Below are 115343 nucleotides of genomic sequence, written 5' to 3' on the forward strand. Positions count from 1 at the left end.
GAGGTGTGCTAAAGCTAATCGTGGCAAACACACCTTTGCCCATTGTGATTCAGAGTAAATACTCATTCACATCATGTTAATTTGGTGAAGTCGGACTAATTCTGTTTGTAAACGCCGCGCCCCTAAATTGTCCAAGTAAAAACAATTTAACTTTTCTATAGTTAAATAAATTATTTTGACCTTTATCATTTAAATGTGAAACTATTATCAGATGATAAAAAACTAATAAACACCATTTTAATTTAGTCTTTACTAATCATATTCTTTGATAATCAGGACAAGTAGAAAAACTAATCAACAACATGATAAACAAACCACTTTAATTTAAATCGTAAAATTTTCACTTCAATAAATAGAGATAAAAAATCTACAACGCATCTAAACATATATAAATTATGTCAATTTTTAATCTACTTTCATAGTAATCAGTTACTGTTAATATAGGGTTTAAAAAAAGTGATAATTGGGTAAATTGTGAATTTAGTATTTATCGGAGCTGAATAATCGAAAATGAGCAAAAATTGACATTTATAGACATAAGTTATTGCAACTCATCGATTCTCTAAGTAGTGAATCGTACGCATATACAAGTCACCCAATCATTCTACATTTACCTATATATGTTACTGCGCTAACTCGTCCCATTTAGTGATTTCTGCTAGTCGCGTTGGTTCCTTAATAACTAAAGGTTTTTAATAAAATATTTACATACAAGAGCCGTGGTTTTTTGTACTAGCTAAGATCGGAAAACCTATGATTTAACCAGTCTAAAATTCCTATCAAGTGTGAATCATCGAGGTTAAGCAGAGTATCTCCAACATACCACTCGATAAGTGACTGGTGTGGATTACTCGTCACCCTAGGGTTGCCAAGCCATACTTTTTGCTCAATTGCGAGTTCATCACGTACTTGAATCGCCGTCTCATAATCGACTGGAAGAATTAGGTGCAACATATTTGCTTGTGGCTGCACAGGGCTCAAACAAAACTTCGAGTACTTTGAGATGATGGAATATAGCTGTTTTGTACGTTCAAAAAGTGCCGGCATTTGTGCCAGTCTCTGGTCAAACTGCATTGCAGAAGAAACCACATAGGGTGTTCGATGATAGATGTCTCCACCTTGTCGTTTCATCCATTTACTAGCAGTTTCAATAAAGTTTTTCTCTCCTAGCAGGATCGCACCACCCAACCCTCCCAAACCTTTATACAGAGACACATAAGTGGTATCAAAACCCTCAGTGATTTCATGATATTGTTTGTTATAAAAGGCTGCACACTCCCAAAGCCTTGCACCGTCCATATGCAAATGTATGCTTTTTTGTTTACAGTAAGATTTTATCTCTTGGAGTTTCGGCCAACTAAGTAACTGCCCTCCAATTTCACGCATAGGTAATTCATATAATACAGCTGCAAGTTCATCGGGGTTGGAAATAAGGTCAGCTAAAGTCCATGGCTGATAGCGGTTACCCAATTTAGAAACACTAAAACGTTGCTGAAGTTGATAATTTTCACATTCATGACGGATGATATGACTTGATTCATGCATTCCAACAAGCATATTAGCTTTCTTTCTACAGATAAGGTCAAGTACAGTCACTTGAGTGAGTGTTCCTGTCATTACAAACAAGCCGGATTCATAACCCAATAATTTAGCTATCTTTTTTTCAAAACTCTGAATGAGTTTACCTTTCCCATAGACATCATGTAAGACATTATTCTTTTCACACCACTCTGCCATTTTAGTGAATATCTCTGACGGTTTTGGTTCATAATGCCCTGAAAGAATTAAATTGCATTGTTCGCGCAGATCGAAAGACATTTTCTGTTCCTTAAATATTGAAGTTTTTTGAAGGAGGGGATCTTTAGATATAAATTTTCCTTCTATACATTTTCGAGTTATCTACATCTTTAACAGGATGAATTAGGATTTGACCAAGGATTATTTGGTACAACCTTATTTAATTAATACAGTACAGACACTGATAACTACATTAGTTTATAAAAATCTCGTGTAGTCATAATCAGATTTATGATCTGACTGGAGACCTAAATCCTTTTTCATGTGCTGAGTTATATGGCTTTCACTTTGCTGATAATTAACTGAGCATCCAAAATATTTAGTAACTTTAACCAATGGGCTCAATATCACTCTATGAACGAGAACCCCAAGTCTTTTAATAATTTTCATAACTTCACCTTTTGTTCTAAACTATATTCTGTCATTATTATCAAAAAACTAGGTTATATAATCCAACAACTATCACTCACATTAGGTATAACTAGGAGTTATATGGACAATCGTTTGAGATATCTTTCCGGCCTACGATATTTTGAAGCTGCTGCCCGGTTAAGTAGTTTTAGCAAAGCGGCAGAAGAGCTCTTTGTTAGCCAAGCAGCTGTAAGTAAACAAGTAAGGCAACTTGAAGAACAATTGGCGTGTAAACTATTTATCCGCAGTGGTAGAGAAATGGTACTGACTCAGGAAGGGCAGTCTCTCATCTTTTATGTATCCAGTGCGTTCAATACTATATTGAGCGGTTTGAATCAGATAAAGTCTGAACCTATAGAAGGTGCTCTGGTTGTAGGTAGCCCTCCTTCATTTGCTACGCGCTGGCTCTTGCCCAAGCTGTGGAAATTTTCTTTGAGTCATCCCGAAATTCCAGTGAAAGTTCTCAATACTTACGAAGTACACGCCTTAAAAGTTGGAGAGGTTGACATCTCAATAATGCAAGGTGAAGATTTATGTTTGGAAGATGGACTGACTAGTGAAATACTGGTAAATGAGCCGGTCTATCCTTATTGCTCACCACTCCTTGCAGATTCCATACATTTTCGTGAGCCGGAAGATTTACTTAAATGCTGGCTGATATACTATGGTACTGGCTGTTATCCGTGGGAGTCATGGTTTAATCAAGCGAATGTATCCGCTGAGGCAAGTTCTGATCAGCGGGTAGAAGTTGATACATTTGATATGGCTTTAAATACCGTCATGACAGGACATGGAGTGTGTCTAGCTACCGACAGTTTAGCCGGAGACCTAATGGACAGGGGGCTACTTGTTAAGCCATTTGATATCGGCTTGAGACCCGGTGTGCAGGTTAACTTATGCACAGACGCTAGCTCGCCAAGAAGAGATCGTATTAAGTTATTTACTCAATGGCTCCACCAAGAGGCAGCTGTAAAATCTAATGCTGAGTAGCGCGGTGAATTTGGCCACTTGACTAGAAGGTTTTGCCATACATCTGATAATTCATCATAAGCTAAATTAGCAAAGGCACTGACATGCTTATGTCCAGGGACGTTTCTGCTTTTCCTGACCTTACTAAATGTGATTGCCAAACTTTATGTTGACCAAAAACACTAGGAGGAGGTCATCATGAGAAAGTTATCTTCTGGTAAATGCAGCGGCATCAAAAGGCCATTTAAGCTTGAAGAGATCTGGCGGATTAGAACTAGGCTGGAGACTGAAAACGATCTAATGCAGCTTGCACTACTGAACCTAGCGATAGATAGCAAGTTAAGAGCGAGTGATTTGCTAAAGCTACATGTTTACGATGTTTCTTCGCAAGGAGTTATCTATGAGAGGGTTCAGTGCATCCAGCAAAAAAACGGGCACCGATGTCCACTATGAGATTACTCCGAGAACGCAGCAAAGTATTAGCAGGTGGGTTTTTGCAGCATCCCTAGAGGCAAGCAGTTTTCTATTCCCGAGCAGCCGACGATCTGGGCAACCTATCAGCTACTCATTCTACCGTTCAATTATCAGAAATTGGGCTGAAAAACTGGGATTGAATGCTGACTATTACGGCACTCATTCCATGCGCCGTACTAAAGCCACTTTAATCTATGCCAGAACGAAAAACATCAGGGTCGTACAGATCTTACTTGGACATTCGAAGCTAGATAACACAATTCGATACCTTGGCGTTGAGCTAGAAGACGCTCTGAGGCTTTCTGAGAAAACAGACTGCTGACAGGCAGGATCTTTTACAGGCTTTTCTTCTGAAAAGCCTGTGCCCCATTATGAGTTGGAGACAGTACACACTTATTAATATCATCTAGACAGTTTACGTTAGATTTTCTCATGCGTTCTTTGAGTCTACTGACTGAACGTTATGTTCATATCTCGAAGAGTGAGTCAGGCTAATAAGCATATTCAGACCGATAGTTCGTAAGTAGCACTGGTGGTTGGTCAATTTACGGTACATTACGGAGCATCCCGAACAGTCTTTTTCGGAATAGCGAAATATGCAGGGTGCGATCGTGAACGGTATTCCTGCTGATGACACTATTGTTAACATAATATCTAAGATCGAACCCGAGCCGTTTCATGAGTACTTCCTCAACTGAATGTAATCAATTCACCATCTTACCGAAGATCAAGTCGTTGCAATAGAACGAAAAACGCTTCGAGGCTCATACAATCGCGAAGATAGAGCGAGCACCATTCATATGATCAGTACTTTGCATCATCAAATTACAAAAATTAAAAATATTCGAACGGTGCAACTTTTATACGATTGCCCCCAAGCGTCGGGCTAGAAGGTGTATTGTTGATTTCAGAAGGCACTGCATATGGGTCTAAATGAACTCTATTTAGTAGGGAGCCAATTAATAATCGACAAGTTGAACAACTGTAATCGGATTCGACGCCATATAGAACCAAATTTAAGATAAAAAAAACATATAAAACAATATGGTGTCTATAATCATAGTCATACGAAGCAGAGACTTCGAATCAAATGAATAAGGACATTCATGAACACGTCACTGGCTAAGACTTTATCCATTATAACGCTGTATATAATTGCAGCTATCTTTTCCTCTGCCCATGCAAGCCAATTTGTTGGAAGCAATGCCTGTGCCGACTGCCACCAAGAAGCCTTCCAAGCCTGGCAGGGTTCTCACCATCAACAGGCAATGCAGCACGCTACTGCCAAAACAGTATTGGGTGACTTCAATGATACTAAGTTCGAGTTTGAAGGTAGCGTCAACCGCTTCTTCACACTGAATGATCAGTTCTTGGTCAACATACAAGGGCCAGATGGACAATGGCATGACTACCAAATCAAATACACTTTTGGCGTCACCCCACTTCAGCAATATATGGTTGAATTCGAGGATGGTAGAGTCCAACTGATTCCTTTTGCGTGGGACTCAAGGCCTGAAAACCAAGGTGGACAGCGATGGTTCCACCTCTACCCGAATATGACGCCCAAAGATGAATTTTATTGGACTAACACAGGTCAGAATTGGAATTTCATGTGTGCCGATTGCCACTCAACCAATCTTGAAAAAAACTATAGTGCTGACACAAACACTTATAAAACAACGTGGTCTGAAATCAGTGTCGGCTGCGAAGCATGCCATGGTGCTGGGCAAGCTCACCTTGACTGGGCCAACTCAAATCAACCATCACAAGCGCACTTTGGCTTCGACCGTGATCTATCAAAAGCGGTAAAAGAGTGGGTTATTAAAGAAGGCAGTTCAACTGCTCAGCCTCTTGCTATTGAAGATACCGATCAAATGGCGGTGTGCGCGCAATGCCATAGCCGACGAGTTCAGCTTAGCGAAAGTAACGATCATGTCTCCGGCAATTTTCTAGACCGCTACTTGCTAAGTACTATAACCCCTGAACTGTATCATCATGATGGTCAGATACATGATGAGAACTACGTCTACGGATCATTTCTGCAGTCAAAAATGGCAGAAAAAGGAGTCAGTTGTACCAATTGTCACGACCCGCACAATGCAAAATTGAAAATACCAGAGGAAACAGTCTGCGCTCAGTGCCACTCTCCACAAGAATACGGCTCAGATAAGCACACTTTCCACTTACCCAACAGCGAGGCATCAAAGTGCACGACGTGTCACATGCCGGAAACGACTTATATGCAAGTTGACCCCCGACGTGACCATAGTTGGCAAATCCCAAGGCCCGATCTTTCTATGAACATCGGTACACCGAACGTTTGTACGAGCTGTCACGAGGATAAAACCGATCAATGGGCCAATAGTGCTTTGGAGAAATGGTTTCCAAACTCAGAGCATCGAAACCCACGACACTTTTCGCTCGCCTTTTATGCCTCGGCCATCAATCATAATAGTGCCGGAAACGCACTGTCATATGTTGCCCAGAACTCAGGGGAAAGTGCCATTATTCGAGCCTCAGCATTACAACGCATAGCCAATCATCCAGGACAAAATAGCCTAGTGGCATTAGCGCGAGCAACGAAACACCAGAACGAGCTCATTAGGTTAGGCGCGGTTCAAGGAGCAATCAACTATCCTTTCGATCAGAAATGGCAGCTATTGGCGCCTTTATTGGAGGATTCTGTTTATGCTGTTCGGACAGAGGCGGCAGGGGCTTTAGCCAAACATTGGCAATCCATGACAATAGCTCAGAAACAGCGTATTGAGCCGGCACTTGAAGAGTATTTAAGTATTCAGATTTATAACAGCGATAGAGGCTTTGGAAGAACCAATCTTGGCAACGTCTATCGCGCACAAGGAAAGCTTGATAAAGCCATTACGTCTTACACCTCTGCTATAGAAATTGAACCCTACTACCCTAACAGCTATATCAACTTAGCCGATTTATACAAGTCAGCGGGAAAAGAGGAATTGGCGTTAAACGTACTCAAGCAAGGACTCAATGCTCAACCTTCATCTGGAGTATTCATGTACTCCATCGGACTATCTTTGATACGGCAGAAGAACAAGAGTGAGGCCGTCAGCTACTTTAAGCAAGCCACAGTCGCTGAGCCTGAGAACGCACAATACTGGCTGGTTTATGGGCTTTCACTTGAGCAATCGAGCCTGACGCAAGCTGATTCCGCACTTGCCAAAGCTCACAGCCTAAGCCAAGACCCAAATCACCTATATGCGCGCTGCGATCTGCAAGTTAGGCACAAGTTGAAAACCGCACAAGCCTGTATCAATAAGCTTGCACCTTTCGCCCCCGACGATGTAATTTCTCAGCTGAAGGCTAAGTTACATTCACCTTCAAATGTAGTTAAGTGAAATTACTTGTCGTCACTAGACCAAGCGGTTTATATACTATCTAGACTATGTTATTTAGAGAGTAATAACCAATGAAAGATATGCGTCAAGCCATGTTGGATGCTGGTTTCAAGCTGATTAATGAACATGGGTTTGCCGGTGTTGGGCTTATGAAGATCATCAACGAGGCAGGAGGCACAAAAGGTTCTTTTTACCACTATTTCAAATCGAAAGAGCATTTTGGCGAAATCCTACTTGGGGATTGCTTTGATAGTCACTTATCGATATTAGATGGTTACTTAAGTGATGAGACAATGACTCGCCAACAAAGAGTGATTGAGTACTTCACGTTCTGGAGCAACTCCAAGCCAACGGACGACTTTCCAAATTCAGTGCTTGGTCGTCAAACTGGCAGGTGAGATTTCAGGCACTTCCAACCAAATGCAGTCCACAATGTCGGAGGGTGCCGAGAAAATCATCCAGTGAATGGCAGATCTGTTTATTGAAGGAAATGAAGATGACGACTTTAATATCGCCGATCCTAAAGCGCTGTCTCGCACACTTTATGGTCTATGGCTTGGCTCTACCCTCATGGCGGCAATGCAAAGAAATCGCGCGATTCTAGATACGGCCATGCAAGAAACGATTTCCTCAATTAGCTAGACTAGCTCCCATATAGCAAAGGGCCCGCGATGCGGGCCCTTTTCGTTGGTGCTTTAGGTTAGTTACCCACACCACCATTATTTGTAGCTGGCATTTCCGGAGTGAGAGGCGGCCACTCTTTAAAGGTCGCTAAGTGTTGCTGCACTGCTGCCTGAGCAGGACCAAATGCCCACATTTTTTGCCCCATCCACTTTAGGTACATCCCAGATTCTTCCGCTGCCCTTTCGTAAGGGTCTCGGCGAAGGTTAAAGAGCAAAGGGGCATTTAACTCTTCTTTTGGTCCACTCCATCCATGATTCTGAACCACAAAGTGAGCTTTCCAATCACCAACTCGAACCGCCTGAAGTTTGTCACGCTCATAATAGAAAATTTCATTTCGATTCGATTGGCTATCTTTCGTGAGCATATCCAATTGGTTGTAACCATCAAGGTGGGCCTTGAAGCCATCGTGGCCTTTCAGTAGTTTTTGTTTGAGGTCGGTAGGGCCACCCGCTGCAGCGACTAGCGTTGGTAACCAATCCATGCCATCAAATATGCCGTTGTTCACAGAGCCTGCTGGGATTTTGTCTGGCCAGCTGACTAAAGCAGGTGCTCTAACGCCCCCTTCCCAAGTGGTCCCTTTCTCACCGTGGAATGGTGTCATACCGCCATCAGGCCACGTCATGATCTCAGGGCCGTTATCCGCGGTGAATATCACGATAGTATTGTCTGCTACCCCGAGCTCTTCTAACTTGGCAAACATTTCTCCTACATGGTCATCGAGATCTTTCATGACCACTTCTTGCAGCCCCCAACCATTTTTTCCAAGCATGGCTTCATACTCTGGCGACAGATGCGTCCACACATGGCCTCTCGAAGGGCAATACCACGTAAAGAAAGGTTTATCGGCCTTAACCGCTCTTTCAATGAAGTCGATAGCGTGCTTATTCACTTCGTCATCAAGAGTTCTCATCCGTTCGATCGTCAGTGGCCCATCATCTTTAATGGTTTGCTTCCCTTTGCCATCAGATTTTGCATGAATCACGTTACGAGGCGCAAACTTCTGAAACGCAGGATCGGTTGGCCAATCAGGGTCTTCGGTGTATTCCATGGCGTTTAGGTGATATAGCCAACCCCAATACTCATCAAAACCGTGCATCGTAGGTAGAAACTCGTCTCTGTCACCAAGATGGTTCTTACCAAACTGGCCAGTCACATAGCCCATCGTTTTCAATATCTCAGGTAACGTTGGAGTATCCGCATGCAGACCTACCGGCCCTCCAGGCAAGCCAACGGTGTGCATACCGGTTCGCACAGGAAACTGCCCGGTTAGAAAAGCAGAACGCCCAGCGGTACAAGACGGCTGAGCGTAATAATCCGTTAGCATCATTCCATTTTCTGCAATGCTATCTATATTTGGAGTTTGGCTGCTCATCACCCCATTGTGATAAGCACTGACGTTAGAAATACCAATATCATCAGTAAAGATGACAAAAATATTTGGCTGCTCTTGGGCTGCAGCGCTCAAAGCCGACCAAGTAGCCAAAACACTCAATATAAGAAGGTGAAACATCCTTTTCATATGTCGTCCTCATTCAATTTCTTGTTATAAGAACCTCGATGTGCCATACCCCTTCTAGAGCACTTCATCTAGCTATTGATTAGCTTTCAGGTACCAGCTTGATGCGAGGTTGATGTAACAACGAGCCAAAGCACGTTGAATTTTCATACAGTTACTCTCGTGTATTTCGATTTAAGCTTAGTTGACAAAGAAAAATAAACAAGTTGCATAAGTAAGGTTTATTTCTTACTTGAAGCATTGATACCATTAACAGTAAGTCGCGCTCGAATGGTCGGATCCACATGCTTAAAGAGCCTTAGCCAGCCAGTGCATAAGTAGTTCAGACCGTCTTCACCATCACGTGTCTTAATAATACGATTCTTAGGACACTCATCATGGCAGGCAAACTTAAACTCACATTGTACGCATTGCTTTGGCAGTGATTTTTGTTTACCAAATCCAAAAGCCTGTTGGCGTGAGGAAAGAGCCATCAAGAACCGTTTTGGTTTCAAGTATCAGAGATCTAGGTCGTTTTTTGTGAATTTCAGGGCATTGATTCTCAATAGTTTGCTGCAGAATTTGAATGTCGCGCATCGTTAGGGCTCCCTATTAAATCCATTTAATCAGGTGTGTGTTTTGGCGAAATTCATTAGTTCAGTATGAGCGACGTGCGTCTACTCATTGTTTTATATAGAAATTATGAGGGGATTCGTAAGCACGTAGCTAAACGGCACCTTCAATGATGTTGGCAATAGCTTGAGAGGTCATTGGACAAAACTGGAAACTGATGTCATTTTCTATCGCTTGAGCTATCTCCTGCTTAATCGAATCATCGAAACTCCACTGGCTAAAACGTTGCATCACTCCAATACGAACTTGGAACTCACGCAAAAATCCAAGAACTCGCTGATAAGCTATTTCATTACTGCCAGAGGTTTTTACACAAAAAGGGGTTTTTCTGATCAGTCCTACAAATATGAACTACCTTAAATATATGAGTCAACACTCACATAAGAGGGTAGTAGCAGGTGGAAAAAAGGAATATTTTTTGTCTCGGTATACTTTGGGCTGCATGTTCTGCTGATGCTAGCGATATATCAGAAGCAGAAGCGCATTCACAATGGCGACACAGCATGGAGATATATGCATTGGCATTGAACATTCGGGGAGACAGCCGAATTGGAGACCTCTCCACTGATGTAGATATTGATCCTGCTTTCATCATGGATCATATCGATATGGGAGCAATGCTACGCCTTGAAGGCATCTACACCAATCAATGGGGTTACTACGTTGATTACAGCTTTATGAAGCTCAGTGGTGACTCCGATGCAGTGTTGGACACTAATTTAGAATTATTGAAAGGAAACGTAGGCATCCGCCAAGGTGTGCTTGAAGCCAAAGGGTTCAAGCGCCTTGAGTATCAGATTGGATCTATAGACTATATGGCTGGGATCCGTTGGTGGGACAATGACATCGACGCCAAACTCTATACACAGGGAGGTGCTCTAGACAAAGCAAAATCGCTCGATGAAGACTGGATAGATTATCTGGTTGGCATTCGGTGGACGAACTCGCTTAGTGAAGATTGGCATTTTCACGCGAGCGTAGATGTCGGACTTGGAAGCGACACAGATTTTACAAGCTCAGTGCTAACAGGTGTGCGCTACCGAATAAACAGCTGGTCGGATCTTAACCTTGCTTATAAATCCACTTGGGTGGATTACGATAACGGTGATGGTTTTGCCTACAATACTGCTTCCCAAGGCTTTCTAGTTGGTTGGGCTGTTCAATTCTAATAAGAAGGGAGAGCATTTGCTCTCACTTATACATCACAACACGTTGACTCGCTTAGGTAAGAAAACTTCGCCAAGCATGCAGCGCGCACTACCGCACCGATGTCTTCAATCGTACGAACATCGAAAGTAAGCAGTCGAAAGCTGAGCTCTCTGAGCCGGTGAAAAGGCATCGAACGCCGATTGCGACATGGCAATAACTTTGTCTCCGTTGACTGTCTCCAATTACAGAATATTGCCGTAGAAGCGGTTCATCTGTTCAATTGAGAACGAGATGATTTGCTTATATTTCGCCAAGGATTTAAGGACAAAACGACGTTCAAACTTTAAGGCTACTACAAAAAATTAACCATCGAAACTGCTCACTGAACTAAGTAGCTTTACCTTAGTTCCAGTTATTCATAACCTTCTAATTTAGCTAATTCACTGACACATCTTTGTCCATTACAAACGGAGTGCGTTTTACAATTACGAGTCGTCCGCTTGAAAAATTAAACCTTGTAGTGTGCTTTCAGACTTGAAAAGGCCCGCTATATAGAACAGATCGTCTTGCAGTTGTTCATTCTCTGTCGTCCCCAAAACTTCAGCAGGACTAGCACCTAAATCTTCATTATGGTATCGATTTATGGCGGACTGATGGATTGAGAAAGGTGCTATATAGTGTGAAGTCCGCATTGTGGTTTTTAATCAATTATTTATTAAAGTTTACACACCATATCATTTGTACTTGCTCTTATTGACATTACATAGAGCGAGGTTATATTTTGCACTCAATCTTCATCGAACAATCGATTGGTATGTCATGAAAAAGCTCTCTTTACTCTTAATGCTTGTTCTTTCTGGTTGTAATAGCTCTAGTGGAGGAGGGGGGAGTGTATCGGAACCTGTCGTGCCCAGTACAGCCGATATAGAACTGACGCCTCAGCTGATAGATCAGTTAAAATCTCAACCTACGATTGATGACCAGCTAGGTATTCTCTATGACAAGTTTGAACCATTGCTCGATCGCAGCGACTCATTAGTGGGTGTCGATGCAAATGAGGATGGTATTCGCGATGATATTGAAGCTTTCATTGATGCGCTGCAGATATCAGAACCAGAGAGAAGGGCAATTAAGCAGAACGCCAGATACTCTCAAGAAATTCTGAGTCATGACTATAGTGAAAAAACTCGCGAAAATAAGCGCAAAGCTTACGAAATTGCTCGTAAATATGACATAGTTATTGCCTGTAAAGACTACGTTGGTATCCCTCTAGATGACGCGATAAATACTTCGCGAACCATTACTGCACTCACGTACAATACCAAATCCAGAACAATGGCTTACCTCACTTACAATAAGGTATTAAGTGGCTTAGCCTTTACTTCACTCGATTCTGAGGCAAAGCACTGTGAATAGATTAATCAAACTCAGTCTGCTAGCAAGCTTCTTCCCTGGTGCCCCTTTTAACGAATACATGCAAAATACAAGGCGATGATTTACTGATTATCCCAATCTTTGTCCGCTCTATTGATAGGGGCCTTTCCTATGCTCGCCAACGCGGAGCCGAGTTATAACTGTGACAACGCCAGCCATGTAGCAGAGCACGTCATTTGCGGTAGTCAAGAACTCTCTAGCCTGGATCGATTGATCGCCAAACAGTATCGTCAATCGCTTAGCGACGCCGCTTTAGAGAAAGACAAACAGACTCTACGCCAAGTGCAGATTGCGTGGGTAACAGAGAGAAACGAGTGTGAGTACAGTTTTGACTGCCTTAAGGAACGAAGCTTAGAGCGACTCACAACCTTAAAAGCGATAGAGTCGTTTGCCTTTTCTTGGGGTGGCGTCCTTCGTGAATCACCGACATTAGAGTCAGAGCAAGTAGGCTCAACCTATGAGAGGCAGGCGATCGTTATCTTGGAAGAAGAAGCTGCTTATTGGAACGGCTACCCTTGGTTCAAGGTGCTGGTATCTGGAAAAACGGCCTATCAGTGGGGAGGCATTATCTGCGATGCCACGCGACCAAACACAACTTACTGCGAAGAGTAACCAGAAATGAGTGGTGCTGGGTAGCGCAATCTGTGCAATTCGAGGTTTAAGCCTTAAAGACTAGAGAAAACAATGTGGATAAGCAAGAGTTCGTGATACTACTTTTGAGCCTCTACTCGTATATAGCCATCAACCCCATTCTCGGTCGATGGGTGACACGATATTAAAACTGCATACCATGGAGATGAGTACCGTCAAGACATCCGTAAGGCTACTTACACGACGAATGTTATCGAATCTATGAACACTATCTTGTCGATAGGTGGCAAAGAAGCGTAAGTTGTTTTTTTAAAGGTGTACCGGTGAGAAAGGTTGCCTATTCGGCGATTTAGGGTGCCTTTTAAAATCCACCAAAACGCAGCAATATGTAGTTAGCATGAGACACCCAAAGGCTAAGGCTTAGATGTAAAATTTGCCTCGAGAGTAGAGTACGGCGTCGCCACCTATGGTCGCTTTTTCAGGTGAAACATGGCAGTAAAGTGTGCCGCCGCGTTTAGATGCCTGGTAGGCGATCATGTGATCCTTAGCAAGCTTTTCGGACCAATACGGTGCCAATCCAGAGTGAATCGAGCCAGTAACAGGGTCTTCGTCGCCGCCATTGGCAGGCCAAAAGTAGCGAGAAACAAAGTCATAATCTTTGGAGGGCGCGGTTGCAACAACATCGTAAGGGGCTAGCTGCGTCAGGAAGTCGCTTTTGGTTCTTAAGTCCAGCACATCTTGTTCGTTGTCGTAAAACACAAAGTAGGCTTGTGGGTTTTTCATAACGTGTAGAGGCGGGATAGAGAGCCCTTCTAGAAGTGCTACAGGTGCCTCAGTGGCGCTCGGCATTTGGTGTGGGAAGTCCATCAGAATTCGGCCCGCTCGATCCTTTTCGACTTCGATTGGTCCAACAAAGCGTGTTTCAAAGACAATTCGCTCGCCAGCATTGAAGAAATGAAACAAGGTAAACGCAGAGGCGAGCGTCGCATGACCGCAAAACTCGATCTCGCAAATAGGAGAAAACCAACGGATCTCATGGTGGTCGATGGCGATTTGTTTAATAAAGGCGGTTTCAGACAGGTTGTTCTCTTGGGCGATTTTGAGCATCATGTCGTCACTCAGCCAATCGGTGAGTGGGACAACAGCCGCGGGATTACCTTTAAATCTTTCTTGAGTGAAGGTATCACACACAAATAGTTCGAATTCCATAGATCTTCCTTACTGGCGTATCAAAACTTTCTATTTGATTAATAATAACTTTTGTTACATAGCAAGGGTGAGATAACTGGAGAGTTGCGAGATAGATCTTCTCAAATCATACTCTGCGTACAAACTCTCCAGTTAGGTTTGGGAGTGATATAGAACTATTGTGGCACGCTGGCCTCATCCACTAGGTAAAGAATCGACTGGTATGGGATACCGCTATGATGCGATAGACCAATTTCACAGGTTCGGCTGTTACTAAAGCCACGATGACAGTTCTCAGGCACTTGCTCTTTGAGTGGATGAACCGCCGCCGCATTGAGCTCTGGCGTAGTGAAACCCTTGTCTCCAGCCCATCCACAACAAGCAATATGCTCAGGTACCACGACGTGGCTGGCGCAGCGCTGAGCCAGGGTCAACATGCTGTTTTCCAATCCCATTTTCCTAGAGCTGCATGTGACATGCAGCATCACGGTCTCATTGATCGGTTTGATCTCTAAATGAGGCAGCAGATACTTAGAAACAAAACCTGTAGGCTCAAGTATTTCCAGCGGTTTAGTAAAGTTATCGATGCTGCGTTTAGCGCAAGGACTGGTGTCCATGAGAACAGGATATTCGCCTTCGTAGCTTGCTTCCCAGAGCGCTTGCTCTAACTGAGCCGCTTTTTGCGTGGCGATATCTGTCATGCCTTTGCTGTCAAAGGGCATTCCACAGCACTGGTCATGAATACCTTCAGGGATGATAATTTCAAATCCAGCCTTCTTAATGAGTGACATTGTCACTTCAGTTAAGCTGCGCTGATCAGAAGCATTAGTTTGTTGCCCCATAGTGCGAGAGGCACAAGAAGGGACATACACCACTTTTTTGTCGGACTTAACCAGCAGTTCCAAAGACTTTTCTAGATTATGGCTGTTTGATTGAGGTGTCTCAGGGAACCAAATCGGGGTTTTGTTCTTGGTGAGGCTCCGAACGCCATTGGTCAACTTAGAGACACCATTTTCACCTATTACTTTCACCGCAATTTGGTTGGCTTTGAGAGAGGCGCGAGTCAGTGTTGTAGTGGTTGAAAAATGATCCGCAGTCCACTTGGCAATTGGCGTAAACTTTTTGTACTTCGCGGTGCGCAGTTGTTTGACCAAATCACCCGTGTTGATACCCACCGGACAGCGGTCAGCACAAAGCCCAGTTGCCGCGCAAGTATCGAGCCCTTGGTACTCGAAGACTTTTTCTAATTCACTTGCGGTAACGGTTTCTCCTGCTGCTTTTCTGCGTTGTAGCTCTCGATAAAGCACAATACGTTGCCTTGGTGATAAGGTAAGCGTGCGGGAAGGGCAAACCGGTTCACAGAAACCACATTCAATACAGCGATCAACAATGTCGTCGGCTGCCGGCATCGGTTTTAAATTCTCAATATGTGAATGTGGGTTGTCATTGATGATTACGCCAGGGTTGAGTAATCCTTCAGGGTCGAACAGCTTTTTAATTTGCTGCATCAGTGCGTAGCCATCTTTGCCCCATTCAAGCTCGACATAAGGCGCCATGTTACGGCCTGTGCCATGTTCTGCTTTCAATGAGCCTTGATATTTGACAGCGACAAGGTCAGCGACATCGTCCATGAATCCGCCATAGCGATCAATTTCCTCTTGTGAGTCAAATCCTTGGGTGAAGACGAAATGCAAGTTCCCTTCAAGTGCGTGGCCAAAAATGATGGCTTCGCTGTAGTGATACTTATCGAACAGTGCCTGTAGATCTCGAACGCCATTGGCGAGATTCTCTACAGGGAATGCGACATCTTCAATGATAACGGTGGTGCCGACTTCACGAACAGCGCCGACGGCTGGGAACATGCCTTTGCGAATTCCCCACAGTGTCGCGACGGTCTTGGCATCCGTGGTAAAGGGAACCGACTCAATGATCGAGTACTCACTGAGTGAGCCTAAAATGGCTTCACACTGGCTATCTAATTCTCCTTGAGAGCTGGCATGCGTTTCGACCAAGAGTGCTGCGGCCTCAATATCCAAATTTGGCATAAATTCAGGCATGCCGGGTTTGTCTGCGACTGAACGCAGTGCTCGACCATCCATCAACTCGACGGCTGCGACTGGCGTTTTCGCCAATGTGGCAACGGCTCGGCTTGCTTCTTCGATATCGGCGAACACCAGCAATGCTGAGGCTTTAAACTCGTGCTCGATGACCGTGTTGTAGGTGATCTCGGCGATAAACCCTAACGTGCCTTCAGAGCCGATAAGCAAATGTTCCAACACTTCGATGGGGTCACTATAGTCGACCAATGCGTTGAGTGCGTAGCCCGTGGTGTTTTTCAATCGATATTTATGTCGAATACGCTCAGTGAGCTCTGCATTGCTTTGCGTTTGCACTACAAGATTTGAAAGCCCTTGATAAATGTCAGGGCGGGTCACTTTAAAGGCATTGATACTGGCTTTGCTTGAGGTGTCGAGCAAGGTGCCGTCGGCGAAAACCACTTTGATACTGTCGACCGTTCGATAGGAGTTTTGCGCGGTTCCACAACACATCCCACTGGCATTGTTGGCTGCAATGCCACCAATCTTACAGGTGTTTATAGACGCAGGATCGGGGCCGATTTTGCGCTTGAAAGGCGCCAAGTATTTATTTGCATCGGCGCCAATAACCCCCGGCTGAAGAATGATTTTATTGCCATCGTCAACAATATTGTGTCCACGCCAATCATCGGTGAGAGTGATTAGGACGGAATCCGAGACCGCTTGACCAGACAAACTCGTCCCTGCAGCACGGAAGGTAAAGTGGACGCCTAGTTCTCGACAGCTTTGTATCGCGTAGATGACTTCGCTGAGATCTTTAAGGCGTAAAACGATTTGCGGCACCAAGCGATAAAAACTCGCATCGGTGCCGTAAGCTAAACGCTTTGCTTCTTGGGTAACAATGCGTTCGGGGTCAATTTGTAGAGCAAGCAAGGCTTCAAGTTGCTCGTAAGTGGCTTTCGAAATTGTGTTGGCCATCATTGCTTCCTTGTGCTGATGTCACGGGTAGGGCGTCTTTCTGATTATTGTGAGGTTGTTCTCTCTTCCCGTGAGTCAAAGGTGTCACATCTTGTTCTCAAAAGCCGTGACACCCATTAAATTAATCGATTAGATGCTCACCAGTGAATCTCGGTTCAGATCCTGAATGGTTTTCGCGCCTGTTAGTGTCATCGCAACGCGCATCTCTTTTTCATACAGATCTAAGAGATTTTCAACGCCAGCTTGACCTTGCGCAGCAAGCGCGTAGATGTAAGAACGACCAAGCATGGCACAATCGGCACCCAGTGCGAGCATACGGACGACATCTAACCCAGTGCGAATACCGGAATCGACGAAGATTTTCATATCTCCCTTCACTGCGTCTGCAATAGCAGGAAGAGCTTTGGCAGAAGACATAACGCCGTCGAGCTGGCGACCACCGTGGTTTGACACAACAATGCCGTCCGCGCCAAATTTCACGGCGTCTTTTGCATCTTCAACATCCAAAATGCCTTTGATCACCATTGGCCCATCCCAAAAGTCACGAATCCATTCAAGGTCTTTCCAGCTAATTGAAGGGTCGAAGTTTTCACCTAACCAACCAATGTAGTCTTCGAGTTTGGTCGGCTCGCCGCGGTAAGTTGAAATGTTGCCCAGATCATGCGGTTTGCCAAACAAACCAACATCAAACGCCCATTGCGGGTGGCGCATCGCTTGGAATACACGTCGTGCTGCGGCATTCGGACCGCTCATACCAGAATGCATGTCGCGGTAACGGGCGCCCGGAACAGGCATATCGACCGTGAATACCAAGGTTGTCACGCCTGCGGCTTTTGCACGTTCCAACACGTTCTTCATAAAGCCGCGATCTTTGAGCACATAGAGCTGAAACCACATAGGGCGCTCAATCGCTGGTGCGACTTCTTCAATGGGGCAAACTGACACCGTCGACATGGTAAACGGGATGCCTTTTTTCTCGGCGGCTTTTGCGGCTTGTACTTCGCCACGACGCGCATACATTCCGGTTAAACCGACTGGCGATAGGGCGATAGGAAGCGCCATCTTTTCACCGAAGATTTCGGTATCGAGGCTAAGCTCAGACATGTCGTTCAACACACGCTGTTTAAGCGCAATATCTGCAAGATCTTCTGTGTTGCGTCTCAGAGTATGCTCACCATAAGAGCCGCCATCAATGTAATGGAAAAGAAAAGGTGGGAGCTTTGATTTCGCCGCTTTGCGGTAATCAGTAGAGGCAGAGATAATCATAATTCAATCCTACAAATGGTGTATTTGGGCCTTTCTTTGAAGGCTAGATTCAAACTGTTTAGGGTGGCGTTAATACTCGCTTGGAGTGACACTAGTGCCGTTCTTGTCAGGGGATGAGTATTAACGCCGTGGATTTATTTAACCAGGGCATCCGTAATGTTTAGGCCATAAATGGCAATTAAACCAATGACGCCAGTCAGGACTAAGTAGTAGAACGTTGGGATAACCGTTTTGCGTAGCGTCGCACCTTCGCGGCCCAGTAGTCCCACCGTTGCTGATGCAGCAACCACGTTGTGAATCGCGATCATGTTACCCGCTGCTGCGCCAACCGCTTGAAGTGCTACTACAACCGCACTAGAGATAGAGAGTGTCTGCGCAACTTCAAATTGGAACTGGCTAAACATCATGTTAGACACCGTGTTTGAGCCTGCAATGAAAGCGCCTAGTGCACCGACGGTCGCGCTCAACGCTGGGAAGGCTTCACCTACGAGGCCAGCGGCAAAGTTGGCGGTTGTGACTGGCATACTGGCTAAGTCAGCGCCGTTGACGCCAGAGTTGATGAAGATGCGCACCATAGGAATAGTGAAGACCAAAACAAAGCCTGCACCAATCAAGGTTTTGCTCGATTCGCCAAACGCTTTTGCAAGCGGAGCAGCGCTACGTGCTTGAAGCAATACAGCGATAAGCGCGACGAAGACTAGGATGCCACCTGGTAGGTAAAGGGGTTGAATGGCAGTGCTGATACCGGTTTCGCCCAAAATATTGCTAAACGATAGGCTTACGCTGGTTAGCATCGCTTTGAAATTGGCGCTAACGCGGCTCGCAACCAGTACCACAGCCAATAGCACGTATGGGAACCAAGCCATCACCATGCTCATCGGTTTGCTCTTGCTGTCTTCTAGATCAATCTTCAGTGAGCCCAACCATTCTGCTGGCCACTTATCTTCTTTCTCAAAGTCCCACGTTGTTTTAGGTACCAAGAAGCCACGTTTTGCCGCAGATACGACGATAGAAAGTCCAACCAAACCGCCAATCAGTGATGGGAACTCCGCACCGAGGAAAACCCCCGTTAGTGCGTACGGAATGGTAAAGGCTAAGCCCGCAAAAATAGCAAACGGTAGAATGTCTAGCCCTTCTGTCCAGCTCTTGTTTTTGCCGAAGAAGCGCGTCAGCATCATTGCCATTAGTACGGGAATTAGCGTACCTACGGTCGCGTGAATCATCGCAACGCTAGAGGTAATTTGTTGTAAGTAGGCGTCCCAAGTGGAGCCATTCGCGAGTAGCGCTTCTGAGATATTGTGCGTATCAAGACCTTTGTTTACCCCAACGATGATAGGGGTGCCTACTGCGCCAAAGGAAACAGGCGTCGATTGAATCATCATACCCATTAAAACCGCGGCGAGAGCAGGGAATCCGATCGCGACTAACAGTGGCGCCGCAATCGCTGCGGGCGTACCAAAACCTGATGCGCCTTCAATAAACGAGCCAAAGCACCAAGCGATGATGATGGCCTGAACACGACGGTCAGGTGAGATGTTAGTAAACCCGTTGCGAATGGTGGTGATTGCGCCGGTGTGTTTAAGCGTATTGAGTAGGAAGATGGCGCCAAACACAATCCATAAGACCGCGACAGTGATGCCTAGCCCTTGAAAAACAGACGCTAAAACGCGTGTGGTCGACATGTCCCACCCAAATAGGGCAATGATAACGGTTAATCCAAATGCGACAGGCATCGCGCGTTTGGCTGGCCAATTAAGGCCGACAAGTAATATGGCAGCCACCACGATTGGTGAGAAGGCCACTAGGGCAAGTAATGTTTCACTCATTGGTACATCCTCGTACAGGCATAATCCCTTGACGTTTTGCTAGGGATGACTTGTTAAATCCGGGCTCTAAAGAGTCTCTTAGATTTTATATTTGTGATAATTGTGTTAATTCGAAGTGAATTTACCCCTTTATTTTTTATTGATATAGGGAAATAATGAAAATAATTAATTCCAAAAGTGACATAATCAATGCGCGCAGATGACTTAATTCTGTTTTCTCAAGTCGTGGAAATGGGCAGCTTTAGTAAGGTAGCTGAAACAAATAACCTTACAAATTCGGTAGTTAGCAAGCGAATAGCACGTTTGGAAGAAGAGTTGGGCGTTCAGTTATTATATCGCACAACGCGTAAATTGACGCTGACCGAGGCGGGCAAAGCGCTGACGCATGGGGCTAAAAATGTGAAGCAAGCCACTTTGGAGGCTATGGATGCGGTTTCAGGCTTTGGTGAAAACATCAGCGGTCACATCAAGATGTCGGTGCCGACCATTTCAGGTGATTTGATTTTAGCCGATGCGGTCGCCGAATTTTGCAACACGCACCCTGGCCTGAGCGTTGATATGTCATTAGATAACCGTTTCGTCGACTTAGTTGAAGGCGGGTATGATTTGGTGATTCGCACAGGGTATTTGGAAGACTCAAGCCTGATCGCTCGACATATTCTCGACTCACAATGGGTGGTGTGTGCGTCGCCTGCGTATGTCGCACGAAACAGTAAACCAGTGAAACCTGAAGACTTAACACAGCACAACTGTTTGCAATACGCTTACCAAACCACAGGAGCGAGTGAATGGGAGTTTAAAGGAAAAGAGGGCAATTACATTGTTCGCGTGTCCGGTTCGTTTTCAACAGACAACGCCACCGCACTGAGGAAAGCTGCTTTGGGTGGTCATGGCATTGCTTACGTACCACGATGCTTGGTGTATCACGACATTCGCAATGGCCAACTGGTGGATCTGTTTCCAGAGCAAGTAGGAAAGCGATTGGGCATTTACGCCGTCTATCCGTTTACCCGTCAACCCCCTAATAAAGTGAAACTGCTGATTGAACATATCCGCGCACGCTATTTAGCCATTTCACATTACTTTTGATTAGCCCTGAAAGAAAAACGCCGATGCATCCATGCATCGGCGATAAGTCGGCGGCCAAACCGAACTGATAGAGTAAGCTTAGGCGGCTTCTTCGGATTCGTCCAAGTCAAATGACGCCGCTATCAGCTTTTTGGTGTAATCGTTTTTCGGATTGTGGAAAATTTCATCCGCAGTTCCCTGTTCCATAACCTCACCTTTTTGCATCACGAGCACGCGATCAGAAAGCGCTTTGACCACACTCAAGTCATGGCTGATAAACAAGAAACCGATATTGTGCTTCTTCTGAATGTCTTTGAGTAGGTCAATCACCGTTAACTGAACAGAGCGGTCCAATGCAGATGTTGGCTCATCAAGCAGAATGAAAGAAGGCTCCAAAATCAGCGCGCGTGCAATCGCAATACGTTGGCGTTGACCCCCGGAAAACTCGTGAGGGTAGCGGTTGATGGAGTGAGGATCCAAACGTACTTCTTCCAGCGCTTTACGTGCACGTTGCATACGCTCTGACTTTGTCATGGTTGGCTGGTGGACGGTTAGCCCTTCAGTGATGATTTCACCAATGGTCATACGAGGAGAAAGCGAGCCGTATGGGTCTTGGAACACCATCTGCACATCTTTCTTTAACTCAAAACGTTGCTTTTCGCTCAATTGACCGACATCTTGCCCTTTAAAGTGGATTGTCCCGCTACTTGGAAGTAGGCCAATTAAGGCGCGTCCTAATGTGGATTTACCTGAACCAGACTCACCCACAATACCCAAGGTTTCACCCTGCTTAAGTTCGAGAGAAATGCCTTTTACCGCTTCGAAGTACTGGTTTTTGCTCTGAATAAAGTGCGACTTAATTAAGAACTTGACGCGAATATCGTCGGCTTTTAGTAGAGCCGGTGCGTTGTCTTCAATTGGGTCTTTGCCGCCGCGAGGGATAGAGTTGATTAGCATTTTGGTGTAGTCGTGCTGCGGATTGGCAAATAGCGCTTGGCATTCACCTTCTTCGACCACGTCACCTTTACACATCACCACCACACGATCCGCAAGGTGTTTTACGACACCGAGGTCGTGAGTGATAAACAAGATCGCCATGCCGAGTTTGCTTTGAATCTCTTTAATCAGATTAAGCACTTCTGCCTGAACCGTCACATCAAGAGCGGTGGTTGGCTCGTCGGCGATCAAGATGTCTGGCTCGTTGATCAACGCCATCGCAATCATGATGCGTTGCAGCTGACCGCCAGAAAACTCATGAGGATATTTGGTGTAGGCTTGCTCGATATTTGGCAGGTGAACCAAGTCAAATAGCTCAAGTACCTTCGCCTTTGCTTGAGAGCGGGAGACTGGGCGATGGCACATAATTGCTTCGGCTACTTGTATGCCGACGCGCATGTATGGATTTAGCGAGGTCATTGGCTCTTGGAAAATCATGCCGATACGATCGCCACGAATGGATTGCATCGCAACTTCCGATTTATCAAGCAGCTCTTCACCTTCAAACACGATGCTTGATTGTGAATGAACAATCGAATTGTTCGGCAATAATTGCATCAGTGCATTGGATGAAACGGATTTACCGCTGCCGGATTCCCCAACAATGGCCAGTGTTTCACCTTTAAACAGTTCAAAGTTCACATCCTTAACCGCATCAACGATGCCATCGTTGGTGGTAAAGCTAACTGAAAGGTTCTTCACCTTTAGTATTGGCGTCTGTGACATGTGTATTCCTTTATAGTTTTAATTTATGACGCGAGAGCTCTCCGAAGCGCCATGAAAAGATTTCAACGCAGCGAAGTGATGGTGTGCTTTTTGTACTTGTTCATACTCAAGCATCCACTGCGCATTGCGTTGCGCGGTGCAAAATGCCCCCATGTGACGAAGAAGCTCATCGCTATTTTTTTCCAAAATATGGTGAGTCGCCTTCACCAAATCGGATGTTTCAATGGACATAAACTGAAGAAGCGCGTAGCTCTGGTTCAACAGGTCAAATGCACGTTGATGCTGGCCCATTTTGTTGAGAATCTCTGACTGGGAAACTGCCGCGTCTCGTAAACCAGTGAGCAAACAACTGAACTGACAGGGCTTGGTCTCTTCGCAGTCCATTGCAGATTGAATATGGTGGGGCAAATGAGAAAGCACTTGATCGTACAGATAATGGGCCTCAGGCCAGTGGCCTTGTTCCAGTAATTGTTCCGCTTTTAGGTAATGCGTCCAACATTGTTGTAGATCCATGTGTGTTTACTCCACCAAATACTTGATGGAGCATATTTAAATGCAATTCATTTACGATTGCAAATAATTATCATTTGATCGTAATGTTGGCTTATGATTGATGGTTATTTGACCGAACAGATTCAATTTCTGCCTAAGTCACTAAATTATAACTAAATATGTCCTAAACTAAGGCAATAGAGACCCAATAAGAACAACAACAAGGAACGAGGATATGGCGATTCAGCGACTAGAAGCGAGCCAGCTATACCATGCCGCAGAGCTAGAAACCCTGCCGAGCAAATCAACCAAAGAGTTGGCACCCATCGATGAAATTGTAGGTCAAGAACGTGCTCAGAAAGCGGTAGAGTTTGCTATGTCCATTAAGGAAAAGGGCTACAACATCTACGCGATCGGCCAAAATGGTCTTGGCAAACGTACGATGATCTTGCGTTATTTAAACCGACACCAACATGATGCGAATGAGCTGTTCGACTGGTGTTACGTGGCGAACTTTGAAGATATTCGAACCCCGAAAGTCTTGAAATTACCTTGCGGCGTGGGCAGCAAGTTAAAGCAAGACATTGAAAAATTGGTTTCGAAGCTGCTCAACGCGATGCCACTCGCGTTCGACAATGAACTCTACTACAGCCGAGCTGACCGTCTAAAAAACCAGTTGGCGACCAAACAAGAGGCGGAGCTCGCGCAAATCACCAAAGAGGCAAAAGCCAAAGGCATCAGTCTGACCATCACTAGCCAAGGTGACTACCAGTTTGTCGCGATGAATGGCGAAGAACTGCACAGCGAAGAGTCGTTTGAAGCATTAAGCAAAAAAGAGCAAGAGCACTTTGGCGCCGCGATTGACGATCTTGAGGTGCAACTGCGCAACATGGTTCGCCAGTTGACGGAATGGGAAGAAGCCTACAGTGAGAAAATCAAAAAGTTGAATGATGACGTGACGCTAGACGTGATCACTCATTTCATTAAGCAGCTCAAAAAAGATTACTCTGGCTACTCAGAAATCAAAACTTACCTGACCGAACTGCAGCAAGATATTGTAGATAACGCCGATATTTTTCTTGAGCAAAGCGCGGAGCAAGGTGAAGTGGCGACCGCTTCTTTGGATAAGAAACTGCCCCGCCGATACAAGGTTAACGTCCTTGTAAGCCGTAAAGACAGCGATTTTCCGATTGTTGTAGAAGAGAACCCGAACTATCACTCATTGTTTGGTTACGTAGAAACGGCAACCTTTAAAGGCACCGTGTTTACGGATTTCTCGCTGATTCGCCCTGGTAGCTTGCACAAGGCTAATGGTGGCGTGTTACTGATGGATGCTCAGAAGGTACTTGAGCAGCCTTATGTATGGGATGGCTTAAAGCGAGCATTGCGTGCGCGTCAGTTAAGTTTTTCTTCACTGGAGAAAGAGGTGACGTTAACGGGGACGGTTTCACTGGACCCTGAACCAATCCCATTGGATGTGAAAATCATCTTGTTTGGTGACTATCGGACTTATCAACTTCTGCAGCACTATGATCCAGAGTTCAGCGAGCTATTTCGGGTGACGGCAGACTTTGAGGATGAAATGCCTCGCTGCCCTGAGGCAGAGCTTCAGTATGCGCGCTTTATTTCTAGTGTCGTCAATGACAACAATATGCTGCATTGTGACAAGAAAGCCATTGCGCGGATCATCGAGCACAGTTCTCGCCTTGCGGGTGACCAGACTAAGCTCTCTTTGCATTCTGCCAACATCGCTAACTTACTGCGTGAGTCGAATTACGTCGCTCGGCAAGCCAACTCAAATATGATTCGCTCAAATCACGTCGAAGAAGCATTGTCCAATCAAGAACTGCGAGTGAGCCGTTTGAAAGATACCGTGATGGAAGGGTTCATTAACGGGACAACGCTTTTACAAACAGAGGGGCAAGCGGTCGGTCAAGTGAATGCGTTGTCGGTGCTTAGTACCAGCGAATACATGTTTGGTGCTCCAAACCGTATTACCGCGACGACCTGTTATGGCGACGGTGATGTGATAGACATTGAACGCAGCGTCGATCTGGGTGGCAGTATTCACTCGAAAGGGGTGATGATTTTAAGTGCCTACTTGTCATCGGTGTTTGGTAAAACGGCCAAAGTGCCGCTTAATACCACCATCACGTTCGAGCAGTCTTACGGTGGTGTTGATGGTGATAGCGCGAGCATGGCGGAGTTTTGTGCGGTGGTATCGGCATTCTCCAAACAACCTAATCGCCAAGACATTGCGATTACTGGCTCGATGAACCAGTTTGGCGAGTCTCAACCGATTGGTGGGGTGAATGAGAAGATCGAGGGCTTCTTTGATGTCTGTGGTATTAAAGGTCGCAGCAATGAACAAGGGGTGATCATTCCGCGTTCAAACATGCATAACTTGATGCTAAGACCAGACGTAGTTAAAGCCGTTGAGAAGGGTGAGTTCCACATTTGGGCGATTGACCATGTCACTGAGGCGATTGAGCTCTTTATGGGCAAACCTGCGGGTGAGCCGAGTGAGGAGGGCAGTTATCCAATAGATACCATTTTCGGTATCGCTCAAGCGAAGTTAAATGCATTGCGCAAATAGTGTTCCTCGCTTAGATAAACAACCCTAAAACGAAATGCCAGTTCAATGAGTGAACTGGCATTTTTATCTCAATGAGTGCGATTGTTTCGCTATAACGACAACTCTTTGCGCACGATGGCGGCGCCTTCGCTGAGTGCATTGAGTTTTGCCGAGGCAACGTCGCGAGCAAGGGGCGCCATACCACAGTTGGTACATGGGTAGAGTTTGTCGGCATCTACATACTTGAGTGCTTCGCGCAGTGTGTTTGCCACTTCCTCGGGCGTTTCAACCTCGTTGGTTGCGACATCAATCGCGCCAACCATTACCTTCTTACCGCGCACTAGCTCAAGTAGTTCCACAGGAACACGTGAGTTGTGACACTCCAAAGAGATGATGTCGATGTTGGACTGTTGCAGTTTCGGAAAAACCTCTTCATATTGGCGCCATTCTGAGCCTAGAGTTTTCTTCCAATCCGTATTGGCTTTAATGCCGTATCCGTAACAGATATGAACCGCAGTCTCACACTTCAAGCCTTCAATGGCGCGCTCCAGACAAGCAATGCCCCAGTCGTTGACGTCATCAAAAAAGACGTTAAAGGCAGGCTCATCAAACTGGATAATATCAACGCCAGCGGCCTCTAGCTCCTTGGCCTCTTGGTTGAGAATTTTTGCAAACTCCCAAGCCAGTTTTTCGCGGCTATGATAGTGATCATCGTAGAGCGTATCGATCATCGTCATAGGGCCAGGAAGCGCCCATTTGATCGGTTTATCGGTTTGCTGGCGCAAGTATTTTGCGTCTTCAACAAACACCGACTTTGGTCTTGATACCGGGCTAACCACGCTAGGCACACTGGCTTCGTAGCGATTGCGAATCGTCACGGTTTTGCGTTGCTCGAAGTCTACGCCGTCGAGGTGCTCGATAAAGGTAGTGACAAAGTGTTGTCGGGTCTGCTCACCGTCACTGACAATATCGATCCCCGCGCGTTGTTGATCGTGCAGTGATAAGTTGAGCGCATCTTGTTTTCCGCTAACGAGTTCATCGCCTTCCAATTTCCAAGGAGACCAAAGTGTTTCTGGTTGAGCCAGCCACGAAGGTTTTGGCAAACTGCCCGCAGTTGATGTTGGTAATAGAGTTTTCATAATCAATGCCACCGTAAATGAGTTATAACGCGTAGTTTGCCGACCAATTCTCGAGGATCGATTGGTAAGGTTTGATGAAATGTTCTTCAGTGAACTTGCCTTGTTGCACTGCCAACTGGCTTCGTTCTACTCGGTCGTAAACGATTTGAGTCACAGAGTGGTCTGAGTTTTTCAGATTCGGTTTGTAGCATTTCCCCGCAACCGCATTCGCGTTGTAGATCTCTGGACGATAGATTTTTTGGAATGTTTCCATTGTGCTGATGGTGCTGATTAACTCCAAGTTCGTGTAGTCATTTAACAAGTCACCAAAAAAGTAGAATGCAAACGGAGCAACACTATTTGGTGGCATGAAGTAGCGCACTTGCAGACCCATTTTTTGGAAGTATTGTTCCGTTAACGAAGACTCATTAGGTTGGTATTCGTAACCCAATACTGGATGCTGGTTTTCAGTACGGAAATAGGTTTTATTGTCTGAAACACTTAAGCAGATCACTGGCGGTTTATTAAAATGCTGCTTGTAAGTTGAAGAGTCGACAAAATATTTAAACAGCTTACCGTGGAGGTCGCCAAAATTATCTGGCACCGTGAATTGCGGTTGATCTTTATTGTGGTCGAGAAGAAGAACACTAAAGTCGTAATCACGAACATAGGAAGAGAAGTTATTTCCTACGATGCCTTCAATACGCTCATTGGTTTTATGATCGACGATATACGTTTTCAGTACTTCGATTGAAGGGAAACTTTCGTCGCCTTCAACCACGTCCATATCGACAGAGACAATCTCGAGTTCCACTGAGTAACGGTCACCGTTTGGGTTATCCCAGTGTGCTAAGGCATTGAAACGGTTATCGATCATCTTTAACGCATTACGAAGGTTGGCTTGGCGGCTTTCCCCACGTGCCAAGTTGGCAAAATTGGTGGTGATTCGAGTGCTATCTGCTGGTTGATAATGTTCGTCAAGGCTAATGCTTTTAATCGTAAAGTTGAAATCTGTACTCATGGCGGTCTGCGATCCTATTTCCTGAGATGAAAGCTGATTTATAATTTTGCTCGCTGCGAGATATTCCTTGTTATTTTTCTCGCGCTCTACCCGTATTTTGTTTGGTGATTCTAGTGAGCGTCATGGGTAATTTGAGCGTTGGTTGAGTTATACCGTTGAACAGCAGGTTAATAACAGCGGAAATCCTTCACGTTCAATATGAGAAAAATTCATGTTTCTTCCGAACCGCGAAGGGATATATTGATGTGCTACAAACGGCGAATGGAATCGTTTTAATCGTCGCCGCGATAAACAAATAAAGGTGAAGCAGTGAGTGACATAGTGTTATTAGTGGTGATGTGTGCGTTGTTGGGCAGCGGCGTAGGTTTCTTAGCCGGATTACTGGGTATTGGCGGTGGGTTAGTGATTGTGCCGATACTAAGTGTAATTTTATTGCACTTCCAAGTCTTGCCTGCAGAGCAGGTGGTGATCTGTGCGATCGCAACCTCTCTCGCGTCGATTCTGTTTACTTCCACCTCTTCGGCACTTGCCCATCATCGAAATGGTAATGTGCCATGGGAGTTGGCGCCGTGGATTATGACTGGCGTGGCTCTTGGCGCGCTTGTGAGTGGTTTTCTGGCCGCGCTATTGCCCGAGCAGGTGGTGCGCATTGTATTCGCTGTAAGCGTTGTGCTTATCGCCCTTAAAATGTTGCTTGGTGGCAAAGGGGACAACTCGACGGAGCGCGCTATGCCAAATAAAGGGTTACTGACGGTGTTAACCACGTTGACTGGCGGTTTGTCGGCAATGATTGGTATCGGTGGCGGTGCGTTGTTGGTGCCTTTGTTGACCTTTTTCTCTGTCGACATGAAAAAAGCCATTGGCTGCGCATCGGCGTGTGGGATTGTCATCGCGCTGAGCGGTTCTGTTGGCTATATCACCTCAGGCAGTGCTGACTTTGCCCTCAGCGATGGGTTTGCAGGCTTTGTCTACCTACCGGCACTGTTTGGCATCGTTTGTACCTCTTGGTTTACTGCGCCGCTTGGGGCGAAAGCAACACAATCCTTGCCCGTTGCGGTTATTAAGAAAATCTTCGCGGCACTCTTGCTTGCGATGGCAACCAACATGGCGCTCAGCTAACGCTCTTCGTTCTGCCAAGCAATCGAACGGTTTGCTTGGCAGAGTGGATTAAAGCCAAATATGGTTGATTGGCGTATCGCGCTCGTAGTGATATGCGATTTGTGCCTGCAATAGCTCGGCGGTGGCCACGGCATCTGTGAGCGCATGGTGTGGAGTGTATTGCGGTAAACCGTAGCGAGAGCGACTCGCGCCAAGTCTAACTGAAGCCGGTTTACGCCCCTTTAATCGATTAATAAGCCCACCGTTGGATTTTTGTTGGACTAAGGTTTCAAGCTGCATGGTGTCAACGACGGGAAACTCTATCCCTTCATTGATACGGGTAAGTAGCGCTCGGTTAAAAAACTCTCTCTCTATTCGCTGATAATGGACGACCATAATTCGCCCTTGCATTTGCGCCAATATCTCAGCGAACACTTCACTTAAATCAGGCGCATCCAAGACATCTGAGTGGGTGATGCCGTGGATGATCACTGAGTCTTCTTCAAGTGGTTTCCGAGGACGAACCGTCCAGTGTTTGGCTTGGTTAATCAACACTCGGTTGAGCGTGAAAGGAACCGTACCAATCGTGATGATGTCATCTTGCTCGGAATCGAGCCCTGTGGTTTCAAAATCCATCGCCAAAAAAGTGACCTCGTCGAGAGGCGTTTGCGCGTCAACCACACCGGCTTGATAGTACTCGCGCAGTTCGGGATGCTGAACCGATTCCAGTTTGCGTTTGAACTTCATTGGCCAGTCTATGCTCGGCGGCGTCATAATTCGTTTGATCATTGTCGCCTCTTACTTGAAGTTGTTGCTGGCTTGATAGCGGAATTTAAGGAAGTTCTGCGCATTGCTTAAGATCTGGAACGCGTCTTTAAGGTTACGACGTTCGAAATCAGACAGGTTTTCAGGCTCTATGTTATTATCCGGATCGATCTGATTCTCAACATCGAATGCTTGGTGGCGAATACGCACCATGGAGATAAACTCTAGTGCGTCGCTCAGGTCGCGCGCTTTCCCTTTAGGCAAAATGCCTGCTTCCTGAATGTCGTCTAAGCGTTCGAACGAGTTCTTAGAGCGTGAACCGACCGCCAAAGCGTGAACACGGATAAGATCCGCCAATGGGGCTGTGCCACGTCGTTTCAAATTGATAGAGTTTTTGTGCTGGCCATCTTTTTCCATGACAAAGTCTTTGAAAAAGCCTAAAGGTGGCGTTCGGTTCATGGCGTTTCGAGCCAAACACGCGAGGAAGCGATTGTTCCTTCTTGCTCGACGAACAATAAATCCATTCAGTTGCTCTGCCCATTTAAGGCGACCATAAACGCCATCAAGGTCGAAGAAAATTGAAGCGTTGAGCAGCGCTTTCGGGTTCGGGTCGTCAATCCAATCGGCGAAGCACTCTTCCCACTCGGTGCGTGTCATGCGCCAATCTGGATTAGTCGCCATGATGTCACCAGTACAGTAGGTGTAGCCGCATTTGTCTAAGCCATCACAAACGCGTTTGGCTAACTCTGCAAAATAGACATCGTGTTCTTGTTTGACAAAGGTGTTATCAAGAATGATGGCGTTGTCTTGATCCGTGACCAGCAATTGTTCGTCGCGTCCCATCGACCCTAAAGCGACAAAACAATAGGGTATTGGTGGTTCACCCAGCTCTTCTTCTGCGAGTTCAATGATGCGCTGTTTGAAGCTTCGGCCAATCACCGACATCGCGCTGCCGACCATGTGAGAGTTGGCGTCTTCGTTTACTAATCGAACAAAGCTGTCTTTTACTTGTTCAGAGAGTGTCGCCAGCTCGTCGATCGATTGTTGCTGGAAGATACTACTCACCAGCAGCAGCGAGTTTTGTGACTCGTAGCGAACAATATCGGTAGCTTCAATAATGCCAATTGGTTTTTTGTCTTTTAATACTGGAAGGTGATGCACGTTGTAGCGGAGCATAGTGAGCATGGCTTCGTAAACGTAAGCGTTGTGGTCGAGCGAGATCACTTCGGTGGTCATGACACTCGAGACATCATCATTCGGGTCTAAACCTTGGGCAAGCACGCGGGTACAAAGGTCGCGGTCAGTAATGATGCCGACGAGGGGATTGTTGTCATCGTCGTCATCTTCGAGAACATCTGGGTCGATAATCAGCAAAGATGAGACATTTTCATCCGCCATCTTAATGGCTGCATTTTGGATCGACTCTGTTTTGATGACAAAAGGCGCTTCACCGCTGAGTAGGGTGCGTACTTTAGACGTCGTTAAGTCATTTTGCTCGTTATTGCTCGATACCGCTTGGCGTAATCGGGCGTTATCTTCTACTTCGACGAAGTCGGCAAAGGTTTCATGCTTTTCATACAACTCTTGAAAGACCGCTTCTGGAATGCAGTAAAGCAACGTGTCTTTAATCGCTTTTGCGGGAAACCGGACTTTGTTATTGGTTAGCAGTCCCATCTGCCCGAATAATGCCCCTTCATCAAGTCGATTGTAGAGCTCGCCTTTGCGTCGATACACTTCGACGACTCCGCTACGAACCATATAAAGATCATGGATTTCGTCGCCAAAATGAATCACAGGGGTATCTTCTCGGAAGTAAGAGATTTCAACATGCTTGGTGACGAAATTAAGTACGTCATCTTCAAGTTCGTCGAAAGGCGGGTGTTGGGCGAGGAAGTTTTTGATTTCCAGTAGTTCTGCTTCCATGAAGAGTTCCAGTTTTCGCGAAGTGATGTACCAATGGTACATGATATCGAGGCCAACTGCATGGAGAGAGCGGAAATGAGGATAAAAAAGAGGCTAAGTTTGAACTACTTAGCCTCGAACTGCGGTTTAAATTGTAATCAACTTAAGCCAATGATGTTGCCGTCATCATCAAGATCAAGGTTCATAAAGGCGGGTTTTTCTGGCAAGCCCGGCATGGTCATGACGTTGCCACACAGCGCATAAACAAAGCCTGCGCCTGCACATAGACGAAGTTCGCGGATTGGCACATCAAACCCTGATGGCGCGCCCTTAATACTGCCATTGGTTGAAATGGATAGCGGTGACTTCGCAAGGCAAACTGCTAGGTTGTCGAATCCGTGCGCTTTGAGTTCATCAAGCTGTTTGCGAGCTTGATAGCTAAGTGTCACACCGGCTGCCCCGTAACCCACTTCAGCTACCGCCATCAGTTTTTCTTCCGTGGTTTGGTTGAATGCGTACAGAGGAGTGAATGTGACCTGTTTTTCGCATTGGGCGATCACTTTCTTGGCAAGTTCTACCGTTCCTTCTCCACCTTTGGCAAAACCTTCACTGATAGCCACTTCAACCTCGTTAGGTAACGACTCGATCATCGCTTTAAGGGCTTGCAACTCTTCATCGCTATCTTGCGGGAAGCGATTAATCGCGACCACCGTAGGGACACCATATTTGCTGACGTTGTTGATATGCCATTTAAGATTTTCGAAACCTGCAACGAGTGCATCTTCGTCGTCATTAAATAGGGAGTCAGGTATTGGTTGGCCAGGCTTTAAGTCATAAAGACCGGAGTTTGCTTTTAGGCCGCGAAGGGTTGCGACGATAACCGCACAATCTGGCGATTTCTGTGACATTTGCGCTTTGATATTACACGCTTTCTCAAAGCCCATGTCGGAGCCGAAGCCGCCTTCAGTGACCGTGAACTCACCCAACTTGGTCGCGATGTTATCGGCGATAATTGAAGAGTTGCCGTGGGCGATGTTGGCGAATGGACCAGCGTGGATTAACGTTGGTACGCCCTCAAGCGTTTGCATGAGCGTTGGCTCGATCGCTTCTTTCATGCTTACTGCCATCGCACCGGCGACTTGCAAATCTTCCGTTGTAATCGGGTTACCATCAATATCGTAAGCGACAACAATACGGCCAATGCGAACACGAAGATCTTTTAGGTCAGAGGCAAGGGCAAGGATAGCCATTAGCTCAGATGCAGCGGAAATATCGAAGCCATCTTCACGCTCAAAACCGTTAATGGTTTTGTTAGGTTCGTTGCGACCTACGGTGACCATGCGTAGAGCACGATCATTGTGGTCCATCACGCGCTTCCAAACGACGCGTTTTGGATCGACCTTGAGCGCTTTCATCCCCGTGCGTTGCTCAAAGTCTTTATAGCCTTGGCGTTGCTCGTGATAGATGCGCGCGTCAATTGCGGCCGCAGCCAAATTGTGCGCCGCAGTCACGGCATGGATATCACCAGTAAGGTGCAGGTTTAGCTCTTCCATCGGGGCGACTTGAGAGTAACCACCGCCCGCTGCACCGCCTTTCACGCCAAAAACGGGGCCCATAGAGGGCTGGCGAATACACGCCATCACTGAGTGATTTAATTTGGCAATGCCTTGAGCTAGGCCAATGGTTGTGACCGTTTTACCTTCGCCAAGTGGCGTGGGGGTAATGGCGGTGACAAGAACCAACTTTCCGCTATCGCGGTTTGACAGGCGCTTTAGGCTATCAAGGGAAATTTTGGCCTTGTATTTTCCTTGGCTGTGGAAGTCTGATTCTAGTAAACCAGCTTGTTGAGCAACCTCAGATATAGGCAGCAGTGATGTCGTACGGCAGATCTCGATATCGGACAGCATAAAACCCTCTAAAAACACACACAAATAGTAAGGCAAACGTTTGCGCAAGGATAATAACGTTAAATAGTACGTTGTAAAGCGATAGTTTTAGTTTGATGTCGACTTTAACTGAAATCGGACCAGGATGGAACGTAAAGAGGTAGCACCGATAAAAAAGGACCTACCGTAAAGGTAGGCCAAATCCCTAAGTTTCCCTGTGGAGCAAGGATGGGGGAGGGTGATTAGATATAAATATCTAAGGAGGAGAAATCTTAAGCGGCAACTGACTCTTTGTTGGCAATCGTAATCAAACGGCTGATGTTGATGTCGCCTGAACCTTCAACGGACTCAAAACGCGAGATCAGGAGCGAATGAATGCCGCTATCACGGATCGGCTTATCGAGGATATCCAATACCGTATCGGATAGATCGCGGTCCTCTACCGAAGCGTAAACGGGCTCGACCCCACGCAACAGTGACAGGCGAGCTAATAGCTTTTCATCATTGCTCAGCGCCCAAATCACGGCTTTGCTGTGGCAACGAGACATGAGCAGAGGAGTCTCACCGCTGTTTGTGAACACCGCAACACCAAGGTTTTGTTGTGAGCGCGCGGCCAGCAATATCGAAGAAATGGCAAAGCTTTTACTGCTGCTACTGCACAGTTGTTGAACGTTTTCCCAGCATTGGCTTGAGCATTCGGTTTCCAGTTCAACGCCGCGCGCGATACGTGCCATCGCTTTTACGGCCTCGACAGGGTAAGCGCCAGTGGCCGATTCAGCAGAGAGCATCACAGCATCGGTGCCATCGATAACTGCGTTGGCGACATCCATGACTTCTGCACGGGTTGGCAGCGGGTTTTCAATCATGGATTCCATCATTTGTGTGGCGGTAATGACCGGTTTGCCAAAGTGTTTTGCACGACCAATTAAGGTTTTTTGCACGCGCGGTAAGCGAGCGTCTCCGATTTCTACGCCAAGGTCTCCGCGGGCGACCATAATGACGTCGGACGCTTGAATCACCTTATCCATTGCGTCTTGGTTAGCAACGATTTCGGCGCGCTCAATTTTAGCGACGATTTGCGCTTGGCAACCCGCTTGGCGAGCGATCTGTCTGGCATCTTGCAAATCTTCCGCGTTGCGTGGAAACGAAACCGCGAGAAACTCAGCATCAATCACAGCGGCGGTTTGAATATCTTGTTTGTCTTTTTCAGTTAAGGCGGGGGCAGAGAGTCCGCCACCGAGCAAATTGATCCCTTTGCGATTGGAGAGTTTTCCGCCGTTGATGACCTTGGTCTCGACCATGGTTTTCTCGTCGTTTATTGCAGAAACTTCCAGTTGGATTCGACCATCATCAAGCAGCAGTTGGTTGCCAAGTGAGAGGTCTTTGATGAGTTGTGGGTAATCCAAACCGACACGTTGCTCATCGCCTGATTGTGAGTCTAGCGTACCATCGAGAATAAATGTGTCGCCGGCGTTCAGGTGAATCGCGTCATTTTTAAATCCTGCAATGCGAATCTTAGGACCTTGAAGGTCGACCAATATACCGACGTGTTTGCCTAGCTTAGCGGCGGCCACTCGCACTCTTGCTGCGGTAGCGATGTGATCCGCTGGGTTGCCGTGAGAGAAATTCAGGCGCACGACATTCACACCAGCGAGGATCATATCTTCTAACACAGGGGAGCTTTGGCTTGCTGGACCAACTGTTGCGACAATTTTTGTTTTGTTCATAACCTTACCTTTAACAACATAACTGAAATTGAGTATTAAAAAGGGGGAGGCTGGTGGTCGTATTCCTTGACAGGGCAGAAACTCGTCATGGATATGAGCCTTTACGATGAGCTTTCACCGTAGAATGACGACCGCCAGCCAGAGGGGAGCGAACTCCCCGTATGTTGTTAGCTTGCTGGGTTAGCTTTTAGCTCAGGTTTTTGCTCTGAGTCGATGTCGACCACTTTCTTCGCATTCCAAACGGTCAATGCTAAGAGTAGTGACACAACACCTGCCGCTAGCCAGAAGTACTGAGCTTGAGAGAAGTCATAATGCTTAACGCCATCAACCTCTGTGATTGTGATGAGCGATGCTGATACAACTTCTTGCGCAGAGGCGGCCATGTAAGAGAACAGACCAATGAAGCCTTTTACCGCACCGACTGCGTTTTTCGGCATTAGGTCACAAGCTGTTAGACCCGCTAGGAATACCACAAGACCACCAATCGCGAAGCCAATCAATCCAAGTGCGACGGCATCAATAATGCGGTTGTCTGGACCAAAGAACATCAAACACATACCTGCAATGTTTGCCAATCCGTAAAGTAGGGTTGGGATATGACGGTTCGCATTGAACAGTTTGTCTGACACGATACCGGACAAAATAGCACCTGCAAGGCCAGCAATAGGGTACGTTGACATCGCAAAACCAGCATCAATCAGCGAGTAGCCTTTTGACTCTTGAAGGTAAAGCACTGCCCAAGAAGACATAGCGTAGCGAGAGACATACATAGCTGCACACGCCGCTGCAATAAGCCATACCACAGGCTGTTTTAGAACAAACATCTGAGCACGGCGTGTCTCTTTAGGATCGTTTGCTTTCTTGATTTCTGGCTCTTCATCGAATGCTGTTGCAGCATCTGGTAGACCATATGTTTGAGGGCGGTCTTTAAGTGCAAAGAACATGCAAAGTGCTGCTGCAATGGCCGCGATACCAGCGCCAATGAAGCCTGCGCGCCAGCCTAGGTAGCTCACTAGCGTTGCGGTTAGGATCCAAGTGATACCTTCACCAATGTTACGTGAACCGCCCCATACAGAGTAGCGAGAGCCACGCTGTTTTGGCGAGAACCATTGGAACAAGGAAACACATGACGGTGCTGAACCAACCGACTGGAACCAACCGTTCAAGCCCCAAAGCAGAACAAAGAAGAAACCGGCTGTGTTTAAGCCCATTACGATGGCCGTTGCACCTGATAAGAGCAGTGAAAACGACATAAAGCGGCCAATGTTGGCGTAGTCAGAAAGGAAGCCGTTTGAAAACTTACCTATCGCATAGGTAAAGAAGAACGCCGAGCCCATGATACCCAACTCTTCAATGGTTACTATGCCAGCATCAAGCATCGGTTTCTTAACGACACCTAAGCTCATACGAACAACGTAGAAAACGGCATAACCGAAGACTAAGCCTAAAAATACTTGCCATTGGTAACGCTTAAAGCGAGATTGCATGGCTTCTTTCGAACCATCGGACAAAGGTAAGTCCGGACGTGTTTTAAAGAAATTAAACATAAATGTTTCACTCCGTGAATGTGTGACGGTAAATGAGTTGTCGGGAGCATCATGCAGAAGGGAACGAAAACGCTCAAAAGTGACCTTTTGAGACAAAAGTGACTCAAATGAACGATTGGGCTGGGTTAAAAATGGCACTTTTAACCGATCTATCAGTGGCGAAATTGATAGAATTACAGTTAGTGAAATAACAAGATGCGTCAGCAGTGACCCAATTGCTCAAAAAAGAAATTAATGGGGTTTTCACCAGTTTTTGAATTGACGCACATTTCGAAGGGATTTTGTGAAGTGAGATTGATTAGAAAGTTAACCGCGTGGCGCCATCCTATCCTTGCCGCATGGCTGACATTGAGCTCATCGGCTGCGAACAGTCAGGAGCAATTGGTGATATTGACCACCTTCTCTAGCGAGCCGATTGCCGAGCTGATGTTCGAGTACAAGCAGCAAAACCCTAAGGTGGATATCAAACTGATCCACCGTCGGACTCAATCTGCAATTCAACTGTTGAACAAAAGCTATATTCAAGATGTCGATGTGGTACTCAGCTCATCGCCGTTTTTGATGGAAGAGCTCTACAAGCGCAACCAACTGGCCAAGGTTGCCTACGGGAATGAAATGCCCCAGTGGTTGGTGCCGTTTGTATTACCCAAGCGCAATAAAGTGGTGAGCGTTGGCTACTCCGGTGCTGGATTGGTTTGGAACAAAGATTACTTAATGGCGAATAACCTCAAAGCGCCAACACGTTTTCAAGATCTCGCTCGGTTTGACTATTTTGGCCACATCACCATGAGTACTCCAAGCCGCTCGGGCACGACACAAATGATGATCGAGAGCATTCTTGCCAAGCATGGTTGGGACAAAGGCTGGGCGATCATTTTGAACGTAGGGGCAAATTTAGGCACGATTTCTTCGCGCAGTTTTGGTGTGGCTGATTATGTGGCGAAAGGGCAGTTTGGTATTGGCCCAACGATTGACAGTTATGCGCTGGTGCTCCCCAAACAGTTCCAGTATGTGGAATTTACCTACGACTCGGACTTTACCCTGATGCCGACTTACATCGGAATCCTGAAAAAATCGGGCGATAACGCCGCGACCGATCGTTTTATTCGCTTGCTGCTCTCGCAAGATGTCCAAAAAAGTATGGTGGACACCAATTTTGCCAAGCACTCGATCAATGATGATTCGCTGTTCAGTAATAAGAACCCCGCACTCAACTTGGCTAAGCTGATGCAGCGTGAGAAGTTGGTCAACATCATCTTTGATGAAGCGATCACAAAGCGTCTCCCTGAGCTGCAAGATATTTGGCACAGCCTGGCGCAGTTGGAACATGGTCAGGGGGCTGATGTTGAAAAACTCACACAGTTGAGGGAGCTAAAACAGCAGTTGTTTACCATCCCTGTCAGCGAGCAAGAAATTGAACAGCTTGGTGACTCAATCGTTTCTAGAGTCGAGTTTGACGGCCAATCCAATGGGTTAGAACAAGCGATCCTCGCCGAGTTTAGCTACCGTTTTGGGCTAAAGTTCGAGGCTAATCTCGACCAAGTTGCTCGCGAGCTGCGCACATTTCAAGTTGAGTCACCATTATGAACAAGTGGAGTACCATTGGCGCAAAACTGATCATCGCTTTTACGGGGTCAACCGTTCTGCTAACGGTGGTCAGCGCGGTCGCGTGGCTCACATGGAATAGTCTAGACGATCAAGTGAGTGAACTGCTTGAAAACAGTGTGCCCAAATACAACACCAGTTACTTACTAGAAAGCCGAAGCAGTGAGATTCGTCATCGCGTTCAGTTGCTCTCTAGACTCACAAATAAGGTTGAGCTAAATCGCCAAATTGAAGAGCTTTCAGAGCAGTTAGAGGGCATCAATCTTGCGCTGCATCATCAAGAAACCGGAGCTCTGACAGACGAAGAAACGACCACCTTGGCTGAGCGCTATCTTGTATTGGGCGAAACACTCAGGCAATACAGCGCGCTTGTCTTGCAACGCGTTGAGCAAAGCCGTCGGGTCAACAAACTGGAAGAGCAGATTCATTGGCTTCACCAAGATGTGCGATCTGAGTTAACTCCGATTCGACAAGAGCTGCATTGGCTTATCAAGCGAGATGAGAGTGATACCGAGCGAACAACCGCATTGGATCAATTGCGCACCATTCAGCATCTACTAGATGTAGAGTCGAATGTGTTTGCGATGACCAGCGAAGTGATTCAAGCGCAGCAACTGGGGCAAGTGCATAATGCAGCGAAAGTGATTCAGTACAAAATGGACGAGCTTCTGAGCAGCAGTGAGCCGATCTTTGAGTTGCCTTCGTCCATCGCCTACCAGCAATTAATCCAAGAGTTGTCCACCTTGTTGGCGCCTGAAGGGGTGTTCTACCATCAATTGCTCGACAACGTGGCGCTGAACCAGCGTATTGATGTGCTTAAAGCAAACATCGATCAGCAACTTGACGATATCCACCAACAAATCGGTGGTGTAGTTCGCTTGGCAGACGACAGTTTCCTCAATGTGAAAGCACAAACCGCGAGTTTAGTCTCGTACGGTAATCATATATTGATCGTCTGTTTTAGTGTTTCAATCTTGATGTCACTGTTTTTGACCTATTACTTTATCAATCGCCGTATTGTGGCTCGCTTAACGGCACTGAGTTCGAGCATTGATGCGATCACGAAGGGCGATCTCAGCCATCCTATTCAAGTGGATGGAGCGGATGAGATTGGTCGTTTGAGTGAAAAACTGATTGAGTATGGCGAGAGTGTCAAAGAGATACAGCGAACCAATGCAATCAGTTTGATCAACAATACTTCGGCAAGCCTACTGACATGTGACTTGGCAGGCTACGTGGAATCAGCGAACTTAAGTGCGCGTCGCTTGTTAGCCGTGCAAGGGGACGTAGAGAAAAAACTGATCTGGGATTCATTTGAAAACAGCAGCCAAAGGGCGTTGGCAAAAGTGTTTCGACGTGGTGGCGCTCTGTTCAAGCAAGGGCACGATGAGATCGTGTTGTCGGTGTCTGAGCAAAAAGCCTGCTATCTCCATTTTGATTTTCACCTTTTCTCTCATGGACAGCTCAACAAAGTGATTGTCACTATCACAGATATCACCGAGCAAGAGCTCAATACGCGTGAGTTAGAGAAACGCGTGGCAGAAAAAACCTCGGACTTAATCGAAAAAAACCAGCGTTTGTCTGAAGAAATTGTCGAGCGTGAACGCACAGAGCAGAACTTAAAACAGACCCAAGGCGAACTGATTCAAGCAGCGAAAATGGCCGTGGTAGGACAAACCATGACCAGTATGGCACATGAGTTGAATCAACCTTTGAATGCCATGTCGACCTACCTCTACAGCGCCAAGCTTTCAGCGCAATCGGGCGATGAGAAGGCACTAAATCAAACGCTTGCACATATTGAAGGCTTGGCAATGCGAATGGGAAAAATCATTTCCAGTTTACGTAACTTTGCCAAGAAATCTGATGGCGAACAGCTGGCCAAAGAACAAAATCTAAAAGAGATTGCGGAACAAGCGATCACCATAGTCAACCCTAAAGCCAAACGTCAGATGGTTGAGATAGACAATCAACTTGATGACGACCTGCGCGTCCATGGCAATGCGTTAGCGATTGAGCAAGTGTTGATCAATTTGCTGGTCAACAGTTGTGATGCGATTGCAGAGCACAATGGCCCGTTACGTCATATTCGAGTAGAAAGTCTCTACTGCACCCGTTCACATCATGCGATTGGTGTGTTCGATAGTGGTCAAGGGTTTGATAGTCATATCGTCGATAAACTATTTACACCGTTTACCACAACAAAAGAAGTCGGCCTTGGTTTAGGTCTGAACATCAGCCAATCTTTAATGGAAAAGTACGCTGGCAATGTAGTTTTAGCCTCTGGTTTGGACAAAGGCGCTCTTGTGATATTGGAATTACCTCATGCAAACTCTTAATTACTCTGTTCTTCTTGTGGATGACGATCAGGATGTTTTAGATTCCTATAAACATTTGATGGATATTGCAGGTTTAACGGCAAAAGCACTCCTTGACCCGACTGAGGCAACTGGGTATCTCAAACGAGATTGGCCCGGTGTGGTATTGCTGGATATGTATATGCCGCAAATGCACGGCATGGAGTTACTGGAAAAGATCAAACAGATTGATGACCGCATTCCGGTGATCGTGATTACAGGACATGGTGACATTCCGATGGCTGTGGATGCCGTCAGAAAAGGGGCGTGCGAGTTTATAGAGAAACCGATTAATCCAGCGGAACTGCTCGAGATGTTGAAATCTCACCTTGACCTGCGCCGCGCCTTTGTTGAGCAGAAGAAACAAATGGTGGCAACGATTGACAAGTCCCTGGTGGGTAAATCCGCTCAACTGGAGCAAATTCGTCATCTCCTTTCTCAGTACTTATTGCTTGAAAACCATGTTGTCATTTGGGGTGAGTCAGGAAGCGGGCGACACTTAGCGGCGAATTTGCTGCATACCATGTCTTCACAACCAAACAGATGCGAGGCGATACACGCTGACCCTAATTTATCAGAGTCGCAATTGAGCGAGATGCTCGCAAGAGTGACAGCAGGCACCTTGCTGCTTGATGGCGCAGAGCAACTCTCTGAGCCCTGCCAACGAATGCTGGCGCAGCATTTGATCGCCAATGAGAGGGAAGGTAAGGCGTTTAGAGCGATTGCGATATTTGGCAAAGATCCAGAACAGCTCATTGCTGAGCAAAGCCTCATCCCCGAGCTCTATTACGTTTTGAATCAGGGAGTGATAGAGATGCCTCCGCTGCGCCAAAGGCCCGATGATGTCGTGGTGTTGTTCCATCACTTTTTGAAACAGAGCTGTCTCAAGCTCGGCAAAGTCATCCCAAAAGTCGACCCCAATTACCTTTCGGTGTTACGCGGTCACTTATGGCCGGGCAATGTTCGAGAGTTAAGAAATGTGGCTGAGTTGTTTGCAGTAGGTATCGTTAAGTTGACGGGAAAAGACAAAATTTACACCCAAGCTGAAACCATGCTGCCACTTGACGAACTGGTCGATGATTTTGAAAAGGGCGTGATTGAAGATGCGTTATTCCTTCATTCAGGGCGAGTTAGCGACGCTGCGGATTATTTAAAAGTGCCGCGTAAAAAACTCTATTTACGAATGAAAAAGCACGATATTGATAAAGAATCGTTTAAAAGTGCAAAGTAGCGAGAATAGAAAACAACGTCAGTAACCGGTTAAGAGTGGTGAATAACCGCGGAGGACAGCATCACTCTATCGTTCGATTTGACGCTAAGGCTAAAAGGAACCACCGATCAACTGATTGCTTATCTCACTTAAGATACTGTACGATATGCCAAAATTAATAATAAATAGAAAAATAAGTGAAGTTGGGAATACACCTTTTATTGCTCAGCCTCTGTGTTTTTTGCATAGAAGCCGCCGCCGCTCCTGCTCAGGAAAGACAAAACTATGATGTCGCCATTACCGCCGATGATTTTGTCGCCAAGCAGTTGTTTGGCGCATTAAGTGAAGAGTTTGGTCTCCAGTTTACCTATCGCCATTTTGATACCTTCGGCGAAGTGCTTGATTCGGTCAGATCTGGAGAGAGTGATTTTGCGCCGAACACGACTTACAGTGAACAACGGGCGAAATACCTACATTTACCTGCCCCAACCAACATTGAGTACACCTACCTGTTTTACAAAGACAACATCGATTTTAAGCACGTCAAACGTGTAGCCGTGCCGATACGAACCATATTTGTAGACCTTTTGAAGCGTCATTACCCGAGTATCGCAATCTATGAATACTCAACGGTAGAAGAGGCGAAAAAGCTACTCAACGTTGGCCAAGTTGATGCCATTGTTGCCGGTATCAATTATCTGAAAGCGTTTAATAGTGCCGGTTTTCAAGCGGAAGTCATCAACAACAAAATTGGAGCGCCTCCTGTCACCATTGCAGTGGCAAAAGATAGCGACGTAACATTGGTTGAACAGTTTGTTCGTCACGCACAGACAGAAGCGGTCCAACGGTTGCTTCATGACTCCATGATCCACTATCAAAAACAAATCCGCTTGACTGCGATTAAGAAAAACCTGGTTCGCCATGGCTTAGACCAAACAAAACCTCTCTCAGTCAAGTTGGAGCCTGTGTATCCCTACGTGATTTATCAAACCAGCGGGGCAATCAAAGGGGTGACTTACACGATTTTGCAGCAAACGTGTCAAATGCTCGAGCTCAATTGTAAGGTGACAAGCCGGGCTGATGAGTCTTGGCAAAGCATGTACTCTGATTTCAAAGCGCAGAACATTGATGTGATTGCGCCGATACATGTTTCTCCGTCACGTGAATCGTATACCTACTTTGCGAAGCCACACTACCGGGCAATGACCATTTTGGTGAAACGTTCCGGCTACAAAGATGGCATCTATCGCTATGTATCGGAACTGATTACTGAGCGGATCGGGGTAGTGAAAGAGGATTATGCGGTCAAAAAACTGCAAGCCGCTTTGCCTCAAAAGCAATTTTACTTTGTCGACAATCAGCAAGCTCTGATTGATGCTTTGGTTGCCGGTGAAGTGGATTACATTGTGGTTGATCGCGCCGCTTTGAATCGAATCCTTCGGAAAGATAAGTTGTTGAACATTGAGGAGGACGACAGCTTAGGTGTGTTCTTTGAGTCCAATATTGCATTTGGTTTTAATCGAACTGAGGAAGGGAGACTTTTGGCAGAAGCCTTCTCGCAAGTACAGGACATCATTGATATTCAATCTATTGCCAACATGTACAACATTCAGCCCGCTTGGCGTAATTTGTACAGCGCCGAGCAAAAATTCAATATCCAAGTGAGGGTGTTATTCGTGATGTTTGTCTTGTTTGCCACTTGCGCTTTGCTCTATTTGAATCACCAGTCCACCACCGATCAGCTTACTGGACTGAAAAACCGAAGAGCGTTAGATCGATACCTTGCTAAATCAACGGTGGAAAATGGGACGGTTCTCTATCTCGATATCAATCGTTTCAAACAGTTTAATGACACGTACGGTCACCATTTCGGTGATGAAGTATTGCGAGCGGTTGCCAAGCAGATAAAACGTCTAACGAAGGAAAACGCCTATCGCGTCGGTGGTGACGAGTTTATTGTCATCAGTCGCCTTGGATTATGTGGTGTAGAGAGGCTTAAATCTCAATTGTCGGCCGTCTGTGTAAAGAGATCCAATGGCGAGGAGGTCAAGGTCACCGTCGCCATTGGTATTGCGCGAAACATCAGATCCCATTCAGATTTAGGTCAGCTACTCAAAAAAGCCGACACTGCCATGTACAGCGATAAATCATCCTACTATCAAACGGACTGATGCTCACTGACCAAAAACAAAACACCCCACATGATTGTGGGGTGTTGGTATTAGTACCAGTCATCCTCCGGGAAGAACTTTCCCTCTGGAGCATACGGGTCTTCATCAAATGGGTGTTCCGCTTTGGTGCGTAAGTTATCCAATTGATGTTCTAGCATTTTGACTGTGTCGTAGTCTCCTTCCGAACACGCCACATAGATCTGCTGTTCCAAAATCTTAATGCTATCTTGAATTCCCATAATACCTCCCATGAGCAGCGGCACTGCTTGTTAGTTGGTTTTACCTATTTTCAAAACGATTATAGTCTAGCAATCCAAATTCGATCGGTTGATTTTGCTGATACCAGCGATGAACGCGGTCGCTAAAAGGCCAAAATTCATCAGAGCTGCGTCTAACAGCGAATCTATCCAATAACTTAACGTAGTCTTCTTCACTCTCAATATTACTAAGCAAAGTTACAAATTGTGGAATGTCGGACTCCTCGAGAGATAAATACGCGGCTGGGTAACTGCCGATCACTCCTCTCACTAGAGTAAGGCTATCGTTTTTCGGATCGCGATTGCTCTCCTCATCAAACAGGCTGGATATATTGGTATGCGCGTTATCATGAAGTAGGGTGAAGAGCTGGTCGTCTCCCTGCTTGGAGCGGATCATCACCATGCTAATTTGCGGCACATAGAGTAGACCTTCGCCCTTAATGTGATTGATGCTTCTTAATCGCTGTTCATTGGCGATAGAGAAGCCAGTTTGCTCTATGTCATAGCGATTGCTGAGGACAGGCGCAAGCTGGGTACGAAGGATATCGTAGAGCTCTGCTTTCGGGTTATCGGTTTGGTAAGCGACTTGGGTCGGTTGATCAAATGGCGCAACATTACGCTGTAAGAAGTCGCTCAGTTGCGGGCTTTGATCTTGGTACCAACTCGATTGCTCTTGATGGCGTACATCTCTTGGCAGCAACGCCACGAAATTACTTTCACCCTCTAGGCGCAAAAAGTCCATGAACATGCGCGTCATAAGTTGATGACCAAAGTTACCGTATACGTCGAAACCGGCAACTAATAAGTAGTGAATACGTTCAATCAACGCATAATCGAGCACCCAAGCTGTTTTAGGCGGCGTGCCAACCAAACCTTGCACCACCGAGGCGCTGTCAAAGTGTCGGAATACCGTTAATGCGGCGTTCGGATTAGTGCCATTTCCGGTCCAAATGACATCGGTGGTCAGGTGCTTACCGTCTTTAAACCACTCATTAACGAACTCCGATTTTTCCTTTAAATAACGCGCTTGTTGGCGTGAATAGGAGACCCAACTGGTTATCGGTAGGGTATTACTCTCTAGCTCTGCTGGTAGCTTGAGGTTGTCAGCCTGAGAGCGATAGAACTCGTTGACTTCCGGTATATCGGACTTGTCTGGGTCGAGGAAAAACACCCAAAAACGGTCATTGATAACGTTAAGCGCCAGTTGTCCACGACAAACCGGACCTTTAATAAAGGCGTTGATGGTGTTCTGCGCATTATCAAGCATGAACTTAAATCGCGCTTTAACTGGCAAGTCAATAAATGCCGTCATTGGGTTAGCGGCTATCTCTGGCTCGTAGCCTGGCAGTTGAGCAACTGTGTAGTCAGCGTCGATAAACCATGTTTTCCAGTTGTGCATCCGCTCTTTATTAAGCGCAAATGGCATATGCGTTTTGTCAACAATCGTGCCTTGTTCTGGTATTAGGCGGTAGTAGACGCGCTCTACGTTAGGATCGTCATACGGTCGGCGGGTCGCAATGCGCTCTACAGGTTCGCCGGGTGGCGTTTTGGATCGCACCAACGTAAAGAATCTTGGCTCTGGCTCATTTAAGTCAGAGAAGTAAAGGTGCGACAGAAACAGATGCTCATAAATGTAACGTGCTGCAAGTTGAACTTTGCGTGAGCTCTTATTCAGTAACACTTCGTACTCATCGACAAGGCGTTGCTGCGCTTGCGTCAGGGGCAGTGGCGTGTTCATGATGGCGCCGTCTTGAAGCCAATTGATCAGCGTTGAGTATTCGTGTTTGGTCAGGTTTGGCATTCCGTAGGGCATCCCCCACGTCGGGTAGTCGTTTTGATACTGCTGATATTCTTCAATGGTTGGGCACACTTGGTCGCGATCGACGGAAAAATCAAAACCAGTCAGTTGAGTTTCGTTTGGTAGTGGGTGGGCTTCTTTTTGCATCAACATCTTTGCAACCAAGCCCGCTTCTAGATTGGCGGTTGGCGTTTGCATGCGTTCATTGAGCACTGGGTGGAACCCCATGGTTCGCCACTCTTGTGTTGATTGTGCATCTTCAAACAGTCGACTCGGTTTTGCCGCTGTTAAGCGCGTACCTTGATAGACTAATTCTTTGCTTGCGCCGCGGTCGATGCCTTCGACAGAAGACATTTTGAGTTGGCAGGGAGCATCATAGCAGGCATGGCAAACGACACAGCGTTTATCGATAATCGGTTTAACTTCATCAAGAAAGAACACGCCTTCATGAGTTTGTGTGTCGACGCGGCGCTCAACCACTTCGGCTTCGCCAAACAGTTGGTCGAAATTTAGCCCTGCGTAGGTCGCGCACCCTGCGAACAGAGTGACGGCAGCCATTACAAAAAATGTCCGTAAATTCATGCTTATAAGTGCTCAAGTCTTATGGAGGCTAAATTGCAGCAGAAAGTCGACATAGAATCAAATAAAACTCCGAGTTTGATGGAATGGGCTATTAATAAGCACGTCGTATGATTAATGTTAGATTAACTTTTCACCTTATGGGATGGCTCCTATTGCTCGCCAACTTGGGTTAGTTATGCTGTGACAAAACAACCAGTTGGCGAAAATAAATGATTAAACGCGGAAAATGGCTTCCTTATCTCTTTGTCCTGCTGCTCATGGTGACTTTTGGGCTAGCAAAACTGCTAAGCGACAAAAAAGAACAAGCGGTAGAGCGTCAAGAGCAAAACGTCGCCCCGATTTTGGAGAATATCATTGCAACCTCGAACGGGCCTTATCAATGGCCGTTAGAGGCAACGGGCGTGCTCCAAGATTTCGCAGAATTTGGTCAGGCGCCGTTGTTTCCGAATCTCTATCACTCAGCGGTGGATTACTTTGCGGCTCCCGGTACGAAAGTGTATGCAATATCTGATGGAACGGTCTATTTCTCGGACCATGAGGCGGCGTATGGCGGCGTGATTATCATCGAACATACTCCCAAAGGAGCTTACTCTTTGTATGGTCACGTGTCGGCGAGACAATGGTTGATTGAAAAGGGAGCCTCTGTGACCAAAGGGCAGCTTATTGGATATATTGCAGAAACGGATGAAGGTTATGGTATTGGTATAGTGCCGCACTTGCACTTCTCGATACGGCTCGGATCACCGTCTGACTATCCCACGAGTGGGCGTAGCAATTGGATGACAGGTTACACAACCGAACACCCGATTTTTCACCAGTTTGTTGACCCAAACAAGTTTATCGCCCAATCGAGGTTGTATTTCAGAAATCAGCGTCAAGGCCAAGATGCAACGCACTAACTTTTATTGATTGACGTAACAGACCGAAAATGGGACGTCGAGTCGTTCAAATTCTTTAAACCATCGCCACTGATTGTCTTGCAGCTTGTCGCCAGGTCCTTTTACTTCAATCCACTCAAAGGTCCCGTCTTGAAAGGCGATAAGATCAGGCATACCACTGCGGAAGAGTTTTAGATCGCTCAACATGACGTTGAACAACTCAGCGAGCATGTTAGTTGGAATGTGGCTTAATGCCATGGTTAACAGCGCCTCATCGAACAGACCCCAATGGACAAATGGGTTACTGATGCCAAATTTGGCTCGATAAGTATCAAACAGCGATTGCGTATCCCCACATCGAATTTTTTCAAGTGCATCATTGATTGCTTGCTGCCGCTTGCTAGCAAAATCCGAATGGTACAAGTCGAGTGGACGGTGCTGATAGGCGTTGATAAATGCCCCTTCAATTGGCGCGAAGATCGCCTCCCAAAACGTCAATCCAAACAAGCTGTTTAACAATATGTACTCGCTGTAGAAAACCGTCCAACCTAGGTTCTCAAAATAGGCTTTGGACGCCAGTTCAACACGTTGTTGGGATAGATCCAGTTCAACTCGATACTCACTGCACGTTGGTTTGCTTGCGCGTGGGACTTTAAAACCTTGTTTACGCATAACACGTTGTTTTAACTTTTCTGCGATTTCAAGCTCAGCAATATCGATAGGGGAGGTTAGCATTTCTGTGACAATGTCACTAAATAGGTCATTCTGTTCTAGCTTGTCGTAGATGCGAGCGCGGCGTTCTCTGCTCGGTGTCAGTTTAGTCTGCTCAAACAGTGTTAGAGCCGTCTCAAATTCGTTTATTCGTTCGTAATCACGGGCGATATCGTTGATCATGTGCTCACGTTTACGGTCGACGTAGCGATGTTCAACCGGTTTTGGCATTGCTTTGATAAGAATATCGAGGTTCGCTTTTTGTTTTCTGTCGCATTGCCAATAAAGGTTGGAGAGTTGGCTGAGTTCAATAAGGCGATCGATTTGCTCTCTGCTCTCGAAAAAACGTCGAGCTTTACTTAGCTGATATTGCTCAAATTTATGCAAGCCCAAATCATCCAGCACAAACTGACTCAGATCTTGATGGGTATTGGCGAAAAAGAGAGTGAGCAAGAGATCAATCATGTGGGCGGAGTTGAGCTTGATCACCGTAAACGCAAGCGCCTCAAATTGGTCAAAATTCTCTTCGCTTAGGCACGCAACTAATGCCTCTTTCTTGAGGGACTTCTGATGCTGAGGATAAAGCGCTAGGATCTCTGGTTTGGTCAGTAGATTTGCGGCTAATTCTTGGTTTGTCAGCTCAGGGGAGAGCGAAACAAAATCATGAGCGGCCAATTCAGCCAAAGCCGACTGGATAGTATCGATTTCTGGATAGTTGAGTTTGTCGCTACGAAACCAATGCCCTTTGCGGCTATAAAGACGAACAAGCAGGCATTGAGCCCCTTTGCTGATCGCGTCGAACGTCACAAGCCATTGATGTTCATCTTGGCTAAGTAAATCACTGTACCACTGGGTGGCGTGATGAGTGAGTTTGAAAAAGTTATCCAGGTAGTAATCTGGGGCGAGCTCGACCGTGTTTTCCATAACCAATAGACAATAAAAAAGGCTTAACCCTTAGGTTAAGCCTTTCTCACCGTAATTCAATTGATTATGCGTTTTTCAGCTGCGCAACTTTCGCTTCAGTCAGTGGCTTAGTGATGAATGCAAGCACAATACAAACCGCCATCATCGCTGCTGAGATAGTGTAAGCAAGACCATAGCCGTCACCGTTAGTCATTGAGAAGCCAACAACAGCAGCACCGATTGCACCACCGATACCCCATGCTGTGTATAGCACGCCGTAGTTAGTGCCGTAGTTCTTCAGACCATAGAATTCAGCCGTTAGAGTAGGGAACACCGCTAGAAGCGTACCGTAACCAACCGCTGCGATTGCAGTACCGATGATCAGCGTAAATTCAGATTTGAACGTTGCAAACAGAACCATGTTGATGCCCTGTAGAACGAACGCTAGAAGAAGTGTACGAACGCCACCGATCTTGTCTGCAAGCATACCTGCTGCAACACGACCGCCTGAGTTAAATACTGCGAGGATAGACGCTAGGTAAACCGCGTTTGGTAGGTTCGCTTGAACGCTTGCAATCGTTGTGATGTTACCGATGATCATAAGGCCAACAGAAGCGGCGAACGCGTACATGATCCATAGAGAGTAGAACTGAGGCGTTTTAAGCATGGCTTTCCAAGTTAGGTCGTCAGACTTCTTCACAACCTTAGGCGCTTGGCCTTCTTTTACTTTAGGTTCAGCTGGCGTGTAATCCGCTGGTGGGTTGTTGATTGTCGCTGCTAGAGGAACCGCGATAGCAAGAATACCCACACCAAGCACTAGGAAGCTTGTTTGGATGCCCATGCTGTCGATCAGCGCAGAAGTTACAGGCGCTAGGTAGATAGCAGCAAGACCAAAACCTGCGGCGATGATGCCGTTAACCATACCTTTCTTCGATGCGTGGAACCACTTCATCGCAGAAGGAGAAAGACATGCGTACCCAAAACCGATACCTGCACCCGTGATAACACCAAACGTGATGTTTAGCATCAGTGGAGAGTTAACAAAGCCCGATGCGATCATACCTAGACCTGTAAGAACAGTACCTAGGATAAGAATCATACGTGGACCCATACGGTCTTGAAGAATACCTGCAACAAGAAGACAGATAGAGAAAGTGATAGTTGCAGTCGCGTAAGGCGCAGATGCTTCAGCAGCCGTCCAGCCTGATTCAGTCACTAGTGCTTTGTTGAATACACTCCAAGCATACAGGATGCCAAGACAAAGGTTGATACAGAAACCTGCTAGCAGGATGCGCATAGCTTTATCAATCTTGCTCATTTTTATTCTCGGTTGTCCTCTGGGGAGAGGAGGGGTTAACAGTCGATTAATTCAAATTAAGTTTGCGTTTATCAACATAAAGCGCAATGGGCGCGAATTATAACCAAATAAAATGTGATTGGAATCTCTTTTTCAACTTAATCGTATATTTTTCAAATATTGTTGATTTTTTGTAGCGAAAACGATTTCTATTGATAGATTTGATGAGTATAAAGCGGTGAGAATAACCGATGATTGGATGTTTCTTGTCCAACAAGAAGAAGCGCGCGAACAATAAAAAAGCGCAGACCAAATGGCCTGCGCTTTTGATGTAAATAGAGTGATTTATGGCTTAGCCAATGAGTGCTGGAATTCCAGGCAATTGACCAGCAATCGCCAGTGAGCCGACACAAATAACGAACGCCAATCCAGGGATCAGGTACTTATCTTTCGCTGACAGCTCTTTTGCACGTTCATGGTCGCCAATTAGACCCATGTTATCGAGCAGCATGGTGGTTGCCCAGCCAAATACAGGGTTCACGAAAGCACACGCAAAGATACAAATACCCGCGCTGAGTGAGTCTTTGTGCTTGTGAATCATCTGCATACCTGCTTCAAGAAGAGGTAAGAAAACACCAACGATCAAGGCAACGCGCAGAACCGGTTCCCACATCGCCAAATCCATTGGGTAACCAATGATAGCTGCGGCGATACACATAATCCCTGTTAGTAGCGCGCCACCCGGAATCGGGCGTTTTGCGATAGCCGCTGGAATCATGTAAGTACCCCAAGAAGAGGCTAGGTTACCACCACCAAGGAACGAACCAATACCTTGGCGAATCGAAGCTACCATCATAGTGTCATCAACGTCCATAAGAACACCTTTCGCTTCTTTCGGGTAGTTTAGCTCTTGGAATACACGGTGGCCAAGATAGTCTGGCGACCACATCGCGACTGCAAGCAACGCAAATGGAGTTACCGCGATAAAGTGTTCTAGATTTGGCCAGCCAAGTTGCCAACCTGTGTCTTCACCCCACCAGTAGAAAGGGCTGAAGTGCGGTAGACCTGGCTCTGTAGTAAAGGCGAACTCTGCCCCCAACACATAAGCAACAATGCCTGCAATCAGTGAACATAGCGGAATCGCCAACCAACGCTTGTTGATTTTCGCAAGATAGGCGTAAACGGCTAGGGTGACACCAATGACTGCAAACGAGATGTAGCCTTGATCGGTACTGGCTGCCCACGCTTCGGTTTTATTGATCTGACCAATCAGACCAACCGCACCAAGGTAGATAAGCAAGCCGCCCCGAACGCCAACACCCGTCAGCGTCATCAGCTTTGATCCCCCTTTGGTATAGGCGAGGATAAAACCGAACATACAGACCATGATACCCAAAGCGAGCGGGTGCCCACCGGCTGCGGCAATTAAGGGGATTAACGGAATCATGGGGCCATGAGTGCCCGCCAAGTTTGAGTTAGGGTTTAAAATCGCAGAGAAAAGGATAACGAACAGCGCACCTGCGATCAGTAGTTCATAGCGAACGTTTTCTGCGACAAACTCTGGAGATAAGCCAAATTGTGCAGCAAATACCGCAACCATAGCCGTCACCATCACCACCTTACCAATGGTTGCCGCCAATGCTGGCACTAAGTCTTCAAGCTCGACACTGTAATCGCGTGACGGTAAGTGAATCCCCCAGCGGCGGAAGTTCATGATTTTTAGATCATGATTGAGAAACTCTTCACGGCTCTCAAACTCATGCGCTTTCTTGCGCATATCCCTATAAAAGGTTTTACTTTTGTTAGACATTTCGTCTTCCTTTGTAATGAGACGAAGTTGAACCATGTCAATGAGTGCTCCACTTGCACTTGGTATACTGACCTTCGATCAGTACGAGACGACATCCCAGACGCTACCAAGAGCCTTATTTTATTGAAAAGGCGGGACTAACATAGGTTCACTTCGTTGGTGAAGACAAGACAACTCTTGGGCATCTTGTCAAAAATCACTTCGAAACATTGGCCTCATACTAAGAAAGGGGTATGACGTGATTATTGATTTCGATTAAATAATGCTTCGGTGTCATTGGTACGATGATTACTTCGTAATAAAAATGCTACGCACCACACATTTTTGACTAATTTATCAATATGCAAGAAAGTGGCTAATACTGCATGAAAATTTCAGAACACGCCGATCGCACAGAGCATCTGTATGGGATACGAGCGGAAGACATCCACCGTTGGATTGACGGTTTTTTCGATTACAGTGGTCAAGGCCACAACGAGACGATGGCGAAAAAAGTCGATTTCGATCCATATTCCCATCGTCGTTTTCGTCATTGCAAAGAAGCACTAGCCGAAGCGATCCAAGAGTTTGGCGATAAGTACACCAGCCAACAGATCAAAGATGTGCTCGAAACCCATATACGTGACGATTACCACGGCTACCTACCGACCCGAGCGGATTTTGAAAACGGCTCTTTCACCGCGAAATATCACGACACTAGCCACCACGCTCAACTTGGCGACGTGCTTGATGAATCCGAACTGGCTGACTATTTCAGCGGCTTAAGCGCAGTGCAAAGTGAGCAAGACTCCCCTTTAAGCCGTTTTGGTTTGAGAATTGTGCTGCCAACCATTAGTGCCATTATCTTGTTTGTCACCGCCATCATTTATCTCATCCTGCCTTTAGTGGAAGCATCAATGGTGGGACAAAAGCAACAGATGCTCAAAGAGCTCACCTCCACCGCGGTGAGTGTTGTTGACCGCTACGTCGAGATGGAAAAACGCGGTGAAATCAGCTTAGAAGAGGCGCAACGTAAAGCAGCGCTAGACATAAAAGCGATGCGCTACGGTCCGGAAAACAAGGATTACTTTTTCATTACTGACATGCATCCAAGAATGATCATGCACCCGTACCGCAGCGACTTGACCAACCAAGATTTAACCCATTACTACGAAAGCGAAAAAAGCTCGGATTTTCCTATTTTTGTCGAGTTGGTAAAGCTGGTCGAAAGCTCTCATGAAGGGTATTTGGAATACCTCTGGCAGTGGAAAGATGACGCCACGATCACTGCTCCGAAAATGACCTATGTTGAAGGGGTTGAAGAGTGGCAGTGGGTCGTAGGGACTGGGGTTTACCTAGAAGATGTACAACAGGAAATTGATCATCTCGAGAGCACGCTGTATCGCGTTTTCGTTGCGATTACCCTCGGCTTAGCCCTTATCATGTTCTACGTCATCGCCCAGTCGAAAGCGATGGAAAAACGCAAAATGCGCGCCGAAGTTGCCTTGCATGAAGCGAAAAACCGTTATAAAGCTTTGGTCGAGTCATCGAATGAGGGCTACATTTTGGAGGCCGATGGCAAGATTGTCTTTTCCAATACTCGGCTGCACCAACTGCTTGGCTACACCGACACCGAGCTAAAATCACAAACGATCTGGCAGCAGCTGTTTTCGACAGCGGAACAAAACTCGCAGGTTCTTGAACATCTCCTCAAGCTATTTAGCCATGAAGCTGAGCCCGACGAGTTCGAAGCGCAAATCGTGACAAAAAGTGGCCGTGAAATTGACATTATTCTTAGCACTTCACGCATTTTCCTTTCCGAAAAGCTCGGTCACGTGATTTCATTTCGTCCGATTGTGCGCAAAGTCTATGGCGCAAGTTTCCACTCGATGACGGCCAGTTCTGACTATCGCAAGACCAGTAGCAGTATCGTGGCGGATATTGAGCAAGGAGAAAGTCATAGCCATGTGGTTGAATCACTTAACCGATTAACCGACCTGATTCGTGAAATGATTGCTGCCGGGACGCGACCTGATCATCTAAGACGGTTAATTGGGCAAACCTACGATGCGGCAATCTGCCGTTTTATTGAATTGACCATTGAAGAGATTGGTGAGCCACCCGTGCCGTTCTCGTTTTTGTCCTTTGGTAGCAATGCCCGCCATGACATGACGTTGTTCTCCGATCAAGATAACGCCATCGTCTTTGAAACGCCCGATGACCAAGATCTCAAGGCAACACGACGCTACTTCCTGCACCTAGCAGAAAAGGTGTGCGCGATGTTGAACCAAGCGGGCTATCGCTATTGTGATGGCTTGATCATGGCGTCTAACCATCAATGGTGTTTGAGTGAAAAGGAGTGGCAAGCCAACTTCTCTCGCTGGATTGAGCAAGCAACGCCTGAGGGCATTTTGGAGCTCAATGTGTTTTTCGATATACGCTCTACATTTGGAGAGTTCGCTCTGGCGGATAAGATTCAGAGCCATATCCAGTATCTACTCAAGGAGAACTCCGAGTTTCTCAATGTGTATGCGCAAAACTGTATGAACCATGCGATCCCTCTAGATAGCGATGGCCAATTGGTGACGGAAAAGAGTGAAGGGCGAGCGATGATCAATCTAAAAGATTGCTTGAGACCGATGGAAATCTTCTGCCGTCTCTATGCGCTTAAACACGACATTCGTGAATGCAACACCATTGAAAGGTTGAAAGGTCTGTTTGCCGCGCAGGAAATTGATGCCAGAACGTACCGGGAGATGGTCTACATCTTTGATCACATCTGGCATCTGCGTTTTATGAATCAGGTGATTGAGTACAGTGACTTAAGACACATCAACGACAACCTCACGGTGAGCGACTTGACGGTGTTAGAGCAACAAAACCTTGTTAATGTGCTCAATCGAAGCAAGATGTTTCATCAAAAAGTACTTCAAGACTTTACCCTTTAGTCACGTTACATGATGGAGTAATTGGGGCCGCCACCTTCTGGCGGCTCCCACGTAATATTCTGAGACGGATCTTTGATGTCGCAGGTTTTACAGTGCAAACAGTTACTCGCGTTAATTTGAAGCTGACTTTGCCCCTCCACTTCAATAATTTCATACACCCCAGCTGGGCAGTAGCGTTGGCTAGGCTCATCAAACATGGGCAGATGCAGCTTAATCGGAATGAGCTGGTCGCCAATGTGCAGATGGCAAGGCTGATTCTCTTCGTGAAAGGTGGATGATAGGTACACCGAAGAGGTCTTATCAAAGCTGATGATGCCATCTGGCGCGGGGTAGTCGATGGGTTGAAACTTGGTTTTGGCTAACAGCTGGGCATGATCTGCGAGTGGATCGCTTACATTCCATTGGCTTGTTCCACCTGTCATTCGTTGCCAAAGTTGCTGTTCGAATAAGGAGAGAGCACCGCCCAATATAGGGCCAAACTTGTGCACCATTCCCGCAAAGTTACGCGATTGTTCAAGTTCTTGGTAAAGCCAAGAGTCACGAAATAAGCTGTGGTAATCGGCTTCGATTTGACTATTTTGCAGTGCACTGAATATGGCCTCTGCAGCCAACATTCCAGACTTCATCGCGCAGTGGCAGCCTTTGATTTTCGCTGGATTGAGTGTACCCGCGTCACACCCAATCAGTAACCCGCCGGCGAATTGTTGTTTGGGTAATGAAAGCAATCCACCCTTTGCGATCGCACGGGCACCGTATGCGATGCGCTCGGCCCCCTCAAGGTACTGGCAAAATTGCGGATGGTGCTTAAGGCGCTGAAACTCATCAAATGGGCTGAGGTAAGGGTTTTTATAGTTGAGGTCTGTAATTAAGCCAACGGCAACCAAATTATCTTCTAGATGATAGAGAAACCCGCCACCAGTGGTGTCGCTCTCGCTGAGCGGCCAACCAATCGAATGGAGCACAAGACCAGGTTGGTAACGCGGGTCGCCATTGGGTAGTTGCCACACTTCTTTAATGCCCACAGCGTAGTGTTGAGGTTGGCAGTCCTTATCAAGCGAATAATGAGTCAGGAGCTGCTTTCCAAGGTGACCTCGAGCCCCCTCCGCAAATATGGTTTGCTTGGCGTTAAGCACAACTCCGGGTTGGAACGTGTTTTTGGCTGCCCCTGATTTATCTAACCCCATGTCGGCGGTAATGATTCCTGTCACTTGTCCCTGAGCATCAAAGCACACCTCTTTAGCCGGAAAACCAGGAAAGATTTCGACGCCAAGAGTCTGAGCGTGATCAGCAAGCCAGCGACACAGTTTACTCAGGCTCATGACCCTGTTCTCTGGGCCATTTTTCATCGCGTCGGGCGTAAGAAATTCTGGAATCGATAGATGGTTGTTCTCGGTGGTCAGATAAACCAAGTGCTCTTGCGTGACTGGCGTTGAGAGCGGCGCCTCCATTTGTCGCCAATTGGGTAATAGTTCATCAAGTGCGGTGGTTTCAAATACTGCGCCGGAGAGGATGTGCGCGCCAATTTCGGGAGCTTTCTCGACAACGCAGATGGAAAGCGGATGCTCGTGTTCTTGAGACAATTGAGCCAGCCGACACGCCGCTGATAACCCCGCAGGGCCAGCGCCGACGATGACGACATCAAAGTCCATACTCTCTCTTTCCATCGCATTTCACCTTTACTTGGTTTCATGACAACAAGCCGCTCGAAGACCAACAGGGTTGCTTAAAATTCGGCAGCTTGGAGTAAATATAGTTACAGTTGACGTAAACGTAAACTTTACTAAGCTTCAAATTAACGCACTTGGCCGGAGGGTATATGAAAGTACTAGTCGCCATAAAACGAGTTATCGACCCCTACACCAAAGTTCGGGTAAAAGCCGATGGAAGCGGTGTTGAAGACACAAATGTAAAAAGGACCATCAATCCATTTTGCGAAATTGCCGTCGAGGAAGCGATACGACTCAAAGAAGCTGGACACGCCAGTGAGGTAATCGTGGTGTCGCTGGGGGATGAGGCGTGCCAAGAGCAGTTGCGCTCAGCCTTAGCATTGGGCGCAGACAGAGCCATTCATGTTCAGGTTGATAACACATGTCAGCCACTTGGCGTTGCAAAAATACTCAACGCGCTGATGAGTAAAGAGCAGCCAGCCCTGGTGTTACTCGGCAAACAATCTATCGATACTGACAATAATCAAGTCGCGCAAATGTTAGCGGCTTTGTCACAACGTCCACAAGCGACCTTTGCTTCCAAGTTGAATATCGACGGTGATTACGTGGATGTCGAACGAGAAGTCGATGGAGGATTAGAGCAGCTTAGGCTTACGTTACCCGCGATTGTGAGCACCGATTTGCGCCTAAATGAACCAAGGTATGCGTCACTGCCCAATATTATGAAAGCCAAGCGTAAGCCAATGGAGGTGCTTAGCCTTGAGGCCTTAGGCGTTAGCTATCAACCTACACAAACCATCGAAGCTGTGATGGCACCACCAGTTAAGCAGGCGGGTGTGATGGTGAGCTCCGTAGAGGAACTGGTCGACAAACTGCGCAACGAAGCCAAAGTGATCGAGTAAGGAGAGCACCATGAGTGAACGAATTTTGGTTGTAGCTGAACATGATGGTCAGTCTATCTCTTCTGGCACGCTCGCGGCCATTGAAGCCGCGCGTCAAGTCGCAAAGCATATCTCAGGCTCTGGCGTGGATGTGCTGTTGCTGGGTGAAAACCACACGTCACTTGGTGAGTCATTAGCGGGCATTGAACAGGTCGATAAAGTTTTGGCTGCGGCTCACCCAGCGCTAGGTACACCACTCGCCGAGTGTTTCGCACCCATTGTTGCCAAAGTGGCGGAGCCTTATTCTCATTTATTGATGCCGGCAAGCTCATTTGGCAAAGATTTGTCACCGCGTGTCGCCGCGCTGCTTGATGTCGGGCAGTTGTCTGATGTGATTGCCATTGAATCAGCTAGAACAGTGATACGCCCCATTTACGCCGGCAATGCGCTGGCCAAAGTGACCTCTCAGGATGACAAAGTGGTGATCACGGTGCGTGAATCGGCGTTTGATAAGGTGTCACTTGGCGTTCAACCAAGCGGTGAAATTGTCTCTATCGAGGTGAGCCAGCCCGCGATCAACACAGAGCTGGTGGGGCAGCAACGAACAGAGAGTGCTCGACCGGATCTGACGTCAGCCACTGTGGTTGTGTCCGGCGGTCGAGGCGTTGGCAGCAAAGAAAACTTTGCCCTAGTCGAATCCCTTGCGGATAGCTTACATGCTGCGATTGGCGCATCAAGGGCCGCAGTCGATGCGGGTTATGTGTCCAACGATCTGCAAGTGGGTCAAACTGGTAAGATTGTAGCGCCGGAACTCTATATCGCGGTGGGAATCTCAGGGGCGATTCAGCATGTTGCAGGCATGAAGGCGTCGAAGGTGGTGGTTGCAATCAACAGTGACCCAGATGCGCCGATTTTCGAGGTGGCGGATTACGGTTTGGTCGGCGATCTATTTGAAATATTGCCCAAACTCAACAATTTACTGGCTCACTAACAGAGCGCTTGCCATCGCAAGCCGCCGAAGTTGCCAAAGAAGCGACAAGCCAAGCGCAATCAGGTTCGCAAGTTGTTGGCAGCGCGGGTGAGCAAGGTCGAGGATTTGCTGTTGTAGCGGATGAAGTACGCAAGTTAGCCAGCTTGTCGGCGGACTCGACTGAGGAAATTCAAGGGGTGCTTGACCGCTTGCAGGGTGAGTCCAATCGTGCGGTGAGCGCAATGGTAAATGGTCGAGATCAAAGCTTACTTGTGGTCACCAGTGCGGCTGAAGCGAACGAATCATTGCACCAGATAGAGCAGCACATCACTCATATCAGTGATCAAAATATTCAAGTGGCGACGGCAACCGAAGAGCAATCCAGCGTGGTTGGCGAAATTAATCGCAACGTTGAAGAAATCAATCAGTTTACGGGGGAAACCGTCAGGTCGCTGAACAATTGAACGCCAGCAGCGAACATCTCATGCAGCTTTCCAAACAACTCGATGGCTTGGTGGGCAACTTCAAGATCTAACCGTTAGCAAAACGCCGAATTTTGATTCGGCGTTTTTTGGGTTGCAGTGCTATTTCTCGAGATGTTCCACCAGCTTTTTGGTAAAGCGCGCGGCCTCACCTCCGGTACAGGCTCTATGGTCGAAGGTGATAGAAAGTGGCATTGCTTTAGTCATCACAGGCTGGTTGTTAACCAGAGTGAGTTTGTCGATGATTCGGCCAGCGCCAACAATAGCGACTTGCGGAGGCGAAACGACGGGCGTAGCGTAAATACCCGCGATGGCGCCAAAATTTGACAAGGTTATAGTGGCGTGTTGCAGTTGCTCTCTGCCTATTTTTCGCTCTCGAATGCCTTTGACAGTTTCATTGAGCCATTGACGGACTTGCTCCGGATTCTGCGTATCAGCGTGACGAAGTACCGGAACGTATAAACCGTGAGCACTATCGACAGCGATTCCAATGTTGACGGTACTGTGCACGCAGCGCGTCATGGTATCGGCATCAAACCAGGCATTCAAAGCGGGTTCTTTCTGGCATGCGTAGACCACAGCTTGAATCAACCGAGATGAGATGTCTTCGCCTTCTGGCCAATTGATTAGATTGGCTTCCTCAGTGATGGTGACAGAAGCAACATTGTGGTGGGATTCCGTCATGGTTGAGACCATAGTGCGACGCGCCCCTTTGAGCACTTCGGTACCGGGCTGCTGCCTTCCTGCCTCATGATAGATATCATCGTCGGTGATCAAGCCTTTATCCCCAGTCCCTTCAATGTTATCAATATTCACGCCGAGTTTTTTCGCCAATAAGCGCGCCGAGGGCATGGCGATCACGGGTGATGAATCATTGTGGTTGCTGTCATTCCCGACCCAAAAACTGTCCACGGCAACGTGATGAGCGGCTTGAGAGACATTGCCAACAACCGTTGCTGCGTCTGCCGTTTGAGTTGAGGCAACCGACACAGCGGCTTCGCCCTCTTCAATTTCCAACAACAGCGCGCCAATGTTGACGACATCGCCTTCGTTCCCGTATCGCTTGATGATCGTGCCGCTATAAGGCGCAGGAACTTCGACAACCGCTTTGGCTGTTTCCACTGTTAATACGGTTTGATCTAACTCGACATGATCGCCTTCGTTGACATGCCATTCGATAATTTCTGATTCGGCTAATCCTTCGCCTAAATCGGGTAGTAAGAAGCGTTTCATTTCCAGCCCTCCACTAGCTCTCTGGCTGCTAAGACAATGTCTTGCTCTTGAATCATGAAGTAATCTTCATTTCGGTAATAGGGCATGATGGTATCCATCCCTGTGACCCGTTTTGGTGGTGCTTTGAGAATACACAACGCTTTTTCCGCCACCCGAGTAATGATCTCTGCGCCAACGCCGCCGCTTCGACTCGCTTCATGTACCACGAGCAGCCGTCCAGTTTTTTCCAGTGACTTTAATATGGTGTCCATATCGAGTGGTTTGATGCTTGCCAGATCGATGACTTCAACCTCAACCCCTTGTTTGGATAGAGTTTCGGCCGCTTGCAACGACTCAACAACGCACGCGCCCCACGTTACAAGTGTGATATCGCGCCCTTTTCTTAACGTAAAGCACGTGTCGAGCGGGAGCGCTTCGCCGCTGTCGACCACCTCTGACTTGACGGTTCGATAGATGCGTTTGGGTTCAAAAAAGAGAATCGGATCGTTGCTGCGGATGGAGGCGAGCAACAAACCGTAAGCACGCTGGGGAGAAGAAGGAATCACAACTTTGAAGCCCGGAATGTGAGCGAACAAGGCTTCGATACTTTCAGAGTGATGCTCTGGCGCATGAATCCCACCGCCAAAGGGAGCACGGAAGACCGCAGGGCAGGTGAGTCGGCCCCGAGTTCGGTTGCGCATTCGGGCTGCGTGGCACATTAAGTGTTCCATAGCAGGAAAAACAAATCCTTGGAACTGGAACTCAGCAACAGGGCGCAAACCTTGGGTTGCCATTCCCACGGCTACGCCACCTATCAACGCTTCTGCTAAAGGGGAGTCGATCACGCGTCGTAAGCCGAACTTCTCTTTTAAGCCTACGGTTGCGCGAAATACGCCGCCGTTATCACCGACATCCTCGCCAAGCACAATCACGTTGGCATCTTTTTCCATTTCGTGGTGAAGGGCGAGGTTAACCGCTTCAACGAGAGTCATTTCAGCCATGATGACCTCCTTGCATTCGCATTGCTTTGTTGATCAAAGCGTCTCGCTGCTCATTGAGTTCGACAGGGGCGGTTTCATAAAGGAAATCAAACGCGCTTTCTGGCGCCTCGGGGACAATGCCCAAGTAGTTGGCAACGGCTTGCTCAACGGTCTCTTTGCATGCTTTGAGCCACGACTCATCTTGGCTTTCATCCCATGCGCCCGTTTGGGAGAGGTGTTGTTTAAGGCGCGAAATGGGTTCATATTGCCACGCTTGTTTAAGCTCGTCGTCGCTGCGATAGCGAGTCGCATCATCGGCGGTGGTATGATCGCTAAGGCGATAACTGATCGCTTCAATCAGAGTCGGGCCTTTGCCTTTTCTTGCTCGGTCTAAGGCGGTAAGTACGGCATCATGCATAGCGACAATGTCGTTGCCGTCAACGGTGATGCCCTCAATACCTGCGCCCTTAGCTTTTTCGGCAAGAAAATCCGCCGCACACTGGAGTTGACGAGGGACGGAAATGGCCCATTGGTTATTGTTGACGACAAAAACCAAGGGTAGATTCCATGCTCCAGCGCAGTTGATGGACTCTAAAAAATCGCCTTTGGAGGTTGCGCCATCACCACAGGTGACAAGAGCAACTCGGTGATTGCCTTCGATTTTCAGCGCGGAAGCGACGCCAACGGCATGGGTACATTGAGTGGCAATCGGAACACAGAAAGGCAAATCTGCACTAGGTGTTCCATCTTTGGCGTTGAAATCACTGCCTCGTTCATCACCGCCCCAATACTGCAAATTTTTTTCCATCGGCACGCCGCGCACCCACATCGCTGGCATATCTCGGTAGTAGGGGATAAACACGTCGTTTGGGTGCATAGCATGGCCGATAGCAACGCCATACGCTTCGGCGCCTAAGTGAGAGGGGTAGGTGCCCAGTTTGCCAGTGCGCTGGAGTGCGACGGCTTTGTTGTCGTAGGTTCGCGACATTACCATGTCTTTGTAGTACTGCGTTAGGGTTGCGGAATCTGCCCAGCTTGGTAGTTGATTGACAGATTCACCCAAATGGTCGATAAATCGCAGCATGGGTAAAGCTTGTACGTTCATCGGAATCTCCTTCATCGCCTTTGTCCGGTGGATCGCACCAAATCAAACGCATAGCTGACTAACGCCATGTTTCGGCTCTAGTCAAGGTAGATACCTTTGAGTGAGTCGTGGAGGTCTCATTTGAAACAAATTACCAAAGATGATTCTCACCACATACTTTTCAACTGCCAATACACAACAATCTAGCAATGAATATTGGTATCTACGGTTTAAGGTAAGTGTAACCAATATGTTAAATTGTGCTTAATTTTGTCTTGAGGGAGAGAGTAAATCACGATTTACATTAAGTGATTTGTCAGCAGGAAGTGCCAGTTTGAGGGTTTTGGGTTCAATAGATATAGAGTTATTGCCTGTAATCGAAAGTATTGCCAGTAAATAAAATCAAACTCGTCAAAACAAAAACAGCAGGCCAAGACCTGCTGTTTTGCTAAGAGCTTGCCATTAAGACTCTGGCTGCTCAGTTAAGTTTTGCTTCTGTTGTACTTTGTACACTTTGCCCGCGTTGAAACGCTCTAGGTAATCCGCGAGATCACGTTTCACTTCAGGAACCAAGATGTATAGACCAACAATGTTCACCAGCGCCATCGCGAAGATCATTGCATCTGAGAAGTCGATAACAGGACCTAGGTTCATTGCCGCACCGATAACAACAAATACACAGAATTTTACCTTGAAGATAAGCTCTGCTGTTTTGCTCTCACCGAATAGGTAAGTCCACGCTTTTAGACCGTAGTATGACCAAGAGATCATAGTAGAGAAGGCGAACAGAACAACCGCAATGGCAAGAACGTATGGGAACCAGCTAATTGCGCTACCAAATGCCGCTGAAGTTAGCTCAACGCCTGCAAGACCGTGGTCAGTATCAAGGTAACCGGTAATGATGATAACCAATGCGGTCATGGTACAGATAACAACCGTGTCGATGAAAGGTTCCAGTAGAGAGACAAAACCTTCAGACATTGGCTCTTTTGTTTTCACTGCTGAGTGAGCAATCGCCGCAGAACCGACACCCGCTTCGTTCGAGAACGCTGCACGTTTAAAGCCTTGGATAAGCACGCCGATAACACCACCCGCAATACCTTCACCAGTGAATGCACCGTGGAAGATTGCGCCAAATGCGTCATCAATCTTATCAAAGTTAATCAGTAGGATAACCAGCGCTGCACCAACGTAGATCGTCGCCATAAATGGAACAACTTTCTCAGTCACTTTCGCGATAGATTTGATACCACCGATAATAACGATACCAACGATAACCGCAAGGATCAGACCGAACAACCAGCCTTTGTCTGCGAAGAATGAAGCGTCGCCACCCGTTACGCCTACAACCTGTTTGAACGCTTGGTTAGCTTGGAACATGTTACCGCCACCAAGAGAACCACCGATAGCGAACACAGAGAACAGCACTGCAAGAGTACGACCAAACGCCGCATTGCCACGTTTAGCTAGACCTTTGCTCAGGTAGTACATTGGACCACCTGAAACGGAGCCATCAGGGTTTGTGTTTCGGTATTTAACACCAAGAGCACACTCTACAAACTTACTGGACATACCAAGTAGGCCGGCAAGTATCATCCAGAATGTTGCACCTGCGCCACCAATAGAGACTGCGACCGCAACACCTGCGATGTTACCTAGACCAACGGTGCCCGATAATGCCGTTGTTAGAGCTTGAAAATGGGATACTTCACCATCTTCTTTTGCTTTTGGATCAGAGAATTTACCAGACACCAACTGTACCGCGTGCTTGAAGCCGCGAACATTGATGAAGCCAAGGTAAAACGTGAAGAAAAGAGCTGCTACAACCAACCAAAGAACGATCCACGGCACCTGTACGTCAGTAAAAGGGAAAGGAATGGTCGAGAAGATCATTCCTACAAATGGGTTGACGATGGGTGCTACTACTTCGTTGATCTTGTCATCCAAGTTGGAAGCCGCAGCGCTACCTGCAAATGTGCTCGCCAAAAGGGCAAGCGAGATACGCTTTGTCATGCTTTTCCTGCCTGTGCATTAAAGTTTATATGAATAATATTTATATGATGTTGTGTTTTGTTACATATGTATAACAACTGCTATTATTCATTTTATCTATTAGTTCGCAACATCTTTGTCGGAAAACATGACTTAGAAAACAGTTCTGATTTTTACTAACAATGATCGGCAATTTTAAACTTTTTAACTGGTTTTATGTGTTTATGTAGAGATATGGACCAATTGCAAACCGGTGTAGTGATGCATTATTTTTAACATTTGCATGGTTGATAAAACTATCTGTTTATAATTTAACCAGATAACAGCCAGTTTTTTGGCGCATTTATTAGTGATTTGTATATAACAAATGTGTTATCTGATGCATATTGGGTGATATTTTAATGATGAGTTCGATTTCTCGGATGAATGAGCGATTTTGTCTGGGTCGGTTGCAAAATAAGCTACTAAAAACAGAGTCTTAACACAGTTAAGTTTCTGTCAAATGTGGAGTGAGGGAGATTGATTATAAATGATTGAGGAGTAGGATGCGCGCCATCTTAATTAAGGGTAAACATTATGAAATCGAATGCTATTAAAATGGCGGTTGTTGCGGGCCTTGGATTAACCTCACTAACGGGTTGTATGGGGCAAATGGGCATCACGGGTATGGTATCTAAATTCAACCTAGAAGTGGTTGATAACCGTTACGGTCGTGAAGGCATGTTCCTACTTCTTTCACCTGTTTACGGTATCGCTGGCGCAGCAGACTTATTTATTTTTAACGCAGTTGAGTTCTGGACGGGCAAAAACCCAATTACCGGTAAGTCTCCTGCGGTAGTGGATATGCCGACAAAAAACTACATCAAGGTCAATGATCAACTCGATAGCTCGCTGACCACAGTACCGCTGGCGAACAATGGCGACATCGAAAAAGCGACTATGCATCAAATCGATGAAAATACCATGCAGATGGACATCTCATACATCGATGGTACGACTCAAGTCCTTCGCGGTGAAAAGGCAAGCGACAGCGTTGCGTTTTACCTAAATGACCAACATGTGACTACAGTATCGAACGAAGAGTTGAATCAGTACATCGCAGCAGCGAACATCTAATTCACGTTGGCACCTTCCGCCTTGTGGAAGGTGCTCACTCAATTGGCTGAGAACTTGTCAGTGAAAACAAAATCAGCAGAGTGACGTCAAATATAGACCGAAGTGGTGATCAAATCACCAGTCAAACCAAATACATCAAAAAAGACTTTTCTTTTCAGTTATCTGTGGCATATTGAAACGGTCTTCACGATGATGCGTGCATCGTATAATGGCTATTACCTCAGCCTTCCAAGCTGATGATGCGGGTTCGATTCCCGCTGCACGCTCCAAGACATCGCAACATCATTTCTATGCGTACTTCGTATAATGGCTATTACCTCAGCCTTCCAAGCTGATGATGCGGGTTCGATTCCCGCAGTACGCTCCAATATCATTCGATATTCTCCAATAAATTCAATTATTTACATCCAACATTAGAAAATACTAATAGGCACTGATACGACAAGGTGTCACGATGTACATTTTTCGAAATCGTAATTGTACCTACTATTCTCGTTTTTATTTTCCCACTCAATGGGTTAAGTCTGGCTACCCTAAAGAAGTGCGTTTTTCTTTACGTACCAAGGTACGTTCCATTGCTATAGATCGATCTTTAGTTATTCTTCAGTCTGCGCGTTCATTGGTCGGTGGGACAATCCCTGATGCAAGCGTTAGAGATTTCGTCTCGGCATTCAAAGAGACGATCAGTGCCATAGTAAAAAACGGTTTTGTGGAATCTACTGAATTGGCACCTAGCCTGACTTATACGACACAGCCAGCATCTATGGAACCGAGTTCAATTACCTCTAATGTAGGCCCTTCAGTTTCAGTGTTATTAAGTGAGTTTGTTGAATGCAAGCAGCTTGAAGGTGTTAAGCCCAAAAACATTGATCTGCTTAGCTCGAGAATCAATAACTTTTTCGAGAACCAAACTGTTAGCCCTGATACTGTGACCCCTCGCCACGCTAGGGCATTTCTCAAAAGCCTTTATGGTCGAGGGCTATCCGCGAAGACTGTACGGGACTATCTCGCAGCGATTCGGCAGTTTTATAGCTGGATGATTACAATGGAGTACGCGACTGTTAATCCCTTTGAAAATGTTAGGGTCAAAAAGGATGTCAGGCTTCCTAGTGAACAGCGCAGAAGGTGGAGTAGGGAAGAGCTAGTGAAGCTATTCTCACATGACAACTTTGCTGGTGTAATCGGAACAAATGATTCAACAGTAAACTATCAGAAGAAGCTTGAAGACTATTGGATCCCGTACCTGCTATTGTTCACTGGTGCACGAGTGAGCGAGATCTGTCAGTTGCGTACCGAAGATGTTCAAGAACGAGAAGGTGTTTGGTGCATTAGCGTGAACGAAGATGAAGGCAAGACTGTTAAAACCAAAGCGTCCATTCGCCATATACCGTTACACAAAGAATTGCTCAATATGGGTTTCTTGAGTTATGTGAACCATCGTTACGGAGCTCGTAAGGATAAGTTGTTTGATATTCGGCCGTATGGCAAAACCATGTGTTGGTCAGAGCAGTTTGGTAAGCGTTTTACTAAGGTATTAAAAGCTATTGGGTTAACAGGTGCTCAACGACCTACGTTGCACGGTTTGCGTCATACGTTTGTTGATTCTGCTCAGGCTATAGGTTTGCCTGAAAATGAGGTAAGTGAGATCGTTGGTCATGCAAAGCAAAGCATGACATATGGAAGATATGGAAAACGCTTATCATTGTTGAGGCTAAAGAGCTTGATAGATGAGATCGACTTTGGTTTTGTTCCAATTACCAAACAAGTTCACAGTCGGCCTTGAAGTGTTTGTCTCAAACTTTCTATTCTTTAAATAAATCTATGGATAATACAACTAGAGAATATGAATCATTTATTATGCAGAGTGAGCAAGAGGCGTTTAATCAGTACCTACGCCCTTACTTGATAGCGCATCATCAGAGCGCATCTAAACTCGAGTGTGCAGTAATCAGTAAAGTTTTCGCTGTTTATTTAGAGCTAGGTATCCTAGATGGAGAAGCATTAATAAACGAGAGCAAGTTTGCCGCTCTGGTATCTCGTAGATGCCGCGCACATTTGAGATCAGAGTCAGTTATAAAAACTTATATTTCCTCAGTTAAGCCAAGCGAAGAAGTCAGTATCAACGCGTCTCAACTAGCTTTCAGAATAGTGAAAGAGATAGAAGAGTTAATTCTCAACGAAAGTCGCCACAGAGACTCTACTGTGGTTGAACGCATGCCTGATCGAGAACTAGGCTACTTGAGTAACTAGTCTGAGCTATACAACAAAACGACTTTTGTCATAAACAATTTACAGCGGGCACTCTCTACCTTGAAAGTGCCCCAAAGTGAGTTTGGGTAAAGTAAACCTTCATAAGAATAATTTGGCCAACCGGTGGTTGGACATACTTTTGTATATTATTCAGCTCTAACCATTTTAGATAAAACTGCCCATAATAAGGCTCAAGAGGCTTAGGAACGAACTTTTTCGTTGAATTGGGCCTTACCACTATAATATTTGTCAACTCAATGCTATACAATCAAATTAGTATCACTTGAGGGAAAGATATGTCAGGCTATCTAACTAAAATTAAAACGAAGATTCCTTACTCTGATAAAGAAGTAAATATAGACGTCAATGGTAAAACACTGATCTTAACGGGTGGTAACGGTTGCGGTAAGACACAGTTGCTGAAGTTAATTTATGAAAAGCTGAAAGTTTCAGTTATCGACCGTCAAAATTACAATTTAGCTGACGTTGAAAGGAACTTGAAATCCAATCAAGATCACCTTAGTCGCATCGGTCCAGCTCATCAACACTATAAGCACTACACGCAACAAGTTGAGATATATAGTCGACAGCTTGAAGATACAAAGTATCCCTCATTAGAAACTAGTAACCTTGAAGAGTTCATTGTGAACTATCAAGAGCTAAAAGCTCTTTTAATTGAGTTTGAAGCGATGAGAAAATCTGAAATTGTTAAGCCGTCTTCGGTTTCGAGCATTAGTAGCTTAAGAGATCAAGACAAACAGGCAGTTCAACAAGTAAATAGGAAAGCCAGTACCTCATCATTATTTGAACAGTTCTTAGTCACGAATAAAGCGAATCAGGCTTTTTCCGAGTCAGAAAAAATCAACAACGACCCTGCAGAAGCGGCACGGATTGATAAGTGGTTTACTAAGCTAGAGACCGATTTACGAAACCTTTTTGAAGATAGAGATCTTGAGCTAGTTTTTAAATCCGACTCGTTCTCTTTCGAGATCCATCAACCACACAAAGAACCGTACACTTTCCAAACATTATCTTCTGGTTTCTCGTCGATTATGGCTGTGTATGCAGATCTAATTACTAAGGTATCTCTACGCTCAATAGACCCCGAAGAGCTAACTGGGGTGGTATTGATTGATGAAATTGATGCTCACCTTCATGTTTCATTGCAAAAGAAAATCTTATCATTTCTTACTCAGGCATTTCCGAGAGTTCAGTTCATCGTATCAACTCATTCTCCGTTTGTTGTCTCATCGATTGATGATGCAGTGATTTACGATCTATCAAAACGAGAGCAGGTCGAAGATCTATCAATGTACTCTTACGAATCCGTACTTGAAGGCTTATTCGGAGTACTTCCAATTTCTAGCTTACTTCAACAAAATATTGAAGCTCTAGCCAAGCTATTAGACAAGCCCACGATTGATGTCGAAGAGGTCCAGTCACTTTTAGATAAGTTACCACCGGATGAAGATTCATTAGATTCTGAATCACTTTACTTTGTTAATTCAGCAAAATTAGCGATCAACAAAGCAAAGAGGTAGTAGCATGTTCAATGCAGTTAGAAATGAACCAGCTCCTACTTCACTGGCTGGAAAAAGAAAATATGACTCAGAAGATGTTTGGGACGCCTTAAAAAAGGTGTTTCATAAGAAGTGTTATATTTGTGAAACTAGTGCTCCATTAGAAATCAATGTCGAACACTTTGTACCACATGAGGGTGATGAGGGTTTAAAGTACGATTGGAATAATTTGTACTTATCTTGTGGTCGGTGTAATAACATTAAGCTTGCTAAGTATGATGACCTTTTGGACTGTTGTGACCCTGATACCGATGTCGTTCGTGCGATAAAACATAAGCCACCATTAACCCCATTTGCTAGAAAGCTCCAAATTGAAGCTCAAAGTGATGATGATAAGACTAAATTAACAGCAGAACTTCTAAACCGAGTCTTTAATAGTGAGCACACGCCTAATAAGGCAGTTACGGCTTCATCCCTCAGACGCAAAGTGTTTGATCAATACAACTTATTGTTAACACAGTTGAACAATTATTATGATCCACTAGCTTTACCTGATGAAAAAGATAGATCCGTTGAGCGAATCAAACTCCTCCTAAAACCTTCTTCTCCATACAGCGCATTTATAAGTTGGTGCATTATGGAAGATGAAGAGCTAGGGCCGATGCTGCATGATTGTATAGGTATAGTTTGATAGGATTCGATGTCAGTTTTTTCACGCTCTCTCTAGTTCGTTACTTTCTGAGCGAGCACAGCCGCTAACTCAGAAGTATACATAACTTTCTAGTTAGCACTTCTTTGTGATAATAGGTAGTTAAAAGTTAGTTTCTTAGGTGCTTGGGAGTATCAACTTAGAATTACTTAGTGGTTTGCCATACTGGAAGTAATTGGTGAGTTTCTAATTTAGTAAAATCACTGACTCAATTTTGTCCAGCAATGATTTAACGTAATTGCTCTAAGCAGTTTATGCCCCCAAGCTTGCTAGCCATTTTGTTTACAGTACTTTCGCTGATGAACTGTTGCCTTACTATTTCTTATCAGTGTAACGTCGATAAAATTAGTGCTTATTTAAGCTTTTGATGAGTTGTCTAAAGGAAGGTAAAAACAATGAATATGCAAAAATTTTCAGGGATAGTTGAGCTATCGTCTTACACACTTCGATACTATGAAAAAATCGGTTTACTCAAACATGTTCATCGAAATAGCAGTGGCCACCGAGTTTACTCAAATCGAGATATTGATTGGGTAAACTTTATTAAACGACTCAAAGATACAGGGATGCCGCTAGAAGAAATCCAAAAATATGCATCATTAAGAGATTTGGGTACAAAAACCGTGGTTGACCGCCAAAAACTGTTAGAAATACATCGAGAAAACTTAAAAGAACACATTAGACAACAAAATGAGCATCTGAAAGCATTAGATAACAAAATTAATTTGTATAAGAGTGGGAAAGTGAGTTGACTTAGAGTTAACTCTAACTTGTAAGGTGTGCTGGTATTCATAAAGAGGAGCACACAAATGGAAATTTCTCGATTTAATTCAGGTCTAGAACAACTATCCAAAATAGATGGTGAAGCAGGCCAAAAAGTTATCGATAGTCTTCAAGATATTTGTCCTGATTTAGCTAAGTACACAATTGAATATCCGTTTGGTGATATCTACACACGTCAGGGCTTAGACTTAAAATCAAGAGAGATCGCAACGGTTTCAGCATTAACTGCTATGGGTACTTGTACTCCACAACTAAAAGTGCATTTACATGCGGCCCTTAACGTTGGCTGTACAGAACAAGAGCTGAAAGAAGTAATAATTCAAATGTCTGTCTATGCAGGTTTCCCAGCAGCATTAAATGGAATGTTTGCTTTCAAAGAAGTGCTATCCGAAAGGAAGCATCCGTAGGTCACTAGCAAAACCGGACCTGATAGGGCAGCACAACACGAAGCTGCCCCATTGTGAGCTACGTGAACCATCTGCTTGACCTAATTTTTATAATGAGTGAAAGTTGCTGGAAATACCTGTTATTGTCTTTTGCTAACTTGTTGTTGATATGAAAACTAGTTTAAGTATTCGCACTTACACAAAGCGCTTTAGTCGCCATGTTCACGATAGCTATCATCAACTGGTACTGCCTATTCAAGGTAATATTCATATTGATATGGATGGTTTCTTGGGTAAGGTGAGTGTCGGTGAATGCGTGGTGATCCCAAAAGGTGTAGCACATGGATTTAATGCTGATGAAGCAGCACGATTCATTGTAGCCGATCTTGATGATCTGCCTTCGCATTTGATCAGTGAGGAACTAGCTGTTTTTTCGATCTCTCCCCCTTTGTTGAGCTTTATTCACTTTGTTGAAAAGCAACTTGAATATCAGGTGGATAGTGCAATTGAAGCATCTATGGTAAGTATCTTCACCTTATTGCTGGGACAGCAAGAGTTGTCTCGAACTAACGATCCACGGATTCGAGCAGTGCAGGTGATGATCAGTGAACGGTTAGCCGAGCCTCTTACCATTCAGTCGCTTGCTAAGATTGCGTATCTTAGTCCAACTCAGTTCAAGAAGCTCTTCAAAGAAAACATAGGGATGAGTGTACTCAAATACATCACTGAGCAACGTATGGAGAAGGCTAAGGCACTGCTAACCCATACTGACTTACCTGTGCAGTGGGTAGCTGAGCGAGTAGGATACAGCGACCTTTCAGCTTTTAGTCGACGCTTTTCCGCCCACTATGGAATGTCTCCAAGGGAGTTCGCACGCTCTTGAGTTCGTCTACTTAAGCAACTATTGCGTCCTTTTAGCAAAAACATGATGTGATTAATCGCCTAAAATCTCTGCATTGTTATGAGTTTTTCGGTAGATATAATTATGTTGTACAGTCGCTATACTTCCTATCAGCTTGGCATTTTCTCGATACTGTTTGCCTCAGTCTTATGGGGTACTACAGGTACAGTCGCTAGTTTAGCTCCAGATATTAGCTCTCTAGCAATAGGCGCTTTTTCAATGGGAGTTGGTGGGCTTTTTCAAGCCGCACTATCTCGCAAACAATTGCTAAATGATTTCAAGAAGATTCTGATTCACAAGAGAAAGTTAGCGATTAGCGCAATCGCATTGGCTGCCTATCCATTAGCATTTTATTCCTCGATGAGGCTGGCTGGTGTCGCAATTGGTACCGTAATTTCTATTGCCACAGCACCGTTTTTTGCGGCCATACTTGAGTGTCTATTTAGCAAAGGGAAAAGAATCACGAAAAAATGGTTGCTAAGCTTCTCTGTTGGAATTGCAGGCATCATGTTGTTGGTTTTCTCTGAGTCACCTGCAACCCATACAGTTAATAACTTGAGACTGATTGGTATCTTGTTGGGTTTTATTGCGGGTTTGTGTTATGCCGTCTATTCGTGGATTGCTAAGACATTGATTGAACAGGGTGTCCAATCCCAATCGGCTTTAGGTTGTATTTTTGGTTTTGGTTCGTTAATTTTGCTCCCAACACTTTTGGTTACTGGAGATAATCTTTTTGCATCAACAACCAATATTCTGGTAGTTGGCTATATGGCTTTGATTCCAATGGGGTTGGGTTATATTGCTTATGGATTTGGCCTAAGGTTTGTAACCGCCAGTAGTGCAAGTTTGATTACACTTTTTGAGCCTGTTGTAGCAGCAACTTTGGCAGTGGTGGTGGTTGGCGAGTCGATACCAATGCTTGGATGGAGTGGCATCGGTTTAATCCTAATTTGTTTGTTGATTCAAGTGAAAGGTAGATAGCCACCTACGAACCAACAGGTATAGATATTATCGTGTCTAGTTGTTTCCTATGTTAAGCAACTAGACTGATGACTGCTAACAAAGCTGTTCGATTATGATATATAAAGTCACACTAGGAAATGGCCCCCTCCAAGCGATTTTCCAATACCTATAATTATTCGTATATAACTAAATTAGCAACCTCGGTAACTCATTTCTGTCCAGAGGTGTGCTGAAGCTAATCGTGGCAAACACACCTTTGCCCCAAAGAGAGTTATGGCTAGCGGTAATCAATCTCATTTTGGAATACATATTGTAATGGATTGACACCTGCCTCTTTGCTCCAATGCTAGACAATTTCAATCTTAGTCGCTGCTAGGACCATAGTGCTTCTAAATCGACATCTTCACTATCTGGTTGCTTCTCTTTCGCTAATTCCTTCACCTGTAGAACCATAGGTAAATCAAACGCGGTTCCAGTAATAACACAACTGCCACGAGATAAGTTGGGAATCATGCTTCTAGACATGTTATCCAATGTGCTAATCGTGTTATCAATCAAGAATAAATCTCTATCATTGACCAATCGGTGAATGAAAAAGTTGTGTATTTGGGACACGATAGTTGGTGATATATCTGCTGGTCTTTGGCTAGAAAGAGTCAGATACATGCCAAATTTACGCCCCTCTTTAATGATTTCTTCAAAGGTTTCAAGTCTGTAGTCTTTCCAGCTTTCACTCTCACGGGTGGATTGCTGTGACAGTATGTTATGAGCCTCATCAATTATAAGATGTATTGTTTTATCTGGCGGATTGGCCACAGCTACTTTATGTGGGTTGTAGTAATGCTTGGCTATCAATAAAGGAAGAACTTTCTTGATATCTTGATTACATTTTCTTAGGGAGATAATAGTGACAGTTTTATTCGCCACTGGATCCTCATTAACTTGAATGACTTTGGATAAGTTCGATAGTGATGAGTCTATGCGTTTCAATAGTGGTTGAATAAAATCAAACTGAACATATCCGCTTATCAGGTCTCTTATTAGCTGTATGTGGCAGCGAATGTTAAATTGGTCTAAGTCACTTAGACCTTGAGGGATAGTTATAGCATCGACATCATCTTTTAGTATGTTTCTGTAATAATTCCCGTCGGCACGAAAGTAAGAGTTAGGCGTTACATAGAAGCCTTTGGTGGTTCCATTGAAAGATACAGTTTTCAATGTGTCCTTGATTGCTGCATTGTCCAGTGTGTTTGTGATTTCACGGATGAGATCTAGTAGCTCTGGATGAGGTGCAGCTGCAGTAAACACTTTTTCATAGGTTGTTTTAATGTAGTTTAAGAAATTAGCTTCGGTATCAAATTGTAGCTTGCCTTTTACGATTCGATTGATGAATGGTTTCTGTGTGTTTTGTGTAGCCTGAAAGAGCAAACTCAATGTATCTGTGTCCCAGAACTCTGATTTGGCTAGTGGAAACTTTTGCTCAGCATTGCGAGAGTTAAGGTTGTATACGTTTTTATATTGGTCAGTAGTAAGTTGCCCGTTTGTGTATTCACCATTGAAGTCGATAACGATAAATTGGCTTTTACCATTGACCTGTTCAATTTTCTTATCAAAAAGAGTGGTGTATAAGTTGGTTAGCGTGTTTGACTTACCACTCCCCGTATTTCCAAAAATCCCAATATGAGAGTTGAACAACTTGTGCCATGGTAGAGAAACTGGAAATTCTTCTTTTAACAGACTTCCGATTACAAAATCACTGCCTGCTTTGCCGTAGATGTCAGCGAGCCTATCTTCTTCGAGTAAGAAAACTGGGTCTTTAATTAACGGGAGATGCTTTATGCCTTCGACAAAACGTCCTGACTCAAAGTAACCAATGGGTTTGAGGTCTACTGTCCGAATATAATGGAATTCGTCATCAATCCATTTTTCATCTAAGTACTCTCCCTCGACTACGCAGATTATCTTCTTAAAACCACGTTCTATCTGCACATACTCGCGTATTGAAACACCTTTGTACTTTGTACCGTCGTAGAATAATGTGTCTTTGTTCGATTCTTCAAAAACCTTAATTGATACCTTAACGCCTTTTACGGCAATAACTTCACCCACTAAAATAGCCATGTTATTCCCTTAACTTGGAAGCTTGAATACTTTGTTATTAAATGCATCAAAGTCTAGAAAACCATCTAGCTTGATGAGCTTAACGTTATTAAAGCTGCCGAATAGAGTTTCCATTGCATCTATAGTGGGAGCATCAAAACAACACAGGTACATAGTGAGGGATTTATTGCCAAGTGAGCGTTTTATTAAGTTGGTGATGTGTTCATCCGCAAATGAAAAACCAAATGCAATAAGCGTTGAGTCTTGTTTTTCCAATTCATAACTCATTAGGCGAAGCATTTGATAATAATGTTCGTCAAAAACAGTTTCGTGAAACTTCCATTTGGTAGGGTTAACAATTGGAAGTTTTTTGTAAGTAGCCCAAAATATCTTTTCTATGTCTGAAAAGGTCTCATTAAAGGTGATTGTGTCAAAAGCGTCACGTGTGGCTTCCTTATTGTTAAGAATTGCTTCTAGTTCTTCCAACTCACTGTTGACGCTATCAAAAAATTCATCCTCGAATTTGCAGTCCTTATCATCGTAGTTAACTGCTATTCGGTTATCATTGAGTGTCCAGAATGCTGAACCATGTAAGTGAACTAGATTGGCTTGTGGGATACTGAAACAGTTTTTGCCAAATATGCTATGTTTGATTTCGGACGTGTCAAAGTGTCGAGCTTCAACAAATTTTCTACGAAAACCTTTAGAGCCATCATTCAGTACAAACTCTAAGTTTGATTCCTCAAGCAAAAGCTCTTCATATGCATCGGCGAAACACGAGTCATAGTTTGTGGTGAAAATATTAGCTTTTTTCTGAGATTTGTTTTTAGAGGCAATTGTCTTAAGTGTTTTAAGTAATGCTTGGTAGTTTTTGATGACAGCTAGCTTTCTTACATCTTCATCACCATCTAGCTCCAACTCAATTGCTAGGTCGGCTCCTGATTTAATCTCTTCTATATCGAATGATATTACGGGTTCAATGCAGTTGACGTAGTAGTACATGAAAAGTAACGACTTAAGCTGAAGCTTGTTTTCATCTTCAAAGTACTTACCTAGTGTTTCGATGGACTCATTTTCCATTTGGGTCGCAAGTGTAGGGAAAAGCCCAAATGATGCGCCTGAGCCTATCAATAGATTGACATTGTGTTGCCAGATATCATTAATTTTTATTTCTTCTAGATGTTCCATACTCTTTATCTTCAATGGCGTATATTAAAACCATTTTAACTCAATTGTTTTGCTTGGTAAGCAATGAGTTGCTTAGTATTTAAATAGGTTTTCTTTGAGGTGATGACTTGGAAAAACAATGCAGTCTTTAGGTACCCTTTGGCTCTCTGTTCTGTAGTATTCTAACTAATGAATTTTGCGGGATGACCAACACACCTTTGTCCAAGAACTTCTCAGGTTGAATTTTTACCCGCGGCACTTTCTAGCTCGAAAGTGCCCATTCGGTGTTATGACTTATTGATGCCTTTGATCTTATATTGTCATTTGACTCACTATTTCTCATTTCAAAAAAGTAGCAAGTTTTACAGCCATTACCAATCTTTAGCTCTAAATTAAGTGGTACTATGTGCATATAAGTGTCACGGTTAATGGTATTGCAGCATAGAGTAGCTATGAAAGAACATTCTCAGTCTAAACATAAAATCACCTATACCTCTTCCTTGAGTTCAACATCACTAGGAAAATCTGATGCACAGTCTCCAGAGGCGTTGGAGATTGGAAGAAAGATTCATGAGTCGTTGCAAGGAATACCAAGCCAGATTGCTCATGAAACGTTAGAGGAGGCTCAACGTAAGATTAGAGAAGGGCTACATACTGAAGCTTTAGCTTTGCTACTAGAGAATGCATTCTTTATCACTAAACTCAGAGATAAGAGAGTATTAGAAATTATAGAATCAATCGATAGTTTTAACCTAGATTGTAGGCAGGAACACTTATTCTATTGCCTTGGGTATGCATCAATCATTGGCGAATTACAGAAAGTAACAAAATATATTTATCTTTTGGAAAGTGAGTTTTCAGATAGTTTAGATGAGAAGCATTTGGATGGTTTTACTTTGGAGAGAGCAAGATATGCTAAAGAACAAGGTAAAAGGCATTTGGCTGTAATTCATTATCAAGAATTACTTAAAAGAGAGCATGCCTCACCGAGAGATACCGCAGTTGCTTATCAAGGTTTGGCAGATCTCGCCAATAATGATCAAGACACTGCTCGATATCATAAATTAAGTGCTGATAAGTTTCTCGAAGCTGGGCAGAAAAAGGGGGCGATTACTAACTTATTGCAACTATCAAAGCTACAAGCTAAGGAGTCTCCTGATTTAGCATTAAGAACATTAGAAACATGCTTACAGTTGGCAGGGTCAGATGACTTGTTAGATCGCCACGGAAAAGCCCATCTCTTACAGGATAAAGCTACCTACTTGCATAAGCTTGGAGAGAAAGAAGAAGCATTAAAAACCATTGAAAATGCGTTTATTCTAGATGAAGGTGTTTTTGGTGCTGAAATCAACTTACATACTTCTTATAGGATGGCTGCTCAATACGCTTCAGAGCTTGGCATCAAAGACAAAGTAGCTCGCTATACTAAGTTGGCTGTAGGTATTTCCTCAGCCATTGATGACGAGTTATTCAACTTACAAACTAAAATAGCTGATTATTACAATGAACATGATCGGTTGAGTAGAGATTTATTAAATGAAGTCATGGCGTTTGGTAACTCTGGCTTGATTGGTACTGTTTTACTCAAAGAATCTCTCGACCCATCTAATTCAATTACAGATTCAATAGACTTCCTAGATGCTGCACTTGGACACTTAGAAAAAAAAGATGATAGAGGTGTCATTGATTTAGTCCATTTTCATTTTGGCTTGATATACCAAAAGCAAGGATTGACGACTGATGCAGAGGAAAGCTACCTGAAGTCTCTCGATACCAATCCATATAACTACCCTGCAGCAAACAACCTAGCTGGGCTTTACATGAAAAGTGAACAATGGGAGAAAGCAGGGGAGTTTTTTCGTGCAAGGATCAAGTTGTTGGGTGAGTTACCAAACATGTGTTTTGGGTATGGGAAGGCTCTCTATGAACAGCATAGATATCATGAAGCTCTAGAGTTCTTTAATAAAGCTAACCCAGAAACAAAAGACTTGCTGCAACTAAAGAACGATTGCTTTATTAAGATGCCGAAAGGCATGATAGCGACTAGTTTCAAACCAGAAGTTGTTGTAGAGATTACGAGTGATAATTTGTTAGATGCGTTAAAAGAATTTTCAGCTACGATATCTTCTCAAAATAGGATGCACTTTTGGCAATCTGATAAGAAAGGTGGCCACAAGTGGAATAAGAACCCCGAAGAAATTGGGAAACAGCTACTTATTGCATTCTTATCAGCAAAGTTTGGTAAAGATAACGTACAAATAATACAGGAGCATCGTGCTGGAGCTGGCTTCATTGACTTGTATCTTTTCCTTGTTGGAGGCTTAAAGGTTGTTGTAGAGCTTAAAATGTGCGGTGCTCCATATACAAGCTCTTATGCAATATCAGGAAAAGATCAGATAGTTCACTATCAAAATAATACAGGTTCTAATCTAGGCTATTTAGTTGTTTTTGATGGCAGAAAAAGGGACTTTGCGAAAGGCTTTAAAGATCTTCAAATTGTTGAAAATAAGACTATTTACTCTATTGCTGTGGACGTGCGAAATACTGTTAAGTAAAGCTCTTAGGGGGGGCTGAAGTTTGTTAGTAAAGCCTGACTGAGAATTCTGGCGGCCTTAAAAATCGTTTGGACAGGGTTATCAATGCTGCAATGTAGATTTCGCAATACCCTGTCTAATCTATTGTTTACTAACTTAGCAAATGCTGTAACTCGGAAATGTCCATTTTTGAGTTTATAACTAGAAAATTTTCTGGACTAACTCGTCGTGACTTACAAGCTAATGTGTAGTCTAGTCAGAATTAGTACGGCTTAGGTTTGGCCGCACGACCAAAACTAGTAATTCATAAACCACGTTTCTTAACAGTGGTTCTGACTACCGCTAGCTTACGTTGCTGCTGTAACGAGAGGTCGTACTTCTCAATTCGAACTAGGTTTCTTTTGATTCTATTGAACTGTCGTTGCTCCTGCTTGAAATCACCTTCTAGTTTGGCTTTCGTCCACTTGTCACTCTGCGTTTGGATCTGCTTAATCAGTTTTTCTATCTCGAGAGTTTCTAATGAATTCTGATGTTGGTACTGCCAAGTACTGAGTCTGCGCCCTTGTTGTTTTTCAACTACTTCATATAGTCGATGATCCATGTTGGCATGCTTTAACGTCGCGAGGCTAAAAGCTTGCTTGATGACTTTGGTAGCCTTCTTCTTTTGAAGCTCTTTTAATACGCGGCTGCCAACGACTTTGCCAATAATCAGTGGACATGATCACCACTGCCTCTATTACCATCTTGCTTCTGCTGATGTAGAACCGCTCTAATCTGCTTTTGAAAGGCTTTGAGTTCCTCTGCGTTTAGATCGCATAGTTTAGCTAATGCAATACAGCAGTCTTTTACAATTAACCGCCACTGATGAGTTGAGGGACGATATCCTTTTGGAAGGGTAAGGCAGTACTCCATTGCATAGCTTGTTAGAGGTCTACCTCCTTTGCCGCTAGTTACTTGCATTAATCGAAATGCCTCACCCGCAAGCGCTATTTTTCTTGTCGTGGCTTCGTTACCGAAAATCGAAATTAGTCGTTCTGAATTTCGATGGTTAGTGTGGCGCTTATCCATCAAGTAGCGCTCGCGGTGGGAGACACCTAATGAAGAGTTTTTGACAGGCTTGGTTATAACGCTCCAGTTTTTTAGCATGAGTAGTGTTTTTAAAAAGGATATTAAAAATATCCTTTTTTTCAAACAAACATGAGGGTTGCTATGATTATTGTGTAGTGTCCAGATAGGACTAATGCTGCGCTTATATTACTCCACTGGCAAGAAGGGGAGCCCTTCTTGACTACCCTAAAAGCTCTTTTTAAGCGATTAGCTAATATCTTCTTGGGTATGACTAAGATTCGTTTCTTCCATAAGAAGAGGGACTAGCCGCACAGAGGAAATCGAAGGTCTACCTTTAAAACCGATAGATAGAGTTGAAGTTTCTAGTTTGTATTTTATGCCAACCACCTGAGCTATTTCCTCAAGAGCGGGCTTAACACCTTTGTTAATCAGTTGGTTAGGCCTTTTACGGAAAGAAGCTGGTAAGTCACCCAAAAGCGACATGAATTCATGTATGTCAAAGGCTTTTGAATGTTTTGCGTTCATGTATCCTCCGTTGTTATGGTAGTAGTTAACTAACTTCAAGAGCTTTAAGCTCAGCTTTAGTTTTAATCGTCGGGCTAGCTCTACGCTATACATTTTGAAACCATGAACGCCTATTACATAAGGGACAAAGTCTGAATTAATAACAAACTTAATGTACCCATTGCCTTTTTCAATGCTCTCAAAAGGCTTTAAAGTGACTGTCGACGGCTTAGGCTTTACTAGTCCTTTAGACGGGGTTTGTTCATGTTCAAATTGGAGTTCTTCAATATCCCCCGGAAAGAACTTTTCCCAAAGTGTTATTTCTTTTTCTTCTAATTTGTCTATCTCTTTAAGTCTAGATATCTTTCCGCCCAAACCTAGGTATTCACATACTATATTGTTGGGTATGAAAACACTTCGATAATCGCAATGACGATAAATTTCTCTAATCATCTTAAAAGTGACTGAACATTCAGACAGCGACGATTCTCCATTGTCGCTTACTTGAAATACCTCTTCATCATAGAGAGGGAATAGATGCAGTTGAGATATCACGATGTCAAATAGCTTTTGTTCTTGAGAAGTGTAATGGTGTATCGCAAAAGCTAACTCGTTTGAATAGGTTACTTTGCTAGAGTCAATATTGGTCGAAAGATGACCTATAGGCATGTGTGGGGATTCTGTTGTGAATATTGGATGGTATTTCGTCATTAACTTTAGTCCAGATAGCTTGGGTAAGAAATATTTTTATGGATACGTCCGAGTTATTGCAATGTAGATCTGCGGGAAAATGCGCGGTAATTAAGGGGATTTGGTTATTGACAAGTCGAATTTTACCAGTAACGCCTTATGGGCAGAAATTCTCTAAAATAAGGCAATACGTGACTTTAATCGGGCAATATGTGTTTTATCTTGGCGGAAAATGACTTTAATCAGGCAGTTTTTCTCTAAAATAATTACGAAATCAACGTATGTACATGAATTGAAAGTACATTTTTGGGGTTTTGATTGCTAAAGAGTTTTTAAGAGAAAATTAAGAGTATCAAGTGAATTTGACCCAACCCAAAGACAGGTCTTTTGGGAGGCGGGTTATTAGATTTGTTTCTTATGTTTCCATCCTTCCTATATTATTTTCTCAGTCTATATTCGTCGCTACGCTCTCATATTTTGTTATTTGTGGTTCTGTTTGTATGATTTTTAGACACTTGAAATGCCTTCAATACGAGTCTTTTGACTAGTGGTAAACGCGTTACTTTAGTAACTGAATGAAACTGAAGTACAAATTTTCATCAAGATGGCTGTCAACATAATTCATCTGATTTACCATAGGAAAAGTGTGAATTATTTATCTTGCGATGTTGGATTCTGGAAAATATTATTTTCTCAAGCGTGAACATTTATACAGAAAGGTTTTGTTTTGAGGGAATCTAGAATTTTATTTAGAACAGCGGTCAAGAACTACATTGATTCTGAGGAGTTTTCTGAACTTGCCAAGTCTACAGCTCGTGGTTATATGGATGCAGCTAAAATACTAGTTCGTCATTTCTCTATGGTGAGAATTAAAGATATATCTAAGGATGATTTTACCGATTTCTTGAAATACCATATGGATGAATTAACTCCTTCTGGTAAAAATGGTTACTCAAAAAGAACTAGGAAAAATGCAAAGTTGGTCTTTAAGAAAATATATTACCATCACGTTGAAAGAAAACTGATTAAGTGCAAGATTGATTTTTCATCTATACTAGTAACATATGGGACTGCAAGGATTCCGCGAGTCCCTTACGATAAAATTACTATTGAGAAATTGAGAGGTTCGATAGAAGATAGGCATGATGCGTGGGTATTTGATCTTTTTGAACTTGGAACTTTAACTGGAATGAGGGTGCAGGAGTTATTTGGCTTATCTGATTCAGATGTAATGATAAATAGTGAAGGTAAATATACGTTGTCGATTAAACGAGCAGTCGTTGATCATGAAGTTAAATCGCCCAAAAACAAATATTCTATCCGAAAGATAATACTTTCTAAAAAATCTGAAAACATTGTGAGAAGACACTTAAAAGACAAGAAAGTTTTAAAGCTACAAAACAGTGCCCTTATGGAAAATGGGGAGCGTGCATTGCTTATCAACTACAAAAAGAAGCAACCATGGATGAGTTCAGTTGTTTATTATAGAGAACTAAAAGAGCTGTTTGTAAGTGCTGGTCTTAAAGAACAATATAGAGGGTTACATCCAACTAGACATACTTTCGTTACAAATGCTATTAATGTTGGTATGCCGGACGATACGATTAGTGGTTACATCGGGCATTCAAATACCATTACGATGAAGAAGCACTACATGCATAATTCATTAATTGAACAGGGTCGACACTCATCAAGTTGTCTCGACCAAATTTAGACTAAGCACCCATATGGGTGCTTTTTTTTGGAGAAAACAACGTTTGCCAAGTGTCACGATGACGTGGTACCTTTTGGGGTAAATTTTACCATTTTTTGTCTTTTGGTTTTTTTGCTAAGTTGTTGTAAATTAGGGTTAAATTGTCTTGGTGTGTGATGTGTTACGCGGGTTCGATTCCCGCAGTACGCTCCAAAATTTCCAATCTTTATCGCTTTCAAAATCACACTAACAGCTCGTTGTAGATTGACTGAATCGCGCCCTAAATGTACTTGGCTTCTTATTAAAAAATACGTCAACTTCGAGTAATTTGGGCTAAAAGTATGCCTTTTAATGGCAACAAATTTGTTCTGAGAGTACAGTAATGGCAAGTTAAATTTGATGAGTTTGCCATGTCTTCTGCAGAAAAATCCTCACGTAAATTAAGTCTCTATATCATTTGTACCGTTCTTACGGTTTGGTTATACAGCCTATGGTCGGATCGCGTTACTCCGATTACCACAGACTCTAAGGTGCATACCTATTTGGTACGAATCGCACCAGAAGTGTCGGGCAACATCGTTTCTGTTGATGTGAACGACAACCAAGTGGTCGAGCAAGGCGAATTGTTGTTTCGCATCGACCCGCGAAACTATGAGATTGCATTGGCATCGGCGCAAGCAAACTTAGCAATAGCAGGGCAAAATATTGGCGCAAGCACCGCTGCTGTAGAGGTCGCACAGGCTAAGGTAGTCGATGCGTTGGCTGCAAGAGATAATGCCAGAGAGCAAGCAAATCGAACCAAACAGCTTGCTGCTCGAGGTGTATTAAGTCAGTCTGATCTTGATAATGCTAATGAAGCAAAAGAGCGCGCCCAAGCGTCGTTGGATGCGGCGCAAGCCTCGTTAGTTCAAGCGAAACAAAACCTCGGTCCTACAGGTGAAAACAATCCACAAATTTTGGCAGCAATGGCGAGTTTAGAGAAAGCTGAACTCGACCTAAGGAAGACGGAAGTTGTCGCGCCATCAAGAGGTGTTGTGACCAACATGCAATTGACCACGGGTCAGCATGTTTCTTCTAGTGCGCCCGTGCTGACGTTTATCGACCCGAGGAATGTCTGGTTGTCTGCTCTTGTGCGTGAAAATTCTATGGAGTACATCAAGCCGGGTCAACGCGTAAAAATTGTTCTGGACGCGCTTCCTGGTCGAGTGCTGTCTGGTAAAGTCGAGAGCATCGGTTGGGGCACGGGTGGAAGCAATAGCATCGATCCGGAAACGGGCTTTCTGAATGCCAGTCAAGGCAATACAACGCCTCAGCGTTATCCTGTCAACATAGAGTTCGATAATCTTTCGGAACTCAGCAACATTCGTTACGGCTCTCAAGCTACCGTGGCATTTTACACCGAGCAAAGTGGCTTCGGAGAGTTTCTAGCGGGTATCTGGATGAGAGTGGTGAGTATCTGGACTTATGTTTCATAGTACCGCGAACCCGATCATTCGGCTAGTCATTGCACCGACTCTGTTGCTCTTTTATCAGATTGCACAAGGGGCCGTTCTGCCAGTTCTTGCCCCGTTGTTTGTGGTGATATTTTTGACCATCATGCCGATGAGACCTCCAGTGAGTATGATGGCTAAATTGTTTGTGTTAATCGCAGTAACGAGTTTAGGCGTTCTTCTTGTTGGGCAAGTGCTGGTGGACTCTCCTACTGGCTTTGGTCTGTTCTGTTGGTTGGCGCTGTTTTGGAGCTTTTATCGCAGCCATAATGATCCCAAGGATATGCTGGCGACGTTTCTGCTTTTGTTTATTGTCATTGCGTTTACCGTCAACCTACAGTTTCATATCGCCGTCACCTACTTACCTTGGCTCATATTGGAAACCTTCCTGATTGCCATCGCTGTCACTTATGCGAGTTTCATTCTGTTTCCTGGTGATGAAAAGGAGGTGCTACCAGACGAGCAGGACATGGATGGAGCACAGACCCATATCGGGCTGATCTTGTTTAAAGCGACTACAGTATTGATCGCGATGTACCTTTTGGTGGGCACGGGCAGCTCTCAAACATTGTTAATTGCCATCACCCTTGGAAGCATGATTAAAATTCCAATATCGAGGGACCAGAGAATTTTTCGTAATAATCGTTTGGTGGCGACCTTGGTCGGTATTCTCGCCACATTACCGATTATGATTGCTCACTCGATATTGATGATGCCAACTTGGGCAGTGTTTGGTGTGAGTTGCTTTATGGGGCTTCAGCTTGCGAGTTTTGCTATTCGTCGTCAATGCCGCTTAAGCGTTTACCAACTCCTTTTTACCAATTTTATCGTTTTGCTCAATCAATTACTCAATTACCAAGGAAGTGAACCGCTCAACGCAGAGTTTATGCGTTTTGTCTCAATTGCTATCGCGATTGTAATTGCGACGGTGATTCTCAACCTGACGAGAGTGAAGCCGACCAGCGCGAACAACACGTAGTCACTTTACCTGAGTCACATCTGCGCTATCTTTCTGATATGATTGGTCAACCATAAATTGAACTCGCCAATGTCAGGATGATTAAATTACTCATTGATAGCGCTAACTTTCTTCGCTCACATCGTGGTCCTATTTTCACTATTGTGGGGCCATTCTTCCTTGCCATGTCGGCGTTTGGCGCGTACTTGAACACAACCGAACAAGATAATGTTTTGTTGTTTTCTCTCTATTTGGCGGTCTACGCACTTGGGCAAGCATTTTATGTTTGTCGATTGATCAAGTACATGGCATCCGTTGTGACGGGCAGCAAACCAGAGCTGTCCGTTTCTCTTTATGAATGGTTGCGTCTGTTTTGTGTGCATTTGATGTATGGTCTTGCTGTTTTAGTCGGCTTGATGGTGCTCATTATCCCCGGGATTTATTTATCCGCTCGCTATGGGTTTGCGGAGTTTGAATCTGTACTCAATAAGCGAATGCCTTTTGAGGCTATGAGCAGCAGTTGGGGGCAAACACAGCCTTACACCTCGGCATTAATGCTTGGTGCATTGGCGATCGGCGGCGGTGGTTTGGTGATGGATTTGCTGTTATCCGCGCCAGATGGGGCGGGGTTCAATCACCTTCTTATTTCAGGGTTGATTGCTGAGCTAGTCTCTTCCATTGTGGTGGTTTTGATGTCGGTATTTTATTTCAGAGTCTATGTATCGAGCTTGGATTTTGGCGATAACGGCGAGAGCGAAACCCGTATTTCTGGTTCTTAGTTGAGGTAACAGGGAGCGCTTATGTTCAGGTTAATTCGATTTATTTTGCTGTGTAATGGCTTCATTATGGCGATGTTGCATGGTTCTTTTGTCTTGCTGAACACTCCCCAACTTAACTTTGTCAGCGACTATTTCTTTTATGCGTTAGTCATACAATGGAGCCTTGGCACCATGCTTATGGTCGGCGCGCCAAGGCGTCTTTCTCATCTCAAACACAGTCCAGCAAAAGCAACTCGCGTTGCCGCCTCTATGGCGGACACTGAGGAACAATCACTCCCTTCCAGTATCGATCTAACATTGAGCAACAAGCTTTTTTTGTCTGGCGCTTTTGCGTTACTTGTCTGCCTTTTGTTATAGCCATCCTAAGCATCATATATACGCGCTCAATATTCAGAGGGGCGGTAGTGGTTCGCCCTAATAAATACAGGCTAGCCTAAGATACTCAAAAATGCATCCAAAAGTTTATTTTATTGTTTTACAAATGTTTAACATTGGTAACCAAAAAGCTATAGTTAGGGAGCCATTAAACTAGGAGTTATTAGGATGAAACTCTCGATATCAGGGAAGCTACAGTTCGGTTTTCTGTCGCTTGCAGTACTTTTTATCGTTTCAGCGCTTTTTATTTACCGCAGTGTTAACACGGTAGAATTGCGCACCGAGTCGTTGCTCAAGTCCGATTTACCCACCGTCGATACGGGGCGTTCAATTCAGCAGTCATTGCAAGCCACCATTTCAACACTACGTGCCTACATGTTGCTTGGCGGTGATGAAGCGCTTGGTGTGCAACAAAAAACACAGCTAGATGCCGTCATCTTAGAGGTGGAAGAGAGCCTGCCTAAACTTGAAGTTTTGCTCGAAGAGCAAGCCTATCAACAGATTCAGGTACGTTGGCAAACACTCAAGCAACTGGTGTTAGAGATAGCAGATCTCAGCCATTCTGATGAGAACTTACCCGCGCATTCCCTGTTTTTAAATGAAGCCGCCCCAATTGCTGAAGTGGCATTGGATCAAATCCAAGGCTTAATCAACGACGAGGCGGGGAACAAAGAAGGCGGAGATAGAAAGCGCTTGTTTCGTCTTTACGCCGACAGCTATACCTCACTTGCTAATGCGCTTTCATCAATGCGTGACTTCCTACAATATGGCAAGCCGGAACACTTAGAAAAGTATCAAGATCTTCTCAAATCTCACGACAAGTTTGTCGCAGAAATTGATTCCAAGAAAGCGTTGTTGTCCGACAGCGATTTAAGTTTGTGGTCACTGTTTAAAGAAATGCAGCAGCTTTACCTGCCGATAGCCCAGCAAGTGATAGAGTTACGAAAAGCGCCAAACTGGAATATGGCGAATCAGAAAATGGCTGCGGAGCTGATACCCGCAGTCGAGGGTTTAAATGGCTCGCTAGAAGCCTTGATCGTGCGCCAGCAAAATCAAGCCGACTCTAGTGGCGCTGGAATCTTTAGTTCGGTGTCTGCCGTGGTTCAGCTATTGTTTGGATCGGCTGTGGTGATTGTGCTGGTGGCATTAACCGTCTCAACTTATATGGGTAAGAGCATTGGTCGACGTGTCGCCATCGTGTCGCAGCGTGCTCAAGCGATTGCCAAGGGGGATGTCTCTCAAGCGAAACTTGCGGTGGATGGTAATGATGAGTTATCAAGCCTGACTCGCTCTATTAACCAGATGAACGATGCGCTCTCAAACATTGTTCGTGGAGTGACGAACAAAGCCAAAATCGTGACGGAAAGCATGGCTACGCTTCAAGAAGCGAACAGCAATACTTCTGCACAAGTTGAGCAGCAGATGTCGACTATGTCACTTGTGAGTGAGCAAGTGTCAGACGTCAGTCATTCGGCGGCAGATACGGCCAACCATGCTAAGTTGTCGGTCGATAATTTGTCTGAGTCGAAAAGCCAAATTGAGGTCGGCTCGCGAGCGCTTGAGCAAAACAGACAAACGGTAACGGCTTTGCATCAAACGATCGAGAAAGCGAGTGTGCAAGTGGCCGAACTGAGCAAAGAGAGTGAGGCCATTGGTCGCGTGACAGAAGTTATCGAAGGGCTTGCTGAGCAAACCAATCTGCTTGCGTTAAACGCCGCCATTGAAGCGGCGCGTGCAGGCGAGTATGGACGAGGTTTCGCGGTCGTTGCTGATGAAGTCCGTTTACTTGCAACACGAACGACGGAATCAACCACCGAAATCAATAATATTGTTCATGCGATTCAATCGTCTACCGCGGCAGTAGTGAGCGAAATCGACAGCAGTAAAGTGTTAGCAGAGGACGGCGCATCGCATACCGAGCAAGCCTACGGCATGTTAAATGCGACCACAGAGAAAATCGAACAGTTGAACGAACAGATGAACGACTTGCTTCATTCTGCTGAAATGCAATCGAAAGCAACGCAAGAAATTCACTCATTGATGTCGCAAGTGAATCAATCCGTAGAAGGCGTTGCCAATATTTCCAGTTCATCAAATCAGGTCTCACAGCAAGTGACTGAGCAAGTAAGAGAACTGAATCAGGAAATGGCGCAATTCAAAATTGCCTAATCCCAGCAAGAACAAAAGCCGAACACCGAAACTTTGATGGAGTTCGGCTTTTTGATACTTGCTCATAAATTAGACGGCTAGGATTCATCCCGCATGAAATAAGTCACAAAATAAATATGGTTATTATTGCATTCTAACCACTCTATCGCCCACATGGAGTGCTTATGCATAGAGTCATCCGAAAAATGACCTGGAAGACGACACGGCGGTAATCCCGCCAAACTCCAACGCAGTTCGTGACCTTATCGGTTATTCCACCACGTTACTTTGCTAGGAGGCTCTATGCCTATCAATAAGATTCGCAACATCGCTTTTGTCGGCCAAGCAGGCTGTGGCAAAACGACACTGATTGAAAAACTACTCTTCGCTTGCCAAGAAACCACCCAATTGGGCAGTGTTGAAAAAGGCGACACGGTCACCGATTTCGATCCTCAATCCATCCAATACCAACACAGTATCGAGGCAACACCCGTTGCATTAAGTTGGCAAAAGCATCGACTCAATATCATTGACACTCCGGGACAAAACGAGCTCTTGGGTCGAACATTGAGTATATTCCCCGCCGTTGAAACCAGCGCACTGGTTATTGACCCGAAAATGCCCCTCAATCAACCCTCCGATCGCTTGTTTGAGTTTGCGCGTGAACAGGGAAAATGCCAGATGATCATCGTCAACAAGATAGACAGTGCCGAGAGTGAGCTGTCTCAGATCATAGCGTTGATTCAACAACAGTTTGGTGAGCATTGCCTGCCGATAAATTTACCCTCACAAGATTCTAACGATGTGGTGGATTGTTACTTTGCGCCTCAGACTGATCAACTTACCTTGTTTAGTGATGTAGAATCCGCCCACGAAACGTTAATCGACCAAGTGATTGAAGTCGACGAAGACTTGATGGAAACCTACCTTGAGCAAGGGTCTGCACTTACTCCAGAGCAGCTCCATGATCCATTTGAAGAGGCGCTTCGAACAGGTCATGTGATACCAGTGTGTTTTGTTTCCGCTGAGTCGGGGGCTGGGGTTGAGTTGTTGCTGCAAACCTTAAGTGAAATCATGCCGATGCCCAATGAGGGGAATCCTCCATTGCTTGAGAAAGCGGGTAAGCAGATCAAAGTGAACTGTGAAACGCTAGAACACAGTGTCGCGCATGTTTACAAGGTGAGTGTCGATCCGTATTTGGGCAAACTGGCATATATTCGTGTGTACCAAGGGGAAATTAACACCGGATCTCAACTTTTCATTGGCGATGGTAATAAACCGTTTAAAGTCGGTCACTTGTATCAGCTTCAAGGTAAAGAACGTCACGAAATATCCAAAGCGCTCGCTGGAGACTTATGTGTATTAGCTAAAGTGGATGAGTTGGAGTTTGATTCGATCGTGCATGACTCCCATGACGAAGATGGCGTCAGTTTAAAAACCCTTCACCTCCCAGATTCAATGTACTCATTGTGCCTGAAACCTATTAAGCGCGGTGACGAACAAAAGTTGTCAGATGTTTTACACAAGATTGCCAGTGAAGACCCTTCTCTGCGTATTGAACATCGCGCGAGAACAAACGAAACGATCATCAGTGGGCAAGGGGAGTTTCATCTTAAGGTGGCGCTAGAGAAGATGATCAGCGTTTACAAGCTGCACGTAGAAACAAGCCAGCCGAGTGTCGAATACTTTGAGACGATCACCAAACCAGCGGAAGGGCATTATCGTCACAAAAAACAAAGTGGCGGCGCGGGTCAGTTTGGCGAAGTGAAACTGACCGTTGCTCCATTAGAACGAGGTGCGGGATTTAAATTTGTCAACAAAGTGGTGGGTGGTGCTATACCAACGGCGTTGATCCCTGCGGTCGAGAAGGGGATTCGCCAGGCTCTCGAAGAAGGTGCGATATCAGGCAACCCGATCAAAGATATTGAAGTGACGGTCTTTGATGGCAAGTACCATTCGGTCGATTCTAAAGAGATCGCGTTCTTAATTGCGGGCAAAAAAGCGTTTCTTGATGCTGTGTTAAAAGCCGATCCCATCGTGTTAGAGCCGATTGTCCAGATGGAATTGCTCATTCCGACGGCGAATGTCGGCGATGTTTCGGGTGATTTATCAGGGAATCGTGGCTTGATAGAAGGCGCAGACTCCGCAGGAAACCAATTCACACTACTAAAAGCAAAATCGCCAATCAATGAGTTACAAGATTACGCGAGACGTTTGAGAGCCTTAACGGGAGGTGAGGGGAGTTTCAGTATGACGCTTAGCCATTATGAGCCAGCACCGACGTCGGTGCAGGATAAAGTGTGCAGTGAAGCATCAGACGCTTAACTGTTCTTCGGGCTAAAAAGCAAAAACCAGCTAACATCTTAGCTGGTTTTTTATTCAATCTTATCGTTTGTTACGGGTTTACTCTGCAGGTCTCCAGCTAAGCGCACTTGCGATAGCGCCAACGGCCAACACATCGCGCTGCTCTTGAGTCATTTCAGGTAACCACTGTACCGTTAGAACACCGTTTGTTTGCACAGCTGCGACTTCTTTGCCGTTAAGTTTGAAGCTGTAACCTAATGGGTTTTCAAGAGGCATCATTAGGTTAGGGGCAGTATGAACTGTCTCTACATCGAAACGTTTACCGTTAACAACGATGTGACCTTTCTCTTTTTTCGCCGTGCCGAAATCGATCATCTTCTCTTCGCCTGCAATGGTGAAGTTGCCCACAGATTGACCTTTCGACGTAATGTCACATGTGTAAGGAGCGTTGCCACCAAACTGCATCATGCCTACGCTAACGGAAGTGCCACCGCCAGAGCAGCTCAGAACCCATGATTCACCGTTATCTTTACGGGTGATTTCTGCGCCCATTGAGCCATCTTTAGTCGACACTGTGTTAAACCAAGTAGAAGAAGAAGCATCACGAGAGTACTTACCTTCGTATAGACCACCGAGTGTAAATTCACCGTCGCCACCAAGGCCCCAAAGGTCACCGTCTGTTTTAATCAGCATCTCAGGTTGAGCTTTCACTGCTTCAGACTTGTCCATAATGGCAAGGCTACCACATGCGCTAAGACCAAGAGCAGAAAGTAAAATCACGAATTGCTTTTTCATATTAGATTCCAATTAAGTGTTTGGGGCTGCTCGTGATAAGAGCAGTGACATTGATACCTATGAAGCCGTCGTTCATCTCAACACAAATGTGATGTATTGGCGGCGGCTTATCTGGTGGGGAATAGTATTGACAGAAGAGATAATTGGCAATTATTCACTAGCACGCATATTGATCTAATTGTCGTGATTGTAAGTAAGAAAATTGGTTTTATTACATCTCTATAACGAATTATCGACTGAATTTTATGAGTTTTGCGGTAGTTATTAACTATTTGTGATGAATCCTCCGGTTATCGCTCCTATTTAACGTGTTTAAATACGGTAAATCGGTTTATGTAAGTGTTTGTAAGGGGTTTAGCCGCCATTTGTAAGCAAATATTCGACAATTTATCGTCTCATTAGTGAGAATGGAAACCGTAAAAATTGAGTTACAGTGCGAATAAACGTCGTGAATCAATCACAATGTAAACATACTGTTTTTCCTTTGTGTTCATATGTTTTGCTGATTGATCTGTTGTAGTGATAGTTGATGTTTGTTTTATTAATTCAAATAATTAACCATCCATTTTAATGGCTTACTATGCTGTAAGTTGTTGCATTCACAAGTGATGTTGGTCGGGTTGTGTAAGGGATTTCTTACTTGAGATATTACTGGCGTCTATGGGTTGTTTTGATACATCTATTGTTTGCTATATACTGCGCGCAAATGTCAATGTGGGAGTATAGGTAGATGAATTCAAAGATTTTATTGATCGAGGATGATAGGGATATCTCTCAACTGACCAAAATGTACTTAACAGCAGAAGGTTACGAAGTCGAAGCGATAGAGGATGGTTCAATAGCGATTGATAAAATCCAAGAATATAAGCCAGATCTCGTGCTTTTGGATTTGATGTTGCCGGGGAAGTCGGGAGCCGAAATCTGCAATGAGGCTCGTCAGTTTTATACGGGCATGATCATGGTGTTAACAGCAGCAGAAGACGAAATGAGCGAAGTCAGTCTGTTTAAGTTCGGTGCCGATGACTATGTGACGAAGCCGGTAAGAGGTCATATTTTAGTGGCGCGAATCGAAGCTTTGATGAGGCGCTATCAAAGGCAGCAGAAATTAGAGCAAGTTAGTCACGTTTCAGATGCTCACGGCATTGTCATTAACAGCCAAAACCAAACCGCTTATTACAACCAAAAACCAATCAGTCTCACCAACTCTGAATTTGAAATCCTCCAACTCTTGATCGAAAACGCTGGCGAAACCGTCTCTCGCGAACATTGCTGCCGCCTTGCGCGAGGAATTGAGTACAACGTGAATAACCGCTCTATAGATATGCGAGTATCAGGTTTACGTAAGAAATTGATTCAAGCCGAAGTGTTCACTGCTACGATAAAAACTATTCGCAACCAAGGCTATAAACTCGTGAGTAGCGCTGCATGCCAGTAGTTGCAAAAATGGCAAGGTCACGCTCTATGTTTACAAGTTTGTACACAGAGAGCTTGGTTGGGTTAGTGTTAACCTTTGTTGTATTTATGAATTTTGGGGCTGGATATTTACGTCAGGCAGATATTGATCTTTTTGTCGATGATGGGGTGCACCAAGCTCAGCGTTATGCAAACAGTCGTTACGAGCGACACGGGTTATATGAACGCCTAAATCGCTTTAATGAACTCACGTTTTACGACTATACCTTGTCACTTCTTTCCAACTGGAATGAAGAGCAATCACTGTGTGACCGATGTACCATCCATTACAGCTCACAAGGCATCAAGGTCTACATTGATGAGTATGACCTGTTTCTCACCGCGCTACCCATTCCTAACTCTGATAAACATCTTGTTATCAGGCAGATTGACGACCCTTATGTCGATGCCATTCCTTGGTACGAAGATCGTGAAATTCACTTTATTGTCGCCCTTTTTGTCACGATGAGCATCGCTCTAGGGTTGTTTATCTATTTACCGGTGTACCGTGTGAATGCTCGCCTCAATCAACTTATCGAAACGCAAGAGCGTTTTGGTCGTGGCGAACTTAGCGTACGCTCAGAGCCCTATCAAATGTCACCGGTTAAAGAGGTGTCAGAAAGCTTCAATGAAATGGCTGAAGACATAGAGCGACGAGTAAAACAGAGTCATGTATTCGCCCACGCGATCCCTCATGAGTTACGAACCCCCTTAAGTAGAATCCAAATGGCCTGCGATTTGGCGAGGAGAAAAGATTGCCAAAATCGTGATCAACTGTTCGATAATATTGACGATTACATTGAAGATATTGCGGATCTCACGTCCGATATTTTGCAGCTTTCAAAATTGAACAATCGGGTAGGTCTTAAGGATCAAACCGAAATTATTGCGATCTCTCTAAAGCAGTTTTGTCGAGGCCGACTTAGCATGATCGCTGGCTGTGAAACCCGGCTACATCTCGACCCAGATATGCTCTTCGACGAGGTGTCGCTCCCAACGGCACTGGCCAAGTTGGTGTTGGATAATTTAATCAAGAATGCAGAGCGATATGGTAATGGTATTGTGGAAGTATCACTGCATGAGTATCCCACATGTTGGACTATTGATGTTGAGGACAATGGCCAAGGAATCCCAGAAGATAAACGGGAAGAGATATTTTTGGCGTTTGCTCGCTTAGATAAAAGTAGGAATGCCAATGATGGTGGTTTTGGGCTTGGTCTTGCCATCGCCAATAACGCTGCAAGGATCTTAAATTGGACGATTTCTGTCGACCAGAGCCATTTAGGTGGTGCTCGATTTACCATCATTGTCCCAAAAGAAAGCAAGCCAGCTTGACCTCTTAGCATCAGACTTATTCCAAGCTCTTTAGCGAATCACCTTGTTATTTCATCACCATCGCGCTGAACTATTTCTTTCAGCGCGAGAGTTTATTTCACTCGCTTGTGATTAGTATTTAACAGTGACTTATCGAACCTCAACCTTACCAATAAATAAAACGTAATAGTTTAATGATTAGTAAAATGGCTTTCTCTTTTTTCCATTAGTTTCATCGCTTATAAGCCAATTTGTAATACCTTGTAAGGGAGAGGGCTTATTATTCTTTCAATGTAATTGAATGTAAGCAACGCTATTAACTGATGAACTAATTCTAATGAGTCTTTGTCATACTGCCGAACTTATTAAGTAGGGATATAACAATGAAAATGAAATTGGCTCTGTTAAGCGTTGCTATTTTGGCAGGGTGTAATAATGGAGGCGGGAATTCCAAACCAACTAAACACAATGCAAAAAAATCGGTGTTTCAATCTGTGTGTAGCGAACAACTCGACCCAGGTGAACAAGCGTTAACATTCACGGTCAATGGGACAACCGCAGATTTATCAGGGACGATATGTAGTGGTTCTCCACAAGCTTTTGCTGAAATGATGAATACTCACAAAAATGTATCGCTTCTCAACTTTGTCAAAATTGAAGGTTCGATTAACGATAACGCAAACTTAATTTTGGCAAGGCAGGTGAGAGCGAAGAACTTAGATTCTGTCATCAAATCATCGGGTCATATTGCCTCTGGCGGGACGGATTTGTTTGTCGCTGGCGTCAAGCGCACCATCGTTCATGGTGCAAAGATTGGCGTTCACAGTTGGTCGAACGGCGACAAACAAGCAACGGACTATCCAAAGGATTCGTTAGTGCACCAACCCTACATCGACTATTACAAAGATATGGGGATACCAAAACCAAGTGAATTTTATTTTTTCACTATTGAACAAGCCCCGGCAGACGGTATGTACTACATGAGTGAGGGAGAGTTAGAACTCTATGGGCTTGGCAAATACAATAAAGACCCGGAAACTGCATTGACGGATAACATTGATAAAATAATGCTATCTCAAATTAGCAAAGCGACTCAAATATTAAAGTCTGAGAAAGTTTGGTTCGATTATGGAAATTACTACGCGAACACACCACTGTATATGTTGAAAGATGATGGGAAAGGTAATTCGCAAAAAGCATATTTAATTAGACCGACCAAAGTCGGGGACGATTACCAAAAGTTAGGACACAATGAAAACTTCGGATTAGACGTCTATCGATACGATACAAATATGCATCTTGCCGCTGATAAGGTTAAGCCAGAAAATGGCGGAAACACGGCTTACGAATTTGATTACGAGTTTGAAGGTGTTAAATATTATCTTCAACGTTACATCGATAGTGAATTTATACGTGATGGCGAAACTAAACCATTTTCAATTGCGTTAAATGTGCATGAGATGTTCCATCACTATCAAAGCAAAAACGTGAAATATCCTGACTGGTATAAACAAGATATAAACAACTATCCGTTAGATGCAAAACAAATCGAACTCAAGCTGATTAGTCAGAAAGTTTTCAGTGGTTTACCTGACAAATCATTGAGTAAAGAGACGCTAAGGAAGAAACTTAGACAATACGTCGCGTTAACGCACAAGCAAATGGAGCTTGATTCGACAGGTCTCGTGAGAAATATGGGGCTAGGTCAGGAGTTGTTTGAAGGGGGAGCAAAGTACGTTGAAGTGACAACCGTCAATCATCTCGGGGATTTTGACCAGACGTTCGTCTATGATGGATTCGATAAAATTGAGTTTGCTGACCATGATCAGGTCAAATGGCAGTACGCATGGGGAGTATTCTACGACACGGGCGCATCGGTCTTCTGGATTTTGAATGAGCTAGGCTACGATATGAGTAAGCTGTCGACGGGAACGGTTCCTTACTATGCAGCAGAGGCATTATTGGGCTCGTTCGATAAACAAGCGGTGTTAGATGATATCTACGCGAATGAAAACGTGTCTGGCTTCGCCGCGTTGGCAAACAAATTGGCCAACTTACCCAAAAAAGAGAAGCGTTCAGCTCGCCATAGCGAACATGACACTTTCTCTACTCGTGAGGCGATGATGACTCTTCACCACCACTAATTTAGAGACGAAAAAGACGCTACTGGTAGCGTCTTTTTTCATGATGTTGCCAAATAAAGTATGGCTGCCTATCAATCATTTTCTTGTTCGATAGGGCAAGAAACCTCAAACACTAAATCTTCGACTTTGCTCGGAGCTAACCTTTCTTCTTGTGGAATACTGAAGCGGCAAGCCATCATGTGATTGAACATGCCCCAATGGTTAAGTAAGCACTGGTCAAAATCTTTGGTTTCGTCTCGCCACGTTTCTACCATGAAAGGCGCAAGGCTTGCAGCTGAATGGGCAAACATGATCATCTGCCATTTCACTTCCCAAATCTTCACGGGTGTCTCTGGGTACTGTTCATTGTACTCGTCAGCAATGCTGTTCACTAACGCCTCAATCTCGCCAGTATTGTCGATAAAATAATCAAACAAGGCGTCTTCTTGGCGTACTGCATCGGCAATGAGTTGAATGGGTTGCTTAGCAATCAGCATGTGGGCAAGTAACTGCACCGAAAAGAGATACAGCTTTACATTCGCTGTTGCGTCTTTGGGAATGTTATCGAGAATGGTATGCAGATAGTTTTCCATATACTTGTGCAAACCATCGCTTATCGCATACCAAATCTGCTCTTTGCTACCAAAGTGGTGACGAATCAAGCTGTGTGATACACCTGCTTTATCACTGATGTTTCGTAAAGAGACACGCTCATACCCCAGCTCGCAAAACAGCTCGGTAGCAACTCTCATGATTTCGCATTTTGTCTTCTCAGCGTCTTGTGCGCTTCGGCGACCTTGTTTTCTTTCTACCATTTTCTCTATCAATCACTTGGGACGCGGTATTTCTACCAGAAATGGGCCGATATTTCATTAACTACGTGAGTGTTAATAGGAGCATAACAGAAAATTTTACTGCACACATGGAAAATAAACATTGAAACCAGTGATGAATTTAATATACTGCACGACTGTGCAATATGTAATTATGGGATTGGATATGATCATAAAATTGATAAATCGAAGGCAAGCAACGCATTGGTTTGCCTCGTTATTACTAGGCTCAATGCTCGTTGGTTGCAATCAAGCCAACTCTGAAATTGCCACACCGGTGATTACGCCAGTAAAGCTATGGCAAGTGCCTGCATTGAATGCGAGCGCACAGGATTCATTCATCGCAAAAATCGATGCGACCGACAGAGCGTCTTTGTCTTTCCAAGTGGCAGGGGAAATCGAATCTCTAAACGTGAAAATGGGAGCGAATGTCAGCAAAGGAGAAGTACTGGCTTTGCTTGAACCAAATGACTACCAACTGACGTTGGATGCCAAACGCGCAGAGTTTGAATTAGCCAAGACGGGGTTTGAACGCGCAAAGCAGTTGTATAAGAAAAAGCTCATTAGTACTGACACTTATGACCAGTCTGAGACCCAGTATAAAGCCGCTCAGGCATCACTAAAGCAAGCACAAGCTGATCTTAAATACACGAAGATTATTGCTCCGTTTGATGGCGTGATATCGATGACTTTCGCTAAAGAGCATCAAGTTGTAGCAGCTTCACAGCCAGTGCTCAATATCATTAATAACCAAGAGTTAGACGTTGTGTTTACCGTGCCTGTTTCATACGTTGAAGAAAATGGCTTAGAGAATATTGAGTTTTCTCCGCTGACCGTCACGATGGATAGCCGCCCCGAACTTCACGTCCCTGCTGTATTCAAAGAGATATCGACTCAACCCGATCCTGATACCAACAGCTATACAGCGACCGTGACGATGGAACGACCACAAACGATGAATTTACTCCCAGGAATGGCCGCGCAAGTCCATGCGTCCCATTCGCGCCAATCGACAGGTCTAAGTATTGCTGACAGTGCGTGGCTTGCCCGAACCGATCGGACGGGTGAACTGTTCTTGTTCAATCAGGTGACGGAAACAATCAGCCGAGTTGATGTTCAGTTCGACTCAAATGGCAAGCTCGTGTCCGGCTTGTCTGCAGGTGACCTCATCATAGAGGCGGGTGTCGATCGTTTGGTTGAAGGACAAAGGGTAAAAGCATGGACGAAGGAAGGGGGTATTTAGCATGAAGTTTTCCAAGCTAGCAGTGTTAACCCTCACCGTTGCCACTTTGATGGGGTGCAAACCAGAGGTCGAGCATCGCAGCAAAAATGGTATGACGGTTGAAACATTCAATGTTCAAGCGCCCATTGCGACGCAACACCGGAGTTTCAATGGCCAAGTGGTACCAGCGGAGTTGACTCCGTTGGCGTTTCGTCTTGAGGGAGAAATCATCGGAATCATGGTGCAGGAAGGTGATCACGTGGAGAAGGGCCAAGTGATTGCCATGTTAGATGACAGCAAGCACCGAGATAACCTATCCGATGCTCAAGCGCGTTTTGAGCTTGCTTTAAAGCAGTTCAAACGTGGTGAAGAATTGCATGTAAGCAAGATGATATCTAAAGCTGAACTTGATCAGCTACAAGCTAACTATAAGTTGGCCAATGCGCATCTTGGATTAGCCCAATCTCGGATCAGTTACACGCGGCTTAAGGCCCCGTTTAGCGGCGTGGTCTCTAGTGTGATCAAACAAAAACATGAAGTTATCCAGCCTGGCGAGAGCGTTGCAACGGTTTATCGAAGTGATGATGTTTACGTCAAAGTAAGTGTTTCAGACTCAGTGCTCGCTATGTTGAGGCCACAAGTCGGGTCGAGAGGTTACAAACCCAAAGCGACGTTTTCTGGACATGAAGGCGAGTATGAAATGCGTTACTTGGAGCATACCAGTGAACTGCACCCAGAGAGTCAAACCTATGAATTTTGGCTAACAATGCCACAAGTAGAGGATGAAATTCTGCCCGGTACGGGCGCTAAGATTGCCGTGGACCTAATGGAGGCTGGACTGCAAATGTCTCAGGCTTATCAACTGCCGATAACCGCTATCGAAGCGGGAGAGCAACAGCGTGAATTCTACGTGTGGAAACTTGAAAACAATAAAGTACACCGACATCAAATCACAGTTGATCAGATCAATGGCAAAGGCGCAGTTGTGCTCGATGGCATTAAACGTGGGGACGTACTGGTTAATTCGAGCCTACGGAAGCTCCGTGAAGGAATGGAAATAAAAGGAGCGCAGCTGTGAATATTGCTGAGTATTCAATCAAAAATAAAGTCATTAGTTGGCTGTTTCTCGTCATCCTTGCGATTGGTGGATACACCTCATTTATGGACTTAGGTCGCCTAGAAGATCCGGCATTCACTATCAAAGACGCGATGATCATATCGACTTATTCGGGTGCAACCTCCCAAGAAGTTGAAGAGGAGCTAACTTACCCGTTAGAAAAAGAGATCCGCAAGCTCCCTTATGTAGACCGGATTACCTCGACTTCATCCAATGGAATGTCCCAAATCATGGTCAGTATGGAAATGGAATATGGACCGGATGAGCTCCCTCAAATATGGGATGAAATGCGTCGTAAGATAAACGATCTACGGCCTAATTTGCCCAGCGGTGTGAATTCAATTCAAATCTTAGATGACTTTGGCGACGTGTACGGCATCATGCTGATGCTCACCGGCGAAGGATACGATTATATTGAGTTGAAACGATACGCTGACTACTTAAGCCGAGAGCTAGAACTGGTTGATGGTGTAGGTAAAGTTGCCATCGCGGGAGACCAACAAGAGCAGTTATTTGTTGAGATTTCATTGGAGAGATTGGCGGCATTAAACCTCGACATGAATACGGTCGTGGGGCTGCTGACACAGCAAAACAGCGTCCAATCTGCGGGCGAAGTGATGGTGAACGGTGAGTCGCTCACGATTCGCCCAAATGGCACAATGAATTCTGAGCAGCAGCTTCAAGACCTAATCATTCATGGTAGAGATACTGGTAATCTAATTCGACTTAAAGACGTCGCAACCATATCACGCGGGATTCAGGAGAAGCCGGCCAATATTGTCACTTATAACGGTAAGCCTGCGATAAACCTTGCGGTTTCCTTTGGTGCTGGGGTCAATGTTGTTGAAGTCGGAAAGAGCTTAGAGGCTGAAATCGCAAGCCTTGAAAACATCAAACCTGCCGGCGTCGAAATCAATTACTTCTACAACCAATCTGCAGAAGTTGACAAGTCAGTCGATGACTTTATTGTGAGTTTAGGTCAAGCCGTTGGGATTGTGATCATCGTGCTACTGTTCGCGATGGGACTGCGCAGTGGCATTATCATCGGTGCTGTTTTGCTACTAACGGTATTTGGCACCTTCATCATGATGAAACAAAACGATGTCGAATTGCACCGGATATCGCTCGGTGCTTTGATCATCGCGTTAGGGATGCTGGTCGACAACGCGATTGTGGTCGTAGAGGGGATACTGGTTGGCCTTAAAAAGGGGAAAACCAAACTTCAAGCTGCGGTTGATATCGTCAAGCAAACTCAGTGGCCTTTGCTAGGTGCCACCGTCATCGCGATTACCGCATTTGCCCCTATTGGTTTGTCTGAAGACGCGACGGGTGAGTTCATGGGCTCACTGTTTTGGGTACTGTGCTATTCGCTATTTCTAAGTTGGATCACCGCCCTAACGCTTACGCCTTTCCTCGCGAATTTGTTACTCAAAGAAGAAAAGCAACAGGGCAATGTTGAGGTCGACCCCTATAAAGGTATGTTATTTACTATCTTTGGATCCATCCTCAAGCTAGCCCTGCGTTTCCGTTGGTTGACCGTCGCGAGTATGGTGGGCTTACTTGTGGCTGCTGTAATTGGATTTGGCGCGGTGAAGCAGTCGTTCTTTCCACCGTCAAATACGCCTATGTTTTATGTCGATGTGTGGATGCCTGAAGGGACGGATATCCGACAAACATTGGCTGAGACTCAGAAAGTAGAGCAGTTCATCCGCGCGAAAGACAATGTTGATTTTGTTACTACCACGACTGGACAGGGTTTGCAGCGATTCGCCTTAACCTACCAACCAGAAAAAAGCTATGAAGCATATTCCCAAATTCAAGTGAGAACAGATGACCGTGACGCCATGTTTGCGCTGCTTGAAGAGTTGGATTCCGAGCTTTTAGCCGAGTTCGTGCAGCCGACATTCCAGTTCAAACTGATGGAATTTGGCCCTTCTCCGGCATCAAAAATAGAGGCAAGAATTACTGGCGCCGATCCCCAAGTGTTACGCAATATCGCCGTTGAAATTGAGGATATTCTAAATGCTGATCCAGGCGCTCGAAACGTACGTCATGATTGGCGTGAAAGAACCAAAGAGTTGGTACCGCAATTCAATGAATCAAAAGCAAGACGTTTAGGCATCTCAAAACAAGAGGTTTCAGAGACGTTAAAAATGGCATTTGGCGGAACGCCAATCGGCCTTCTTCGAGATGGAACAACGATGCTACCGATCATTGCTCGTTTACCAGAGCAAGAGCGAGTGGACTTTGAATCTATCGCTAACGTTAAGATTTGGAGTCCATCATTACAGACGTATATCCCCGTAGAGCAGGTGATTGATGGTGTTCAACTTGAGTGGCAAGAGCCGTTGATTCAGCGCCGTGATCGAAAAAGAACTTTGACCGTTCTTGCCGATCATGACGTACTAGGAGATGAAACGGCAGCGAGTTTGTTCTCTCGTATTCGTCCTCAGGTAGAGGCACTGCCTTTGCCGGAAGGTTATCAAATCTCATGGGGAGGGGAGTACGAATCATCCAAGGATGCTCAACAGGCATTGTTTGGCTCGCTTCCAATGGGATACTTACTGATGTTTATCATCACCATGCTGTTGTTTAACTCGTTAAGAAAACCATTAGTAATTTGGTTGACTGTGCCGTTGTCGGTGATTGGTGTGTCAATTGGTTTACTCGCGACCGATATGCCGTTTAGCTTCACCGCATTTTTGGGTCTATTAAGCCTAAGTGGGATGATATTGAAAAACGGAATCGTACTATTGGATCAAATTAACATTGAGCTAGATACAGGCAAAGACCCTTACTTAGCGGTATTTGATAGCGCGATTTCAAGAGTTAGGCCAGTCAGTATGGCAGCACTCACAACGATTTTAGGCATGATACCGTTGGTATTTGATGCTTTCTTTGGCTCTATGGCGATAACGATCATGGCTGGGCTTGGTTTTGCTACCGTATTAACCCTAATTGTCGTGCCTGTCCTGTTTGTCATATTTTATCGAATCAAACCATCCACTGCCGGATAAATTCATGGAATGAATACCGATTCGTATTAAGCCAGCCCAGTCATTGACTGGGCTTTTTTGTAATAACGACTCATTTGGCTATTAGACCAAAGTATTAATAGGTTGAGTAAAGCAATAAATAAGTTGATTCAGTGACTTATTCATAAAAATTATTCATTAATAACAAAACGCGCAGTTAATTCTGATACAAAGGTAGATATAGCTAATGACAAAAATGTAATAAATTCTACCTTCAATAGCTCATGAGAATAGGATGTGAGAAATCAGCAGTCTGTTTTATGAAAATGCTCAAATTTGAGAAAAAAGGCGAAAAAACAGTAATTTAGAAACTACTGATAAAAGTACTCTTATAAATTAATTAATTAAAAACAATGACTTAATATTGGTTAACAACTATATAACATTTCATTCCTTATGAGACTTTGTTCAACTTTATGCACTTAATTTAAGAAATTATTTGAACTGTCATATTTTCAGTTTAGCTTTAATAAATAGAACGAGAGCGGGAAGTCTCTCCAATAATATTAATAACAACGTTGGTTGGTGCTATTTCTTAGCATCAAACGATAACCAAAACTTACTGTTAAAATTGCTGTTAAGAATGGAGTCTCTTAATGAAAAAAATCGCTTTGATCACTGGATCAAAAGGCGGAATCGGTTCTGCTATTTCCTCTCAACTTGTTGACGATGGCTATCGAGTCATTGCCACTTATTTCACTGGAAAATATGAGTGTGCCAAAAAGTGGTTTGACGAAAAAGGCTTTACATCAGAACAAGTGCGACTGTTCGAATTAGATGTCACGGACACAGCCCAGTGTGCTGAGCGACTAGCAACGCTCCTTCAAGAAGAAGGTACGGTTGATGTTGTCGTCAACAACGCGGGTATCACACGCGATGGCGTTTTCAAAAAGATGAAAGCAGACGCATGGAAAGAGGTGATCGAAACGAACCTCAATAGCTTATTTAACGTCACTCAACCTGTTTTCGCCGCAATGTGTGAAAAGGGGGGTGGTCGTGTCATCAATATCTCTTCAGTGAATGGTCTTAAAGGTCAGTTTGGCCAAACAAACTACTCGGCAGCAAAAGCTGGGATGATTGGCTTTTCAAAAGCGTTGGCTGCCGAAGGGGCACGAAGTGGCGTGACAGTTAATGTTATCGCCCCAGGCTACACGGGCACACCAATGGTTGAGCAGATGAAACCTGAAGTCCTTGACTCAATCAAAGCGCAAATTCCGATGCAACGCCTTGCGACCCCCGAGGAAATTGCCAAGTCGGTCTCTTTCTTAGTCAGTGATGCTGCAGCTTACATTACGGGTGAAACCTTGTCCGTCAATGGCGGCTTATACATGCACTAAGGAGTGGAACATGGAAAAAGTATACATCGTTTCGGCAAAGCGCACTCCAATCGGAAATTTTGGTGGCACGTTGAAAGACATCAGTGCCGGAAATCTTGCTTCAATCGCTATCAAAGCGGCGCTAAATGAAGCCAATGTTAATCCTGAAGTCATCGACGAAGTGATTGTTGGCAACGTGATTGGGGCGGGGCAAGGCATGAGCGTTGGCCGTCAAGCATCAATTTATGCGGGCATTCCTGAAACCGTTCCTGCCTACACACTAAACATGGTGTGTGGTAGTGGTATGAAGACAGTCATGGATGCCGCGAGCCACATCAAAGCCGGTGACGCTTCCGTAGTGGTTGCGGCGGGTGTGGAAGTCATGTCGCAAATCCCTTTTACCGTATCCGGCAATATTCGCGACGGTCACAAAATGGGCAACATGGCTCTAACAGACTTGCTGATTAATGATGGCTTAACCGATGTGTTTAACCAATATCACATGGGTGTAACGGCAGAAAACATCGCTAAGCAAGTAGGGATCTCGCGAGAGCAACAAGACGAATATGCCTTAGCGAGCCAAATGAAAGCCGTAGCCGCGATTGAGGCGGGTAAGTTTAAAGATGAGATTGTTGCCGTTGACGTGAAAAAACGCCGCGAAACTATCGTCTTTGATACGGATGAATACCCGAAAGCGACTGCGACCTTAAGTGGATTAGAAAAACTGCGTCCTGCATTTGACAAAGAAGGGTCAGTGACCGCGGGTAACGCGTCAGGAATCAATGATGGCGCAAGTGCGGTTGTACTCGCGAGTGAGTCGGCAGTGAAAGATCTGGGTTTGCAACCTATCGCAGAGCTGGTGAGCTACGCGCAATCTGGTCTTGATCCAAAGATTATGGGATTAGGTCCTGTTGAAGCGGTATCGAGTGCTTTGCTGAAAGCAGACTTAACCACTGATGATATCGACTTGTATGAACTGAATGAGGCATTTGCGGCACAAGCACTCGGGGTTATTCATCAATTGGCAGACGAGCAAAATGTCTCTATCTCATCCATCTTGGATAAAGCCAATGTTAACGGTGGCGCTATCGCGTTAGGTCATCCACTGGGGGCATCAGGCAACAGAATACTGGTTTCGCTTATTCACGAACTCAACCGAAGTAAAGGCAATTATGGTGTCGCTTCACTTTGCGTTGGTGGTGGAATGGGCACTGCTGTTGTAATTAAATCAATTGCTTAACGCTACTAGTTAAGTGAACTGAATTCGTAATTAAATGGAATTAACTCAGGAGTAATACTCATGTATACCGATTTTTTCAAAACGTTTACCGATCAAACAGAAAAAGGCTTGGAGCCATACATCAAGTTCAACAAGCTTGTGACTAAAAATGTCGAAGTGCTAACAGAGCTTCAACTGAATGCGATTCGCACATACAGCGAAATGGGTCTAACGCAGATGAAAGCAGCGAGCGAAGTGAAAGATGTTACCTCACTGACTGCTTTTAACGGTCAGCAACTGAACACGCTGACTAAGCTTTCTCAGCAAATGATCGACGATAGCAACAAGCTACAATCTATCGCTAAAGAGTTCAAAGAAGATGTTGAGCAACTCACAACGGAAAACCTTAAGACAGTGACTCCTGCATAACACTGTGATTTATTGCCGCCTTCAATGGCGGCTTTTTTCCGATCTTAGGAGTAATACTATGTATCAAAACTTCTTTTCGGACTACCTTGTTAAGCTCCAAGAAACCAATCAAAAGTGGTGGGAAGATCTAGAACAGAGCAGGGCAGCCGTAAACTCTCCCCTCAATAAAGCGATGCAGGAAGTCAATTTCGAAGATACGGCCAAATTATTTGAAAGCGCCGCCAATCAACCTGCTGCGCTGTTACAAATTCAAGCCGACTGGTGGCAGCAACAGCTTCAGATATGGCAAAACGTAGCGCTCGCGGGCAACACGAATGATGTAGTAACGCCTGAGCGTGGTGACAAACGTTTTTCAAATGAAGAATGGCAGCAAGATGTGTTCTCTAACTTTATTAAACAGTCCTATTTGTTGTTTAGTAAAACGTATCTGCAAACCATTGATAGCATTGAAGGGCTGGATGAGAAAGCCAAAGAACGTATCAGTTTCTTTTCTCGTCAAGCGATCAATGCCTTGTCGCCAAGCAACTTTATCGCGACCAATCCAGAGCTGCTTAAGCTAACCATAGAGCAGAATGGTGAGAACCTGTTAACAGGATTAGACCAACTTAAAGCAGATTTAGAATCGAGTGCGGATATTCTAAAAATTCGCATGACGAACAATAACGCGTTCAGACTAGGCGACGATGTTGCGAACACCGCAGGTGATGTCGTTTATAAGAATGAGCTGTTTGAATTGATTCAATACAAGCCTCTAACTGAAACGGTCAACGCGGTCCCGCTGTTGATTGTCCCTCCTTTTATCAACAAGTACTACATCCTTGATCTTAGAGAAAAGAACTCAATGGTTCGTTGGCTCCTAGAGCAAGGACACTCGGTGTTCATGATCTCTTGGCGCAACCCAGGTGCTGAGCAACGCGACGTTGAGTTCGGTGATTATGTTACCGAAGGTGTAGCAAAAGCGGTCTCGGCTATTGAATCTATCACTGGCCAAGAGCAAATTAACGCCGCAGGTTACTGTATTGGTGGAACGGTATTGGCAAGTACAGTGGCATATTATGCTGCTAAGAGAATGAAGAAACGCATCAAAAGTGCGACTTTCTTTACGACCTTGCTTGATTTCGCGCAGCCTGGAGAAGTGGGCGCGTACATCAATGAAACCATTATTGATGCCATCACGAAGCAAAACGATGCTAAAGGGTATATGGATGGTCGCTCATTGAGTGTTACCTTCAGTTTGCTAAGAGAAAATAGCCTGTACTGGAACTACTATGTGGACAATTACCTAAAAGGAAACAGTCCGGTAGATTTCGACCTGTTGTACTGGAATAGTGACAGTACAAACGTGTCTGCAGCAAGCCATAACTTCTTACTACGAGAGTTGTATCTTCACAACAAGTTGGTGCAAGACAAAGGGGTTAAGATTGGAGGGGTATGGATTGACCTCAATAAAATCAAGATTCCGAGCTACTTTGTGTCAACCAAAGAAGACCACATCGCACTATGGCAAGGCACGTATCGAGGCGCGTTGAACGTAGGTGGTAATAAAACGTTTGTTCTTGGTGAGTCTGGACATATTGCTGGTATCGTCAATCATCCTGCTAAAGGTAAGTACGGTTACTGGACGAACGATAATCTCGATGACAATGCAGACGAATGGTACAGCAATGCCCAGCACACTGAAGGGTCTTGGTGGACACATTGGAACCAATGGTTGTTAAGTTTCAATCCGGAAGAACAGGTTGAACCCTTCCCTATAGGCAATGAGGATTTCCCGGTCATTGATACCGCCCCTGGCCAATACGTCAAGCAAGTACTCCCTATTCAAAGCTAACGTAATCACTCTTCCCCTAACTATGTTAGGGGATTTTTTTATCTATCCTTTTGTAACTCTTCTATTTCTCACTTGTGTGAGTTACGAACTTTTATTTTGTTTGTAAACTGATTGTGATTTTGTTTAATTGGTATGAATCAACCGCATGGAGGGGCAAGAATGAAGACAATCGGTGTCATTGGCGGCATGAGTTGGGAATCGACGGTCACTTACTATCAGGGGCTTAACCAAGGGATCAAAGAGAGACTAGGTGGTCACAACTCTGCCAAGGTCCTGATCAATAGTGTCAACTTCGCTGAGATTGAACAAATGCAGCGTGATGGTGCATGGGATAGTGCGGCGGTTGTACTCTGCAAGGCCGCCCAATCATTAGAAAAAGCGGGCGCAGATTTCATTCTTATTGCTACCAACACAATGCATAAACTAGCAGATCAAATTGAAGAGTCGATATCGATTCCTCTTCTGCATATTGCGGATGCAACAGGGCACGAGTTGACACGTCGCGGTATCCGCAAAGTTGGGCTACTAGGCACCGCATTTACAATGGAAGAGGAATTCTACAAGCAGCGAATTACCAATAAATTTGGCATCGAGGTGATCGTACCAAATGGCGTACAAAGAAAGTTAGTTCACGATGTGATTTATGACGAGTTGTGCCAAGGAAAGCTCAATAGACGTTCGAAACATGATTATCAAACCATCATTGAAGAGCTTGCAATGAATGGCGCACAAGGGGTGATACTGGGTTGTACTGAGATTGGTTTATTGGTCAATCAAACGGATACCGAAATCGCCTTGTTTGATACGGCAGCAATACATGTACAGGAAGCGATAAAAGAGGCATTGAATGAATCGTAATGTTTGGCTTTTATCGATTTGCCAAGCGTTACTAATGACAGGCAATATACTTCTTATCTCTGTCGTCGGTCTTGTTGGTAAGGCGCTAGCGCCAGACTCTAGCTTGATCACCTTACCCGTGGCGATGCAGTTTTTAGGGCTGATGTCCGCGACCATTCCCGCCTCTCTCATTATGGGTAAACTTGGGCGCAAAATTGGTTTCAGTCTTGGCAACGTCATTGGTATCAGCGGTGCGTCAGTTTCCACTTATGCGCTGGCTACGCAGCAGTTCCAGTTGTTTTGTGTGGGCACTTTTTTACTCGGGATCGGAATAGGGTTTGGCACGCTATACCGATTTGCTGCTATCGAGGTGTGTGATGAGAGCGCGCGTCATCGAGCTATCTCTATTTCCATGGCTGGTGGGGTTATTGCGGCGATACTTGGCCCTAATCTCGCGGTTTATGCTCAGCAGTGGTCAAACGATGGTCTCTATGTTGGAGCCTTTTTAGCGTTGATTGTTTTGAACATTATGGCGTTGTGTTTATTGCAAACGATACGCTTTCCAAAACAAAGCCTTGCCTCTGTTAAAGTAAACGCAGACCCGCTTAAAACGATTGTTGCTGCACCAAACTTTATGCTGGCGGTGTTTGCTGCGATGGTTGCCTACGCCGTTATGAATATCTTAATGACAGCCACCCCTCTAGCCATGATTGGTTGCGGTTTTGAATTTGATAAGGCGGCAGGTGTTATTGAGTGGCATGTGTTAGGAATGTTTGTCCCTGCATTTTTTACAGGTCGGTTGATTGAACGATTTGGCCCCCGAAACATGATCCTTGCTGGTGGCGTGCTGTTCGTTCTTTGTATTGCAGTCAATATACATGGCCAGTCCATTTGGCACTTCTCAAGTGCTCTGGTGCTGTTAGGAGTAGGGTGGAACTTTATGTTTATCGCAGCTACGGGATTGTTTAGCCAATCATACTTGCCTCATAACAAATCAAAAGCACAAGCATTTAATGAGTTCTTCGTCTTTAGCTGCGTTACTATCACAGCTTTATTATCGGGTTGGTTGGAGTCAACGGTCGGTTGGGAGGCGATGAACATCTACGTTCTACCGTTTGTTGTGGCCGTCATCGGAATGTTTGGTTTTTCAAACCACATATCAAAAAGCGTAGCGGCTTAGTAGCTAATTAAAGCAAAGAGGCAGAGCTGATTACTCTGCCTCTTAAGCTATTTCGATATTGTTCTAGCTAGTTAGAATGGAAACTGTGAAAACTGCTCGGCGATGATGTTATCAGCAATGTATTTGTGAGCAGCAGTCGTTGGATGTGTAACTCCCCAAAATACATATTTATCTGAACCATACAGCGCACACTCGTTGGTAAAACTGTGGCTGTACAGATAGTCAGCCGCAGAGCTACGGTTGATGTTTAAACACGCATCAGTGGCATTTTCAAACCCATGCTGTTGTGGATGACTTGTCATAGACTCGAATAGAGAATATGCGTCATACAAGGCAATGTTCATCCCTTGCTGCTTGTAAAGCTCCGCTTGCTCTGTAATGAACTGATTGAATTCGATAATTTTAGCGCGAACCTTTTCGATTTCTTCTGGCGTTGAATACTTAAATTGAGGCGCTTTCGTCGCATCTGGCAGGGTAAGCATGATTAAGTGATTTGCTCCTGCATCTTTCAGGCGAATCAGCGCACTGCTCAAATCGGCTTTGACGTCAGACACCTCACGGTTGTAGTTCATAAAGTCGTTTAGCCCGAACTCCAACGTGAACAGCGTTTGTGAAGGATCGTAATTCTTTGCCATTTTCATGTAAGTCAAATAGGAGGTGACTTGGTCGTAGATGCCGGTCAGTGCAACGTATTGATTGGTTCCTGCTGCGCCTCCTACTGCCCAGTTATAGAGTGGTAAGCTTTTCTCTTTGGCTAAATATTCCGTCCAAACAAATCCATTACTAAAGTGGCCCAAGAACCATGAGTTTCTATTTGGGAATACCCATTGTGAACCGTTGAAAAGATTTCCTGTATCGGAAAGGCTATCGCCAAACGCTACAACTCGGTTAATTGTCGCGGTTGGAGCGTTGTCGTTTGTCCAAATAGAGTGGTTGTACGAGAAACGATTGTCTGACGCATAGTACAACATATCTGCGGTATCGTGATCGACTGCGAGTGTTTCTTTACAACGTTGTGCTATCTCATTTTGTGGTGTTGCTGTATAGAACATATTTTTAAAAGAGACAGAAGACCACCAGTAGCCATCGATAGTGTAATAACTGCCATCTTCATTTAACGCCCATTCCCAAGTTGAGGCCGGATCGTCGTGTGTCTGTGCTGGTCGATACCAACATTTAACGTAAGTGTATGTTTGGTCGTCTTGCACTGACTGGCTGTAAGCCGCTGTGACGGCTTCGGGTGTTGTTGGGAGCGTGTCGGCCAATGCAGGCAGTGCCGCGAAAATACTAGCCAATAGAAGGGTATGTTTCATAACGTTCTCTTTCTTGTTGTTAGAGCTAAAACTCCACTAAAGATATCACGAGAGAATAATTAAAATAAAAAAATAGCGGCAGTGAATGATTGATTTATTGAATAAAGATCAAATTCTAAATAATTAGAAAATACTAAATTAGACTATGGGATATAAACACTATAAGTATAAGTGTTACTAATTTTCTGATTTGGAAAAGGTTATATTTAAGAGCAGTGCAACTTGTAGCTATATTTATAATAAGAAATGACTAGCCTCTTTGCGTTTTATTTATTTTTCAATAAATTCAATTGCTTACTATGTTTTTTTTGAAGCCTAAAAAGTAGGTTGTTTATTAATAAATTGAACGTTTATATACGTGGTGATAGATTTTTTGGTTAAACGTTTGCGTGATATTAATAATGTTAACGCTTAGCTTAATAGGACATTGTTAATAACTTTTTTCTGATTTTTTCATTAATTTAATTTAGATTGAGATCGGCTCGGACAAACAGTGCTTACTTGGGCGGCGTCGAATCGAGACAAATCAGAAGGCGATCCACCATGAGCCTTGGACAGTGACTGGCGGATCGGGTTAATGCAACGCTTTCGATGTGGGAAGTAAAAGAGGGTGTTGTAAAAGGGGCTTCCACGTCCGAAGCGTTTAAAATTGCTCTTTAATCAGCTGAACAAGTTCGCTCTCAGTTTCAGGCGGGCGCGCAAGCTCCAACAAACATTCAGCGCCACCTTTAAGCATGTACGCCGTTGTGGTGCAATGGTCGTGATGAAACCACTTACCGTTGATACAGACATCGGTGTAGCAGCGACGGTCTTTCTTAAGTTCCATTTGTTCTCTCCTTGTTAACTAATGGTGTCAATTGTTAAGTTAACGGCACTAGGCTGGGAGAGGAATGATGTAGATCAACCTTAACTCATCAAGAAAAAAATGGGTCCATTCGGACCCAAAAAATTAGCGCAGTGTTATGTAGGAATCTTTTATGCTTTCGCAAACTTGTAAGTGCGATAGCCGCCAATCAGGTTACGAGCTTTGAAGCCGTTATTAACGAGCTGACGATATGCGACGTTACCACGTAACCCAACTTGACAGTAGATAACAATCTCCTTGTCTTTTGGTAGTTCGTCCATACGGTGTCGCAATTGGTCTACAGGAATGTTGATCGCATCTTTGATAAAGCCAACATTTTCAAGTTCGCCAGGGTTACGTACATCGAGCAGGACTTGCTCGTCTGTCAATGAGTCCATTTCATCAAAGTGAATCGGGGTGGCGTCGCCCTTAATGATGTTGTTTGCTACAAATGCCGCTTGGTTGATCACATCTTTGGCACTGCCGTATGGCGGCGCGTACGTGAGCTCAAGGTGCTGAAGCTGCTCGACAGTCATGCCCGCACGTTGTGCAACAGCCATTACATCAATTCTTTTATCGACACCGTCTTTACCCACTGCTTGAGCACCGAAGATCTTGCCTGTTTTTGGATCGAACAACATCTTGAACGAAACAATCTCAGCGCCTGGGTAGTAACTTGCATGGCTTGCGGTATGAACGTAGACCTTTTCGTACTCAACACCATCACGTTTAAGTTGTTTCTCGTTTTTGCCCGTTGAAGCAACCGCGAGGTCAAATATCTTACAGATAGCGGTGCCTTGTGTACCTTGATAAGTTTCTCTGCGTCCAAGCATATTATCGGCAGCCATGCGACCTTGACGGTTAGCAGGGCCAGCAAGCGGAACCAAAGTTTGTGCACCTGTGACAAAGTCTTTTTCTTCGACCGCATCACCCACAGCGTAAATGCTAGGATCGCTGGTCTGCATCATTTCATTGGTGTAGATACCACCTAGTTCACCAATTTGAAGCCCTGCTTCTTTTGCCAACTTAGTCTCAGGGTGCACACCGATAGCCATGATTAAGATGTCAGTAGTTAGTGACTCACCATTGCTTAGAGTAAGATTGAGTTCACCTTCAATATGCTGGTGTTCGGTATCTTCACCAGAGCCGATGCTGGCTATATGCTCGTTCGGCACGTACTCGATAGCTTGAAGAGCAACGCCTAGTTTAAGGTCAATACCTTTTTGACGAATTTCAGCGTGAGCAAAGCCCGCCATTTCACGGTCGACAGGTGTCATCACCTGATCGGCCATCTCAATTAGCGTGGTTTTAATTCCCAATTGGTGGAAGGCTTCCATCATTTCTAGACCGATGAATCCACCACCGACAACCGTTGCGTGCTCTGGCTTGTTCATCTGGATCGTTTGAATGATACGATCCATGTCTGGGATGTTACGCAGCGAATGGGTTAGTGGGTTATCAATACCAGGGATTGGAGGTACGATAGGGCCTGCGCCAGGGCTAAGAAGCAAGAAGTCATAGCTTTCTGTATACTCGCTATTATCCAATAGGTTCCTAACAGTAACCTGCTTGTTGTGTCGATCAATGGATATGACTTCGTTCATAACACGAACATCAACGTTAAATCGAGCTAAGAAGCTTTCTGGAGTTTGCAAGAGGAGCTTACTTCTATCCTTAATGTCACCACCTATGTGGTATGGCAAGCCGCAATTGGCGAACGAGACGAAACTTCCTCTTTCGAACATGATGATTTTTGCATCTTCACTCAAGCGACGAGCACGTGCTGCGGCTGATGCTCCACCAGCAACGCCACCAACAATAAGAATCTTTGTCATTACCTAACTCCAAATTTAATCGAAAGTACTTAATAAACCACTCTCTGTAAAAAGAGTGGTTTATTATTTACTTTTCTAAAGAGACGAAAGGGCCTCGTTCGAACATGATAATTTCTGCGTCTTCGCTTAATCTTCGAGCACGCGCAGCCGCAGAAGCACCACCAGCTACACCACCAACGATAAGAATCTTAGTCATTTGAAACTCCGTTATTGAAAACCTAATTTTTTAAGAAAATATGCTGCCGGACACAGGCCAGTAAAGGCACTTTGGATCAAGTTGACCCCGACAAATACCGTTAACCAAACAAACCCACTATGCACGGTTACCGTAAATATAACTGAGAGTAGAACCATACTTCCTGCTAATACTCGGATTGCATTTTCAAGTGTCATGTCGTTCTCCTTCGTGTCCATTTTCCTTGATGAAAACTACTATAGAACTTTAATTTAGAGAAGTCTAATGTTAATTTAGCTAATTTTAAAATTACTAAATTAGTATTGACTAAATTATGTTGTTTAGTATTATCTAATTTAACTGACTAACTGGAGACGAGCCATGAATGATCAAACAGTTAACATCGCAGAAATGAAGAAGAATGCGGTAGAAGCTGCTGAGCTATTGAAAGTAATGGCGCACCCAGAGCGACTCATGGTGCTGTGTCAATTGACTGAAGGCGAAGTCGGCGTTGCCGCACTACAAAGTAGCTCTACGCTGAGCCAATCAGCCTTCTCGCAACATTTAACCGTGTTAAGAAAACACGGGTTAATCAAGTTCCGCAAAGAGTCTCAACAAGTTTTCTATTCGCTGGACGATGAACGCGTTGTTCAGCTTATCCAAAATTTACAAACCACGTTTTGTGGTTAACGGTTTATTAATTTAGCTAAGAGGTAGTTATGGCTTTCACGATCCCATGGGAATCATTGGCAGGAGGCATTTTATTGGGAATATCAGCGACGATTATGTTGTTGATTAACGGGAAAATTGCAGGCATCAGCGGCATTATGACTGGGCTACTCACCCCTAAGTCATCCGATTTCGCATGGCGCTTGTTATTTGCTATTGGCATGGTCTCTGGCGGTGTCATTGGTGTGTTGGTATTTAACGGTAGTATCCCATTGCACTATGAAAGTAGCAGTTGGGTACTGGCACTTGCGGGGGTGCTTGTTGGTATAGGTACTCGTCTAGGAAACGGCTGTACGAGTGGACATGGTA

The 115343-nt window shown here is 44.9% G+C and carries 84 protein-coding genes, 2 tRNA genes and 6 pseudogenes (1 of these 92 running past the window's edge); 52 read left to right on the forward strand and 40 right to left on the reverse strand.

The window, feature by feature from the left end; genetic code table 11:
- Window positions 1-732 precede the first annotated feature (732 nt).
- Entirely contained in the window at window positions 733-1818 is a 1086-nt protein-coding gene (locus OH458_RS10425; RefSeq protein ID WP_269978284.1) for a threonine aldolase family protein, read from the reverse strand.
- Between the two features lie 471 nt (window positions 1819-2289).
- Here OH458_RS10425 and OH458_RS10430 point away from each other — a divergent pair, with 471 nt between their 5' ends.
- From OH458_RS10430 to OH458_RS10450, 5 genes and pseudogenes are all read left to right on the forward strand, one after another.
- The gene (locus OH458_RS10430; protein WP_269978285.1) at window positions 2290-3198 is read left to right on the forward strand and encodes a LysR substrate-binding domain-containing protein; all 909 of its coding nucleotides are present in this window, start codon (window positions 2290-2292) and stop codon (window positions 3196-3198) included.
- A 177-nt stretch (window positions 3199-3375) separates the two neighbouring features.
- Window positions 3376-3973, forward strand: a pseudogene (locus OH458_RS10435) (tyrosine-type recombinase/integrase).
- Between the two features lie 289 nt (window positions 3974-4262).
- Window positions 4263-4460 (forward strand): annotated as a pseudogene (locus tag OH458_RS10440) (ISAs1 family transposase); the annotation flags it as partial.
- A gap of 297 nt (window positions 4461-4757) precedes the next feature.
- Window positions 4758-7022 carry a multiheme c-type cytochrome gene (locus OH458_RS10445; RefSeq protein WP_269978286.1) on the forward strand — a complete coding sequence of 755 codons (2265 nt, stop codon included), beginning with the start codon at window positions 4758-4760 and terminating at the stop codon, window positions 7020-7022.
- Window positions 7023-7093: 71 nt separating this feature from the next.
- Window positions 7094-7664, forward strand: a pseudogene (locus OH458_RS10450) (TetR/AcrR family transcriptional regulator).
- Between the two features lie 58 nt (window positions 7665-7722).
- Here OH458_RS10450 and OH458_RS10455 read toward each other — a convergent pair.
- From OH458_RS10455 to OH458_RS10465, 4 genes and pseudogenes are all read right to left on the reverse strand, one after another.
- A complete protein-coding gene (locus OH458_RS10455; RefSeq protein WP_269978287.1) occupies window positions 7723-9225 on the reverse strand; it encodes an arylsulfatase in 1503 nt (500 codons plus the stop codon).
- A 218-nt stretch (window positions 9226-9443) separates the two neighbouring features.
- Window positions 9444-9695, reverse strand: a pseudogene (locus OH458_RS10460) (SPASM domain-containing protein); the annotation flags it as partial.
- Window positions 9673-9798 (reverse strand): annotated as a pseudogene (locus OH458_RS22085) (IS4 family transposase); the annotation flags it as partial. The pseudogenes OH458_RS10460 and OH458_RS22085, both read right to left, overlap by 23 nt.
- A 129-nt stretch (window positions 9799-9927) precedes the next feature.
- Window positions 9928-10065, reverse strand: a complete 138-nt coding sequence (locus OH458_RS10465; RefSeq protein WP_269978288.1) for a hypothetical protein — start codon at window positions 10063-10065, stop codon at window positions 9928-9930.
- Window positions 10066-10298: 233 nt separating this feature from the next.
- On the opposite strand from OH458_RS10465, the gene OH458_RS10470 reads away from it, so the two are divergent.
- Window positions 10299-11003 carry a hypothetical protein gene (locus OH458_RS10470; protein ID WP_443088514.1) on the forward strand — a complete coding sequence of 235 codons (705 nt, stop codon included), beginning with the start codon at window positions 10299-10301 and terminating at the stop codon, window positions 11001-11003.
- Between the two features lie 33 nt (window positions 11004-11036).
- Here the strand turns inward: OH458_RS10470 and OH458_RS10475 are convergent.
- Window positions 11037-11327 (reverse strand): annotated as a pseudogene (locus OH458_RS10475) (arginine deiminase-related protein); the annotation flags it as partial.
- A gap of 475 nt (window positions 11328-11802) precedes the next feature.
- On the opposite strand from OH458_RS10475, the gene OH458_RS10480 reads away from it, so the two are divergent.
- Together OH458_RS10480 and OH458_RS10485 are read left to right on the forward strand one after the other, a co-directional pair.
- The gene (locus OH458_RS10480) at window positions 11803-12399 is read left to right on the forward strand and encodes a chromosome partitioning protein ParA (RefSeq protein WP_269978289.1); all 597 of its coding nucleotides are present in this window, start codon (window positions 11803-11805) and stop codon (window positions 12397-12399) included.
- Between the two features lie 129 nt (window positions 12400-12528).
- Window positions 12529-13029 carry a lysozyme inhibitor LprI family protein gene (locus tag OH458_RS10485; protein ID WP_269978290.1) on the forward strand — a complete coding sequence of 167 codons (501 nt, stop codon included), beginning with the start codon at window positions 12529-12531 and terminating at the stop codon, window positions 13027-13029.
- Window positions 13030-13428: 399 nt separating this feature from the next.
- Here the strand turns inward: OH458_RS10485 and OH458_RS10490 are convergent, their stop codons facing one another.
- The 4 genes from OH458_RS10490 to OH458_RS10505 all read right to left on the reverse strand — a co-directional run bounded on the left by OH458_RS10490 (window position 13429) and on the right by OH458_RS10505 (window position 20302).
- Window positions 13429-14217, reverse strand: a complete 789-nt coding sequence (locus OH458_RS10490; RefSeq protein WP_269978291.1) for a PhzF family phenazine biosynthesis protein — start codon at window positions 14215-14217, stop codon at window positions 13429-13431.
- 155 nt (window positions 14218-14372) lie between these two features.
- Window positions 14373-17210, reverse strand: a complete 2838-nt coding sequence (locus OH458_RS10495) for an FAD-binding and (Fe-S)-binding domain-containing protein (RefSeq protein ID WP_443088508.1) — start codon at window positions 17208-17210, stop codon at window positions 14373-14375.
- 129 nt (window positions 17211-17339) lie between these two features.
- The gene (lldD, locus tag OH458_RS10500) at window positions 17340-18476 is read right to left on the reverse strand and encodes an FMN-dependent L-lactate dehydrogenase LldD (RefSeq protein WP_038136518.1); all 1137 of its coding nucleotides are present in this window, start codon (window positions 18474-18476) and stop codon (window positions 17340-17342) included.
- 134 nt (window positions 18477-18610) lie between these two features.
- Entirely contained in the window at window positions 18611-20302 is a 1692-nt protein-coding gene (locus OH458_RS10505; RefSeq protein ID WP_269978293.1) for an L-lactate permease, read from the reverse strand.
- 189 nt (window positions 20303-20491) lie between these two features.
- Here OH458_RS10505 and OH458_RS10510 point away from each other — a divergent pair, with 189 nt between their 5' ends.
- Window positions 20492-21391: a LysR family transcriptional regulator gene (locus tag OH458_RS10510; RefSeq protein ID WP_005473630.1), complete on the forward strand. Its 900-nt coding sequence runs from the start codon at window positions 20492-20494 to the stop codon at window positions 21389-21391.
- A gap of 78 nt (window positions 21392-21469) precedes the next feature.
- Here OH458_RS10510 and OH458_RS10515 read toward each other — a convergent pair whose 3' ends face one another.
- Window positions 21470-23092 carry an ABC transporter ATP-binding protein gene (locus OH458_RS10515; protein ID WP_039473780.1) on the reverse strand — a complete coding sequence of 541 codons (1623 nt, stop codon included), beginning with the start codon at window positions 23090-23092 and terminating at the stop codon, window positions 21470-21472.
- A gap of 18 nt (window positions 23093-23110) precedes the next feature.
- Window positions 23111-23605: a hypothetical protein gene (locus OH458_RS10520; RefSeq protein ID WP_005473676.1), complete on the reverse strand. Its 495-nt coding sequence runs from the start codon at window positions 23603-23605 to the stop codon at window positions 23111-23113.
- Between the two features lie 214 nt (window positions 23606-23819).
- On the opposite strand from OH458_RS10520, the gene OH458_RS10525 reads away from it, so the two are divergent.
- Window positions 23820-26180, forward strand: a complete 2361-nt coding sequence (locus tag OH458_RS10525) for a Lon protease family protein (RefSeq protein ID WP_269978294.1) — start codon at window positions 23820-23822, stop codon at window positions 26178-26180.
- Between the two features lie 89 nt (window positions 26181-26269).
- Here the strand turns inward: OH458_RS10525 and OH458_RS10530 are convergent, their stop codons facing one another.
- The gene (locus OH458_RS10530) at window positions 26270-27298 is read right to left on the reverse strand and encodes a methionine synthase (protein ID WP_269978295.1); all 1029 of its coding nucleotides are present in this window, start codon (window positions 27296-27298) and stop codon (window positions 26270-26272) included.
- Window positions 27299-27320: 22 nt separating this feature from the next.
- Window positions 27321-28298, reverse strand: coding sequence for a DUF1852 domain-containing protein (locus OH458_RS10535; protein WP_269978296.1), 978 nt, complete (start codon window positions 28296-28298; stop codon window positions 27321-27323).
- Between the two features lie 336 nt (window positions 28299-28634).
- Here OH458_RS10535 and OH458_RS10540 point away from each other — a divergent pair, with 336 nt between their 5' ends.
- Window positions 28635-29417, forward strand: a complete 783-nt coding sequence (locus OH458_RS10540; RefSeq protein ID WP_443088515.1) for a sulfite exporter TauE/SafE family protein — start codon at window positions 28635-28637, stop codon at window positions 29415-29417.
- A 48-nt stretch (window positions 29418-29465) separates the two neighbouring features.
- On the opposite strand, the gene OH458_RS10545 is transcribed toward OH458_RS10540, so the two are convergent.
- The 5 genes from OH458_RS10545 to OH458_RS10565 all read right to left on the reverse strand — a co-directional run bounded on the left by OH458_RS10545 (window position 29466) and on the right by OH458_RS10565 (window position 37223).
- A complete protein-coding gene (locus OH458_RS10545; protein WP_269978298.1) occupies window positions 29466-30185 on the reverse strand; it encodes a 3'-5' exonuclease in 720 nt (239 codons plus the stop codon).
- 9 nt (window positions 30186-30194) lie between these two features.
- The gene (locus OH458_RS10550) at window positions 30195-32084 is read right to left on the reverse strand and encodes a DUF294 nucleotidyltransferase-like domain-containing protein (RefSeq protein ID WP_269978299.1); all 1890 of its coding nucleotides are present in this window, start codon (window positions 32082-32084) and stop codon (window positions 30195-30197) included.
- A 137-nt stretch (window positions 32085-32221) separates the two neighbouring features.
- The gene (locus tag OH458_RS10555; RefSeq protein ID WP_269978300.1) at window positions 32222-33970 is read right to left on the reverse strand and encodes a formate--tetrahydrofolate ligase; all 1749 of its coding nucleotides are present in this window, start codon (window positions 33968-33970) and stop codon (window positions 32222-32224) included.
- A 251-nt stretch (window positions 33971-34221) separates the two neighbouring features.
- On the reverse strand, window positions 34222-35676 hold the full coding sequence (gene pyk / locus OH458_RS10560; RefSeq protein ID WP_269978301.1) for a pyruvate kinase: 1455 nt from the start codon (window positions 35674-35676) through the stop codon (window positions 34222-34224).
- Between the two features lie 167 nt (window positions 35677-35843).
- Window positions 35844-37223, reverse strand: coding sequence for an MFS transporter (locus tag OH458_RS10565; RefSeq protein WP_269978302.1), 1380 nt, complete (start codon window positions 37221-37223; stop codon window positions 35844-35846).
- A 288-nt stretch (window positions 37224-37511) separates the two neighbouring features.
- Between OH458_RS10565 and OH458_RS10570 the strand changes: the two genes are divergently transcribed.
- From OH458_RS10570 to OH458_RS10585, 4 genes are all read left to right on the forward strand, one after another.
- Entirely contained in the window at window positions 37512-38810 is a 1299-nt protein-coding gene (locus OH458_RS10570) for an ABC transporter substrate-binding protein (RefSeq protein ID WP_269978303.1), read from the forward strand.
- A complete protein-coding gene (locus OH458_RS10575) occupies window positions 38807-41167 on the forward strand; it encodes an ATP-binding protein (protein ID WP_269978304.1) in 2361 nt (786 codons plus the stop codon). Before OH458_RS10570 ends, OH458_RS10575 begins: the two co-directional genes overlap by 4 nt.
- Window positions 41154-42416: a sigma-54-dependent transcriptional regulator gene (locus OH458_RS10580; RefSeq protein ID WP_038188881.1), complete on the forward strand. Its 1263-nt coding sequence runs from the start codon at window positions 41154-41156 to the stop codon at window positions 42414-42416. The genes OH458_RS10575 and OH458_RS10580 overlap by 14 nt, the downstream gene beginning before the upstream one ends.
- Window positions 42417-42592: 176 nt before the next feature.
- A complete protein-coding gene (locus OH458_RS10585; RefSeq protein WP_269978305.1) occupies window positions 42593-44566 on the forward strand; it encodes a transporter substrate-binding domain-containing diguanylate cyclase in 1974 nt (657 codons plus the stop codon).
- A 50-nt stretch (window positions 44567-44616) separates the two neighbouring features.
- Here OH458_RS10585 and OH458_RS10590 read toward each other — a convergent pair whose 3' ends face one another.
- Both OH458_RS10590 and OH458_RS10595 read right to left on the reverse strand, forming a co-directional pair.
- A complete protein-coding gene (locus tag OH458_RS10590) occupies window positions 44617-44805 on the reverse strand; it encodes a hypothetical protein (protein ID WP_005473708.1) in 189 nt (62 codons plus the stop codon).
- 40 nt (window positions 44806-44845) lie between these two features.
- A complete protein-coding gene (locus OH458_RS10595; protein ID WP_269978306.1) occupies window positions 44846-47203 on the reverse strand; it encodes a fatty acid cis/trans isomerase in 2358 nt (785 codons plus the stop codon).
- A gap of 209 nt (window positions 47204-47412) precedes the next feature.
- Between OH458_RS10595 and OH458_RS10600 the strand changes: the two genes are divergently transcribed.
- Window positions 47413-48102 carry a M23 family metallopeptidase gene (locus tag OH458_RS10600; protein ID WP_269978307.1) on the forward strand — a complete coding sequence of 230 codons (690 nt, stop codon included), beginning with the start codon at window positions 47413-47415 and terminating at the stop codon, window positions 48100-48102.
- Between the two features lie 3 nt (window positions 48103-48105).
- Here the strand turns inward: OH458_RS10600 and OH458_RS10605 are convergent, their stop codons facing one another.
- The 3 genes from OH458_RS10605 to OH458_RS10615 form a co-directional block, all read right to left on the reverse strand.
- Window positions 48106-49716: a VRR-NUC domain-containing protein gene (locus tag OH458_RS10605; RefSeq protein ID WP_269978308.1), complete on the reverse strand. Its 1611-nt coding sequence runs from the start codon at window positions 49714-49716 to the stop codon at window positions 48106-48108.
- Between the two features lie 64 nt (window positions 49717-49780).
- On the reverse strand, window positions 49781-51013 hold the full coding sequence (locus OH458_RS10610; protein ID WP_269978309.1) for an L-lactate MFS transporter: 1233 nt from the start codon (window positions 51011-51013) through the stop codon (window positions 49781-49783).
- Between the two features lie 331 nt (window positions 51014-51344).
- A complete protein-coding gene (locus tag OH458_RS10615) occupies window positions 51345-52802 on the reverse strand; it encodes a DUF3360 family protein (RefSeq protein ID WP_269978310.1) in 1458 nt (485 codons plus the stop codon).
- 365 nt (window positions 52803-53167) lie between these two features.
- Between OH458_RS10615 and OH458_RS10620 the strand changes: the two genes are divergently transcribed.
- A complete protein-coding gene (locus tag OH458_RS10620) occupies window positions 53168-55729 on the forward strand; it encodes a DUF294 nucleotidyltransferase-like domain-containing protein (RefSeq protein ID WP_269978311.1) in 2562 nt (853 codons plus the stop codon).
- Window positions 55730-55734: 5 nt separating this feature from the next.
- Here the strand turns inward: OH458_RS10620 and OH458_RS10625 are convergent, their stop codons facing one another.
- Window positions 55735-57393 (reverse strand): electron transfer flavoprotein-ubiquinone oxidoreductase, encoded by a 1659-nt coding sequence (locus OH458_RS10625; RefSeq protein ID WP_269978312.1) that lies wholly within the window; start codon window positions 57391-57393, stop codon window positions 55735-55737.
- Between the two features lie 152 nt (window positions 57394-57545).
- On the opposite strand from OH458_RS10625, the gene OH458_RS10630 reads away from it, so the two are divergent.
- The 3 genes from OH458_RS10630 to OH458_RS10640 are packed head-to-tail and all read left to right on the forward strand — an operon-like array spanning window position 57546 to window position 59711.
- Complete coding sequence (locus OH458_RS10630) at window positions 57546-58298, forward strand: electron transfer flavoprotein subunit beta/FixA family protein (protein WP_269978313.1); 753 nt, start codon at window positions 57546-57548, stop codon at window positions 58296-58298.
- 10 nt (window positions 58299-58308) lie between these two features.
- Complete coding sequence (locus OH458_RS10635; RefSeq protein WP_269978314.1) at window positions 58309-59268, forward strand: electron transfer flavoprotein subunit alpha/FixB family protein; 960 nt, start codon at window positions 58309-58311, stop codon at window positions 59266-59268.
- Between the two features lie 8 nt (window positions 59269-59276).
- Complete coding sequence (locus OH458_RS10640) at window positions 59277-59711, forward strand: methyl-accepting chemotaxis protein (protein WP_443088509.1); 435 nt, start codon at window positions 59277-59279, stop codon at window positions 59709-59711.
- A 120-nt stretch (window positions 59712-59831) separates the two neighbouring features.
- Here the strand turns inward: OH458_RS10640 and OH458_RS10645 are convergent, their stop codons facing one another.
- From OH458_RS10645 to OH458_RS10660, 4 genes are all read right to left on the reverse strand, one after another.
- Window positions 59832-60962, reverse strand: coding sequence for a dihydrolipoamide acetyltransferase family protein (locus OH458_RS10645; protein ID WP_269978315.1), 1131 nt, complete (start codon window positions 60960-60962; stop codon window positions 59832-59834).
- Window positions 60959-61942 (reverse strand): alpha-ketoacid dehydrogenase subunit beta, encoded by a 984-nt coding sequence (locus OH458_RS10650; protein WP_269978316.1) that lies wholly within the window; start codon window positions 61940-61942, stop codon window positions 60959-60961. The genes OH458_RS10645 and OH458_RS10650 overlap by 4 nt, the downstream gene beginning before the upstream one ends.
- A complete protein-coding gene (gene pdhA / locus OH458_RS10655) occupies window positions 61935-63026 on the reverse strand; it encodes a pyruvate dehydrogenase (acetyl-transferring) E1 component subunit alpha (protein ID WP_269978317.1) in 1092 nt (363 codons plus the stop codon). Before pdhA ends, OH458_RS10650 begins: the two co-directional genes overlap by 8 nt.
- Window positions 63027-63467: 441 nt before the next feature.
- Window positions 63468-65018 carry an alanine/glycine:cation symporter family protein gene (locus OH458_RS10660; RefSeq protein WP_269978318.1) on the reverse strand — a complete coding sequence of 517 codons (1551 nt, stop codon included), beginning with the start codon at window positions 65016-65018 and terminating at the stop codon, window positions 63468-63470.
- 555 nt (window positions 65019-65573) lie between these two features.
- On the opposite strand from OH458_RS10660, the gene OH458_RS10665 reads away from it, so the two are divergent.
- From OH458_RS10665 to OH458_RS10710, 10 genes are all read left to right on the forward strand, one after another.
- Window positions 65574-66113 carry a DUF3332 domain-containing protein gene (locus tag OH458_RS10665; protein ID WP_269978319.1) on the forward strand — a complete coding sequence of 180 codons (540 nt, stop codon included), beginning with the start codon at window positions 65574-65576 and terminating at the stop codon, window positions 66111-66113.
- A 194-nt stretch (window positions 66114-66307) separates the two neighbouring features.
- A tRNA-Gly gene (locus OH458_RS10670) sits at window positions 66308-66382 on the forward strand.
- 23 nt (window positions 66383-66405) lie between these two features.
- Window positions 66406-66480, forward strand: a tRNA-Gly gene (locus tag OH458_RS10675).
- A gap of 87 nt (window positions 66481-66567) precedes the next feature.
- On the forward strand, window positions 66568-67896 hold the full coding sequence (locus tag OH458_RS10680; protein ID WP_269978320.1) for a tyrosine-type recombinase/integrase: 1329 nt from the start codon (window positions 66568-66570) through the stop codon (window positions 67894-67896).
- A 763-nt stretch (window positions 67897-68659) separates the two neighbouring features.
- The gene (locus tag OH458_RS10685; protein WP_269978321.1) at window positions 68660-69904 is read left to right on the forward strand and encodes an AAA family ATPase; all 1245 of its coding nucleotides are present in this window, start codon (window positions 68660-68662) and stop codon (window positions 69902-69904) included.
- 4 nt (window positions 69905-69908) lie between these two features.
- Entirely contained in the window at window positions 69909-70574 is a 666-nt protein-coding gene (locus OH458_RS10690; protein WP_269978322.1) for an HNH endonuclease, read from the forward strand.
- A 413-nt stretch (window positions 70575-70987) separates the two neighbouring features.
- Entirely contained in the window at window positions 70988-71344 is a 357-nt protein-coding gene (locus OH458_RS10695) for a MerR family transcriptional regulator (protein ID WP_269978323.1), read from the forward strand.
- A gap of 57 nt (window positions 71345-71401) precedes the next feature.
- Window positions 71402-71782 carry a carboxymuconolactone decarboxylase family protein gene (locus OH458_RS10700; protein ID WP_269978324.1) on the forward strand — a complete coding sequence of 127 codons (381 nt, stop codon included), beginning with the start codon at window positions 71402-71404 and terminating at the stop codon, window positions 71780-71782.
- A gap of 148 nt (window positions 71783-71930) precedes the next feature.
- Window positions 71931-72644, forward strand: coding sequence for an AraC family transcriptional regulator (locus OH458_RS10705; RefSeq protein ID WP_269978325.1), 714 nt, complete (start codon window positions 71931-71933; stop codon window positions 72642-72644).
- Window positions 72645-72746: 102 nt separating this feature from the next.
- The gene (locus tag OH458_RS10710; protein ID WP_269978326.1) at window positions 72747-73643 is read left to right on the forward strand and encodes a DMT family transporter; all 897 of its coding nucleotides are present in this window, start codon (window positions 72747-72749) and stop codon (window positions 73641-73643) included.
- A 354-nt stretch (window positions 73644-73997) separates the two neighbouring features.
- On the opposite strand, the gene OH458_RS10715 is transcribed toward OH458_RS10710, so the two are convergent.
- Together OH458_RS10715 and OH458_RS10720 are read right to left on the reverse strand one after the other, a co-directional pair.
- Entirely contained in the window at window positions 73998-75746 is a 1749-nt protein-coding gene (locus OH458_RS10715; RefSeq protein ID WP_269978327.1) for an ATP-binding protein, read from the reverse strand.
- 9 nt (window positions 75747-75755) lie between these two features.
- On the reverse strand, window positions 75756-76913 hold the full coding sequence (locus OH458_RS10720) for an SIR2 family protein (RefSeq protein WP_269978328.1): 1158 nt from the start codon (window positions 76911-76913) through the stop codon (window positions 75756-75758).
- Window positions 76914-77344: 431 nt separating this feature from the next.
- Here OH458_RS10720 and OH458_RS10725 point away from each other — a divergent pair, with 431 nt between their 5' ends.
- A complete protein-coding gene (locus OH458_RS10725) occupies window positions 77345-79447 on the forward strand; it encodes a tetratricopeptide repeat protein (RefSeq protein ID WP_269978329.1) in 2103 nt (700 codons plus the stop codon).
- 283 nt (window positions 79448-79730) lie between these two features.
- Here OH458_RS10725 and OH458_RS22090 read toward each other — a convergent pair whose 3' ends face one another.
- Together OH458_RS22090 and OH458_RS10735 are read right to left on the reverse strand one after the other, a co-directional pair.
- Window positions 79731-80027, reverse strand: coding sequence for a hypothetical protein (locus OH458_RS22090; protein ID WP_333482668.1), 297 nt, complete (start codon window positions 80025-80027; stop codon window positions 79731-79733).
- Window positions 80028-80740: 713 nt separating this feature from the next.
- Complete coding sequence (locus tag OH458_RS10735; protein ID WP_269978330.1) at window positions 80741-81709, reverse strand: RepB family plasmid replication initiator protein; 969 nt, start codon at window positions 81707-81709, stop codon at window positions 80741-80743.
- Window positions 81710-82415: 706 nt separating this feature from the next.
- Between OH458_RS10735 and OH458_RS10740 the strand changes: the two genes are divergently transcribed.
- The 7 genes from OH458_RS10740 to fusA all read left to right on the forward strand — a co-directional run bounded on the left by OH458_RS10740 (window position 82416) and on the right by fusA (window position 91456).
- Entirely contained in the window at window positions 82416-83402 is a 987-nt protein-coding gene (locus OH458_RS10740) for a tyrosine-type recombinase/integrase (protein WP_269978331.1), read from the forward strand.
- A gap of 389 nt (window positions 83403-83791) precedes the next feature.
- Entirely contained in the window at window positions 83792-84856 is a 1065-nt protein-coding gene (locus tag OH458_RS10745; protein ID WP_269978332.1) for an HlyD family secretion protein, read from the forward strand.
- Entirely contained in the window at window positions 84846-85850 is a 1005-nt protein-coding gene (locus tag OH458_RS10750) for a DUF2955 domain-containing protein (protein WP_269978333.1), read from the forward strand. The genes OH458_RS10745 and OH458_RS10750 overlap by 11 nt, the downstream gene beginning before the upstream one ends.
- Window positions 85851-85927: 77 nt before the next feature.
- A complete protein-coding gene (locus OH458_RS10755) occupies window positions 85928-86608 on the forward strand; it encodes a hypothetical protein (protein WP_269978334.1) in 681 nt (226 codons plus the stop codon).
- Window positions 86609-86629: 21 nt separating this feature from the next.
- On the forward strand, window positions 86630-86965 hold the full coding sequence (locus OH458_RS10760; protein WP_269978335.1) for a hypothetical protein: 336 nt from the start codon (window positions 86630-86632) through the stop codon (window positions 86963-86965).
- Window positions 86966-87151: 186 nt separating this feature from the next.
- Window positions 87152-89152: a HAMP domain-containing methyl-accepting chemotaxis protein gene (locus tag OH458_RS10765; RefSeq protein WP_269978336.1), complete on the forward strand. Its 2001-nt coding sequence runs from the start codon at window positions 87152-87154 to the stop codon at window positions 89150-89152.
- Between the two features lie 282 nt (window positions 89153-89434).
- Window positions 89435-91456, forward strand: coding sequence for an elongation factor G (gene fusA / locus OH458_RS10770; protein ID WP_269978337.1), 2022 nt, complete (start codon window positions 89435-89437; stop codon window positions 91454-91456).
- 78 nt (window positions 91457-91534) lie between these two features.
- Here fusA and OH458_RS10775 read toward each other — a convergent pair whose 3' ends face one another.
- Window positions 91535-92230 (reverse strand): hypothetical protein, encoded by a 696-nt coding sequence (locus OH458_RS10775; protein ID WP_039473888.1) that lies wholly within the window; start codon window positions 92228-92230, stop codon window positions 91535-91537.
- A gap of 730 nt (window positions 92231-92960) precedes the next feature.
- On the opposite strand from OH458_RS10775, the gene OH458_RS10780 reads away from it, so the two are divergent.
- The 3 genes from OH458_RS10780 to OH458_RS10790 all read left to right on the forward strand — a co-directional run bounded on the left by OH458_RS10780 (window position 92961) and on the right by OH458_RS10790 (window position 97140).
- Window positions 92961-93665: a response regulator transcription factor gene (locus OH458_RS10780; RefSeq protein ID WP_005474552.1), complete on the forward strand. Its 705-nt coding sequence runs from the start codon at window positions 92961-92963 to the stop codon at window positions 93663-93665.
- A 26-nt stretch (window positions 93666-93691) separates the two neighbouring features.
- Window positions 93692-95017, forward strand: coding sequence for a sensor histidine kinase (locus OH458_RS10785; RefSeq protein ID WP_269978338.1), 1326 nt, complete (start codon window positions 93692-93694; stop codon window positions 95015-95017).
- A gap of 362 nt (window positions 95018-95379) precedes the next feature.
- Entirely contained in the window at window positions 95380-97140 is a 1761-nt protein-coding gene (locus OH458_RS10790) for a hypothetical protein (RefSeq protein ID WP_269978339.1), read from the forward strand.
- 71 nt (window positions 97141-97211) lie between these two features.
- On the opposite strand, the gene OH458_RS10795 is transcribed toward OH458_RS10790, so the two are convergent.
- Window positions 97212-97934, reverse strand: coding sequence for a TetR/AcrR family transcriptional regulator (locus OH458_RS10795; RefSeq protein WP_269978340.1), 723 nt, complete (start codon window positions 97932-97934; stop codon window positions 97212-97214).
- Between the two features lie 184 nt (window positions 97935-98118).
- Between OH458_RS10795 and OH458_RS10800 the strand changes: the two genes are divergently transcribed.
- The 9 genes from OH458_RS10800 to OH458_RS10840 all read left to right on the forward strand — a co-directional run bounded on the left by OH458_RS10800 (window position 98119) and on the right by OH458_RS10840 (window position 110138).
- The gene (locus tag OH458_RS10800) at window positions 98119-99195 is read left to right on the forward strand and encodes an efflux RND transporter periplasmic adaptor subunit (RefSeq protein WP_269978341.1); all 1077 of its coding nucleotides are present in this window, start codon (window positions 98119-98121) and stop codon (window positions 99193-99195) included.
- A 1-nt stretch (window position 99196) separates the two neighbouring features.
- Window positions 99197-100252: an efflux RND transporter periplasmic adaptor subunit gene (locus OH458_RS10805; protein ID WP_269978342.1), complete on the forward strand. Its 1056-nt coding sequence runs from the start codon at window positions 99197-99199 to the stop codon at window positions 100250-100252.
- Window positions 100249-103308, forward strand: coding sequence for an efflux RND transporter permease subunit (locus tag OH458_RS10810; protein ID WP_269978343.1), 3060 nt, complete (start codon window positions 100249-100251; stop codon window positions 103306-103308). The genes OH458_RS10805 and OH458_RS10810 overlap by 4 nt, the downstream gene beginning before the upstream one ends.
- 614 nt (window positions 103309-103922) lie before the next feature.
- Window positions 103923-104663, forward strand: a complete 741-nt coding sequence (locus tag OH458_RS10815; RefSeq protein ID WP_269978344.1) for an SDR family oxidoreductase — start codon at window positions 103923-103925, stop codon at window positions 104661-104663.
- Between the two features lie 10 nt (window positions 104664-104673).
- Window positions 104674-105882 (forward strand): acetyl-CoA C-acetyltransferase, encoded by a 1209-nt coding sequence (locus OH458_RS10820; RefSeq protein WP_269978345.1) that lies wholly within the window; start codon window positions 104674-104676, stop codon window positions 105880-105882.
- A 60-nt stretch (window positions 105883-105942) separates the two neighbouring features.
- Window positions 105943-106290 (forward strand): phasin family protein, encoded by a 348-nt coding sequence (locus OH458_RS10825; RefSeq protein ID WP_005474523.1) that lies wholly within the window; start codon window positions 105943-105945, stop codon window positions 106288-106290.
- Between the two features lie 58 nt (window positions 106291-106348).
- Window positions 106349-108121, forward strand: coding sequence for a class I poly(R)-hydroxyalkanoic acid synthase (gene phaC, locus OH458_RS10830; protein WP_269978346.1), 1773 nt, complete (start codon window positions 106349-106351; stop codon window positions 108119-108121).
- A gap of 159 nt (window positions 108122-108280) precedes the next feature.
- Window positions 108281-108979, forward strand: coding sequence for an aspartate/glutamate racemase family protein (locus OH458_RS10835; RefSeq protein WP_269978347.1), 699 nt, complete (start codon window positions 108281-108283; stop codon window positions 108977-108979).
- The gene (locus OH458_RS10840; RefSeq protein ID WP_269978348.1) at window positions 108969-110138 is read left to right on the forward strand and encodes an MFS transporter; all 1170 of its coding nucleotides are present in this window, start codon (window positions 108969-108971) and stop codon (window positions 110136-110138) included. Before OH458_RS10835 ends, OH458_RS10840 begins: the two co-directional genes overlap by 11 nt.
- Before the next feature lie 71 nt (window positions 110139-110209).
- Here the strand turns inward: OH458_RS10840 and OH458_RS10845 are convergent, their stop codons facing one another.
- The 5 genes from OH458_RS10845 to OH458_RS10865 all read right to left on the reverse strand — a co-directional run bounded on the left by OH458_RS10845 (window position 110210) and on the right by OH458_RS10865 (window position 114523).
- Window positions 110210-111451: an SGNH/GDSL hydrolase family protein gene (locus OH458_RS10845; protein ID WP_269978349.1), complete on the reverse strand. Its 1242-nt coding sequence runs from the start codon at window positions 111449-111451 to the stop codon at window positions 110210-110212.
- A gap of 643 nt (window positions 111452-112094) precedes the next feature.
- Window positions 112095-112277, reverse strand: a complete 183-nt coding sequence (locus OH458_RS10850) for a hypothetical protein (RefSeq protein WP_039624597.1) — start codon at window positions 112275-112277, stop codon at window positions 112095-112097.
- A gap of 149 nt (window positions 112278-112426) precedes the next feature.
- Window positions 112427-114130, reverse strand: coding sequence for an FAD-dependent oxidoreductase (locus OH458_RS10855; RefSeq protein ID WP_269978350.1), 1704 nt, complete (start codon window positions 114128-114130; stop codon window positions 112427-112429).
- A gap of 67 nt (window positions 114131-114197) precedes the next feature.
- A complete protein-coding gene (locus tag OH458_RS10860; protein WP_025587119.1) occupies window positions 114198-114326 on the reverse strand; it encodes a hypothetical protein in 129 nt (42 codons plus the stop codon).
- 11 nt (window positions 114327-114337) lie between these two features.
- The gene (locus OH458_RS10865) at window positions 114338-114523 is read right to left on the reverse strand and encodes a YgaP family membrane protein (RefSeq protein ID WP_269978351.1); all 186 of its coding nucleotides are present in this window, start codon (window positions 114521-114523) and stop codon (window positions 114338-114340) included.
- A gap of 163 nt (window positions 114524-114686) precedes the next feature.
- Here OH458_RS10865 and OH458_RS10870 point away from each other — a divergent pair, with 163 nt between their 5' ends.
- Together OH458_RS10870 and OH458_RS10875 are read left to right on the forward strand one after the other, a co-directional pair.
- The gene (locus OH458_RS10870) at window positions 114687-114995 is read left to right on the forward strand and encodes an ArsR/SmtB family transcription factor (protein ID WP_269978352.1); all 309 of its coding nucleotides are present in this window, start codon (window positions 114687-114689) and stop codon (window positions 114993-114995) included.
- 29 nt (window positions 114996-115024) lie between these two features.
- A protein-coding gene (locus tag OH458_RS10875; RefSeq protein ID WP_269978353.1) for a YeeE/YedE family protein crosses the window boundary here: on the forward strand, window positions 115025-115343 show its 5' portion. Its footprint extends 101 nt past the window's final position; only the first 319 of its 420 coding nucleotides appear in the window; the start codon lies at window positions 115025-115027; its stop codon lies off the right edge, out of view.

Origin of the sequence: Vibrio sp. MarTm2 (assembly GCF_027587055.1) — a bacterium.
Lineage (GTDB): Bacteria > Pseudomonadota > Gammaproteobacteria > Enterobacterales > Vibrionaceae > Vibrio > Vibrio sinaloensis_D.

Excerpts from the sequence above, each read along its gene's own strand:
- OH458_RS10680 (WP_269978320.1), top strand. The coding sequence starts at position 66,568 with ATGTACATTTTTCGAAATCGTAATTGTACCTACTATTCTCGTTTTTAT.
- OH458_RS10715 (WP_269978327.1), bottom strand. The coding sequence starts at position 75,746 with ATGGCTATTTTAGTGGGTGAAGTTATTGCCGTAAAAGGCGTTAAGGTA.
- OH458_RS10845 (WP_269978349.1), bottom strand. The coding sequence starts at position 111,451 with ATGAAACATACCCTTCTATTGGCTAGTATTTTCGCGGCACTGCCTGCA.
- OH458_RS10445 (WP_269978286.1), top strand. The coding sequence starts at position 4,758 with ATGAACACGTCACTGGCTAAGACTTTATCCATTATAACGCTGTATATA.
- OH458_RS10800 (WP_269978341.1), top strand. The coding sequence starts at position 98,119 with ATGATCATAAAATTGATAAATCGAAGGCAAGCAACGCATTGGTTTGCC.
- OH458_RS10630 (WP_269978313.1), top strand. The coding sequence starts at position 57,546 with ATGAAAGTACTAGTCGCCATAAAACGAGTTATCGACCCCTACACCAAA.
- OH458_RS10665 (WP_269978319.1), top strand. The coding sequence starts at position 65,574 with ATGAAATCGAATGCTATTAAAATGGCGGTTGTTGCGGGCCTTGGATTA.
- OH458_RS10505 (WP_269978293.1), bottom strand. The coding sequence starts at position 20,302 with ATGAGTGAAACATTACTTGCCCTAGTGGCCTTCTCACCAATCGTGGTG.
- OH458_RS10610 (WP_269978309.1), bottom strand. The coding sequence starts at position 51,013 with ATGAGCAAGATTGATAAAGCTATGCGCATCCTGCTAGCAGGTTTCTGT.
- OH458_RS10495 (WP_443088508.1), bottom strand. The coding sequence starts at position 17,210 with ATGGCCAACACAATTTCGAAAGCCACTTACGAGCAACTTGAAGCCTTG.
- OH458_RS10465 (WP_269978288.1), bottom strand. The coding sequence starts at position 10,065 with ATGCAACGTTTTAGCCAGTGGAGTTTCGATGATTCGATTAAGCAGGAG.
- OH458_RS10540 (WP_443088515.1), top strand. The coding sequence starts at position 28,635 with ATGTGTGCGTTGTTGGGCAGCGGCGTAGGTTTCTTAGCCGGATTACTG.
- OH458_RS10825 (WP_005474523.1), top strand. The coding sequence starts at position 105,943 with ATGTATACCGATTTTTTCAAAACGTTTACCGATCAAACAGAAAAAGGC.
- OH458_RS10600 (WP_269978307.1), top strand. The coding sequence starts at position 47,413 with ATGATTAAACGCGGAAAATGGCTTCCTTATCTCTTTGTCCTGCTGCTC.
- OH458_RS10855 (WP_269978350.1), bottom strand. The coding sequence starts at position 114,130 with ATGACAAAGATTCTTATTGTTGGTGGCGTTGCTGGTGGAGCATCAGCC.
- OH458_RS10865 (WP_269978351.1), bottom strand. The coding sequence starts at position 114,523 with ATGACACTTGAAAATGCAATCCGAGTATTAGCAGGAAGTATGGTTCTA.
- OH458_RS10590 (WP_005473708.1), bottom strand. The coding sequence starts at position 44,805 with ATGGGAATTCAAGATAGCATTAAGATTTTGGAACAGCAGATCTATGTG.
- OH458_RS10580 (WP_038188881.1), top strand. The coding sequence starts at position 41,154 with ATGCAAACTCTTAATTACTCTGTTCTTCTTGTGGATGACGATCAGGAT.
- lldD (WP_038136518.1), bottom strand. The coding sequence starts at position 18,476 with ATGATTATCTCTGCCTCTACTGATTACCGCAAAGCGGCGAAATCAAAG.
- OH458_RS10535 (WP_269978296.1), bottom strand. The coding sequence starts at position 28,298 with ATGAGTACAGATTTCAACTTTACGATTAAAAGCATTAGCCTTGACGAA.
- fusA (WP_269978337.1), top strand. The coding sequence starts at position 89,435 with ATGCCTATCAATAAGATTCGCAACATCGCTTTTGTCGGCCAAGCAGGC.
- OH458_RS10660 (WP_269978318.1), bottom strand. The coding sequence starts at position 65,018 with ATGACAAAGCGTATCTCGCTTGCCCTTTTGGCGAGCACATTTGCAGGT.
- OH458_RS10745 (WP_269978332.1), top strand. The coding sequence starts at position 83,792 with ATGTCTTCTGCAGAAAAATCCTCACGTAAATTAAGTCTCTATATCATT.
- phaC (WP_269978346.1), top strand. The coding sequence starts at position 106,349 with ATGTATCAAAACTTCTTTTCGGACTACCTTGTTAAGCTCCAAGAAACC.
- OH458_RS10710 (WP_269978326.1), top strand. The coding sequence starts at position 72,747 with ATGTTGTACAGTCGCTATACTTCCTATCAGCTTGGCATTTTCTCGATA.
- OH458_RS10870 (WP_269978352.1), top strand. The coding sequence starts at position 114,687 with ATGAATGATCAAACAGTTAACATCGCAGAAATGAAGAAGAATGCGGTA.
- OH458_RS10835 (WP_269978347.1), top strand. The coding sequence starts at position 108,281 with ATGAAGACAATCGGTGTCATTGGCGGCATGAGTTGGGAATCGACGGTC.
- OH458_RS10575 (WP_269978304.1), top strand. The coding sequence starts at position 38,807 with ATGAACAAGTGGAGTACCATTGGCGCAAAACTGATCATCGCTTTTACG.
- OH458_RS10430 (WP_269978285.1), top strand. The coding sequence starts at position 2,290 with ATGGACAATCGTTTGAGATATCTTTCCGGCCTACGATATTTTGAAGCT.
- OH458_RS10615 (WP_269978310.1), bottom strand. The coding sequence starts at position 52,802 with ATGTCTAACAAAAGTAAAACCTTTTATAGGGATATGCGCAAGAAAGCG.
- OH458_RS10550 (WP_269978299.1), bottom strand. The coding sequence starts at position 32,084 with ATGGAAGCAGAACTACTGGAAATCAAAAACTTCCTCGCCCAACACCCG.
- OH458_RS10485 (WP_269978290.1), top strand. The coding sequence starts at position 12,529 with ATGCTCGCCAACGCGGAGCCGAGTTATAACTGTGACAACGCCAGCCAT.
- OH458_RS10595 (WP_269978306.1), bottom strand. The coding sequence starts at position 47,203 with ATGAATTTACGGACATTTTTTGTAATGGCTGCCGTCACTCTGTTCGCA.
- OH458_RS10555 (WP_269978300.1), bottom strand. The coding sequence starts at position 33,970 with ATGCTGTCCGATATCGAGATCTGCCGTACGACATCACTGCTGCCTATA.
- pyk (WP_269978301.1), bottom strand. The coding sequence starts at position 35,676 with ATGAACAAAACAAAAATTGTCGCAACAGTTGGTCCAGCAAGCCAAAGC.
- OH458_RS10425 (WP_269978284.1), bottom strand. The coding sequence starts at position 1,818 with ATGTCTTTCGATCTGCGCGAACAATGCAATTTAATTCTTTCAGGGCAT.
- pdhA (WP_269978317.1), bottom strand. The coding sequence starts at position 63,026 with ATGAACGTACAAGCTTTACCCATGCTGCGATTTATCGACCATTTGGGT.
- OH458_RS10775 (WP_039473888.1), bottom strand. The coding sequence starts at position 92,230 with ATGAAAAAGCAATTCGTGATTTTACTTTCTGCTCTTGGTCTTAGCGCA.
- OH458_RS10690 (WP_269978322.1), top strand. The coding sequence starts at position 69,909 with ATGTTCAATGCAGTTAGAAATGAACCAGCTCCTACTTCACTGGCTGGA.
- OH458_RS10705 (WP_269978325.1), top strand. The coding sequence starts at position 71,931 with ATGAAAACTAGTTTAAGTATTCGCACTTACACAAAGCGCTTTAGTCGC.
- OH458_RS10785 (WP_269978338.1), top strand. The coding sequence starts at position 93,692 with ATGTTTACAAGTTTGTACACAGAGAGCTTGGTTGGGTTAGTGTTAACC.
- OH458_RS10530 (WP_269978295.1), bottom strand. The coding sequence starts at position 27,298 with ATGAAAACTCTATTACCAACATCAACTGCGGGCAGTTTGCCAAAACCT.
- OH458_RS10650 (WP_269978316.1), bottom strand. The coding sequence starts at position 61,942 with ATGGCTGAAATGACTCTCGTTGAAGCGGTTAACCTCGCCCTTCACCAC.
- OH458_RS10700 (WP_269978324.1), top strand. The coding sequence starts at position 71,402 with ATGGAAATTTCTCGATTTAATTCAGGTCTAGAACAACTATCCAAAATA.
- OH458_RS10725 (WP_269978329.1), top strand. The coding sequence starts at position 77,345 with ATGAAAGAACATTCTCAGTCTAAACATAAAATCACCTATACCTCTTCC.
- OH458_RS10480 (WP_269978289.1), top strand. The coding sequence starts at position 11,803 with ATGAAAAAGCTCTCTTTACTCTTAATGCTTGTTCTTTCTGGTTGTAAT.
- OH458_RS10735 (WP_269978330.1), bottom strand. The coding sequence starts at position 81,709 with ATGACGAAATACCATCCAATATTCACAACAGAATCCCCACACATGCCT.
- OH458_RS10635 (WP_269978314.1), top strand. The coding sequence starts at position 58,309 with ATGAGTGAACGAATTTTGGTTGTAGCTGAACATGATGGTCAGTCTATC.
- OH458_RS10820 (WP_269978345.1), top strand. The coding sequence starts at position 104,674 with ATGGAAAAAGTATACATCGTTTCGGCAAAGCGCACTCCAATCGGAAAT.
- OH458_RS10510 (WP_005473630.1), top strand. The coding sequence starts at position 20,492 with ATGCGCGCAGATGACTTAATTCTGTTTTCTCAAGTCGTGGAAATGGGC.
- OH458_RS10685 (WP_269978321.1), top strand. The coding sequence starts at position 68,660 with ATGTCAGGCTATCTAACTAAAATTAAAACGAAGATTCCTTACTCTGAT.
- OH458_RS10620 (WP_269978311.1), top strand. The coding sequence starts at position 53,168 with ATGAAAATTTCAGAACACGCCGATCGCACAGAGCATCTGTATGGGATA.
- OH458_RS10645 (WP_269978315.1), bottom strand. The coding sequence starts at position 60,962 with ATGAAACGCTTCTTACTACCCGATTTAGGCGAAGGATTAGCCGAATCA.
- OH458_RS10605 (WP_269978308.1), bottom strand. The coding sequence starts at position 49,716 with ATGGAAAACACGGTCGAGCTCGCCCCAGATTACTACCTGGATAACTTT.
- OH458_RS10840 (WP_269978348.1), top strand. The coding sequence starts at position 108,969 with ATGAATCGTAATGTTTGGCTTTTATCGATTTGCCAAGCGTTACTAATG.
- OH458_RS10565 (WP_269978302.1), bottom strand. The coding sequence starts at position 37,223 with ATGTTTAATTTCTTTAAAACACGTCCGGACTTACCTTTGTCCGATGGT.
- OH458_RS10780 (WP_005474552.1), top strand. The coding sequence starts at position 92,961 with ATGAATTCAAAGATTTTATTGATCGAGGATGATAGGGATATCTCTCAA.
- OH458_RS10525 (WP_269978294.1), top strand. The coding sequence starts at position 23,820 with ATGGCGATTCAGCGACTAGAAGCGAGCCAGCTATACCATGCCGCAGAG.
- OH458_RS10805 (WP_269978342.1), top strand. The coding sequence starts at position 99,197 with ATGAAGTTTTCCAAGCTAGCAGTGTTAACCCTCACCGTTGCCACTTTG.
- OH458_RS10760 (WP_269978335.1), top strand. The coding sequence starts at position 86,630 with ATGTTCAGGTTAATTCGATTTATTTTGCTGTGTAATGGCTTCATTATG.
- OH458_RS10625 (WP_269978312.1), bottom strand. The coding sequence starts at position 57,393 with ATGGAAAGAGAGAGTATGGACTTTGATGTCGTCATCGTCGGCGCTGGC.
- OH458_RS10490 (WP_269978291.1), bottom strand. The coding sequence starts at position 14,217 with ATGGAATTCGAACTATTTGTGTGTGATACCTTCACTCAAGAAAGATTT.
- OH458_RS10455 (WP_269978287.1), bottom strand. The coding sequence starts at position 9,225 with ATGAAAAGGATGTTTCACCTTCTTATATTGAGTGTTTTGGCTACTTGG.
- OH458_RS10750 (WP_269978333.1), top strand. The coding sequence starts at position 84,846 with ATGTTTCATAGTACCGCGAACCCGATCATTCGGCTAGTCATTGCACCG.
- OH458_RS10795 (WP_269978340.1), bottom strand. The coding sequence starts at position 97,934 with ATGGTAGAAAGAAAACAAGGTCGCCGAAGCGCACAAGACGCTGAGAAG.
- OH458_RS10755 (WP_269978334.1), top strand. The coding sequence starts at position 85,928 with ATGATTAAATTACTCATTGATAGCGCTAACTTTCTTCGCTCACATCGT.
- OH458_RS10850 (WP_039624597.1), bottom strand. The coding sequence starts at position 112,277 with ATGGAACTTAAGAAAGACCGTCGCTGCTACACCGATGTCTGTATCAAC.
- OH458_RS10695 (WP_269978323.1), top strand. The coding sequence starts at position 70,988 with ATGAATATGCAAAAATTTTCAGGGATAGTTGAGCTATCGTCTTACACA.
- OH458_RS22090 (WP_333482668.1), bottom strand. The coding sequence starts at position 80,027 with ATGGATCATCGACTATATGAAGTAGTTGAAAAACAACAAGGGCGCAGA.
- OH458_RS10815 (WP_269978344.1), top strand. The coding sequence starts at position 103,923 with ATGAAAAAAATCGCTTTGATCACTGGATCAAAAGGCGGAATCGGTTCT.
- OH458_RS10765 (WP_269978336.1), top strand. The coding sequence starts at position 87,152 with ATGAAACTCTCGATATCAGGGAAGCTACAGTTCGGTTTTCTGTCGCTT.
- OH458_RS10545 (WP_269978298.1), bottom strand. The coding sequence starts at position 30,185 with ATGATCAAACGAATTATGACGCCGCCGAGCATAGACTGGCCAATGAAG.
- OH458_RS10520 (WP_005473676.1), bottom strand. The coding sequence starts at position 23,605 with ATGGATCTACAACAATGTTGGACGCATTACCTAAAAGCGGAACAATTA.
- OH458_RS10515 (WP_039473780.1), bottom strand. The coding sequence starts at position 23,092 with ATGTCACAGACGCCAATACTAAAGGTGAAGAACCTTTCAGTTAGCTTT.
- OH458_RS10790 (WP_269978339.1), top strand. The coding sequence starts at position 95,380 with ATGAAAATGAAATTGGCTCTGTTAAGCGTTGCTATTTTGGCAGGGTGT.
- OH458_RS10860 (WP_025587119.1), bottom strand. The coding sequence starts at position 114,326 with ATGACTAAGATTCTTATCGTTGGTGGTGTAGCTGGTGGTGCTTCTGCG.
- OH458_RS10720 (WP_269978328.1), bottom strand. The coding sequence starts at position 76,913 with ATGGAACATCTAGAAGAAATAAAAATTAATGATATCTGGCAACACAAT.